The sequence below is a fragment of the Paenibacillus turicensis genome (genome assembly GCF_050461185.1).
Lineage (GTDB): Bacteria > Bacillota > Bacilli > Paenibacillales > Paenibacillaceae > Fontibacillus > Fontibacillus turicensis_A.
In genome coordinates this window covers 956121-1071463 of record NZ_JBCMOR010000005.1, presented here as the reverse complement: position 1 = coordinate 1071463, position 115343 = coordinate 956121, and the positions used below count along the sequence as shown (strand labels likewise).

Below are 115343 nucleotides of genomic sequence, written 5' to 3'. Positions count from 1 at the left end.
TAGCGGTAAAACGACGTTATTACAAAAAATGATCTCCTTTTTACAGGAACAACATGTCAAGCCCGCAGTAATCATGAATGAAATTGGTGAAGTTAATCTTGATGGGATGTTGGTTGATGCCAAGGTTCCGATGACAGAAATGCTAGGTGGTTGTATATGCTGTACAGTTCGTGGGGATTTAAGCACTGAATTGTCGCAGTTGATTGAAAATGAACATCCTGATGTCATTATTATTGAAGCGACAGGGGTAGCGAATCCAATTGATATTTTAGATGCCGTGACAGAGCTATCTTTATTTATGAAGTTGGACATAAAACCGCTAATTACAGTAGTAGATACTGCCTTTTTAAATGAACTGTATGAAGCCCAAAGTGGCAAAACATATTCCTTAATGATGGATCAGATTCGCGCAGCTACTTTACTAATTATGAACAAAATAGATCGAATTGATGACGTAAAGCAAGCTGAAATGAAGCAGTTTTTAAATCGCATCAATCCACATGCACATGTTATCGAGGCAATAAAATGTGACGTAGATTTAACAGCATTAGTAGAAGGAAGTTATTTTGTTAATAATGGACTGGCTACATCGAGGGTTGAACAATCTAACTGTGCTTGCCATAATCATTGTGACCATGACCATGACCATGACCATGACCATGACCATGCTTCGCATACGCATGTTACAGTGTACACGCATTATTTTCAAAAGCCAGTGGATAGTAACGAATTTGAACAGTTTATTAAGCAGCTCCCAAGAGAAATATATCGTGCAAAAGGTGTACTTAGCTTTACGGATACATCAAAACGCTTCCTGTTTCAATATGCGTATCGTGAATCTGATTTTATGGCTATTACACCACAAGGTGAAGTAGCTGATGTTGCTGTATTTATAGGAGAGCATTTCGACCAGCAATGGATCAGACATGAACTAAGAAAGCTTGAAGGTTTGCTATGAGTGATTCATTATTAAATGAGCATTTGCAATCTAGAGAGTTATTTGCTTACTTTGGGTTAGCCGTGTATTATTCGCAAGCACTGGAGCAGCAGATGGCAAATTTCATTATTTTGATTAAAGTTGCTTCAGGGGATATGACATCTGAGGCGGAGCTAAAATTGCATTTTGATAAAAAGCTAAGTAATTCCTTAGGGCAGCTTGTCCGAGAAATAAGTCATTATTTTACGTTTCCTCCTGAGGAAATGGAGTTGTTAAAACATATTTGGAAGCAGCGAAATTATATTGTACACGATTATTTTAAACAAAAAATTCATGCTACCTTCTCTGAAAAAGGGAGAACAGAGATGATTAAAGAGCTTAAACATTTCTGTGAGGACGCGTCTAAGCTACAGGCATTACTACAACAGCACACACATGATTTATACCGCAAGCTTGATCTGAATGAAGAATGATAAATATAGCTAAAAACTGAAACATTTTAAACAATGTCCACGTCAAAGGAATTAGAGGTGATAAAAAATGAGAAAATCAAAATTTAAAGTTGCAGCGGTTTTAGCACTCTCCACATCCCTTTTACTTAGCGCCTCTGCATCTGCCTTTACAGATGTTACAGGTGAAGATGCAAAAATAACAAAGGCGTTATTAGATAAAGGGATCATTCAAGGCATTAACAACGATATCTTTGCCCCAAATCAAAAATTAACTGGAGCACAAGGGATACAATTAATAGTTAAGGCACTGGATCTCAAGCCAAAAGCTGCTAGCAATAATAGTTTGAAAATGGAAAAGGCCCCATGGTATACAAAATCTTTAAATATACTTAAAGACAATGGGGTTGAGCTCCCAGCGCAATTTAATCCGACAGCAGAGTTATCACGAGAAGCTTTTGTTTCTATTTTAAGAAAAGCAATGGATACGACTGGAAATTACCCTCTTATTAAAATGTTTATCTTTATTACAGATGAATCTGATATTACTGTTGATTATAATGGGGATGTTCAGGTTATGCTGTTGCACAAAATTGCGACATTAGATAAGGAAGGGAAGTTTCATCCTAAGCAATCTATTACACGTATGGAAGCAGCAAAAATGGCTTATAAAGCAAATGAATTTGTACGGGCCTTTAAAGAGGCTAGTGAACAATTAAACGATCAGGTATCCTATAAGACGGAAAAAGTAAGTGATGCTATCAACAAAGTGATTGTAACTCGTGAAAATCAGCCTCACCCTGGATACGGAATTGCCGTTGAGAAGATTGAATTTACGGAGCCTGATCAAGCGACGGTTTATTACAAGCTACTTGATCCAGATCCAGACAAAATGTACATTCAGGTCATTACAGATTCACACACAGAAACTTATGTTTCTAGTCAATACAAAAATATTAAGTTAGTTCAGACTCCTTAATTCAAGCTAAAAAATCCGCCTTTTCTATTATAGAAAGGGCGGATTTTTAATTTGCATTTTTATTATGGCTCTATTTAGAAATTAGTACTTGCCAACGATAGGAGTCTGGAAGCTACGCTCCAGAGCGTTCTTGCGATTTTAAGAGACAATCTTCAGAATCGCTCTGTCTCTCTGCTATCTTGAGTTAGCGGTCAAGAACTAATTTCGAGATTGAGCCTTTATTGAACTACTTTATCCTAGAATGCTGATTAGCTTGGTGTCACGATAGGTTGAATAGGTTGTATAATTCCAACAGGTTGTGTAGAAGTATCTACTGAGCCACCTTGTAGCTGATACATTTGATAATATCGTCCACCTTTAGCAAGCAACTCATCATGTGTACCTTGCTCAACAATTTCTCCACGATGCAATACTAAAATTTGATCTGCACTACGAATCGTAGAGAGACGGTGAGCAATAATGAAGGTAGTACGACCCTTTTTCAGCACTTCTAGTGCTGATTGAATTAAGGCCTCTGTTTCAGTATCAATATTTGCCGTTGCTTCATCCAATATTAGGATGGCTGGATCAAACGCTAAAGCTCTAGCAAAAGAAATTAACTGACGTTCACCTGCGGAGAGGGTACTCCCTTTTTCAATTACAGGCTCATCAATTCCTTGCGGCAGATGAGATAAAATTTTAGTAGCACCAACATCTTCTAATGCTTTGACAATAGCTTCTCTAGATATACGCTTATCACTTAGGCTAACATTAGAAGCGATCGTTCCCGTAAATAGGTAAGGGTCCTGTAATACAATCCCCATATGCGCTCTGATCCATTGCTTAGGCAAATCTTTTATGGGTTGCCCATCAATTGTAATTGTCCCTTTTTGTGGATCATAAAAACGGAACAACAAATTAATAATTGAGCTTTTACCTGAGCCTGTATGCCCAACAAGTGCTACCGTCTGGCCTTGCTTCGCTTTAAAGTTAATGTCTTTTAATACATAATCTTTTTTATACGCAAATGATACATGGTTAAACTCTACATCTCCTCGATAACGTGGCATTGTACCATAATCAACCTCTTCACCTGTTTCCTCCATGAGCTTAAATACACGCCCTGCTGAAACGATAGAGGAGTCAAGCGCAGCAAGCTGATTGACCATTCCTGTAATCGGGTGGAAGAGACGGCCTAACACATCAATAAAGGCATACAACACACCAAGAGAAATAATACCTGCACCTGTTAGCTGCTGTGAACCAAAATACCAGAGAACGACTGCAAACGAGAAGTTTCTTAGTACACCAACGAGGTTATGTGATGTAAATGAATTGAGGTTAAGCATTTTGTTTTGATGCTTCATGTAATCGTTGTTAAGATGTTCAAATTCGGCTTGGGTTTGCTTTTGCCGCCTAAATATTCGAATAATGGACATCCCTTGAATGGATTCGTTAATGATCGCATTTATTTCACTTAATCTTGAGCGGATAATCGTATTGAAGCGCGTTGCAAATTTACGGTACAACACAATCCATAACCAAATCATCGGAACAACAAATAAACAAATCAATCCTAGCTTGAAGTCTAAAATGAATAAGGCGATATATACGCCAATCATATTGATAGCTCCAGAGAAAAAGTTGGATAGCACAGCGATAAATAAGTCTTTAACCGCTTCTGTATCATTCGTAACACGCGATACGACCTTCCCAGCAGGGAGGTTATCAAAAAAGTGAACGGGCAAACGTTGAATATGTGCATATACATCCATTCTAAGCTTGCGAATAACTTGATTTGCTGAAGATTGTAGCCAATACGTTTTACCAAATTCCATTAAAATGGAGATTCCAAGAAATACGAGGTACCACATAATAAGACTGTAGATCCCTGGTAATTCAGGTTTGTAAAACGAAAATAGTTGCGTAGAACTTAGCTGTTTAGCAGGGTAGGTTGTAATGGTACCGTTGTTCTCCAAAGAGAACTGACCATCCTGAAAGCTACGTTTTCCATCAATTTTGTCCATGGCACCTTCAATAAATACAAAGGATTTCCCAACTTGAAGGATATGAACTTCGTTTCCAGTTGCTTCGCCTGCCACAACCCGATCAGAACGTTTAAAATAACGATTTTCAAAGCTAACCGTGTCAGCATCCCAATTTTTCACTTCGTAATATGGTTTCTCAATCGCTAACATATGGTTATCTATCATTGCTCTAGCCAGAAAGGGGCCTGCTAGCTCTGCGCCTACCCCAATGGCTAACATAATCAATGCTAAAATGAATGTTTTTTTAGCTGTCAGCGCATATTGAAACAGTTTTTTTCCTGTACTGCTCTTTTGCATAATTGTTATTCCTCCTCTGAACTGAGGTTCGCTTCAACTTGCTGCCGTTCAAATTGCTCTTTATACCAGCCTTCCGCCTGTAGCAAGTCAAGATGTGATCCTTGTTCAACGATATGTCCTCGCTCAAGTACTACAATTAAGTCTGCATGCTCGATTGCGGAAAGACGGTGTGTAGCAATAAGTGTTGTTTTGCCAGCACGCTTCGTGCGAATATTGTTAATAATTTTTGCTTCGGTTCGTGCATCAACAGCAGATAGCGCATCATCTAGCAAAAGAATTTCAGGGTCAGAGATAAACGCTCTTGCGAGGGCAACACGTTGCTTTTGACCACCAGATAGGGCAACCCCTTTTTCTCCAACTAATGTATCTAGTCCATCAGATAATGTAACTAAATCTTGGTCAAAGGCAGCGGTACGAATCGCCTCCATAATGATCTCATCACTTGCATCCTGTAAGCCAAACTGAATATTTTCTCGAACTGTCTTAGAAAAAAGAACCTGCTCTTGTGGCACATAACCAATCCAACGGTATAAGTCATTTAATCCAATTTGCTCAATAGGTACATCTGCAATTAGTAATTGTCCTGTACCTATAGGATACTCTCTTAAAAGCTGCTTAATTAAAGTCGACTTTCCGCTGCCTGTACGCCCAACAATGCCAATGGTTTGACCTTGCTTAATTTGTATATTGATATTGCTTAGATTATCACCCACTGCGGTAGGATAACGGAAAGTGACATCTTTGAACTCAATGGAGTGTGGATTTTCCACATGAATAGGGTGTTCTACATCCTTTACATCCTGTGGTGTATTCAGTGTTTCATTTACACGATCAAGGGAAGCACCACCTCGTTGCATAACGTTAATTAACTCCCCAATGGCGAACATTGGCCAAATCATCATACCAAGGAACATATTAAAGGTAACAAGATCACCTAAAGTAATTTCATTATGAAACACCAGATACATGCCATAGGCTAAACCAATTGCATAACTTAATCCAACAAATAAGCGGATGGTAGGTTCAAAATAAGCATCTACCTTCGCGACAGCAAGGTTCTTCTGGTATACATCCTCAGTAATGTCAGCAAAACGTTCCGTGTCGTGGGTTTCTTGTACATAAGCACGGATAACACGAATTCCTGCCACAGATTCTAATACTTGATCATTCATATCCCCAAATGCATCTTGTGCTAAGGTATAACGCTGGTGAATGACCTTACCATAATAAGCCATAGATAAGGCAATGAAAGGGAGAGGGATAATCGCCGCTAAGGTTAACTTCCAGCTAATGGTCGTTGTCATAGCTACTAAAATGGTAAGCAAATAAACGGTCGAGTCTGTAAGGGTGAGCATCCCAAAACCTGCTGTTTGAGCAACAGAGCGCAAGTCATTGGTTGCTCTAGCCATAAGATCTCCTGTACGATTACGTTCAAAAAATGGGGGTGTCATACCTAACAAATGATTCATAAAGCGTGTACGGAGCAAACGCTCAACTAAGTTAGACCCACCAAACAATTGTCGCATCCATACGTACGTAATGCTGTAAATGAGAATTAGCAAGCCAATAATGAGCAATACATGCACAGTAAGTGAAGACATCGTCATCATATTACTTGCAATCCCATCAATCGCGTTTCCTAAAATTTTGGCAGGAAACAGTTCTAATACGCCACATAAAATTAGAAAAATAACTCCAATGGTGTAGCGCTTTCTTTCTCGTTTAAAAAACCATCCCAAATCTTTAAGTACGGAAAACATTAAGGGAAATCCTCCTTTTTGAAACCACAAAAAAGGCATACCGTTACAAAAAACTCATAACGATATGCCTGTATGTATGGCTTTAGTATCGCAACGTTTCTTGATAAAATCAATGAAACAACGCCGCGACGATGAATAACACAATCAATAATGGATACAAGATGGGTTAAAGTGTGCGATCCAAATCTATACGGGTTGTTTCAGTATTCAATTGTGGTAAATCTCCAGCAATTGCATTGCCACGGTTAAAAATCTGTACTGTAATTGTCAACACTGAAATCACCCTTTCTTTATAAGATATTGAATGCGATACGCACTCTTGTATGTTGAAAATTTTAACACTAGCTTTTATTAAATGTCAATTGTTTTTTTGGCTCTATTCATAAATCAGTACTTGACAACGATTGGAGGATAGAAGCTACGATCCAGAGAGTTCTTGCGATTGTTGAGGGGGAATGTGGCTTTTTGTATATGTTTCCGATACAATGAGATAAGATAGGAGGAGAGATACAATGATAAATGTCACTCATGAAGCAACAGATTGGTTCAAGCATGAGCTTGGAATTGAGGAAGGTCAAGCTGTTCGTTTCTTTGCTCGTTATAGTGCAGGAGGTGAATTGCATCCTGGATTTTCACTAGGACTTCAAGTAGAACCACCTATGTCAGCAGGATTATCCTCTGTCATTGATGGGATTACTTTTTATATGGAAGATAAGGATATGTGGTATTTGGATGGTTATGATCTTCAAGTAGCCTATGACCAAGCATTGGAAGGTATCGATTTTAAATATGTTCCACAGGTAAGTACTATTTGAAACTAATATATTAATTCAGAGCTTTTGTTGCATGCCGCAGCAAAGGCTCTTTTTGCTATAAAAACTAGATTGAAAATTTACCCTCTAGTGCGAATTGGAAATCTGCAATATCAAAAACCTGCACAGGGACTTGTCCCTCTACAATTTTACTAATAAATTCGATTTGATCTGTTAGCACAGGCACCTTTTCACGTTCAGCCACTAAAACCATCTCCGTCTCAATTGGATCAAAGTATTCACCATATTGCTCTTGCTCTAGCGCATTAATAACTGTCCATTTAATGTCTTTGCTAAAAAGAATAGATGTGCTTCGTGCCCAAGGGATATGAAGTGATTGTTCTAGTTTTTTGCGATGAAAAGGCATGTCTAAATAAGCAATCAATTGGCCTATTCTTTCTTTTACTAATTGATCCTGCTGAGTATTATTAATGATCGGGTCAGGACTATGATGAAGTTCATATAATTCCATGATGGTGCTGTAAGGTACGATATATTCTATCGCTGTTTTTGGTGTCAACAATTCACCATAAATAGCTACCATCACAGCTTCGATAACAAAGCGGCGAGACATCGGTAAAACCTCCTGTAAAAATTCGGGTATTCATCCCGTTCATACCAATTAGATATGCACATCATTAAGGAGTATACCATAATGAACTTGAATATTCAGCGTTAGGATCAAAAGCTTATAGCTTTCCGATCAATAATGATAATAGGCCCGCCGCAATGAGAGGCCCTACAGGTACACCACCAAACAGAGCTACACCAAGTACAGTTCCAATTAACAAGCCTGCTACGATTGTTGGATGATTGCCCATAAGTACTACCCCTCGTCCACCTAACCAAGCAACCAATATCCCCACTGCGATGGCAAGCAAGGATTTAAAATTAAAAAAAGACGACCATAAGGTTTGAAGTGGAATTTTCCCACTAGCTACAGGGGTCATTACACCAATCGTTAAAATAATAATGCCAATCGTAAGTCCATACTTTTCAAGCCAAGGGAATGCTTGATGCATATGTAACACTCGAAGCAGCAACAACACAATCATTGCTATTGTAATCGGCATATTGCTACTAAAAAGCCCTAGACCCGCCAACAACAATAGCAGTACAGAGGTCATATCAACCTGTGCCATGGCTTAACACTCCCTTCATTATTTTTTAATAATATGCTCTGCAATCAATGTGCCATGCCCTCTTCCAGTTTCAATAAAAACTTCATTTGCATTGCGACCAGAAGCAATAACACCCGCAACATACAGTCCCGGCACATTACTTTCCATCGTATCAGGATTAAACGTAGGTTTTTCTAATTCTCCAATCATATCTACGCCTGCGGAGAGGAGTAATTTACGATCAGGTCTAAAACCTGTTAAGGCTAACACAAAATCATTTTCTAAACGTGTTACCCCTCCAGTCAATTCTGATTCGATCTCAACATAGGTAGAATGAATTTGTGCGACATAAGCTGAGGTTAGAAGAGAAATTTTATTTTTTGCTACCATGCTATCAAATATTGGCTTAACCCAAGGTTTAACTGAGCTAGACAGATTTTCACCCCTACACACCACGGTCACCTGAGCCCCAACACGAATTAATTCCATCGCTGCATCAACAGCAGAGTTACTGCCCCCAATAATGACTACCTTTGTACCAGCATAGGGATGAGCTTCAGTAAAATAATGAGATACCTTCGGAGTATCCTCACCAGGAATCCCTAATAAATTGGGATGATCAAAATAACCTGTTGCAATAACTACATATTTAGCATGATATTGAACCTGCTCGCCAGTGTGTTTCAGAGAGGAGATGATAAAACTTGAATCAGCTTGGCGTTCGATCTTAGTTGCTTCTTCATAAGAGTGTAACTGAACTTGATAAAAATCACTAACTCCTCGATAGTAAGCTAATGCTTCATGCCTATACGGCTTATCATGATGTGAAGTGAAAGGGATATCCCCGATTTCTAGCGTCTCTGGTGTACTAAAAAATTGCATATGGGTGGGGTACGAATAAATAGAATGAACTAAACATTTTTTTTCAAGGATAAGCGACTTTAATCCGCGGCGTGTACATTCGATTGCAGCTGATAATCCACATGGACCTCCACCAATAATTAAAACGTCAAGCATATTAAAAACCTCCTAGCGGTTATGTGCAATGAGAGCTTAATAAATACAAAACATTATTATCCTACCGCAAACCATATAAAATTTCCAGTTTCAAGTGAAGAGGTTCGTGGTAATTTAAATTAAATAGAAAATTAGTACAAATTTAAGGCGATACTATGAAATTTCCCTTAAAATAGATCAAAGCGATTTTTTTTGGATATAATAAAAGTGTAAACGTTTTCTGTTTAAATATTGACAGTAAGGAGGTACGATCATGTTATCTTGGTTCAAAAGGAAACACAAGCACATCGATGTCAGACCTCAGGCCGTTGTAGAGACTACACTTGAACAAGTGAGAGAAGCAGTTTTACAGTTCGAATCTGACATGCCAGAAGGCATTAATCGAATAGCGCTTCTGAAATCAGATGGGCAATTAGATTCTTCACGCTTAACTAGATATTTGGGTGGAGTAAGTGATAGAGACTATTATGTTTCTAGAGAAACGTTTGAAATTTTCGAGGAAAAGGATCGGGAGATTCCATATTATTTAGATTTAGTCCAAGCGGCGGTTGATAATTACATGGACGAGACAGGTAAACTTCCTGTCATTGATGAATCAGCACAATATCAAGTTGATTTCTCCGTGTTGTTGCGTGGACACTATTTAAAAGAAAAGCCACCTTTTCCGTTATATGTGACAGATCAAGAAATGATGTTGACTCATCGACCGAAGTAAATCACCTAACTTTTAAAGTAATATCAACTTAATTACACAGAGGATATGACTTATAGAAAATGCATAAACCACGTTTTGAAGTGTCATTAATTACTTCAAGACGTGGTTTTATATTTTTATAGTGCTATACTTAATAGATAAGCTTTAATGTGAGGGAAGACAAGTGACAGCAAAGGGGGGACGGGGATATGGGATTCCCTTGGAAGAAAAATTTATATGTATTATGGTTAGGCGTCTTTTTTTGTAGTATGGCTAATTCCATGGCAATTCCGTTTTTATCTCTATTTTTAGCACATGATTTAGGGGTGGAGCATCACCTTACACTTTGGTCGGGGGTTGCTTTTGGAATTACGTTTTTAGCAGGCGCATTGATTTCACCTTATTGGGGTTCGTTGTCGGATAAGTATGGCCGTAAGCCGATGTTGCTAAGAGCTGGGTTTTCACTCAGTCTTATTTATTTTCTAACCTCGATTGTCCAAGATCCATACCAACTGATTGGTGTTCGGATTTTGTCAGGATTACTAGCAGGATACGTGCCTTCTGCCATTGCTTTGGTGGCTACGAATACGCCAGAGAAGCATGTAGGCTATTCTCTTGGTATTATGTCAACTGCGGGGGCGGCAGGTGGGATTGTAGGTCCAATGATCGGAGGTATTTTAAGTAAATACATTGGATATCGTTTTTCTTTTTCTGTAGCAGGCATCGTCGTATTGTTATCTGCATTGATTGCTTGGTTTCTAGTCAAAGAAGAAAATTATGATCGCACGAAGGAACGTTCTCATGTGATGGATGATATTAAAGAGGCAGCGCGAAATCCAGCTTTCCTCCGTGTTTTGACGATTGTTCTTATCGTGACTGCATCTGTGATGGTTCTTGAGCCTCTGTTATCACTTTATGTACTTGATTTAGGTGCTTCTAGGGAAGATGCTTCTTTTAGCTCAGGTATTATTTTCTCGGCAGTTGGTATTTCGACGGTCATTGCAGCTCCTTTTTGGGGGAAAATTGGTGGAAAAATTGGATATCGTAAAACATTAATGATTGGTCTTATTGGTGGAGGTATCGGAAATTTAGTACAGATCTTTTTCCACAACGTTGTTAGTTTTGGTATTTTGCGTTTTGTCTATGGATTGTTTTTTGCCGCAGTATTTCCTGCCTTAAATGCGCTGATTGTACAGCATACAAAACCGGAGTTTAGAGGTAGAGCCTTTGGTCTTAACCAATCGGCAAGTCAATTAGGTTATATGGCAGGACCAATTGCTGGTGGTGCTTTAGGAGGATGGGTTGCAATCCCAATCGTATTTGTACTAAATGGCTTGTTGCTGATCGCAACATCGTTGACCATTTTTATGAAATCAAAATTTAGTCGTAATAAACCATTAGAGCAAACCACAATAGATAATGCTAATTCTAGTCTGTAAGCAAAAGAAACAGTGGATGAAAAAATCATCCACTGTTTCTCTGTTCACATGACTACCCTGTAGCTTAATACAAGGACAACGCCAACGAATCAAATTCACTTTTACTATGCAATATGGCTTCAGAGCCTTCAATTTCGATGCTGATTAATGAGCTTAAGCATTTCTTCAAGGCCTGTTTGCCTGTCTGGATTTTGTGTTCAAGTGCATTTGTTAATAGTCTTAATGTTCGTTGGATCGGTTGTTTGTTATCCATGTTAAAATATACAGGAACTACTGTGTTTTGAAAGTTAATAAGTATTCTCATTGTCAAATCACCTCTATACAATGGGTTCATGCTACTTATTGTAAAATAGAAATCTTAAAAATAGATTAAGAAAACATTATAATTCGATAAATGTTTAGTAACAATTACAATATAGATTAGAATTTTCATCATTTTATTTAGCTGCATCTCAAAAAGATTGATACAGATTTACTATAAACTGGTTCGTTTAAGATTAATCTACGTTCATCTTTTGCAGTTTAATGTCTTGAAATGATATAATTTTTATACTTCATGAATTGACTTGGACATTTGTCAGGGGGTGAACTGTTGCATTTTAAGGAAAATTCCTCCATGATTGCTTCAGTATGTCAATTTGAATTACCAATAGAGAGAGAGTTTGAGGGTAAATTTTGTGAGGCTTGTTATGAAATTAAGGGAAAAGAGCGAAGAGAATATTTATATGCTTCAGATCAAAAAGAAATAGAGCTTAAAGAATGTGAAGCCTTTGTGGAAAAAATGTTGTGGAGTAACTGCTCGATCGGAGACATTCCTGCCCTTACCTTTTCTAAGCATAAATTTGATGAAATCCTTCGGTGTTTTGATGAACTTGATAGTGAAGACATTATTCATGATTTGCTTCAGTCGTGTCAAGATGAGGCAAGCGTAATTTCTTTAGTACGTTGTATGAAAAATGCGAACTCTAATGGCACAGTTTTTATGCGTGCTTGGCAAGAAAACAGATGGAATCAACAGCAATTTTCATTTATATGTAGTCAGTCCATGAATTGGATTATACGTTCAAGCTCGGTAGCTGAAGAGGATTGGCTCATTGCAAGTCCAATGTCACGTCAAACGTTTGTAGAAATGTTATTGTTGTGGTACCAAAATTAAATAAATATGGTTATAAGCACATTTAACAGTAGGTACACACTATTTCCTACAGGATCCAAACCTTTCTTAGTTATAAAGAAAGGTTTTTTTGTACTTGTTTTTTTAATTTTAAGTGTGTATATTGTATATATACACGTGTTACGAAATATACATTTATTGATTAGGAAGGTGAACATGAAAATCGTATTATCCTCATCTTCAGATGAGTCTATTTATTTGCAGATTGTGAGACAAATTCGGGAAAGCATTTTACAAGGTGAGTTGGTGCCAGGAGAAGCGTTACCATCTATACGACAGCTCGCTAAGGATTTACAGATCAGTGTGATTACAACGAAGCGAGCATACAATGAACTTGAGCAAGCGGGATTGATTGATTCAATTGTTGGTAAAGGTTCCTTTGTATCCGGTGGGAATAAACAATTTATTATTGAGCAACGTACAAGGATGCTTGAGGATAAGCTAAGAGAGGTGCTTGCAGAGTGCCGAAGTTTATCCATTAGTACAGAGCAACTGATTCAAATGATTGAAGTGTTGCAGGTGGAAGAAGGGGGAGAAAACTGATGAATGCCGTAGAGTTGCAAGGTATTTGTAAAAATTATGGAAGTTATAAGGCACTAGATCATGTATCCATTGCAATACCTAAGGGGTATATTACGGGCTTAATAGGTCCAAACGGAGCTGGTAAAAGTACACTAATCCGAATGATGATGGGCTTGGTTTTGCCCGATGAGGGTGAAATTTCTATTTTAAATAACAAAAATATGATGTTAAAAAACGGAAGCTATAAGAAGCAAATTGGTTATGTCGCAGATGAAAGTATATTTTATGATCATCTTAATGCAATCCAAATGAAAAGTATCATTGCACCATTTTATGATAACTGGGATAAAGCTATTTTTGATAAATATATGAATTTGTTTGAGATTCCTTCGAAAAAGAAGCTGCGTACCTTTTCTAAAGGGATGAAAATGAAGTTCTCCCTGGCGCTTGCCCTTGCACAGCAACCCTCTTTATTGATTATGGATGAACCTACAGCGGGTCTCGATCCGATTGTCCGTCGTGAATTGCTTGATATTTTAGCTGATTACATTTTGGACGAAGAAAAAACTGTATTGTTTTCTACTCACTTAACGACAGATCTAGATAAAATTGCAGATTATATTGCTTTCCTTCATCAAGGTAAAATGGTGATGCATGATACAAAGGATCAAATTTTAGAACAATTTGTGTTGGTTAAGGGACCAACAAATATATTAGATGGGGATACACGTAAGGAGCTTATTGGCATAAGAGAAACTGCAGTTGGTTTTGAGGCGATGAGCAAAAATCGACAAAGAGCAGTTGCTATGTTTGGTAACCAGGTTATTTATGAGCACCCTACTTTAGAGGAAATTATGTATTACACTGTGAAGGGGGAGAAGGTCAATGCTTGATATGTTTAACCTTATGCGTAAGGAAATCATTATGATCAAAAATTACTTTTGGTTTATAGTAGGTTATTCTATATTTTTTAGATTTGCTTTCCAAGGCCAACAAACCTTGTTGCTAGAAGCACTAATTCCTTCAATGATTATTGTTATTGTTGTCGGAAGTGATTTGAAGTTAGTTTATCAGCAATTTCTAGTTAGTTTACCCCTTAGTCGAAAAAAGCTAGTCGCATCCAAATATGTAACATCATTAGTTCTCATCCTAGTTTCCCAATTATTGGTTGTTGGTGCTGATGCATTGGTTTCCTTACTATTGAATGGAAGCTGGCATTGGAATTGGATGAATGCTCAATTGGGTGGTCTAATTATTTTATTATTTTCATTTGTTTATTTACCAGTTAGTTATTGGTTAGGTCATATTGGTGCCAAATATATAAACACAGTAATGATGGTTGGCGCTATGATTGTGAGTGGAGTTTTTGGTGATCTGTGGCAAAGAAATCCGAATGCAGCATGGATCATGTGGGCGAACACGCATCAGACAGCGCTTATTATTTTCATTGCTTGTACATTACTGTTATTTGGCGTTATTTCATATATTATTTCTGTTTCTTTTTACAATAAAAAGGACTTTTAAATATCGGGTGTAGACTAGATCCCTTGGTTTTTGGGTAATATGAACGTGAGTAAAACCAAGGGAGTGTTTTATTATGACTACAGCACAGTTTCACGATCAGGTTGCTATAATTACAGGGGCAGGCTCCGGAATTGGACAAGCGGCAGCGATGAGATTAGCGCAAAGTGGGGCTAAGGTTGCTTTATTTGATCTCATTGATAAACGTACAGAGTCAACAAAGCAAGCCATTAATAAACGATACCCTGGTCATGCCGAGGCTTATGATGTAGATATTACAAATAGTGTACGTGTGCAAAAAGCAGTAGAAGACGTCGTTAAACAATTTGGTGGGGTGCATATTGTATTTGCGAATGCAGGTATTAACGGGACACTTGCTCCTATTGAGGAATTAAGTGTAGAGGAGTGGCAAAAAACATTAGATGTGAACTTAAACGGGACATTTCTAACGGTAAAGCACACAGTTCCTTACTTAAAAAAGCAAGGCGGGAGTATCGTTATTACGAGCTCTATCAATGGAAATGATCGTTTTGCGGGATTTGGTATGTCTGCCTATAGCACAACCAAAGCAGGACAAGTTGCCTTCTCTAAAATGCTTGCACTGGAACTGGCGAAATATAACATACGGGTAAATGCCATTTGTCCGGGTGCGATCGATACCAATATTGATGCCTCTACTAAAATAAGTGATGAGCTACAAGAAATCGTCATTCCAGTTGAGTATCCAGAAGGTTCTCAACCACTTGCACATGCCGCAGGTAAAGCTCATCAGGTTGCTGATTTAGTTGCTTTCTTAGTTTCTAACGAAGCAAGTCACATTACTGGGGCGCGAATTGTAATTGATGGTGCAGAATCTCTACTTTAAATTGTAATTCATCTCTAGGAACACTTTAGAAATTAAAGCTACAGTGCAACCCGTGCTCTTGCGTTATTCTGCGTAAGAGCTTTTTATGTTGTCTATTTTTATTGAAAAATTATACAAATATTGTGATTTAACGTACAATCATCATTATAGGGTTTTTTACGTTAGCTAAAAATCTGAAGGGAGAACAAGAATGGCGTTTATGATCGCACAAAGGGCTTATTTAAAGCTGTTTTTAATTGGAATGGTGGAAAAGCGTAAAGGATATGGTTATGAAATGCTGGAGGAATTAAAAGAGCAGTTCCGTCCATTTGGTTATGTTCCTCCTCAAAGTGAAATTTATCGCGCATTACATGAACTTGTCCAAGATGGAATTTTATATCGAACGAAACGATTAAAGGGGAACGATCCAACGATCGATTTTCAAGAAATTGTATTGTATCATTTTACGGAAGATGGAGTGACGAAAGCAGATTTATATAAAAAACAAGTAAAAATAGATTTGGATCGATGTCTTGGTATGTTAAACAAGGCAGTACATGATCATTACTAAATTGCTGGTCAATTTATGTAAATCATTATTATTTACTGAAAACTTGAAATTTACATGAAATTTTGTATTGACAAATATCACACTATAAACGATACTGTTAAATAGAAAGTAACATTACTTTTAAACATTACTTTACAAAAATAAGTGTATTTAATCAGGAGGAATTATTTAGATGGCAAACGTATTATTCGTTAAAGCAAACAACCGCCCGGCGGATCAATCACCAACTGTACAATTGTACGATGCATTTCTTCAAAATTATAAGGAAGCTAATCCTAGTGATCAAATTACTGAATTAAACTTATTCGAAGTTGACCTTCCTTACTATGATAACAACATGATGAATGGCTTGTTCAAGCTTGCTAATGGTTACCCAGTTAGTGCTGAAGAACAACAAATGGCTGACGTTGCAAACAAATATTTGGATCAATTCATGGCTGCAGATAAAGTTGTATTTGCATTCCCTTTATGGAACTTCACCGTACCAGCACAACTAGTAACTTACATTGGCTACTTGAGCCAAGCAGGTAAAACGTTCAAATATACAGCAGAAGGTCCTGTAGGTCTAATTACTGACAAGAAGGTCGCTCTTCTTAACTCACGTGGTGGCGTATATTCCGAAGGTCCAGCAGCATCACTTGAAATGTCTATGAACTTTGTTAAAGCTATGCTTGGTTTGTGGGGAGTTAGCAATGCGGAAGAGGTTGTTATCGAAGGACACAACCAATTCCCAGATCGTAAAGATCAAATTATTGCAGATGGCTTGAAGGCTGCTGCTGAGCTTGCTTCTAAGTTCTAATTAAAAGGCTAAACAACACTTTAAAGTAATTAACATAATTAAATTTTATTTTAAAATTAAAGCATCCAGTACCTGGATGCTTTTTTTTATGGCATAATATATAACTAAGAACAGGAGGATGTATCATGGAATTTACTTTTAAACCTACTTTATCTAATGAAACCGTTACTTTAAGACCATTTTGTGAAGAAGACATTCCAGCTATGCTTGAGATGCTAACGATGCCAAATGTAAATAATTTAACGGGGGTATCTGATACCTTTTTGACCGAAAGAATTCAATTAACAGACGATGTAAAACAAAAAACGACAGAGTGGTATAAAACAAGAAACAGCCAACAGGATCGCCTTGATCTCGCGATTGAATATAATGGTGTTGTTGTAGGTGAGGTTGTCATTAATTCATATGATGAAATAAAAAACCAGGCTAATTTTCGTGTGTTAATTTCTGATGATTATGTCAATAAGGGTATAGGGAGCAACGCTTTAACATTACTGCTTCCTTATGTTTTTAATGAGGTTGGATTAAGTGCGTTAACATTAGATGTATTTGAATTTAATCCAAGGGCAAGTCATGTATATAAGAAAGTAGGCTTTGAAGAAATCGGACGCCTAAAAAATGAAATCGAAGTTGATGGTAAAAGCTACGATTCCATTGAAATGATTTTAACGAAAGAAAAGTATCATACGTTGTATTAGGCTAAGTATATAAATCAGCCTAAAGCAAGAGAAGAAAGCTAGGGTACTGATGGGCGATTTAACCTAGCCCCTCTGTACTTTAGTACTTTTTGCTTTAGTTAAGCTCAATTTTGCTTAGTGTACTTTGTGAAAAAATGCTTATATTGTTGTAAATGAGATGTTGAGGTGAATATCTTCATGCTGATAGACTGGATGGTTATCGTTAAGTTGTGTATCGCTTTATTGTTTGGGCTTTTTATTGGCATTGATCGTCAATTAAAACAAAAACCTCTTGGGATCAAGACATGTATGGTCATTTGTATTGCTAGTTGCTTGGTGACGATTGTATCTATACAGGCCTTTCATAAGTTTTCGGGACCGGACCATCCTAACATGGACCCAATGCGTTTAGCTGCACAAATTGTTAGCGGAATAGGTTTTTTGGGTGCGGGCGCAATTTTGCGGAGAAGTAATGAAGGGATTTCTGGGTTAACCTCAGCAGCGATGATTTGGGCAGCTTCTGGCATCGGAATTTCGATTGGGGCTGGCTTTATTATTGAAGCTGCAGTTAGCGTTATTTTGCTTATTATTGCGGTAAACTTTATCCCACATGTATTTCGACTTATAGGCCCGTATCGTATAAATCAACGTGATGTTGGTGTGAAAATTGTAATGAGCGAGCAAGGGGATATTGCTGAGCTTGTCCGTGTGATCGAAAGAAAAGGTCAAAAAGGAAAAGTAGCGAAGGAAAATGAACATCGTATTCATCGCCTAAAAATTAAAGATTTAGAGCAAGGACGCCAGCGTGTAGATATGGTTATTTCAGCTTCTGAGAAGGAATATGCTACAGATATTTATCAGTTTATCCGTCAAATTGATTATGTGATTAGTGTCGAAGTTGAGAACTTATAGTTGATGTGTACAGATCGTAATCAAATTTTAACCTTTTATTATCTAACTTCGCCATGTGTCATGATAAACTAGTAAAGACGTGCACTTTAGTCTAATAAAAGGATGATCCGAAATGAGTAAACAAATATTAATTGTAGATGATGATGAAAAAATAGCTAAGCTACTAGAAATATACCTCGTTAATGAAGGATTTGATATCTTTAAAGCTGATAATGGGATTACTGCATTAGAAATTGTTGATGAGCATCCAATCGATCTCATTATTTTAGATATTATGATTCCTAAAATGGATGGTATTGCAGTATGCATGAAAATTCGTGAGAGTAGAACAACCCCGATTTTAATGTTAAGTGCTAGAGATGGCGATATGGACAAAATTACGGGCTTAATGACAGGTGCGGATGATTATATGGTAAAGCCATTTAATCCACTAGAGTTGATTGCTAGAGTGAAATCCTTACTTCGACGTTCTTCCTACACCATCCAAAATAACCCTGTCCCCGCGGACAATATGATTAAATGTGGCTCCTTGTTAATTGACAAGGAAACGCATACAGCAATGGTGGATGGTAGACATGTGAAGCTAACTCCCATTGAGTTTAGTATTTTGTTTTTACTTGCCAGCTACCCAGGCCGCGTTTTTGGTTCAGAAGAAATATTTGAATTGATTTGGAGAGATAAATTTATTGACAGTAGCAATTCGGTGACCGTACATATCAGTCGATTGCGAGATAAGTTAGAAAAAGAAATGGCTGGTGAAAAGCTCATTCACACTGTTTGGGGAGTGGGATATAAAATTGAAGGCTAGTCTTAGATTTTTGGCGTGGCTGTTTTGGACAATCGTGACCTCCTTATGCTCCTTGCTTTTGTTAATTTTACTCACTAAATTATTTTATTTTATGTTCCCAGAGGTTAGTTTATATAATTTACTGGCATGGATAAATAGAAATATTGGCTTTCCTTTGGCATATTATATTTCTGGTGTCCCTATCCTTGTCCTTTTTTCCTTATATTTTTATCGGAGAAGTGTAAGAAGACACGAAAAAAAATATTTAAAGGAAATTATTGAACAAGTTCATAAAATTGAAGAAGGTGTTGTTCAGAAGATTACGGTGGAGCATGTCGGTGAATTAGGACAGCTTGCGAGTGATATTAATCGGATGCTAGAACGCCTAAGAACTTCGATGGAAGAGGAACGAAGAGCGGAGCAAACCAAAAGTGAATTAATTACGAATGTGTCCCATGACCTACGAACACCGCTTACCTCAATCACGGGTTATTTAGGGCTTATTGAGCAGGATCATTATCGTGACGAGGTGGAGCTACGTTATTACGTGACGATGGCTTATGAGGAATCCATTCGATTGCAGCAACTCTTACAGGATTTATTTGAGTATACAAGACTTCAAAATAAAGAAATGAAGCTAAATCGAACCACCTTAAATATAGTGGAGATGTTGTATCAGATCAGGGCGAATTTCTCCATTCAGCTTCAGGAAGCAGACATGGAATGTGACTTAAGGCTAACGACACAGCCTATTATTATATTTGCAGATGGAAATAAGCTTCGTCGTGTATACGAAAATTTGCTAAATAATGCGATTCGTTATGGAAATGATGGTAAACGTATTAATATTACGTGTTTCCTAGATGGAGAAGAAGTCGTGACAGAGGTAATAAATTATGGTGACCCTATTCCTGAAAATGATCTTCCCCATTTATTTGATCGGTTTTATCGTGTTGAAAAATCTCGTGCTAAGAATACGGGAGGTTCAGGAATTGGACTTGCGATTGCAAAGCATATCGTGGACCTGCATGGAGGTACGATTGAGGTAAGTAGTGATGAGAGCAGAACTGTGTTTACGGTTAGGCTTCCACAGGCTGATTTGTTTTAGGAAAAATAGTATATGCTGATGTAATTTGCCTAATTAAATCAACTGGTGTTGTTTTTGCTCATTATATGTTCCTTATTATTTCTTAATATATTTTTAATAAATATTTAGCAAGATATTAAACTCTTCCAGTCATAATGTATTTATGAGATAGAGGAGGAAGTTTGAATGAACGCTACTGGTATTGAATGTATGTATCGCAATTATAGTCATGATATTTATCGTTATATATTGTATTTAAGCCGTAATCATCATATTGCTGAGGATTTGACACAAGAAGTGTTTTTTCGAGCATATAAAAATAAAGATCAACTTGATGGAAAAAAAATGAAGGCATGGCTTTTACGTGTGGCTCATAATTCTTATATTGATTTGTTGCGGAAAGAAAATAGATGTATTACGTTAGAAAATGAATATTTTCACGATTGTCCTTGTTTTGAAACGCCTGAAAGTAACATGCTCGCGAAAGAGACCTATGGTGAATTTACTAGCAAGCTAGCGATTTTGCAGCCCAGACAGCAGCAAGCTGTATTGTTATATGACATTCATGGGTACTCTTATCAGGAATCTGCACAGATAATGGGAATTTCTTTATCCCAATTTAAAATTATTTTATATCGTGCTAGACAAAAACTAAAAAAAATGAGAGAAACAGCTTAAATTTTGAAGCGTTTCTTTTGCTTTTGGATGAGACATGCTTCATAATAAGAAAGGAATGTAACTGCAAAAGGAGGCTATGAAGCATGTCGAATGAGCTTAAACTTAACAGCAAGGTTACTTTGAATAATGGTGTACAAATGCCTTGGCTTGGACTAGGTGTTTTCTTGGCTAAAGAGGGAACTGAAGTGATACAAACTGTAAAGGCCGCACTTAAGTATGGTTATTTAAGCATTGATACGGCGGCTGCCTATAACAACGAGGAAGGTGTAGGACGTGCGATTGCCGAGTCTATTGCAGAAGGCACTGTTGCTCGTGAAGATATTTTTGTAACCTCTAAAGTATGGAATAGTAATCAAGGTTATGATTCAACGTTGGCAGCTTTTAATGAAAGCTTACATAAGCTGAACCTGGACTATTTAGACTTGTATTTAATACATTGGCCAGTAAAAGGTAAATATAAAGAAACTTGGCGTGCTTTAGAGAAAGTGTACGCTGAGGGGAAAGTAAAAGCGATTGGGGTTAGTAATTTTCAGGTACATCATTTGGATGATTTGTTGCAGGATGCGACGGTAGTTCCTGCGGTCAATCAGATTGAGCTTCATCCGTTGTTAGCACAACAACAATTAAGAGATTTTTGTAAAAGTAAAAATATTCAGGTAGAGGCATGGTCGCCACTGGGTCAAGGAAACTTGTTAGAACATGAATTATTGAAGAAAATTGCAGCTAAGCATGGCAAAACGACAGCGCAAATTATTTTGCGGTGGGATATTGAGTTAGGTGTGGTTACCATTCCTAAATCTGTTAAGGAACATCGCATTATCGAAAATGCAAATATTTTTGATTTCCAATTGGATGCCGAGGATATTGCTGCAATAGCTAAATTAAATGAAAATAAAAGATTTGGTTCAGACCCAGATAATTTTAACTTTTAAAAGTAAAGTTAATAAGATTTATGTTTTGCTCTAAATGCAGTATTGAAATGAAGATAAAGAAGTAAAAACTTGTCCCGGACTAGCTATGAAGAAATTCATCTGGACCGGGATTGTTATTGAACGGGGGGTTAGCGTGAAATCATCGCGGGGATACGGTTATTATATATTTTGGATCATTGGTGCAATCTTACTCGTGTATTATGGAAATCAATTTTTAGATTATGTACAACAAAATGGTGGAGCGCTGCACAAAATAAATTATATGATACTCGCCAAGATTGCTTATGGTCTAGTTTTAGGAGCATATTTATCTCTGTTTGAAGGATGGCCAAAACGAAGAAAATTCCACAAACCAATGTTTCTTATCGTGTTTATTCCTAGTATGCTGTTAGTTGTGTACCCCATCATTAATATTTATGTTGAACTGCCTTATCATAGCTTGTATCAGCAGGCAACAAAATGGGATGGACAATTTTGGTTTGGTTTAATAGCGGGGTCAACTTTAATGAAAAGCTTGTTTGGAAAATAGGAAAGGGAGTACTGGTACAATAAATGCGTCAATACTCCTATTATTTCTCTAATCTCTCCTAGTCTCTCAGCAGTACTTTTAGGCTTATCCTTTAACGTGTTGCTTAGTAGACTTCACCATAACGAGGTAACAGAGGATAGCGATGATTTCTGCACTTACAATGACAATCCCCATTGGTAGCGCATTATGGTCACCGGCTAAACCAACAAGTGGTGCGACAGAAGCGCCTAATATATACGGTGCAAGCCCTAGTAGTGCAGATGCACTACCTGCATGTTCATTTTGAGTTTGCATAGCTAATGAAAAGGTCGATGTACTTACCATCCCAACAGAGGCTACAACAAAAAATAGCGGAATAAGCAATAGGATCAGTGAACCTTGGGCTAGAATAACAAAAAGTAAGCTAATCGCTGCAACTACAGCAACGGATAAACCAATAAGAAGTAATCTTGCCTCCTTCACTTTACCAGCAAGTCTACCTGTAATTTGACTAGCGAATATTATACCTACACCGTTTATTGCAAAAATGAGACTATAGTTCTGCTCAGAAACATGATAAAGATTTTGTATTACAAAGGATGAGCCTGATATGTAAGCAAACATCGCTGCAGCAACAAAACCTTGGGATAAACAGTAGCCTATAAACCTTTTATCCTTTATTAGTTTACCAAAGGTAGTTAGTGTTCCTGACAATCCTCCAGATTGGCGTTTCGTTGTTGATAATGACTCAGGAAGTCCTAAAACAACTGAAATTGTCATGAGGACGCCGATGATGCTTAAGGTTACAAATACTCCACGCCAAGATACATAATTTAGTAGCTGTCCGCCAAAAATAGGAGCAAGGATAGGAGCAGCGCCATTGATTAGCATTAATGATGAATAAAATTTCGTTAGTTCAGTACCTGAGTATAAGTCTCGAACAACAGCGCGGGAAATCACGATTCCAGCAGCGCCAGCTAAACCTTGTATAAATCGAAACGTCACTAAAAGAAATACATCTGGTGCAAATACACATAGTAATGAACTGATGGCATAAATCATGAGTGAAACAATTAATGGCTTGCGTCTACCTAAGGCATCACTAAGTGGTCCCGCTACAATCTGTCCTAGAGCAAGTCCAAGGAGACAGGATGTAAGACTGAGTTGCACAGCCGAAGCGGTGGTATGTAGATCTTGAGCTAACTTAGGTAGAGCTGGAAGATACATATCTAAGGAAAGTGGGCCAAATGCAGATAAAGCGCCTAAAATAAAAATTTTTTGAGTACGGTCTTTTTTATGAATCATAATTGTGGCAACACTTCTTTCTAAAAATATTGACATTTTAACATTATACTTCAGTTCCTAAATAATTGTTAGTATCAATCAGTTGGACATGATGTACAGGATATTGCATTAGGCTTTGGATCAAATTGTTGTTGTAATCATGTTCGGAATGGTATATCATTGTGCCTGCTAGAGGTGAACGGAGGGAGTGTTACTTTAAATCTTTAATTATTGAAGATGCAGTAGCAGGAGATTTGGCACAAATTGTCGAAGTATACATTCAGACAATCACAGGACGGATGATTACAGCGTTGGAATGCTTATTGGGATTTGTTTTTGCTCACAACAAGCCTAGCCTTAAAATTGCTACATAAGTTTATTTTTGAAGAGTAGATTGAATACTAGAAAATGAGGTGTACTGGATTGTGAGTGTGGCTGAACTGCTTAAGAAGCCAAAGGAACGTAAGCTGCTAATGAGTGCTGGATTAAGTTGGATGTTTGATGCGATGGATGTCGGGATTTTGTCGTTTATTGCTGCTGATTTGACGATAAAGTGGGGGCTGTCTCCGCAGCAGACAGGATTATTCACAAGTGTAAATTCGATTGGCATGGCATTTGGAGCAGCAATTGCAGGTTTTATGGCGGATAAGCTTGGTCGTAAAAATGTATTGTTGTGGACTTTGCTTATTTTTTCGATTGCCAGTGGATTGTCCGCAGCAGCGACAAGTTTCGCAGTTTTGTGTGTGTTAAGATTTATTGCGGGGTTTGGTTTAGGGGGAGAGCTTCCTGTTGCCTCTACACTCGTATCTGAATCTGTTCCTGCACAAGATCGTGGCAGAGCTGTTGTATTATTGGAAAGCTTTTGGGCAGCAGGTTGGATTATGGCGGCATTAATTGCTTATTTCATAATTCCTGATTACGGCTGGCAAGCGGCATTCCTGATTGGAGCATTACCTGCGTTATATGCACTATACTTACGTAGAGCCATTAAAGATTCTCCGAAGTTTTTGAATCAGCAAAATGGGTATAATGTAGTTAAGAAGCTAAGCTTCAGACAATCCTTTGCTTCAGTGTGGCATGAAGAACATCGTCGTTCGACCGTGATGTTATGGATATTATGGTTTACGGTTGTTTTTTCGTATTATGGTATGTTTTTATGGTTGCCTTCTGTTATGGTGCTCAAAGGCTTTAGTTTAGTGAAAAGCTTTGAATATGTACTTATTATGACGTTGGCGCAACTCCCAGGCTATTTTACAGCGGCTTATTTTATTGAGAAATTTGGACGAAAATTTGTTTTATTTATTTATCTCGTTTTTACTGCGATTAGTGCAGTCTGGTTTGGAAATGCAACAACAGAATGGATGCTCATTGCTGCTGGAATAAGTTTATCCTTCTTTAACTTAGGTGCTTGGGGGGGGATGTATGCTTATACGCCGGAGTTGTATCCAACGAAAGTACGTTCTACAGGTGTAGGCCTTGCCGCTTCCTTTGGTCGCATAGGTGGTGTCATTGCTCCTTATTTAGTGGGGGTGCTTGTTGCTGGGAAAATAAGTGTGGGTTACATTTTTTGGATATTTTTTGTGACTATTATTATTGGTGCACTTGCTGTTTTATTTTTAGGAAAAGAAACAAAGGGTCAAGAGTTAATTGACTAAATAATTAATGATATTAACTAAAAGTGAACCGTTATGTTTAATCACATAGCAAAAGGGGAATGTATATGAAGATTATCATTACACAACTGGAAGCTGTGGAAAAAGGAATTTGGGCTGAAATTATGCTGATGTTTGGTATCACTGAGGATGATGAGGTTTGGGAAAAGGAGCAATTTATTTTAACTGAGGAGCAGGCAAAAAAGCTTGGCGTGATATCCTAGTATGATGAATAAGTCAATTCCTAAAAGTAAACATTATAAAAAAGAGCCAAAAAGTGAACAAAATCTACGTATATTGACTTTATTCCAATAAAAAAATCACTTGTATAAAACAAGTGATTGTGTTAAAATGACGGATAGTCGATATCAATTAAATTGCATTAAATAATATAGTGCCATAATAGCATAATTATAATTTTTTGTCAAATGTTTATACAGTTCTTATAGATGTAGCAGTAATGATTTTAGGGCGGGGGTTTTTTCCATGACAGAGGAATTGAAACGTGATGAAGTAACTTATACAGATGATCTATCTTTGCCACCAGGCATAAAAATTGATGATCCTGTTCGTATGTATTTAAAAGAAATCGGGAGAGTACCGCTCTTATCTGGTGAGGAAGAAATTGAACTTGCTCGTCGTATCGAACAAGGTGATGAAGAAGCGAAACGTAGATTAGCTGAAGCGAACCTTCGTCTAGTTGTAAGTATTGCTCGCCGTTATGTAGGACGCGGTATGGTCTTTTTGGACTTGATTCAAGAAGGTAATATGGGCTTAATTAAAGCAGTGGAAAAATTCGACTATTCTAAAGGGTTTAAGTTTAGTACGTATGCAACTTGGTGGATTCGTCAGGCCATTACGCGTGCAATTGCAGACCAAGCGAGAACCATTCGTATTCCTGTGCACATGGTTGAGACGATTAACAAGCTGATTCGAGTGTCCAGACAACTTTTGCAAGAAATCGGGCGTGAACCTACCCCTGAGGAAATTGCAAAAGAAATGGAATTGACACCAGATAAAGTGCGCGAGATTATGAAAATTGCTCAAGAGCCAGTTTCATTGGAGACTCCAATCGGGGAAGAAAATGATTCTAATTTAGGTGACTTTATTGAAGATCACGAGGCTCAAGCTCCCGCAGAAGCAGCGGCATATGAGTTGCTAAAAGAACAATTGGAAGAAGTATTAGATACACTAACTGAACGTGAAGAAAATGTGTTGCGTTTAAGATTTGGAATTGACGATGGTCGGACAAGAACGCTTGAGGAAGTTGGGAAAGAATTTGGTGTAACGAGAGAACGTATTCGTCAAATTGAAGCCAAAGCCTTAAGAAAGCTTAGACATCCAAGCCGTAGTAAACGATTAAAGGACTTTATGGAATAAAACTATATGATTTGAAGCCAAACCTAATTTGTGTAGGTTTGGCTTTTCTAATTGAATTCAATAGATATTACTTCGTTTTACAGCATTTTTTTGGAGTTAATACCTTGATTTTTCGTAATATATGCTTAGGTAATGGAGCGGTATGCAAGTAGCGGGACTTTACTTTGTGACGACGGTGGCATTTTTTATGTGAGCCATTTGCAACAGAGGTGTTAAAAACCTGCATAAACCATTCAACGGGATAGGAAATGGACATTTTTCCGTCTGCTGAGCCTGCAAAGTTCACCGCTGCTGCACGGTTTCCTTTATGAGTAAGCCATACGGAACCTGAATCACCAGCTAAGGAAACAGGTCTTCTACCTCGAACTACACTTTGATTTTTGAATAAAATAGTTCCTAAATTACCATAAGGGCCATAGTTTACTTGGATGTCTGTATGTGTAGAATCTACAATCCCATGAACAAGACCTGTTGTTCTCCCTACTTTCTTAAAGCAATCTCCAACTTTATATGAGCGAACATGACCATTTACTTTACCAAATACAGCATAAGCAGGTTTTACAAGTCTTGGACTAAATGGTTTAGAGGTTGCCCCATCAATATAGTTAACACCTCTTTTTTTTAATCTAACGAACCGATTCATACAGCCAATTGCATCTTTTTTGGGAATCCCTAAATCAGCGGCACCGGGTTGGAGTGTTAAAGACGGCTTTCTTGTATTTTCATTTACTAAAACATGATTATTACTTAAAATATATTTGGAGCCTTTCTTATTATTACAAGAAACAATAAGGCCAGCAGTACCAGATCCGTCTTTTGTTCCAACGCTATAGCCCGCAATAAGTGGGCGGATTTTTGACCTGTACTGGTCATCAAGTGGCGAATTATGCTTAACAAACTTACTACATTTTACAATTCGAATAGGGACACCACTTTTTCGAGCTAGCCTTTCTAATGATGGTGGATTTATTTTTTTGGATTTTTTCTTATTTGTTTTTGTTGCTGATACAGATGTGCTATAGATGATGACAGCTGCACCTTGCTCTGGTGAACCTGGTTTTTTTAAACCAACGCCTACACCTTGCACATCAGGTCGGTTTAATATATGTTTAGCAATTCTGCTTTTTAACTGGTACGCTTGACGGAAATTAGCCAATCCAATCACCTTTTTCTATAAATTTGATATTATTCTATGCAGGAGGCAGGCAGGTTGCGTGCCTATTTATGGAGATGATCTTAATGAATAACTATCGCTTATCTTTTACTTTTTTTGTTAAATTTCTATGGCTTAGCAGCATAGTTGGCTTGTTGGTTGGTAGTGCATGTGCCGGTTTCTTAGTCAGTTTAGCTCAAGTCACAACTTGGCAGATGACAATGCCTTGGTTATTATTTTTATTGCCAATTGGCGGTGTGCTTGTTGGTTATGTATACAATGTATATGGTGGTAATAGTGGCAAAGGAAACAATCTTATTATAGAGAGCATTGGGGATGGACAGGAAGTTGTCCCTTTACGTATGAGCTTTTTAATTTGGTTTGCTACTTTAGTTACTCATTTATTTGGAGGTTCTGCGGGAAGAGAAGGTACTGCAGTTCAGATTGGTGGGAGTATCGCAGAAGGAATAGGGAAAGCATTTAAAGTAAACAAACAGGATCGCCGTATTTTATTAATGTGTGGCATTAGTGCTGGTTTTGGTGCTGTATTTGGGACGCCACTAGCAGGCACTATATTTGCATTAGAGGTATCTATGATTGGTATGATGACTTATCAGGCTTTATTTCCTTGTCTTATTGCTAGTCTGACCGGTCATTTTACAGTGATTTACTTGTGGGGGGTTGGGCATATGCACTATAGTCTAGGTGTCATTCCTCCAATATCAGGATTAGTATTACTGAAGGTTGTAACAGCAGCAATTATATTTGGGTTTGTTGCGATGATGTTTAGTAGACTACTACATAAAATAAAGCAGTTATTTGCTTCATTTTTTCAGCACTATATGTGGAGAAGTGTCGTTGGTGGTATTATAATCATTGCTTTAGTTTTCATTATTGGGAGTCGAAATTATTTAGGGCTTAGCTTGCCACTATTAAGTGATGCCTTTGAAAGTGAAATCAATCCATTTTCATTTGTTTGGAAATTTTTATTTACTGTCATTACACTTGGAAGTGGATTTCAAGGTGGGGAGGTGACTCCTTTGTTTGTTATAGGGGCAACACTTGGCCATACATTATCTATTCTGCTACAAATTTCAGCGCCATTTTTAGCGGGACTTGGTTTTGTTGCGGTGTTTGGAGCAGCCGCAAATACTCCTTTAGCTTGTATATTTATGGGCGTTGAATTGTTTGGTGGAGATGCTGTTTTATATATTTTTATTGCTTGTGCAGTGAGTTATTTGTTTTCTGGTCATCAAGGTATTTATTCTGCTCAACAAGTAGGTATTTATAAGCATGGAATAAAAAAAGTATAAATGAGAAGTCTCCAAGAATGAAAAAATCTTGGAGACTTTCTTGGTTATAATGCTTCATTATTAAACTTGATTATATTTATTACATTTATGGAACCTTAGCTAATTGTAATTGTCGGCGTAGAAATTACTGGTGGTGTAGATAATGTTGAGCTTGAGCTTTGGAAGTTAGTAACCATGAGTAAAATAGGAACGCCTACACCAATTGTAGTATCGTCTAATACGAGGTTTGCTGTTGTCAATGTGGATAATGATGCTTGTTGTGGTATTCCGTTGACATATACGTCAAAGTAGTCTTCCGCAGTAATGGTTGGAAGTGTAGTAACAGCTACGCCTGCATCATCTACAAAGCTTGTAGCAGGAATAGTAGTGTCAGTTGCACCAATCATGTCAGCAGTAATAAAAGCTAGCAATCTCGAAACAACAGGGGTAACTGTAGTAGTCACAGCACCTCCGGTAGCAACAGGTTGTGTTGCAATTGCAGTGTAAACCGGTTTAACAACAGCCATAAATAACCCAACTCCTTTAATAGTTTGAACCCAACTAGATATAACTAAATTGGAATTCTATTACGAACATAGACTATGATTTATTAGCATGTTCACTATAGTTAATGCTCTTTCAAACTATTTGGAAACGGCATTTTCATTAATCTTTGTCTAACTATATTAAATATGGTTTATAACTCATTATGAGCATAGAAATTAAAGGAAGCTCCAATACCTCCTTTCGACAAAAAAATTTGTTAGAGCTTGAGCACATTAACTAAGAGATGTGCTTTGTCTAAAGTTGTGAAGGATGGAGTTGGATATGTGCCATACATATAATTTCTATGTGTAATTGAAATAATGATTAAAAATTTGTTTGAAAAATTTTTGTCTGTAGTATTTTTAGGCTCAAATTATTTAAATATGAATAAACTATATAAGCTAGCCATTTAATATCAGTATGTTAACACTCAAAAGATAAACTTTTAGTATATTCCTCTCAACATAAACGGCTTTGGTTTAGCGATTAGCATATATGGAAGCAAAGAGAGGTGATTTTGTGGTAACTCAATTATCAAACAGAATATTGAATCCTAATTTTGATTCAGGTTTCACATCATGGTACTCTGTGAATGCAACTCTAAATCCAGTGAAAAAGACGGGCATTCAAAGTGTAGAGCTTCTAGGTGGCTCACCAGCAGCATCTTTACAGCAAATAGTAGGAGTTACAGCAGGGGAAGGTTTATATTTATCTGTCTCCTTAACAAAAAATCAAGCAATAAGTGTAAATCCAGTCGTAGTCATTACAGTAAACTATTTTAATAATCAATTAACATACTTAGGTACTGGTTTAAGTTTAGTTATTCCACCAGGCATATTCGTTAATTCACAATGGCAGACCTTTGAAGCAGTAACCTCCGTTGTACCCGTTGGAGGTAGCCTGGCACAGATATCTTTTAGTTTGTCCCCACCAAGCTCATCAGTAGGCGGTATTTTAATTGATAATGTGATTTTAATGTCTGCAGATTCAACAGCAGGAGTTACTGGTGCAACCGGAGCAACGGGGCCGCAAGGTCCACAAGGTGTGCAAGGGATAACAGGGGCAACAGGATTGCGGGGAGCAACGGGGTCCACGGGATCGACGGGAGCAACGGGCGCACAGGGTGTGCAGGGAGTAACAGGTGCAACAGGAGCTCGGGGAGCGACAGGATCCACGGGTCTACAAGGAGCGACGGGAACCACGGGTTTGCAGGGAGCGACGGGATCCACGGGTTTGCAGGGAGCGACGGGATCCACGGGTTTGCAGGGAGCGACGGGATCGACGGGTCTACAGGGAGCGACGGGATCCACGGGTTTGCAGGGAGCGACGGGAACCACGGGTTTGCAGGGAGCAACGGGATCCACGGGCCTACAAGGAGCAACAGGATCCACGGGTCTACAGGGAGCGACGGGATCCACGGGTTTACGGGGAGCGACAGGGTCCACGGGCCTACAGGGAGCGACGGGAACCACGGGCCTACAGGGAGCGACGGGATCCACGGGTCTACAGGGAGCGACGGGATCCACGGGTCTACGGGGAGCGACGGGATCCACGGGTCTACAAGGAGCGACGGGATCCACGGGTCTACAGGGAGCGACGGGAGCAACAGGCGTACAAGGAGCGACAGGTGCAACGGGCCCAACAGGTTCGGTTGGAAATGTTACTCTTTTATCCACCGCACGAAGATATTTTTATTATCCTGATACTCTCCTGCAAGGTATTAGTAATTTGCCTAGTACGCAATTCAGTAATGATTCAGGGCAACCTACTGTCATCTTTGAAGGACTAGATCAAAGTCATTTTATTAATGTATATATTAATGGTTTGATGCAGGAAGGACGATTGTCTACAATTAATCCTACTAATTTAACTCTGTTTCTAGGAGATGATGATATTATTGCGATCGGAACCCCGATAACTGTTGAAATTGTCTCATTTCAAATTGAAATTTAGTCATGCGTTGAATCTATATGAAACAAATGATACACTTTTGTTGATATTCATCACATTATTAAAGGCTCTATTTATAAATCAGAACTTGACAACGACTGGAGGTAAGAAGCTACAATCCAGAGAGTTCTTACGATTGTTGTTAAAATCATATTCCTTTTTATTGGAGTAAGTATAGGAATGGAATTTGATTTTAAGAGACAATCTTCATAATCTCTCTGTCCCTCCGCTAGTATGTGGTGCTTGTCAAGTACTGATTTCAAGATGGAGCCTTATTAATAATTAATAATACTAAATATATTTCACACATAGGATAGGAGAATTATGAAAAAGAAATTCAAAAAATTTTATATCGAAACTACAAGTATTTGTAACTTGGCTTGTAGTTTTTGTCCTCCAACAGAACGAAAATCACAATTTATTCAGCTCGATGAATTTGTTCATATATTGGATCAAGTGAAGCCATTCACTGATTATATTAATTTTCACGTTAAAGGTGAGCCATTGCTACACCCAAAAATCGATCAGCTGCTAGATGTTAGCCATGACAAAGGCTTTAAGGTGAACATAACAACCAATGGAACTTTAATAGAAAAAAACCGAAATAAGCTTTTGGGAAAACCTGCATTAAGACAAATCAACTTTTCATTGCATAGTTTTGATGGACACGAAGGATCACAGGATCGTGAAGGTTATTTACGTCATATTTTATCCTTTGTGAAGGAGGCAGTTGCCACTAGTGATCTGATCGTGTCCTTCCGTCTATGGAATTTACAAAGAGATAATCAAAGTAATCTTGCACGGAGCCGAAATCGAGCAACATTATCTATAATTGAGCAGGAGTTTGGTCTTGATTATTATATCGAGGAACAGGTCATTCCAGGAAATGGCTTAAAAATCGCAGAACGTATTTATTTAAATCAAGATATTGAATTTGATTGGCCAAGTCTAAATGCACCTGAAGATGATGGAATTGGTTTTTGTCATGCCTTACGTAATCAAGCGGGGATTTTAGTAGATGGGACTGTCATTCCTTGCTGTCTGGATGGTGAAGGTGTGCTTGGATTAGGGAATGTACATAAGCAGCCCTTTGCTGAAATTATTGAAGGAGAACGTGCAACTCGTATTTATGATGGTTTTTCTCGTCGTGAAGCAGTGGAGGAGTTATGTCGTAAATGTGGTTATCGCAAACGGTTTGGTTAACCATCAATAGATGTTGAGTAGGTAGTAAACAATTTAAGCGCCTGACAGCTAGTTAATCGCGAATCAGGCGCTTATTTATGCTGGCTGAGTCTTAAGTCAAAGTCTCAAAGTCTACAAGCTTAACGGGCTAATTAAAGTTTACTAAGGTCTATGGCAGGAAGTAAGCCCTCTTGAGCAGCCCTACCTAATAGTGCTTTGATTGCTCCGTAGCCTTCCTCACCAAGGTCATAGCTAAATTGATTCACATAAAGCTCAATATGAGCCCTTGTAACTTCATGAGACATTTCCTGTGCATGGGACATAATGTAATCTTCTGATGCTTCAGGAAACTTCCACGCGTAATCGAGGGATTGTCTTATCCAATTATTAATCTCTACTGTGTTCATACCACGTTTAGCTACAATTGCTCCAAGTGGGATTGGTAATCCAGTATCTTCTTCCCACCAGCTACCAAGATCACTTAACATATTTAGATTGTACGAGGGATAAGTAAATCTTGCTTCATGAATGACAAGTCCCGCATCAACCTCACCACGCTGAACGGCAGGCATAATTTTTTCAAATGGCATGACGATAATTTTTCCAATCCCATGTGGAACATGTTTTGCAGCCCACAGCCGAAACAATAAGTAAGCAGTAGAGCGTTCGCTTGGTACAGCTACCGTTCGGCCCGATAAATATTGTGGCGTGCATTGCTCTGCTGTAAGCACAAGTGGACCACAACCTCTTCCCAATGCGCCTCCACAGGGCAGCAACGTATATTTATCAAGCACCCAAGGTAATGCCGCATATGAAATTTTCATAATATCAGGGCTTGATTCATTTGGATTGGTGGCAATATTGTTAGTAATATCCACATCCGCATACATCACATCGAGTTGTGGTGCATCTTGAATTAGACCATGTACCCAAGCATGAAAAATGAATGTATCGTTAGGACAGGGAGAAAATGCAATATTTATCATTGTAATAGTACCTCCGGTAAAGTTGAGCATATTTGCTTTAATGTACGTAGTGCAGTTGGGATGTCCCACTTATCACGTTGACGAGGACCTACCATATTAGAAATTGAACGTAATTCAATCACTGGAATGCCTGCCTGATTAGCAGCATAAGCAACACCAAAGCCTTCCATTGCCTCTGCATAAACGTTAGGATGGCGGCTTGCTAATTGTTGTGCAGTGGCTAATGTACCTGTTGCTGTAGAAAGTGTAATAATATCTCCGATATGTACACAAGTCTCAAGCGATGATGAAGCAGATAAGGCATTATATATACGTGTAGCTAAACCTTCAGGAGTAGAAATGTAGTTGGTACCAAAGCCTAGCTTGTCTAATGAAAGAAAGCCATCCTCACTTTGGGCACCTAAATCCCCGCTAATCATTGTATTTGCTATGACTAAGTCTCCTATGTGAGCTTTGGAGTTAAAACCTCCACCGATACCTGCACTAATAACAAGATCGTAACGCTGCTTCGTTAGTTGGATTGCAGTATTGGTTGCAGCCGCAATAGGTCCTACTCCTGCGAGTTGAACCTCAATTTGTACCCTTGGATTGGCGACTTCTAGTAACATTTCACGCTCAGCTTCAACAGCCACCATAATGAGTACGCGATGGAATGGCATAACAATGAGTCAACTCCTTTTGTGCTTTAAACATATAACCCTTATCTATTATAAAGTTCATAGGTGATAAAACCAAGTCTTACTCTTTTAGACAAAGGAACACTCATTTGATCCAAATTAAATCAAAAAAAGCCAACCCTTACATTACATAAAGGTCAGCTCAAAAAATTAAATTCATTGGTAATTAGAATATCATATACCCAAAGTGAAATTAATTAATGACATTAAATAAATTAAAGTTAAGCTCTTTTATTAGCCTGAGCAAATCGGTCCTTGATCTGTTTATTAGCCTGCTTCATTGCTATACGCTGATCGCGAACAATTTGGGAGGAATTTTTTTGGGTGGGCGCGAAAAGTAATGCATCTTTTGGTTGAGAACCTTTTGCTCTAGACACTATTCCATTTATAGATACGAAAACGCCAGCACTCATGATGTAACCCCTCCTAGAAAAAGTTTAATGAATTGTATTACTAGTGGATTTTTACTAAGTATAGCATGATTTGCATATTCTTTGTAGTGGATAAACATCACATAATCCCAAGCTGGATTACATGGAAAATGTAATGTTAATACATATTTACCCATTCTGATGCAATAATAAAACATTGCCTTTGATTCTTTATAAAAAATTTGTTCTTCTTGATCACCCATGTTATAGGTTAGGACAGCATATGAGCTTTGATTGTCTAACTCGTAGATGTCAGGACCTTTAGCATCTCCAGCAGCGGCGACGAGTACAAGCTTCGAAGGTTCAGCCTCAAAGCGATACAAGGTAGCACCGCTACAGTTTTCATAATAGCCTACTTTTTCAGACATATATGGGCCGTAGTTTTGCTCAATCACTCCACCCTGTAGGCGAGAGACCAATGAATCTAAAAAACGATTTGCATTTTTTAAGCTACTAATTTCGATTTCAGGTATAAGTCCGCTTAGAATATCAAAAGCCTCATCAAATTGCTCAAGTCGTGTCGTGTTATCCTCAATGAATGGTTCCAGTGGTAAGAGAAGTGAACCTCTTCTTAATAAATCACTAAAATATGCTCCCCAATCAATCGGAACACCTAAGCTAAGGTCATCGATGTATACCTTTCGCATCAGCATGTCATAAAGAAAATACCATACATAAGCATCAACATGAGAAGGTACATCGGCAGTGGCACTTAATTTGTTCATTATATGCAGAGGGCTTGGGAATCTTTCTTGCTTTGCAATCGATTGCTCTACAAATTGTTCAATAATGGGTTTAACTTGACCAAAAAATAGTGACTTTAATTCTACATCACCAAATACTAAAATGGTTTTGCCTTGCTCATGGGCTTTAATAAACTCCATATGGGTCACTGTTCTTTGGGCAATGGGATCATAGGTTCCTGCTTTATTTCCTAAAAATAATAAATAAATGTCGCATTGTTCAACTGCCTCAAGGCATTGTGTAATTGGGTCACTGTGAGCCGGCCATGGCCCCAGATTTTCCTCCCACATCAGTGGTTCATGTCCTAATGCTGTCAGCTGTCTAAATGCGTTTCTCCGGAGAGACTTTAAGCCATCCTGATTAACAGAGCTAATAAATATTTTTGTTCTTGGCACTGTATTTAAACACTCCCAAAACAATTTAATATTTCCATTATAACCCATTAGGCTTAGTATTTCATCTTTTAAGAAAAATTAAAAAATGTGTATGAAATGTGCTAGATGGTAACAATCAATTAGTAGTGCCAAAAAATATTTGAATAGGAGTTAACTAATATGAGTGAGTTTTTAAAAGCAGTGAAGGAAAGACGCAGTATTTATGGGTTAAGCAAGGATGCTGTTATTCCTGACGAACGTGTAGAAGAGCTTGTGGGTGAAGCGGTTTTACATTCTCCAACATCATTTAACTCCCAAAGCTCGCGTGTTGTTATTTTATTTGGTGCCCAGCATGATAAGTTCTGGAATGTAATTGTAAAGGAAGCGCTAAGAAAGGTGGTGCCTGAAGCAAACTTCACACCAACGGAAGAAAAACTAGCTTCCTTCCAAAGTGGACGTGGTACAGTATTGTTTTTTGAGGATCAGGATGTAATTAAAAGTCTTCAAGAGCAGTTTGCGTTATATGCAGATAATTTTCCGATTTGGTCTGATCAAGCATCGGGCATACTTCAATATGTAGTATGGACGGCATTGTCAGATGAAGGTGTAGGAGCGTCATTACAACATTACAATCCACTTATTGATGAAGCGGTGGCAAATGAATTTAATATTCCTGCTTCGTGGAAATTAAGAGCACAGATGCCTTTTGGCAAACCAACTGCTGCACCAGGGGAAAAAGAATACAAGCCGTTAGCTGAGCGGGTGAAGGTTTTTAAGTCATAATAGTAGTTGGAAAGGGATGCTTCTTTGACAGAGGTGTCCCTTTCATATTGTCGCATCAGAGTGCAAAAAGTTGAGATGTGTGTAAAATGCGTGTAACATGGAACAATAAAATTGTTAGAATGGATATACAACTAGATAGAGGATAGGATGAGGAGAAAGTAAGATGAAAAAAGAAAAGAAAATGTATATTTCAGCAATTTGGACCATGGTAGCGATTGGCTGTATTTTTATTTTTAGTGCAATTGCAATAAATATACATAGTTCATGGGTAAGTTCATTTGATAATATTGTGATCAGCACCATTCAAGGCATGGAATCACCACCGCTTACGCAGGTGATGTTATTTTTTACTTGGCTTGGAAGCACACGTCAGGTGCTCGTCATTTCAATAATAACGATGCTCTTTTTATTTTTTGGACTCAAACATCGTAAGGAGTTATGGTTATTTCTGATTTCAGGTTCAGGCTCAGTGCTCCTCAATGTTTTGTTAAAAGTAAAATTTTCGCGCCAGCGTCCAACGCTACACAGACTAATAGAAGAGACGGGTTATAGCTTTCCTAGTGGGCATTCTATGGCTGCCTTCACTTTGTATTTTACAATTGCCTTTTTGATATGGAAGCATATGCCTAACACGTTTTCAAGGGTACTCACCATTCTAGTTAGCGCCTTCTTAATTGTAATTATTGGCGTAAGCCGTATTTATTTAGGTGTCCATTTCCCAAGTGATGTCGTTGGTGGTTATTTTATTAGTGGGTGTTGGTCAGCGGTATGTATTATGACTTATCAATATTTACTGGAATATAAATGGAACCCTAAGCCTCAAAATGCAGTTTAGATTAAAACGCCGCTTAATGCATGAAGTTGATTTAACTCATTGCATTGGCGGCGTTTTAATCTTTTTTAACCGATTTTACGACAATATATTTAGGTGAAGCTTGACTTACTAATTTTTAGTCGTATGGTCTGGGTCAATATACCCGGTTGGTTTAGCAACCCATTCGTCTGCTTCGGGTTCGATATCGACCCCTTGCTTCATTTTCTTTTTTTCTGCTAACGAATCACCTGCGTCATCTCGTTTGTTCCGAAGCTTATCTTCTGAGCTGTATTTCATCTGTGTCATCTCCTTGACTGTATTAGTAGGTCTTAGGGAAACTCCCTTTTTGTAGGGTTGCCTAATTTATTGATTCTATAACTACATCATTTTTAGTTAAATTTATTTTGTATGGTATAGTAGGAATGTTAAAACTTGAACTTGGAGAGGATATTTTATATGTTAACTATTACTGAATACAGTGTTGAATTAGTAAAGGACCCTTTTGGCATACTGACAGGAGAAAGATATGAGTTTCTGGTCGATATTGCTGTTGATGAGGAGGACGAGCTTTACTCTGAGCAAGGGGTATATATCCGTGCAATCTATAGCATTACCCCGGAGCATGAAGGGATTATTAAGTATGAGCTATTCGAACGAAATAGTCGTAAATATCTTGATTTTGAGCTTGAGGATGATGAGCTTGCAGAACTTGAAGTATTTTGTAAAAATCATTTAGTCTAACTTAATTAAAGTTAAAAGTAGAAAGTTAGTAAGGAAGGAGCCTGAGGATGGCAAGGAAGCAAACGATGATTCCTTTTGGAGCAACACTAGCTACGCCTGACAGGAAGGGGACTGTCATCTATTACGATGACTTTCAGTATACAACTGATGAACTACTTAGTGTGGCACTTAACTATGTTAGGGAGCACAAGTTTAAAAAATTGATCCTTTACCCCTTACATGAGGAAACAGTAAGAAGAATGGATAGTAATAAAAGGGTGGATCGTTTTTATAAAAGAGAGCAAAGGTTACAGGATTGGATGCAGCAATTACCAGATACATATGATCTAGGCATTGAGCTGTGGGAAGAAAAGCGTAAAAAGTATACGCCTATGGAAGCGGCATTTAGACATTTAACGACAAAATATGCTGCACCCCATTTTATTTATATGTCACCTTACTATAGCCAGTTGTTTGTGTCCTATCCTTCCTTTGAGGAATGGATCACTAAGGTACGATTAATTGTGTCTGAGCCGATGTCCTCTATTCCTTCAAAATTACAAAAATACGAAAAAAGATGGGATACAATTTAAATTTAATATATTTTACGACACAACTCGTTTTGATATGCTATAATAAAATTCGCTTGCTTATTTTGAGTAAATGTGAGACCCACTTCTATAATTTTAAGCAGCCGGTTCCGGCTGTTTTTTCTCTGCCTTTCTTTCTTCGACTAAAAACATTTCTAAATAAAAATTTTAAAACTTTTAGAAGCTTTTAAAATCAATATGTCTCGGGATTTTCAGCACTATTTTTTCTCCTTTCTAGGCTTTTGATAGATTGACAAACACTACATCTTGGTTTAGATTATTAGATGCAATACAATATATAGCGTTATAGCTATTGTTACATACAAATAAATTAAAGCTTAAAACGTATATATATTTTGATAGAAAAGGAGCTAGAGCCATGCTGATTGCGTACGATTCCAAGACGGGAAATGTAAAGAGATTCATCAATAAATTGAGCCTTCCAGCGATTCAAATTGATGAGCAGATGAAGGTGGATGAGCCTTTTGTGCTTGTAACTTATACAACGGGATTTGGGGAGGTTCCTCAGCGCGTTCGGGCGTTTTTGGAGCGTAATTATCAGCACATGCTTGGAGTTGCTGCGAGCGGAAACCGAAATTGGGGCAATAAATTTGGTAGAAGTGCAGATTTAATTGCGGAACGTTATCATGTGCCGATTATTAGCAAATTTGAGATGGCAGGAACTAAAAACGATGCCCTATTATTTGAGAGAGAGGTGAGCCGGGTTGCAACATATTGAATTAAATAACCTGATTATGCAACGGAACTCGGCAGGCTTTTTCCAATTAGAGAAAGATGCCGAAGCAGTAGAAGCGTTTATGAACGAGGTTGAGCAAAAAAGCGTGAAGTTTGATAGTATTGCTTCACAAATTAAATATATGATTGACAATGATTACTACGAAAATCTGTATGAGAGTTACACATCAGAGCAAGTAACGGAAATTTACCAATTAACCCGTGATTATAACTTTAAATTCCAATCCTATATGGCAGCATCGAAGTTTTATACTGACTATGCGCTTAAAACAAACGATCGCGCCAAATACTTAGAGCATTATTCTGATCGTGTAGCAACCGTAGCCCTACATTTAGGTAGAGGTAACTATGAGACGGCAAAAATGCTTGCAGTATCCATGATGGAGCAACGCTTACAGCCTGCTACACCTACCTTCTTAAATGCAGGTAAGAGTAGACGTGGTGAAATGGTATCTTGCTTCCTGCTTGAAATGGACGACTCTTTAAATTCGATTAACTATGTTATTAGTACATGCCTCCAATTATCCAAAATTGGCGGTGGTGTGGCAGTGAACCTATCCAAGCTACGTGGACGTGGTGAAAGCATTAAAGGCGTAGAAGATGCAGCGAAAGGTATTATGCCAGTACTTAAGTTGCTTGAGGATTCCTTCTCCTATGCCGATCAAATGGGCCAACGTAAAGGTTCAGGTGCGGGCTACTACAACATTTTTGGTTGGGATGTACTGGAACTACTTGACAGTAAAAAAATTAATGCGGATGAAAAGACGCGTCTAAAGACTTTGTCTATTGGCTTAATTGTGCCAAACCGCTTTTATAAATTAGCTGAAGACAACGAACTGTTACATGTATTTGCGCCTTATAGTGTGTTTAAGGCTTATGGTACGCATTTGGATGATATGGATTTGGATGAAATGTATGACGTGCTGTTAGCTGATCCTCGTGTTCGTAAAAAACCGATTATGAGCGCTCGTGATATGTTAACTAAAATTGCAACGATCCAGCTAGAGTCTGGTTATCCATACATTATGAACAAAAGTAATGCGAATTCTGCTCATGCTTTAAAGGATATCGGTCCAATTAAAATGTCTAATTTATGTACCGAAATTTTCCAGCTGCAAGAAACGTCTGATATTACGAACTACGATCAAGAGGATATTATCCGTAGAGATATTTGCTGTAACCTAGCATCCCTTAATATCGTAAATGTAATGGAAATGAAAAAAATTCGGGAATCTGTGCATGAAGGTATCGTTGGTTTAACTTCTGTAAGTGATATGACCAATATTGCTAATGCGCCAGGAGTAGCTAAGGCAAACCGTGAGATGCATTCCGTAGGTCTTGGTGCGATGAACCTGCATGGATATCTTGCTAAAAATAAAATTGCATTTGAAAGTGATGAAGCGAAGGAATTTGCGCGTACTTTCTTTATGATGATGAATTTTTATTCCATTGAAAAAAGTATGGAAATTGCACGTGACCATAAGATTACGTTTGAAGGCTTTGAAAAGTCTGAATATAGCAAAGGCACTTATTTTGATCGTTATTTATCTGAAGATTTCTCACCTGTAAGTGCAAAGGTAAAATCCTTGTTTGAGGGTATGGACATTCCAGGGCCAGCAGAGTGGGCAGAGCTTAAGGCAAAAGTACAGGAGCATGGTCTTTATCATGCGTATCGTTTGGCGATTGCACCAACACAAAGTATTTCTTATGTACAAAATGCAACTTCTAGTGTAATGCCAATTGTGGAGCAGATTGAGACACGTACGTACGCGAACTCAACTACTTATTATCCGATGCCGTATATGAATCAAGAAAACTTTTTCTACTATAAATCTGCTTATCAAATGAATCAGTTCAAGGTGCTTGATCTTATCGCTGAGATTCAACAGCATATTGACCAAGGTGTCTCTACAGTTCTGCATGTCAATAGTGATGTCACAACAAGAGAGCTAGCGCGTTACTATGTGTATGCTGCACGTAAAGGCTTGAAATCACTTTATTATACACGTACCAATCGTCTGACGGTGGAAGAGTGCATTAGCTGTTCAGTGTAATGTGAAGGTAGTATGAGGAAGGGGCAAGTAATAATGACTAACAGCATCCAAGCCGTTAACTGGAATCGGCCCGATGATGATTTTACTAATATGTTTTGGTATCAAAATATTCAGCAATTTTGGACAGATGATGAAATTCCGTTGTCTGACGATAAAATGTCATGGATTACGTTAAGTGATGCAGAACGTGACACCTACATGAAGGTGTTAGGTGGGCTGACTTTACTTGATACCGTCCAAGGTGGCGTAGGGATGCCTAAAATACTGGAGCATGTGGATGGCTTACAGCGTAAAGCAGTGCTTGGCTTTATGGCAATGATGGAGCAAATTCATGCGAAATCTTATAGTAGTATTTTTACGACGCTTGCAACGACTGAAGAAATTGATGCTGTATTTGCATGGGTAGAAAGACATCCTAATTTGCAATATAAGGCACAAGAAATTTCTAAATATTATAATCAAATTAAGACAGATAAAGATTTGTTCCTAGCGATGGCATCTTCAGTGCTACTAGAAACCTATTTGTTCTATAGTGGTTTCTTTTATCCATTGTACTTAGCTGGACAAGGTAAAATGACATGTAGTGGGGAAATTATTGACTTGATCCTTCGTGATGAAAGTATTCATGGTGTCTACGTAGGTTTGCTTGCGCAAGAAATCTATAACCAATTTGATCCACAAGAGCAAGAAGAGCTGTATGCTACGTTTAAGCAATTGTTTGATACGTTGTATGCCAACGAAGAAGCCTACACAGAGGAATTGTATAATCCAATTGGACTTACAGATGAAGTAAAGGCATTCCTTCGTTACAACGCAAACAAAGCATTTATGAACCTTGGGTTTGAGCCACCATTCGATGAGCCAGAAGTAAACCCAATCGTGTTTAATGGCATCAATACGCGCACAAAACAACATGACTTTTTCTCTAAAAAAGGAAATGGTTATGTACGTGCGATGCATGTTGAGCAATTGACGGATGATGATTTTAAGTTTGATTTTTAAGTAAGTTTGTGCTACTGAAGCTTCGTTACGTTTTGAAGGATGCTTCCAGCGCTCTTAAATCCGGATTCCTAAACTGTAATTTTGAGGATGGAATCCGGAGTTTAAATGCGCACGCTTTGCTTGTCAACGTTCCTTCAAAACTCCACTCAGCTTGCAGTATTGCAAACTTTAGGGAATTTTTAGAAATTTTAATAGAGCCTACTATCTTAAATTTGGATAGTAGGCTTGTTTATTGTTGTTAAGTGCTCCTATTTACAATATTCCTGAAAACGAAAATTTTTCCCCAGTGATTGTTCAGTGGTTGAATATTCTCGGAATTTATAAATAAGCGGTTGCCATTTCTCGACATCAATGTGTGAGCGATCATATAGAAGATATTCCTGAACAAAAATACCTTCTATTTTACATTCTATAATAGCAAAATCTTCTCGCTTCATTATATTTTCTACAGTTGTTTCGATTTGAATGGGACATTCCTTAATCCTTGCAGTTACAACACTTTCTCCGCGTAATTTTGTAAACTGACCTAGCTTAAACTTATCTTCACAAAAAGAATAGTCAGCATCTAATTTGTATCTAGGGATGCTTTCATTTCCTGTTGTTTTAGCAATAGACTCTACATTTCTCCATAATGTTTTGTCTGGAATATTTAACGTCAAATGGCGTCCAGTCTCTAAATTTAAATACCCTTTATTGTGCAAGCCAAGTCCAATTACAATTGATTTGCTTAGGGTCCACGTTGAACTAATAGGTGTTATATTATCAGCTCTAGTTACAGGATCTTGTGTCGTCATTAATGCAACTGGAAATCCATAATAAAAACCTTCTTTTTCTATTTTTTTAAACATGTTATCACCTCGAATTTTAGTATAATAAATTTATACCTCGATACACATCGATATGTAAGGAGAAACAACAATGGACGGATTACCAAACATACTACACACAACAAAGATGTTAGCTGACAAATCTAGACTAGAAATCCTTACTATTTTAATGGATGGCCGATTTCATACGGTTCATGAGATTGCACAAATTATTAAAGTAAAAGACCACACAACCTCCTATCATTTGAAAAAACTAGAGGAAAATAAGTGGGTACAATTTTATAAGCAAGGTAGACATGTGTATTATCGCTTGTCCAATCCTCAAATTGCAGATTTACTTGAAAATTTAATGAATATTAGTCCAACTATAAAAATTAACTCATTTAATAAAAATAAAGAATATTATGAGCTCAAAAGTGGAAGGAGCTGTTATTGTCATTTAGCTGGAGAAATTGCAGTTGAATTTTTTGATTTTTTAGTCCAAATGAATTATTTAGTACTAGCAGATGATCAAGCCGTGCTTACAACGGATGGAGTACGCTTTTTTCATTCAATTGATATCGATGTGACACAAGCACAAAAATCGGCAGGACTTCTTGTAAAGCCTTGTCTTGACTGGACAGAGAGGAAGTTTCATTTAGGAGGTGGCTTGGGAAAAGCATTTTTTAAAATGTGCATTGAACACAATTATATAACTCAGAATCTGAATAATAGGGGAGTTACTATAACTAAGGTGGGTACAGATTTTTTTAATAATTTTAATTTGGCTTAACGTTCCTCTGAAAAGACATAATTTTTTGTGAATGTTCAGAATTTGTTCAGAAATTGTTCAGAATGATCTGATATAAAACTCCATGACTAGGGAGTGTCTGAAAAGTCAGCAAGGAGCAGATGTAGGCGGATTTTCGATCTATACAAGGCACTTTTACGCAGGCTTACTGGGGGTAAGTCAAGGAAAAGTAACGAAGTAGGGGGCGAAAAGGCGGTAACAGATGACCTTGAATGACTTTTCAGACACGACCTAATAAAATATAGCAGATGTTGTTATGGAGGAGAGGGAAATGGGACGCCAACGTATTTATCCTATGAGGAAGTGTATAGCAGAAGGTTGTGAAAATAAGCATTATGCTAAAGGTTTTTGTAGGAAACATTATGGAACAGAGTGGCGTAAAGCTAAATCTTTCGAAAAAATGGAGACTACGATCGCCTTGAAAATAGATAAGGTTTGAACAGGAATAAATTTTTAGGTAATTTGGGAAACTAGACCATCAGCAGTTTGAGATTACATTGTATAACATTGTGCTAGATGGGAGTGCTTAGGATCAAATGTGGTTTCAAGATTATTTGTGTGGACTTGGGGGGAAATTATCTCATACTGATTTAAACCAATATCAAGCATCCCCTCGTCTACAAAACGATGCTTTTGTAAATGCACAGCCGTATAAAAAAGAAATTACGGTAAGTGGAGCTATAAGCACTTGCTACGACATTGCTCGTCCTATACCTCAGCTGCGTCCACAGCAAGCCTTACCCGTTCATTTAAGTACAGCACCAGAGTATAATCAACAACAGGATTATGTTGTCTGGTATGGTCATTCTACTGTCCTGCTTCAAATTGATGGGAAACGGATATTAATCGATCCAATCTTTAGTGATGCACCTGCACCGTTACCATGGATTGGGACAAAGCGGTATAACCAAGGTTTTATAACGCAAATAACACAGTTACCTCCAATAGATGTTGTATTGTTGTCACATGATCATTATGATCATTTAGATTATCCAACGATTATGGGGCTACAGCACAAGGTGGGCCTATTTGTGATGCCACTTGGCGTAGGTTGCCATTTTAAAAAATGGGGTATTCCCGCAGAACAAATTAAAGAGCTGGATTGGTGGCAAAGTGAAATGCTGGATCATATTACTTTGATCGCTACACCAGCTAGGCATACCTCTGGAAGAAAAATTGGAATGAAAAATAAGACGTTATGGAGCTCGTGGGTTGTACAAGGGAAAAATCATAATATTTTCTTTAGTGGGGATAGTGGATATAGTGCGACCCAATTCCAGAAAATTGGTGAAAAGTATGGCCCCTTTGACTTAACACTTATTGAATGTGGACAATATGACGCTAGATGGAAGGACATGCACATGTTCCCTGAGCAAAGTCTCCAAGCACACCATGATCTACGAGGTAAAGTGATGTTGCCTATTCATTGGGGGGCTTACACCCTTGCCTTTCATCCTTGGAAGGAACCAATTGAAAGGCTGCTGAAGGTAGCTAGGGATCAGTCTGATACACATATTGTTACACCGATGCTTGGGCAAATCGCAAATATAGATGGAATTGACAATTACAGTGTAGCATGGTGGAGATAATAAAAAGAAGCATTGGCTTAGTAGCCATGCTTCTTTTTACATTTCTCATTTTTTCTCTTTGAATTCAACAATTGATTTAATGATGTTCATAATCAAATTAATCTTTTCAGGAGAGCAGTTCTCTAATAAAAGAATAATTTCATTTCGCAAGTAATCGGAGGAATGGCTATTTGCTCCACTGAGGATATATTCAGGTGTTTCATCCAAGATGACGCACAATTGAGATAAACGATCCAAGTTAATGGGTGTTTTCCCTCTCTCAATTTTACTGATATATGCATTTGAGACATCCAGCTTTTCAGCTAATACCTCTTGTGTAATTCCCTGTTCTTCTCTTGCTTGTTTAATTCGTTTGCCGATTAGAGAATAATCAAAACTCATTTGCATCACCTACATAATTGTAGCAACCATTGGAATCGCTTAACATACTCATAAATTCAAGTTGAACTTATGAGTTAATAGTGATAAAATAATGATTGAATTTACTTTATTGGTTTTAATTGTATTAAATGGTTGTTATATTCCTTGCTGGGGGTGAGTATATTGAGGCAAGAAAAGAAGATAGCAGACCTTATAAAATGTCACATGCAAAGGCATCAATTGACGATAGGGATGCTTGCTCAGCAAAGTAATCTTTCTTCTATTTCTTTACAGTCTATTTTATATGGTAGATTGCCCAATATGATTGAATTAGACCACTTAACTACAGCAATGGGAATGCAGACTGGTGATTTATATGTCCTATACGAAACACAACTACGTAAGCTCAAATTTGCTTGGCCCAAAACGTCCCGATACTTGATTCATTGCGCCAAAAATGCATTACATGAGCATTTAATAAGTGGAGTGAAACACTGTTACAGAATGAAAAACGCTAGTATTCGTTTATTCCATTTAGCAGAATATCTATACTCTATTGGTATATTTTCATCTGCAGAAATTGTATATGACTTATTACTTAAAGCAAATACAGATGAAGGATATGCCTCTTTGGTTATGAGTAGAGAAATGATTTCCATGTGTCAGTTTCGTATATTTCAACAAGCGTGTAGCAAACAGTTTGGACATGCTCCAAGTGCACTGCGTTTTATTCCATTCAGAAATAGCCTACCTACAGAATACGCATTAGAAGGACTACTCTTATTATCCCAAAATTTTATTGCACAAGAAAGATACGAATCCGCTGAACTATATGCTGATGAGCTGTCTAGTATAGCTTATCATGTCTATAAAAAAAAGCGTAATTATTGGCGAAGGTATACCGTAAAGACGTTACGACCTTTAGTTGTTTATTATGGTCAGGCTTTGCTAATAAAAGGAATATGTTATGAAATGCGGGGAATGTATAGTGAAGCCAAGCAGTGGATTATGAAGTATAGTGATCTTAGCTGGTTAGCACCAAAAGATCAAGAGGAGGAGGTTGCTGCACAACGATTTGCAGTTATGGCAGAAGGGAATATGATGTGTTTGAATATAAAAAGTGGGGATTGGACGGGAATTCCAAAGTATATAGCCTTTCTAAAAGACCACCCAGAGGAAATTATTGAAGGACTCATTACATTACTTACCTCTGCCAATGAGTATCACTATTGTATTGATGATGTGATAAAACAATTCACGAAGCAAATCCAAACTTTTAATAATGAAATTATTTATTATAGCGTTCAAAAAGAACTTCTTTTGTGTCAGCAATATGTGCAATTTCATTATCAATATGCCATTTACTGCTTTGAACGTGGGAAGGAAGACCAAGGAATCGAGCATACATTAACAAGTCTACAATACGCTAGGGGAATGAAAAATAATCGTATATTTATAAATTCCATGACTTTATTTGAAAAATATCGAGCTTACGCAACTGCTAAGCAGCAACATTGTTACGAGGAACTCTGTCAAAATATTTTAAATGAAACCAATGAGGAAAAATCCTTTTCATATAATTTCTTTTGGCAAATGATGATGTCGGTTTAAAAGAGCAGGCACCCTAGTTAATGGGGTGATCTGCTTTTTTATTTAACGTTTTTATACGAAACATAAATATTATTATGTAAACAAAATGGAATTAATGCTGGATATCTCGGTTTTTGGAAATGTTAAATGAAAATTACACTATATGAAAAATTCATAATAGAAAATTAAAAAAATGAACCTAGTTCATACTACATAAACCAATACAAAATGTTTTATATCATCTTTACAAAAAGGAAAAAGAGAAGTTTTTAATTACATAAATATTATTATGTTAACTTTATGAATTATAGTTAGCTTAAAACTTTACTTTTATCATTTTAAATATGGATGATGGGTTGACATTGATTTTTGAGTTAGCTATACTGACTGTAATTCAAATGTAAATAGATTTTTATACGTTGAAGGAGCTAGTAGCTTTCTATGTCTCTGTTACAGAAAGTCAGGGGTGATGGAACCTGATACATGCACAGATAGCGAATTACACTCTGGAGTATCTTGGGTAATGCCAAGCGGAAGTAAGCGAACGATATTTCGCTGTAAAGTGGCTTGAATGATGACGTTAATGTGCACGTTAATTTCTTATTCATGCAATTTGGGTGGTAACACGGTGAATACAATCGTCCCTATGGTCTTTTTGACATAGCGGGCGTTTTTTTGTTTTTAATTTACTTATCTTGAAAGGGTTGAATGAAGTGAATATTATTGATGAATTACAATGGCGTGGAGCGATTAATCAACAAACAGATGCAGAGGGACTCAAAGAATTAACAGAAACGAAGTCCATTTCATTATATTGTGGAGTAGATCCAACAGGTGACAGCATGCATATTGGACATTTAATTCCATTTTTGATCCTCAAACGTTTCCAGCTTGCAGGGCATCGTCCTGTAATCTTGATCGGCGGGGCAACAGGTACAATTGGTGATCCAAGTGGGCGTAATTCTGAGCGTTCCCTACAAACGCTAGAGCAAGTGCAGGATAATGTAGAGGCTCTAACGAGCCAAATGAAAAAATTATTTGTAACAGATGGAGATAACCAAGTCCGTATGGTGAACAACTATGATTGGACACACCAAATTAATATTATTGAGTTTTTGCGTGACTACGGTAAAAATTTCAGCATTAATACGATGCTTGCAAAAGATGTTGTAGCTAGTCGTCTGGATAGTGGTATTTCATTCACTGAATTCGCATATCAAATTTTACAATCTATCGACTACTTACATTTGTACAAAAATGAGGATGTGCAATTACAAATTGGTGGCTCTGATCAGTGGGGTAACATTACAAGTGGGCTAGACTTAATTCGTAAGAAAGAAGGAAATGAAGCTAAAGTGTTTGGTCTTACCATTCCACTTATGCTTAGAGCAGATGGAACCAAATTTGGCAAAACTGCCGATGGTAATTCCATTTGGCTTGATCCTAAAAAAACAACGCCATATGAATTCTACCAATTCTGGGCAAATACAGATGATCGTGATGTTATAAAATACTTGAAATACTTTACCTTCTTGAGCCAAGAAGAAATTAATGTATTAGCTGAAAAGGTAGAAAGTGAACCACATAAACGTGAAGCACAAATCACATTGGCAGAACAAGTAACACGTTTTGTACATGGTGAAGAGCTTCTTGCTCAAGCAAAACGCATTACAGCTGCATTGTTCAGTGGAGATATCTCTTCCTTAAATGCTGAAGAAATCGAGGAAGGCTTCAAGGAAATGCCTACCTTCACGGCTGATAAGGAAACAAAAAATATCGTGGAATGGTTAGTTGATCTAGGTATTGAGCCTTCCAAGCGTCAAGCACGTGAGGACATTACGAAGGGTGCAATCTCCTTAAATGGGGATAAGGTAAGTGACCTTGAGTTTAATGTCAGCGCAGACCTAGCAATCGGTGGTAAGTTTATTATTATCCGTAAAGGCAAGAAAAACTATAGTTTAGTGAAGTTAGGTTAAGCCTTAAAATTAATACAATTTATTGAAAGTTAAAGTTGCGTCCCTGATTCTTACTCTACAGTAGAAGCTAGGACGCAGTTTTTTATATCGTGGCACCTTCCACAACTTGAAGGAGGAGGAACTATGTTAGTGCAAGTAATAGAGCAACATGATGGAGAAGGTCAATTTGAGACCTTTGCCAAGGGAAGTGAGATTACAGAACTAGCGCCGTGCCAGTATTTTAAGCATTGGAGTAGCTGTAAAATAAACGGGGTATCTACTTATGTCCCTGACTATTATGTCGCTAATGATGAGCTTTTATATGATTATAATCCAACTGAACTTGTAGTAAAGGGTGGAGAGGTATTACAGGTGCTTCAGGTGTCATATGGTTGGCTATTTGTATGTTGTCAAGAAAGTAAAGAGATAGGATGGATACCAGCAGAAAAGGTGATTTCTAATAATATTCATATGATTAATAATTAATGTAATGAAATAAAAAAGCCATCAAAAAGATGGTTTTTTATTGTTTATATATCAATTTTAAGTATCAATAATGCTCATGAAAATATTGGTGAATAATCGCTTTAATTTTTTTTCTAGTTCGAAAAATTCGGGTTGTAACTGCGCTTTGAGATATTACGTATTTAGCTGCTAATTCGGAAATCGTTAAATGTTGATTGAAATAATCCTCATACAAATTGTATTCGGTGTCGCTTAAATGATTCAAAAGATCTTTTTGGACTTTTTCATAGTTAATATCAGCATCTAATATTTTTTCTAAATTCAAATCAGAACACATATAACTTCTCTGGGATTGATTCAGGTCTATGTAGGTTTCATATTTTCGTTGGGTATACAAGGTTCGAAAGGCGAGGTTAACTTGATTTCTGGCCGTTACATGGAGCCATCCTTCAATATTAGGATGGGATCTTAGCTGAGGCATCTTTTTCTTAGCTTCTAAAAACGTTTCCTGCGTACATTCCTCAACAAAATCTATCAATGTGTTTTGGTTTTTCACTAGCCTTCTACAATAAAATTGAATCGGTTCATAGTATTTGCTACATAGCTCTTCATAAAAAAAATCCTCACACACACTGTTTTCCATAACAAAGCCACCCCTCAAAATTATCAAAATGCTTCTTTGTAAGAAGTGAAATACATATTAAACAACATAAATGTTAAATCGTGTAAACACAAGAGGAATTATGAATGTTACAAAATAATTCACAATTAGAAGAAAAATGCAATTTATTTTTGAGATATGTGTGATTTTAGAGGTTTGATGTAATGTAATATAACGAAGGGCAACTTGGACATAGAGAGGAGGCACCTGTGTTAGATAATAATCATAAGTTAATTAAAAATATTTATTTATTATTAAAAAACTATAAATCTCAGATCATTATATCGTTGCTTTGTACAATTGTGGTTACAGTGATAAGTATTTTAATGCCAAACCTAAGTCAACATTTAATGGATAACGGTATTATTGAACGAAATATGCATAATACAGTGACGTATATTGTCATCATTATTAGTTTAACATTGATTGAACAAGCGACAAGTGCTTCACAATCACTTATACACACACATATCCAAAACAATCTCTATCGTGATTTATCTATATCTGCTTTTTCTCATACAATCAAAATGAAAATGCAGTATCTTAAAAATAATAACTTCTCTCAAATTATTAGCAGCATTAGTTATGATGTCCAAAATATTGCACAGGTTGCGGATCGTGATTTTTTAGTGTTAGTTATTCAAATATTTAAGGTTATTGGTGGCGTTATAGGTTTAACACTCATTCATTGGAAGTTAGCAATCATCATTTTAATGATGATTCCTTTAAAATTCATGATTGTGAATTATCTCACAAAGTTAAAAAAGAAGGTGTTTGAACATCTGTTAGAACAAAATCAAAAATTTTCTTTTTGGTACGGAGATACTCTGAATGGGATTAACGAAGTGAAGTTATGGGGGTTATATCGCAAAAAGGAGAAAGAATTTCTGAGTTACATAAATAAGCGAATCAAACTAGAATCAGAAAGAGCGATGCTTGATGAAGTAAATCAATTTTCAGGATTAACGTTAGAAAATATCGTTTTTAATTTTTTATACATTGTAGGTTTATATTTTATTATGGGTGACCAACTCACGATTGGTGGATTATTTGCCTTTATTATGTACTCTTCTTTAGTGATTGAACCTGTTACTTTGCTAATTAATATTAAATACCAGCTAGCTAATATTATTCCTTCGTTACAAAATTATATTGATTTTTTAAATATAGAAGAGGAACAGTGTGATATAAGTAATGAAATAATTACTAAGTTTTCTACTCCCAAGCACATCCATTTTGAAAATGTAAGCTTAGCGTATGAGGAAGAGCCTATTCTTCGGAACCTAACACTAGATTTTTATAAGGGTGAAAAAATTGCCTTTATTGGGTCGAATGGGAGTGGGAAAACATCATTAATCAATCTGTTATTGCGATTTTATGAACCTACAAGTGGAACTATTTATATGGATGGGGTTAATATACAACAGCTTGACCTACTGCAGTATCGTCAGCATTTCTCTGTGATGCTACAGCATGTCTTTCTATTTAATTCTAGCTTAAGAGATAATCTTATTATGGGATCTGATTCGGACCATTTCGATCATACAACCACCAATAATAAAGTTATCATTTCCGATTTACTGCAATTTGCAAACCGTTTTCCTGATCAATTGGATACAATCGTTGGTAATAATGGTACGAAGCTATCGGGTGGTGAACGGCAAAAGCTGGGTTTAGCTAGGGTCATGCTTAAACCGGGGAAAATACTAATATTGGATGAAGCAACTGCTAGTTATGACGCTGAATCTGAACAACTATTTAATCAATTTATTGCTAAATGTACCGATTATGATTACGTCTTTGTGATTACTCATCGACCAGAAATTTTAAAAGCAATGGATAAAATTGTTGTCATTGAGAAAGGTGACGTCATTCAGGTAGGAAAATATGAAGAAATAGTTGAGAATCAAGCACAACGGATTGGAGGGTAATAAGTAATGCAAAATGTGAAACCGCAGATTGTATACAAATCTTTTGCAACACCAAACGGGTTTTATGTTTATGACAGAAATAAAAATACGGTAATAGGAATAAGTGAAGTGGATTATGTAAGCCTAGAGAGCAGTGAATGGGATGAAAGTGTATCCGAGGATATTTTAAAGAAGTATCAGGCTAAAGACTTTCTGTGTCCGAATAGATTGAAAAAAATTGAGCATCCCGCTACCAAATATCTTCCTTACTATTTAGAAAATCGTGTGGAGCAAATGGTAATCCAGCTAACTCAAAACTGTAATTTAAGATGTAGTTACTGTGTGTATTCTGGCAACTATGTCAATCGGCAGCATACTGGAAAAAGAATGAGCTTTGATATTGCTCGTAAAGGTATTGATTATCTCTTATCTCATTCTAAAGATTTAGAGGAAGTGACCATTGGTTTTTATGGCGGCGAACCATTGCTAGAGCTTAATCTTATTAAGCAGTGTGTAGAATATGTTAAGGAAAACGCAGAGGGGAAAGACGTGCTGTATAGTATCACAACCAATGGAACATTAATTAACGGTGAAACGGTCAAGTTTCTGATGGAAAATAATTTTACACTTATCATTAGCTTAGATGGTGGCAAAGAAACCCATGATGTACATCGTCGATTCGCAACAACGGGCAAAGGCTCATTTGAACTCATTATGGATAACATTAAAGACATTAAAGCCAAATACCCAGAATACATTAAAAATATTTTTTTTAATTCTGTTATTACACCTCAAAGTGATTATGGTTGTATGAAAACTTTTTTCGACACAGATGAAATTATGAATGAAGCTCATGTGATGACCAATACAGTATCGGAATTTTATACGAAAGATCAAGAAAAATATAACGATAAATATTATGTTGTAAGTAGTTATGGGTATTTCAAACTTTTATTATGTCTTGTAGGGAAAAGTGAAAAAAAGCACGTATCGAAGCTGTTTTATCCTGATATTTCTAGATTACGAAAAAGCTATAAGGTACTTGAGAGTGTACATGATATTCCAGAGGTTTACCACCATGGAGGTCCCTGTATCCCTGGGGCAAAACGGATTTTTGTAAACTGTGATGGGGAGTTATTCCCTTGTGAACGTGTAAGTGAACAATCCAGCGTAATGAAGATGGGAGATGTGGATACAGGGGTAGACGTAGAGAAGGCGAAGCGAATCTTAAATGTAGGACAAGTTACTGAAAATGAGTGCTTAAGTTGTTGGGCATTGCTTCATTGCTCCATGTGTGCTGCAACAGCAGATAATTTGCAAACATTATCCTCCACTAAAAAGCTTCAAGGCTGTGATCACAGTAGAGCACAGGTACTAGAGACGATGCAAGATTTGTGTTTACTAAAAGAATTTGGGTTCCATTTTGAGGAGGAGGCTTAAATGAAAAAACTTGCAATCTATCCTTATCATAAGCAAAACTGTGCAATAGCTAGATATAAGCATCTGCTGGAAGGGTATGAATTAACGTCGATAATTGCAGCCAAGGGATGGGGTAGCAATGGAAAAGACGCTAGTCATTTTGATGGTGGAGTATCTGTAGGTATAGAAATGACTGACGCCTTTGAGGAAGGGATTAAAAACAGTGATGCAGTATTATTTTTAGAACCCCTGTCTGATAAACTGTTATCTACTTATCCTAATAAATTTGAACTTGTTAAGCGACATAATAAGGAAGTTATTATTACGGCAAAAGTGAAGGAAAAGCTTCTTGGGATAGGAATTAAGCGTGAAGAACTACAAAATTACACACTTCTTAATCCGGGTAATAAGGTGGATTTTGAAGTGTTGTTACATGAACAAGCTGATGGACAATTAGTAAAAATTGATGTGCCAATCCTGTTAGTGTTAGGCATGGGTGAAAATTGTAATAAATTTGAACTACAGCTAAGTGCACGAAACTATTTTATGAAGCAAGGATATAAGGTTAGTCAGCTAGGAACTAAAAATTTTAGTCCATTATTTGGATTTTCAGCATTACCAGAATTTCTATTTACAAAAGATATTTATGTTCAAGATAAAATCATTGCATTTAATCACTATATCCAGCAGATCGCAGTTACTGAGCAACCTGATGTGATCATTATAGGAGCACCTGGAGGGATTATTCCGATAAATAACAATAATACGAACCATTTTGGGCTGATCCCTTATATGATCTCTAATGCAGTAAAAACAGATATTACAATTTTAAGCACTTATTTTAATTATTATAATATTGAAGTTTTAAATGAATTTAGAAAATGCTGTAAATACCGTTTTAATTGTATAACAGACTATATTAATATTGCTAACACAAGATATATGCTTAACCCAGAAAATGAAGATCAATCTGTTGATTATATGTCACTCACAAGTGAATACGTATTAGATCAACTTCCAGCACTTACAACAAAGGACTTTCAATTGTTCAATATTTTAAATGATCCTGATGCTGAATTTATATTTGCACGTATTTGCAGTGAATTAGAAGGGAATATTGTTACGATCTAAGGAGTGATTAAGAGATGGATTTGAGTTTAGAGCAAATTGAGAACCTGATCATTACAACAATTACTGACGTCACGGGAACTAGGATAGAAGATAAGCATCTTAACTTATTTAGTGAAGCGGTAGATATTATTCCAAGGGAAATGGTGTATGTGGTTCAAGCGATTGAGGATCAATTGGAAATACCTATCACTTCTATATTTGATCATAACGATGAGCAGATTATGACGGTTCATGCGCTTAGTGTAAATATTCATCAGTTGCTCCAGACCCGTGTATGTGAAATATATAACTAATGTTAGCTTCGATTAGTAGACATGAAGGGAGGTGATAACAATGAGTAGATTATCTAAAAGAAATTATGATGTTACTAATACAATTGAAACTTATTTTGATTTAATGGCTTGTGGTTGTGCATGTAGTTGTGATTGTGCATGTGATTGCTCTAAATCTAATCCTTCAGCTTCGTTAAAAAGTACTGGTAAATCTTATGGCTCTTCAGCAGGAAAAAGTAGTGCAAGAAGTTCAGCAGCAAACTAGGCTTTAATACTAAGTCCTTTCCATATCACCCGGAGAGGACTTAGTGCCATAATAAGGAGCGAATCATATGACCATTCAAGTCGCAATTATTGATAATGGAGTAAACCCATATTTCATCTCCTCATATTTTAATAGTTACGAGGTAAAACAAGGAAAGGTTTATTCCATAAGCAATCATTCATCTCAAAACGAACTGACACATGGAACGATTTGTGCAGCGATTTTCTGCAATTATACCTCTAATCATGAAATACATAGTTTGCAAATTATGCAGTTTGATCAGCGTAAAACAAATGTAAATGACTTAGTCACTGCATTAACATGGTGCTTAACAAACCATATTCAACTCATACATCTCAGCTTAGGAAGTATTTATTTTGGTGACTTTGAGGCTATAAACCAAATCATTAGCAAATTACTTAGCCATAACGTCATTATTGTAGCAGCTTGTAATAATAAAAATGTTACAACGATACCAGCGTCCTTACCTGGTGTGATTGGTGTACGCTGCGATCCATTAGGACAGCTTGGCGAAGGGCAATTTTTTTATAATGATACATCCATTCATAATATAGAGATTATAAGTAGTTGTGATTATACTTTAATGAACGAGAAACTTGTTAATGCTATCGTTAAATGTAATAGCTTTGCTGCTCCCTTTATTTCTGCAACAGTTTGTAATATTATACAGCAAGGATTTTACGATATTGATTCCATTAAAGACAGTTTACAAAGAAAAAGTGTGGAAAGCCATCACATTTATACTTTTGATTACTATGAAAGATGTTTAGATTCTAGCAATATTATTGATGTTCCAATCGTTACAATGATAGATGATACAAACAACCTAGCAAGAGGTTTGCTCATTGAGCTAATAAAATATTTCCAAAGTGACGGCTATCATTGCATAGGAATTACCCCATATAAATCAGATATTACAATGCAAATATACCAAATGAAAAATTATTGGTCAGAATCGGCTTTTGATTTATGGGCCACTGTAAGAATGATTTATTACACAACATTATGTGATGTTATCATAATGCAAATAAAGGATGAGGACGAGCTTTGGGAGCTACAACAACAAGGAATTGTTGATTTGCTTGTGCAAACTACTGAGGGAGGAGAAGGGCAGAAACAGCCTCTTAGCCTACATTGTGATCTTCCAGTAGTTTCATTCCATACGTGTGATTACACAGCGAATAATTTACTTTCTATTTCTAGAGATTTATACACAAAAATTTTTAAGGAGTTAGATAAATCTTAGTACATATATTGACATTATAGTTCTACAATTGTAGTATAGGATTATAGATATTCTACGATTGTAGAACCAAATTAATTATTGTATTGATGAATAGTAAGAGTAATGAGAGTATGAGGTGAATACAATGACAATTGAATTAGCTGATTCAGAATTAAAGGTTATGAACTTAATATGGCCTGTGGCGAATGAATGTGGAATTACAGCAATAGAAGTAGCGAAGAAAGCAAGTGAACAATACGGCTGGAAAAAAAATACGACCTACACGATTATTAATAGGTTAATGAAAAAAGAGGCAATTAGAAAGGAAAATCCAGATTTTAAATGCATCCCTCTCATTACAAAGGATGAGGTACAACAGCGAGAATTAACTGGTTTAGTAGATAAAATTTTTGATGGTTCTCACAAACTACTTTTTTCTACATTACTTAAAAAGGATATTTTATCAGAGCAAGAGCTACAAGAGCTAGTAGAGATCATCCATGATCAGAAGAAATAAGGGAGGAGGGAGACATGAATATTATTTGTGAGTTTTTATGGCAAAATAGTAAAATGGCAAGTCTAATTATTTTATTTATTATAGGTCTGCGGTCGATCTTTTTACGTAAATGCCCTAGGACAATTACAGTTGTAATATGGGGAATATTAGGGTTTAAACTTATTATTCCTGCTCAAATTCCTATCAATTTGAATATTAGTCCACATTTTATCGAGACACAACATGAAATCTCCCTTACAAATAACTTTATAACTTTACTAAATCCGTTAAGTACCAATTCCCCCCACCTTGATAATGTAGCTAGCCTACAAAATGTTTTATTACCTACTTATTTAAACATAATGTGGTTTAGTGGTGTTGTTATTCTACTTATTGTGTATATTAGTTTACATCTTTATAACCATCATAAATTCGAAACAGCTTGTATTTTGAAAAATGATCCACAGCTCATAGTTTGGCAAAAGTATTTTAATATTCCCCTGCATGTACCTATTTATGAATCGAACAGGACACAAACCCCGATCGTGCATGGGATCGTGAAGCAAAAAATTATTTTACCCACTAATCTACTTCATAAAAGTCCATCCACAACTAGAAATGTATTACTCCACGAATATACTCATTTACGGTATCGAGATAATCTACTCCTATGTATCGCTACATTAATCACTATTTTATATTGGTTTAATCCTTTAGTATGGCTCAGCTTATATTTGTTTATGCAGGACATCGAATATAGATGTGACGAAAACGTTGTTAAGAAAATTGGCATACAGCAACGAAAAGAGTATGCACTGTCCTTGATAGAGATGGTAGCTCCTTTAAGATCAAATTACTTTACGTTAAATAGCTCGTTTAAAAGTAAGCATTTTAAAATAAGAGTAAAGCGTATTATGAATTGTGCGGAATTTAAATCTAAGTCCATCATACTTGGTATTATCACGATTATTGTTGTCATTCTATTAACAACATTTTCTCTTGTGGCAAAAGCTGAGCCTCCCAGTGCAGAACTAAATTATTTATCTAGAGATCACGTCGAATCATTTACATTGAATAATAATGCTTATAAACAATCGGAGATAGCAGATTCCTATTCTAATAGTGATTATAGTGTTACAACCTTTGTTGATCCACTTACAATTAGCGTAGAAATATTTCAAGAAAAAATAACAGCAAGCAACCCTGAAGTAAACCTAAGTCCAGACGACGAAAATCAATTAAATGAAATACAAAATATGATATTAAGCGTCATTAAGCAAACAGTATCACATAGTAAGCAAGGTAAAGATATCGATTCAGTTTCACAAGACATCTTAGTAGGGTTACAGCAGCAGTTTAAACTTGCCAATACAAATGGTTTTAGGGTTTATATTTCGAAGTAGGCTTAGGTTTGAATAAATGAATGTTAGAAGATCTATATTATGATTTGATTTTAATTGGAGGATATAATATGAAAAAATGGTTATCTAGTATCGTTTTGCTAAGCCTAGTTGCTGTTATCATGATGACAAGCTGTACGCTTCAAAAAGGAGATAATACTTCTACAAGTAAAATAAAAATTTTATATTACGATAAGGATGCATTTTTTGAACAATATGGGGATTTCTTTTCGCTTAAGTACCCCAATGTCGAGTTTGAAGTTATTTCAACAAAAGACATAAATTATGCTTCTGAGTCAGATTCTAATGTAGCGTTAGAAAAGTTTATCGATAAAGAACGTCCAGATATTGTTACCATTCAAGCCGATCAATACCAGCAACTTATTCATGATGGTTATCTCGCTTCATTAGATTCATATATCGAAAAGGATAAATATAATTTAGATACTGTATACCCTGCTATTACAAGTTTGTTAAGGGAGTTAGGAGACGGGAAGCTATACGGTCTTACTCCCAAATTTTATTATCAAGCTTTATTTTATAATGTTGATTTATTTAAGCAAAATGGAGTAGAACTACCAAGTAATAATATGTCATGGGAGCAAATATTGACATTAGCCAAGAGGTTCTCATCAGATAACAATTCTACTGATCGTGTATATGGTTTGAGTATTGATGATTTAGATACAAACAATATCGCTGTCAATCTAGCTGATAAAATCGCTTTTACGCAAAATTCAAACGATGTCAACCTCAAAGCCAAACAGGTGACGGCAAATACGGAAGGTTGGAAAAACATATGGAAGCTTGTGCTTCAAACTAAAGGATCTCATGTCTTATATGATAAAGCTAGTACAGTATCGATGGGTTCAGCAGAACAATTATTGGAGATGAAGCCCTTTTTAACAGGAAAAATTGCTATGACCCTCGATGATTCTTATTTATTTGAATATATAAAGCAAGCTAAACAAAATATTAAAGATTTTAAAGAGTTTAATTATGGAATTGTAACTGCACCTATAGACCCAGCTAATCCGGATATGACAAGAGAGATTCGCTTAGAAGAAATCTTTGTAATTCGTAATGGATCTGACCATAGTGACCTTGCTTGGGATATAATTAAACTGATCAATAGCGAAGACTATGCCAAAGCAAATTCTCATTCTATGAACGGAAGCCTATTATCTAGAACAGGTTATTATAATGATATTAAAAATATCGAAGCATTTTATACGTTAAGACCGATTGCTGCAGATTATTATAAGAATGAAAAATATACTGATTTCTATCAACAATTTGATCGTGTTAAGAAAGAGGAAATAGGTTTGGTTGAAGCGAATAAAGCGAGTATAGACGATGCTGTTACTGCCATACAAAATAAAGGGCAAGCATTACTAGATCAAGCATTAAAGAACAAAAAGGATTAAGTAAAGGTGAGATTATAATGGGTTTAATTATAATTTGTACATTTAATTGAGGCTTGAAATCAATTGAATCATTTATATAGAGATGGTTTTAAAGTTACTTTTTTTCAACGAGGGGACTTAAATAAGCTACCTATTTTTATTATTGGTAGCACCTTATATTATGCTAGACTTTTCGCAGATCCTATCTACGAGAAATTCAACTTCATTTTTTTAGATCATAGAGGATTTTTACAGCCTGAAGAAGTTAATCGTTATTCATTAGAGGATATCGTAGAGGATATTGAAACGATCAGAGCACATTTTGGCTTTGAAAAAATATATTTGTTAGGGCATTCTGGTCATGGGTTTATAGCTATGCGTTATGCTGATCTTTACCCAGATCATGTGAGTGGACTTATTTTATCTAATCTAGCTCCTACTAATAATCCTGAACGCCAGCAGGAGAGTATTGCTTATTTTGAAAAGGAAATTACAAAATTAGCAGGGGATTTGGAACAAGACCCAGATAATCGGTTTACCCACATGAATATACGTATGCAAGCACATAGCTTCTATGATTTCACCTATGATGGTGCTTATCTATGGAAGAATGTATATAACAATATGGAAGCTTTAGATTATTTATGGGGTACAGCATTTGCTGACTTTGATACAGGGAAATTTATAAACCAGTTCGAGCGACCAATATTGTTGTTACTGAGTGATTATGATTTTTTAGTTGCACCTACGGCGCTTTGGGAGCCAATTATTGCTAATAAGTTAGAGTCAATACGGCTTTATAAGTTTGAGAAAAGTGCTCATAATCCGATGCTAGAGCAACCGGAGGAATATGCGCAGCGGTTAGATGAATTCACTAGAATGGTATAAACAACGGCAATTGAGGCTTGAGGTTTGATTTGAAGCAAGCAGAGATAGGGAAGGAGCTTGTTATGGAGGAAATTGTAACAGACCGATTAGTGATCCGTACTTTTAATCCAAATGATTGGCAGGATATATATGAATACTTGTCAGATAAGGAAGTCGTTAAATTTGAGCCCTATGATGTCTTTTCAGAAAATCAGGCGATAGAGGAAGCGATGAGAAGGTCGCAGGATGACTCGTTTTATGCAGTTTGTTTAAAGGAAAAGGATAAGGCAAGGAGTGGGGACGAGGATCATCAAAAGCTAATCGGGAACTTGTATTTTGCTAAAGGTGAATTTGATACCTGGGAGCTAGGTTATGTATTCAATTCGAAGTATCAGGGTCAAGGGTATGCTACTGAAAGTGCAAAGGCATTACTTGAGTATGCTTTTACGAATTTAGGAGCAAGAAGGATTTTAGCTCATTGTAGTCCCAAAAATGATTCTTCATGGAAATTGCTTGAACGTCTCCAAATGAGGCGAGAAGGGTTGTTTTTGCAAAATGTTTATTTTAAAAAAGATCATAATAATGAACCGATATGGCTGGATTCTTATCAATATGCGATATTGAAAACGGAATGGCGTAGTTAACTTATAGATTTAATTAACGAAAAAGGGAGCTTAATTTAGCTCTCTTTTATACCTTTATGGGCGATTTTTTATTTTTTTACTCAATCCAACTTTAATTCATTAGCTGATTCAAAACACTATATGTGAAATATATAACTAGTACTGACTTCAATTATTCCCAGAAGGGAGGTGATAACAATGAGTAGATTATCTAAAAGAAATTATAATGTTACTAACACAATTGAAACATATTTTGATTTAATGGCTTCTGGTTGCATATGTATTTGTGATTGTTTCTGTGCTTGCAATAAGTCATATCCTAAAGCATCTACCAACAATAAACTTAGTAGTAGTATTAGCTCTGTGCCACATAGTTCATCAAGAAGTAGAACTTAATCATAATAATAAAAGTTGATTAATAAATAATACAAGTCCTTTCCATCTTATTTGGGAAGGACTTGTGTTTAAGGTAAGGAGTCTTGTGATGACTAATCGTGTGGTAATTATTGACCATAGAATCAATGAATTTTTATCCCTTCTGAATTAAATACCTATCAAGTAAAAGAGGAAGATGTCTGCTGGATAAGCAATAGTTTTAATAAAGATGAGCTTACACATGGAACAATTTGCGCTACAATTTTTTTATAATGAGAAAACCATTCATAATATAGAGGTTGTAAGTAGTTGTGGATATATTTTAAAGGACGAGAAACTAGTTAGTGCTCTCGTTAAATGTAATAACTTTGCTACTCCGTTTATTTCTGCAACAGTCTGTAATATTATGCGGCAAGGATTTTTACGATATTGATTCTATTAATGAAAGGTACAAAGTAAAAGTGTGAAAAGACCTAGCAAAACCACTATATTGACCTGGGACTACTTCCCATCAGAAATATTGAAAGAAATATTTGAGTTTCATATGCGATTAAACCAACGGAATTCTGTATAATTATGGTTAATTAATAGGCGTGATAGACGATAATATTTAATTATCTGATTTTATGACTTTATTAATCAGCTCTATATACTGCAAATCCCCATATCCTATATTTGGAAATAACCGGAACAACTGCGGAAGTAGCTCAGTAGTCGGTACATTTGTATGTTGTTGAATGTATTTAGTCACTGGATTCTCCTCTTCTAACATCTCTAAATACAAATTTATAGCTTGATACATAACTGGGATTGGCGTGAATGACTTAAAGGACGGCCGCTGATGGTTAACGACAACTTGTTGATAGATGTGATTATATTCCCCTAGTGTAAGCTCAGTTTGATTCACTTTAAACTCATCTTCTCGGAAGTTATTTAAAAATACAGTGCCCTTATAATCTATCTGCTCTAGATAAGCAAGCAAGGTTAGTAGGTTGATTTGACAAAACATGTCTTCACCAAACCATAATACAATATAGGAGTAATTTTTTTGACAAAGGTTACGAAGTGGTTCGATCACTTTTTTTGTATACCCTTCAACAGAGCTATGATGACCTTCCGCTCTCACCGTAATAAATTGCTCATTAAAAATGTCTGAAGTGGCTGCATGAACACACATCGCTTCATTAAAAGGGGCATAGTCTGAATTCCCCATCAACTTCTGCTCCCTAAACTCCTCATACATGATTTGCCCATTTAAAATATTAAGGACATCTGTATCAAATAACTCTCGCTGCTTGTCCTGCAATTTTAATACCTCAGCTTTTCTAGCTCTCAATATTAAATCCTCCTCATTCCTTTGAATGGAAAGCTTCATAAATGATTGAACAGGCAACTGTTGCTGCGTAAATTGCTTAGGACTTATCCCAAACACAGATTTAAAAGCACGACTGTATGCCTCTTGTGATGAATAATTGTAATCTAACGCAATATCTATTATTTTTTTACCATCTGCTAAATCTTGTGTGGACATAAATAATCTACGAAGCAAAATATAACGTCTAATACTAACGCCTGTCGTTTGATGAAACTTAAAAGAACAATAGTAGGGTGAATACCCCATATCATTTGCTAATTCATCTAATGAAAATATATCCTTCAAGCGTGTCTCAATCCAATCAATCATCAGTTGTACATGTTCATTCATATGAATCACCTTCCTATTTTCATTGTAAGAGAGAGACTCCTTTTTGTTTTGATATTTGTTGTGTAATTATGAAATAAGAAGTGAAATCATTATTTCATGACATTAAGTTTACACAATAAATTTTATGTTATCTAAATAGTTCGGATTAAAATCTTGCCTTCAAAATGGGTTAGCATTTATGATGGATTGGTTAAAGTATGTATACAAATACAATAACTATCAATTTTGCTAGAAAGGAGTTTTATATACGTAAATGAAAAATTTTAATGCGTTATTTTTAGATGGAACACATTGCATGATTTTTCAAGCCGTTTCGCACACACCGGAGAGCCAAGGCTGGATGGGTGGAAATGCACCACAGTATTTTGATGATAAGCTGGAAATGATAAATGGAAACGGAATAGATCATTATTTTTATTTATGTTTAATGCATCCCTTTGAAAATGAACATATGATTTCTATTTTTATTCCTAAAAAATATGACGAGTATTTAGACAATAATATTTACCCAAACTGTTCAATTCAGGTTTTTGAACATCCAGTTAGCGAGGAAAGTACACAGAATTATTTTACTAATTTTGGACTTAAGAGGCATTCTATAGTATTGGACAAAATTATAAAGGATAGCGAGTCTTTTGACCAACCTTTTTTGATTAAGCTTGGTGGTACTCCACGATTAATTCAGGATGAGGATTACTATTTTACAGAGCTTAAAAAACATAACTTTGATTTTTTGCTGCAAATCGATGAGGACGGGTATCCAGATTCTTTTCTGGATGATACAGACTATCCATTTAGTTTTGGTGCATTATATGTATTTGCCCATTTATCAGATCCTTCTTCTAAACTAAATCCAATTGCCGGGTTCTGGCAATACTCCTAGCTATATTATTAATGTAATTATTCCCAACATTGAGCAGGGAAGAGGAGTGGATAAAGTATAAACTTCATAATCACGCATATAAAGTATGTCTAGTTAGTAGTTCTTTCATATTACTTCTATATGTGTGATTGGTTTGGAACAAATAGCTTTAAAGCGAATTATAAACTTAGATATAGCACAAAAACTAAAATAGTTTACATAATATATAATATGTTAATTATAATCCTCTATCATAGTTTACTATGAATTACAGGTAATTTTAACACTATAAAAAGTGCGCAAAATCAGTATTTTGCGCACTTTTTGATTTAAACGATTTTTATATGATAGAATGGATAAGAGATTGTGATAAATTATGATCAAAATATATATAATTCTATCAAAATACATAAAAATGTAAATTTACAACTAAGGACTGAGATAAATACATGGCAAGGAATTTTGAATTGGAGCAAACCTACGAGGAACCACTTCGAGCTTTTGATATATGGATGAAACAGGCTGGATATACGTTAACAACGCAAAGGGAATATAAGCGTGAGGTGTTGGCGTTTTTAGCATCTCTGCAAGATAAATCAGTGCAAGCTACAACAAAGATGGATGTAATCGGCTTTTTGGTGATGAAGCAAGGTCAAGCAGGAGATAAGACACGTAATCGCACTTTATCTGCTTTGCGTACCTTTTACATTTCGCTCATCGATTTTGAGTTGGCTACACGTAATCCGGCTATGGAAGTCAAAAAGTCTAAAACTGAAAAAAATAGAAAACCTATTTATTTAGAGGAGCAGGAACTAACTGAGGTGATTGGTTATATAAAGGGAAGATACCGCTCTCGTAATATTGCCATTTTTTTATTAATGGGATATTGTGGATTACGTGTAGGAGAGGTGCATCGCCTTAACCTAGACAGCTTCAAAAAATCTAAGGGGACTATTGAAGTGTTGGCGAAGGGGCGTAAGTGGAATGAAATCCCTTTACCTGAATTACTTATCCCATACTTAACTGAGGTAGAGGCAAGTCGTATTACCCCATATCGTCAAAAGGACGAAGCTTTTTTTGTATCGCAAAAAGGCCAACGGTTGTCTATTCGGCAAATTCAGAAGATTGCGAATGAAACATTTGCTATTTTTAAAAAGCAGCGACCTGAATTAGGTGATTTGAAGCTCTCATGTCATAAATTAAGACATTCCTTTGCTACGATGTTACTAAATAAAGGGGTAGACATTCGGATTGTAAAAGAATTGATGGGGCATGCATCAATTGAAACGACAATGATTTATACACACGTAAATGATGAGCAGAAGAAACAAGCGATGTTAAGCATAGAAATACCGCAGGTAGGATGAGCATTTATTTTGGAAGTAGCATCCCTACTTTCATATATAACAAAAACAAAAACCTATCCTGAGATTGAATTTATTTCATCCGTTGGCAAATAACAAACTAGCCAAATAAAAAAAGGAATAACGAAATTCGTTATTCCTTTTTTGGTATAGTTAAGTTTAAAAAGTTACTTACCTTATCTGAGTGAATTCGGTCTAACACATATTTTTTAGAGAAACCCACCTCATCTGAAGCTTGCTCCCAAAGAGTAAGACCTCTAAACTGCATCAATTCTTTTGATGGACTAGCACCAGAGAAATATAACAAATCAACAGCGGATGATACTTTCGCCATGTCCTGCCGATCCTCCATAGAATAAGGCAATTTATCTAGCGTTTTGGCGATTCGTTTAGAAGAATTTTCATAAAAAAAGTCATGTGCGTAAGTGTCAAAATTGTTCAGGTCAGGATTGCTTATCCCTTTTTCTTTACTCCATTTTGCAACAGGCGTTTGCTCTGCAGTGTATGTAAGCTGCAAAGTATCTGCATTATAATGGATTTTTCCATAATGGTGCGGGTACACGCTGTTTGCACTTGTTGCGATATCGTAAATCTTGCCATTTGTCGCAATATCCTGAATATGAATATGACCCGATAAAACGAGTGGAACATTGTTGTTTTGCAAAATAGGAGTTAACTCATCCGCATTATTTAACGTAAATCCACCATCAAGCAAATCACTATGATCCAATAAATTGTGGTGCATAACAGTAATGATTTTAATATTTTTTTTCTTCGCTTGCTCGCCATATTGCTTAATCCACTTTAGTGTGCCTTTTCCTAACTGTCCATCCGTTTGGGGGATATTCATCATCACGTTATTGTCATATCTAGATGTATCTAACATCAATAACCATAGATCATCAGATACCTCGGCAACATAGCTTAATGAATCCTTATCTCTAGTTAGTGCGTTACGATAGCCAAAGTCTTCGTATATATTGGAAAAATCCTCAGGTGAAATATAGGGTGCTTTGTATTGTCCATCGCCTTTGAACTTTCTTGCCCAAGGGTTAGAAATATCATGGTTTCCAGGAATGACATACACAGGCGTACCTGCGTCTTGTACACGCTTTAGCTTTTTGGCTAAATCCTCATGACTGCTTTTTTCCCCGTTATTCGTTAAGTCTCCACTTAAAATAAGCGCTTCGGGTTTGTCTTGAATGACGGTATCTACTAGCGCATCAGTAAGTTGATCACTGTAATTTAAAAGTTTTGAATTTCCTGCCGCAATGTATTCATGGAAAGCTTGACCGTTATCATGTAGGGTAGGGGAAAAATAATGAAGGTCTGTTGCTACATACAAATTCATTTCCTTTAAATGTGGCTTCTTCCCCCCAGCTTGAGGTTGTGCCTGACATGCGGTGAGTGTAGATATAGTTAATAATAAAATACATAATCTTTTGAACGAACGACGTGTAGACATGGTTTCCTCCAATTATCGTAGCTAAAATTCTAAATATTAACTATATCGTAGCTCTATTTGTGCCAAAATGCTGTGTCAGTTACATGAATTTATCATTTGGGTACGCCTGACTATTTACGCCTGACGGTTAGATCTAAGACTTCTCCATATTTGATAAACGATAACCGCTAAAAAGGCTACAATACAAATGATCACGGTCGTCTTAATTGCAGGATATTGATTATTCCATCCTTCTGCCGATTGGTGTTTAACTAAAATACCATAGTATGCCCACACCATGACGAGTCCGTAAGGGATGTCATGATTTTTGAGAATGACTGTCGACCCCAACAATAAGCCAACGATTAGGATAATAATGGTCCAGAGCACTTGATGACTTTGGAAGAAATCTAACTGTAGGCTGACGATCCATGCTGTAATATTGGCAATCGTTGCAATCGTGATCCACCCAAAATAAACGCTAAACGGCAACCGCACAAATATATAATCTTTCGTGGATAAGGACTGTTTTGTTAATATAGTCACGATTCTAATTAATGTGATTAATAAAATGAGCATAATGATGACGGATAAACCAATTTGTTTATAATGCCATGCAAATAACCATCCCATATTGGCGGCTGCATTAATGATAAACCAAATCCGAACCTGTCTCCATACCTCCTCATTTATTTTGGAACCACGGTTAAATAGTCCCCATTGATATAGCACAAATCCTGCTAGTAATACATAAATGACACCCCATATCGAAAAGGTGAGGCCTGCGGGTGCAAACAAATTAGGATAGGAATCTGATACCTGCTGTGGTGTCAGGTTGTTAAGCGGTAAAAGAACAGAAAGTGCATTGACAGCAATCATTCCGATATAAAAAAGAGTGACTAGTATGCGTAATACGATAGGTTTTTGTGTATTCATTTGTTTTTCCTCCTTCTCAGATAAATAGCATATATTTACATCTTACACATGCATAACACTGATTATTCATTTCCCCTCCATATAGTTCTAGGTTATGACGGGCTATAGCAAATAGGAGTTATATGAAGCAAAACCATTTATGTTATCTTTTTATTAACAAATATTTAACCAAAAAACAGAAGTTCAAAAATTTTTCGAATAGCAAAATGAATATCAAAATGGCTAGTAAAATGGATGGCAATGTGTATAGAAAAAATTATCAACTTTGTTGAAGGAGAGAGAACCGATATGAAAAGTAGTAACTTAGGATACCCACGCATTGGTCAAAACAGAGAATGGAAAAAAGTACTTGAAGCCTTCTGGGCAGGAAAGCTATCGGAAGCTGATTTTCATGTACAACTGAAGCAAATCCGATTACAAAACCTCAAAAAGCAACAGGATCAGGGGATAGATATTATACCTGTTGGTGATTTCACTTATTACGATCATATTTTAGATACAGCAGTGATGTTTGGATTAATCCCAACACGTTTTGAATATAACGGAGGGAAGGTACGCCTAGCGACATATTATGATATTGCACGTGGGAATGCAAAGGCGACGGCTGGAGAAATGACCAAATGGTTTAACACCAACTACCATTATATCGTGCCAGAACTAAATGGAATTAAGCCGGTATTAACTGAAAACCGTTTACTTACTGCATATCGTGAAGCGAAGCAAGAGCTAAATATTGAGGGTCGTCCAGTATTAGTAGGCCCATATACGTTGCTAAAACTGTCTAAAGGCTATGAGCAAGAGGAGCTTGGCGCATGGATTGAGAAATTGCTTCCATTATACGCGCAGGTACTTACAGAACTACAAGCAGAAGGGGTAACATGGATTCAAATCGATGAGCCGATCGTCTCCACAACCTTGTCTGAGGATGATAAAAAGCATATCGCACATATTTATAATTACTTGACTAACGAAGTGTCTAGCCTGAATATTTTACTCCAAACTTACTTTGAAGCTGTAGATGATTATGAGTTTGTGACTGGGCTTCCAGTGGATGGAATTGGACTTGATTTTGTGCATGATCGTGGTGCTAATTTAGCAGCCATTTCAAAATTCGGTTTTCCAGCAGATAAAGTGCTGAGCGCAGGTGTAATTGATGGGCGAGGAATTTGGAAGGCAGATTTGCATCAAAAATTAAAGCTACTAGAAGAGTTAAACCAATATGCACACAATATTATTGTAGCGCCTTCTAACAGTCTACTCCACGTACCTGTAACCACGGCTGGAGAAACAAAGCTAGATCCAGTTGTGCGTGATGCACTCTCTTTCGCAGATGAGAAATTGACTGAAATTGTAACTTTAACAAAAGGGATTAATGAAGGGGAAGCAGCGATTGAGTCCCAACTGATCGATGCGGCTAAAAAACGTGATACCTTAGCGCAATCACCTTCAAGAGATGTGAAAGCTGTTCATGCTCTTGTAGCGAATTTAACGGATGAGCAAAGCAATCGGAAGAGCAAGGCAGAGGTTCGGAGAAGGCTTCAAGAACAAAAGTTCAAGCTACCTTTATTGCCTACAACTACGATTGGCAGCTTCCCACAAACGCCAGAGGTACGTGCAGCTAGACAAAAATGGCGTAAAAAGATATGGAGTGAGGAGCGCTATAATTCCTTTATCGAGAATGAAATTAAGTTTTGGATCGAGGAGCAAGAAAAGTTAAATTTAGATGTGCTTGTGCATGGTGAGTTTGAACGCACAGACATGGTAGAGTTTTTTGGAGAAAAGCTTGAGGGCTTTGCATTTACTTCCAACGGTTGGGTTCAATCCTATGGCTCACGTTGTGTAAAACCACCTGTTATATATGGGGATGTAGATTTGTCCCAGCCAATGACCGTAAAAGAAACAGTATTTGCACAATCGTTAACGAAGTTGCCTGTAAAAGGTATGCTAACAGGTCCAATTACAATTTTGAACTGGTCTTTTGTACGTGATGATATTCCGCGTAAAGAGGTTGCTTATCAGATTGCCTTTGCACTACAAAAAGAAGTAGAGGCACTTGAAAATGCAGGTATCGGTATGATTCAGGTCGATGAGCCAGCACTTCGTGAAGGGTTGCCATTAAAGCGTGAGCAATGGGAGGAATACTTGGATTGGTCCGTTCGCGCTTTCAAATTATCGACAGCAACGGTACAGGATGAGACTCAAATTCATACCCATATGTGCTATAGCGAATTCCATGATATTATTGATGACATTAGCGCTTTGGATGCCGATGTGATTTCAATAGAAACCTCTCGAAGTCATGGTGAATTAATTAGCAGCTTTGAAAGCTATCACTATGATAAAGGGATTGGGCTTGGCGTTTATGACATCCATAGTCCACGTGTGCCAAGTGTAGAGGAAATGACTGTGATGATTGATCGTGCATTACGCGTTCTTGACCCAGCTTTGTTCTGGATTAATCCAGACTGTGGGCTTAAAACTAGAAAATATGATGAAACTGTAGCGGCGTTAGCTAATATGGTTAAAGCCACAGAAGCGGCTCGATTAAAATATAACAGTGTAAAAGCGAACTAAGGCAATACTGAGCTATGTTGCTTGTATGGAGTAATAGTCCGTTACACATACTTTAAATTCTAAATAAATATTGAGTTAGCGATACTGACGTGGTACGCTAGTTAACGATCATGTTTAGAATTTTAGGGTATACCGTAAAGGAGGAAATTTTATGTCAATAAAATGGACAGAAATTACAACAGAACAAGAATGGAATGAAATTTTAAATAAGTCATCAGAGCGAGGACAAGTAATTTTAAAGCATAGCACAACTTGTCCTGTTAGCTCTAATGCACTTAAAGAATACGATGCCTATTTAAATGGCAATCCAAATGCGGATACAGATTACTTTCTAGTTAAAGTTATTGAATCTAGACCCGTATCTAATAAAATCGCAGAGGATTTGAACGTGAAGCATGAATCACCACAAATCCTATATGTAAAAGACAATGCAAAATATTGGACAGCATCCCATTGGGCGGTGACTACTGAGCATATTACTGCGGTGTTAGACTAAGAAACTAGATTAAGAAATAGAAAAAACGGTACATGGAGATTGTTAAATCGAAAGCGATCCTCTGCAAATGAGGACAGCTTTATCCAGTACCGTTTTTTTTTATGTTGATTTATATTATTTGAATTTATACTTATTTCGATCCTCTTCAGTAATTTCACGTAAAACTCGGCAAGGATTACCCACTGCTATGACACCTGATGGAATATCACGCGTAACGACACTTCCAGCACCAATGACACAATTATCCCCAATGGTCACCCCAGGCATCACAATCACATTTCCGCCAAACCAAACGTTGCTTCCAACATTAATCGGATAAGCATATTCTAAGCCAGCATTACGTTGCTCCACGTCAATAGGATGTCCTGCGGTATAAAAACCACAATTAGGTGCGATAAACACATTGTCCCCAAACGTTACTTTGGCACAATCTAAAATGACACAATTATGGTTTGCATAAAAGTTGTTACCAATTTCAATGTTATAACCATAATCACACCAAAACGAAGGTTCAATCCAGAAGGTTTCTTTCGTTTTCCCAAACAATTGAGTAATTATTTCTTTTCGAGCTTGTACATTTGAAGGTAGCAGTTGATTGTATGTATGACACAGATCCTTTGCCTTTATTCGTTCCTGTATTAGCAGTGGGTCGTTATTTGCATCATATAGCAACCCTTTAAGTGCCTTTTCTTTTTCGTTCATTTTAGAACCTCCACGTTTAGGCTTATGATATCCATAAGATAATAATGTTTCACTTATTTCTTGTCAAGGAGTATGATAAGCATCGAAGGGGAGAGAACGATGAATAAAATCATGAACAAGATACCAGGGGTTGCATTGACCGCAATGATTGCAATTCCTGCATGGCTCATCGGAAAAGCTTTTCCGATCGTTGGGGGTCCAGTTTTAGGGATATTGTTTGGCATGTTGCTTGCTTTTTGGAAGCGGCCACAACGTTTGCAAAGTGGTATTTCTTACACATCGAAAAAGCTATTGCAGTATTCCATCATTTTGCTTGGCTTTGATATGAATTTATATCATGTGATTGCCGCTGGGAAGCAGACCATTTTGTTAATGGTCTTCACATTACTAGCTACCTGTCTCACGGCTTGGTTGGTGGGAAAACAATTAAAGCTTGAATGGAAAACGACTACGCTAGTTGGTGTGGGTACTGCAATATGCGGGGGATCAGCGATCGCGGCTACAGCACCTGTTATTGGGGCAAACGAGGAGCAGATCGCACATTCTATTTCTACTATATTTTTGTTTAATGTCATTGCCGCTTTTTTATTTCCGTTTCTGGGACATTTACTTGGGATGAGTGATTACAGTTTCGGGTTATGGGCAGGAACCGCGATTAATGATACATCCTCCGTTGTTGCTGCCGGCTATACCTACAGCGATTCCGCAGGGGATCTAGCTGTCATCGTAAAACTAGCTAGAACGCTGATGATTGTCCCTATTACGATTGTGCTTGCTATCATCATGAGTAAAAAGTCACGCCTTGAGCAAAAAGAGAATGTGCCCAAAAACACTTATAGCCTTGCTCGCATTTTTCCATGGTTTATCGTTGGTTTTGTGCTTGCTTCAATTATAAATACTTTTGTGGCTTTACCTGTGGGATTTGGAAGCGCACTTGCCCAATGCGGTAAATTCGTCATTACGATGGCAATGGTGGCGATTGGACTAAATACTAATGTCGTTAAGCTAGTCAAAAGTGGTGGGAAGTCGATTACGCTTGGTTTTATCTGTTGGCTCATTCTTGCGGTCACTTCAATTATGGTACAGCATTTTATTTTACATGTATAACGAGCATACTAAGCAATACAAAACAGGCGATTAAGCCTGTTTTTATTTTAGCTATTTGAGTTCTTCATTTCCTCTAATTAAAATAAATTTTAAAATTTAATTAATTTTTAGTACCAGATACTAAGACTTAGTGCTATACTATAAAAAAACAAATAAATCCATTGAGGTGAAGGTAGAGATGATTATTTCTAAGGCGAAAATTACAGCGATTGGCACTTATGTACCAAATAAAATATTAAGTAATGCAGATTTAGAAAAGCTAGTGGATACAAATGATGAGTGGATTGTACAGCGTACAGGAATGAGAGAGCGGAGAATAGCTGAACAAGATCAATTCGTATCCGACCTCGCAGCTTTAGCTGTAAAAGATATGATTACTCGCTATCAAGTGGATATCTCTGATGTAGATATGATTTTAGTGGCAACAAGTACGCCTGAATATGCCTTTCCAAGTACAGCAGCTAGAGTACAAGCTAAGCTAGGAATTATGGGAACTGGAGCGATTGATTTAAATGCAGCTTGTGCAGGTTTTACGTACGGTCTTCAATTAGCCAATGGATTAATAACAAGTGGAATGTATCGCAAAGTGTTAGTGATTGGCGCTGAGACGTTATCCAAAATTACAGATTATACTGATCGAACCACCTGTATTTTGTTTGGGGATGGCGCTGGAGCTTTTCTAATTGAAAAAACTGAAGAACAAGGCGACTTTATTACTGCCGTCTCAGGTACACAAGGTGAAGGTGGAATTCATGTCTATAGTGCTGGTCTATCTTCTGTCATGAATGACGTTACCCTTCAAGGTGAAGGAAAGCTTGTTCAAAATGGAAGGGAAGTATACAAATGGGCAATTCGTACTGTCCCTGAGCAGTTAAATCGAATGTTAAATTTAGCAAACTTACAACCAGAGCAAATTGACTGGTTTGTGCCTCATAGTGCGAATCTTAGAATGATTGAAGCGATGTGTGAGCGTGGTGCAATTCCAATTGAACGAACATTATCAAGTGTTGAATATCGCGGAAATACGTCTGCAGCTTCAATTCCTCTAGCGATTCAGCTTGCAGTAGACGAAGGAAAATTAACAAATGGACAACGTTTAGCTTTAGTAGGCTTTGGTGGTGGGCTTACGTATGCAGGAGTTATTATAAATTGGAGTGTGCCTGATTCCCAAGTTGCAAATACTTAATGTGAACTGAATATAGAGTGACTAGGTATAATTTGTGCTGGTTTTAGGAAAGGTAACATTTGAAAGTTAAAAAAGTTACGTCCTAAAAAATGCTTTACATTTTCTTATTAATTGTATACAATTTAATTGTTGAAGGTTATATTGTATAAAATATTAAATTGAAGCTTGATTTAGTGATAAGGAGACGATAATAATGAAAACATTGTATGAAACAACAATTAGCAATACGGGTGGCCGTTCTGGTGTTGTTCAATCCCCAGATAGCGTGTTTATGTTAGAGGTAGCTACACCACCTGAGCTTGGCGGAAAACAAACAACGGCTACGAATCCTGAGCAATTATTTGCAGCAGGGTATAGTGCTTGCTTTAACTCCGCTTTAGAATATCAACTTAAAAAAAGCAATGTAGAAATTGAAAAAAGCACTGTAACTGCAACGGTTATGCTTAAAACAGATCCAGCTGATAATGGCGTAAAATTAGAGGTTGAATTAGAAGTAAAAATCGAAGGGTTAGATGAAGAAACAGCAAATAAATATGTGAAGCTTGCTCATGATTATTGCCCATACTCTAAAGCAATTAAGGGCAACGTGAATGTTACTGTTTCTGTAGCTTAATAAATAAGTAAATAAGAATGAATGAACAAACAAGTACGTATCAGCTAAGCTGGTGCGTGCTTTTTTCTGTTATTTTGTTATCTAATGAAAAAAAGGTAGAGACTCAAAAAATATTATTGTTTGCAAACCTATGCTAAAATAGAGTTCGTGATAAATTTTTATAGAACTTATTAATAGAACTTATTAAAGGAGGCTACTATGCAGCCAATTCAGCCCCAAGACATCCAGTCTCAAATCGATCAGCTTGCAAATCAAGAGTTGTACATACATCTTGAGGTAACGTCTGGTGCTTATGCAAATCATCGAGACTGTAGCAAGCATCCAGGATCAGCTTTTATATCGAATGCACGTATTCAATATAGTAATGGAGCAATATCAGGTCAAGGTCCCTATCGAGTTGGTTTAAAAACAGAGCAAGGTTGGGTTTACGCCGAAGGACTTACCCATGTGGATGAGCAGGAAAAGGAACGCTTAATACTTGCTGGTCATGATAACCAAGGCAAGCTTGTTGTGGCTTTGCAGCTTAGCAAAGAGATGTTCTAAATGAAAGCGGAGGATCACATACAGATGAATAAAGAACAATATAAGGATAAAACGATTTTAGTTGTATTTCCTCATCCAGATGATGAAGCATTTGCCGCAGCAGGCACATTAGCGATGTATATCGAGGGTGGAGCTAAGGTCACTTATGCTTGCCTAACACTCGGCGAAATGGGCCGAAATATGGGGATACCCCCTTTTGCAAACAGGGTTACTTTGCCACAAATTCGTAAAAAGGAATTAGAGGAATCAGTGAAAGCCATCGGTATTCAAGATTTAAGAATGCTTGGTTTTCATGATAAAATGGTTGAATTTGAAGATCCAAAAAGATTACAGGGCATCATTACTGATTTGCTTAACGAGGTGAAGCCTTCGCTTGTGATCACTTTTTACCCAGGTTATAGTGTGCATCCCGACCATGATGCTACTGGAGTAGCTGTTATTTCTGCCATAAGCCAGCTTCCAGCCTCTCACAAACCTACGGTACATTGTGTTGCGTTTTCCAACAATCATGAGCAGGAAATTGGCAAGCCAGATATCGTGATGAATGTAGAAGAAGTCATTGAAAAAAAAATGAAAGCGATACACGCGCATCGTTCTCAATTTCAAGCAGCAGAGCTCGTAGGCAATCAGACTATGAATGTACAACAAAGCGTTCAGCGCTTCGGCAGAGAGCCATTTTGGACTTATCGATTTGAATAAGTGAACAGATTATAAACAAGTAAATTGGTATCTTAAAGGGAAACTATGGAGCTGTAGCACACTAAAGCTATAGTTCCATACAGTTTCACAAGTTTAATTTGACGTATTTATTTTTTTATGTTATTTTCTTGAATGAAAATTCATTCGAATATGAGGTAACTAATATGTCTAAAGATAAGCAAGGAGATATCATTATAGCTGCATTAAAGCTATTTGCAGAACGCGGATATGATGGAACAACAATACCGATGATTGCTAAGCAGGCAGCGGTTGGGGCTGGAACCATTTATCATTATTATGAAAATAAAGAAGCGCTTGTGAATAGTCTTTTTGTTCACTGTGTTACAGAGCTTACGGAGGTGCTCATCTCCCAATTTCCTCACACCAAAACTTTAAAAGAACAGTTTATTTATATTTATCGGCATTTGTTTAATTACGCCAAGGAAAACATCAATGCCTTTCTATTTATTAATTCTCATGAAAGTGGACATTATTTAGACGAGCATAGCCGATTAAGCTTTCAAAGGTTCCTTTCATTTTTTAATGAGTCGCTTGAAAAGGGGAAACGTGATGGATATATTCGTGTATTAGATACCTCTGTGCTCATTTCAATTGTTTATAGTCCAATATTAATGTTGATTAAGTTCATAAATAAAGGTCTATTAACCTACTCAGATGAATTGCTGGAAAATCTGATTGAAAGTGCTTGGGATGCTATTCGAATCATTTGATTCGTTAGCCTTGTTATATTTCGAATGAATATTCATTCGATTATATATAAATATAGAGCAAATCAACAAATTCGATTTGTAATTGGAAGGAGAAACCACAATGAGAAAATTATCAGGTTGGAGAAGCTTGTCATTTGTTTTGTGGATTGTTGTTACGATTTTTGCTTTAACTACTATGCCGGACTTAGATCAGTTGGTTCGAGAGAAGGGCAAAATTAAGTTACCAGAGTCGGCACAAAGCAATGTGGCCATTTCACTAACTAAAGAGATGAGTACAGAAAAAAGTGATGTCTATGATATTATTGCAGTGTTCAATAGTGGGAAAGATCAGCCACTACAGGCTGAGCAGAATAACGTCATAAATACTACGATTCAAGCATTAAAAGATAACAAGGAAAAACTGGGAATTACAAAAATAACTTCGCATTTAGATAATGAAGAAGTGAAAAAGCAGTTATCCTCTAAAGACGGCACGACTATTCTAACGCAATTTTCAGTTTTAAAAAGTGATGACATGAATAAAGTCAAAACGGAAATACGACATTTTCTAGATGAGCAATTGAAGGGAAGTCATCACGTTCAGTCTTACCTAACAGGAAGTAGCTTAATTGAATTGGATTTTTCTAATTCCACACAAGAAGGTGTAAAAAAAACTGAGCTTATAGCTATTATATTTATACTTATTATCCTTTCCCTTGTGTTTAGATCACCTGTTGCACCGTTAATTTCACTTATTACTGTCGGTGTATCATATTTAGTATCATTAAGTGTTGTTGCGCATCTTGTGGACTCATTTAACTTTCCATTTTCTAGCTTCACACAGGTATTTTTAGTTGTTGTATTATTTGGTGTGGGTACAGACTATAACATTTTATTATATACCAGATTCAAGGAGGAGCTGAGCTCAGGGCAGACTAATAAGAGTGCAGTGGCCGCGACGCTCAGATCAGCAGGAAAGACAGTAATTTTTAGCGGTATTGCAGTACTGATTGGTTTTGTTTCTTTAGGACTTGCCAACTTTAAATTATATCAATCTACTTCTGCTGTAGCCATTGGTGTGGGTGTGCTGCTTATCGTTTTATTAACCTTAAACGCATTTTTTATGGAGTTATTAGGCAAGAAACTATTTTTCCCTATGAAAAAATTCAAAAGCCATGGTGAAAGTGAGCTATGGGCTTGGCTTGCCAAAAACTCAATCGCACGTCCCATTCGTTCGATTTTATTGGTTCTGATTCTTTTAGTACCTTTCATCATTAATTACACAGGCAATCTTAATTTTAATGATCTCTGGGAAGTCAGCGATAAATATGAATCAAAGCAAGGCGTTAATGTCATCGAGGATCATTTTTCGCCAGGCTTTTCAGCTCCCGCTACTCTTTTTATTCAGGCTAAAGGTGAACTTAATCAACCTAACGATTTGCAAAAAATTGATGAATTGACAGAAAAAATTTCAAAAATCAAAGGGGTTGCTGAGGTATATTCTGTGACAAGACCAACCTCGGAAAAAATACAGAAGTTATACATTAACGATCAAACAAAGCAATTAAATACAGGTTTAAATGATGCAAATGATGGGATTAACAAAATTAATGAAGGTATAACTAGTGCAGATGGACAATTGAAAAATAATCAAGTTAATGATATTTCAAAGATTCAAGATATGATTCAGGGTACAACAGATATGAAAAATGGAGTATCGAAGCTTAAAGGTGCATTGGATCAGCTTGCAACAGGAATGAGTAGTGGAGCTTCAGGTGCCGAACAAATAAAGGAAGGTTTAAGTTCACTAAATCAAAATGTCGACTTATTGTCTAAGTCCACCACTCAACTATATGAAGGCTACCATCAGCTAGAAAATGGACTAAGCACGTATGAGCAATACTTTCAAACTATAGCTCAGGCATTATCAGGGGCTACCCAAGGCTATCAACAAATTGATAATCTGATGAAAAATTTAATTGCTGAAAAGCCAGAGCTTGCAAATGATAATAATATAAATCAAACGATATTAATTTCGAAAACTGCAAAGGAGCAGCTAACACAATTATCCACGCAATTTAGTCAGCTAACAAAGCAACACCAGTCTGCGATGCAGTCATTTAAAACCGCCAATGATTCTCTATTACAAGTGAATACTGGAATGAAACAAATCTATGGTGGGATTGAAAAGCTTCAGGGTGGAAGTGCTAATTTAAGTAAAGGATTAAATCAAGGCGTAACGGGATTAAAGCAAATTTCTGAAAAATCTGCCCAGATGGAGTCAGGCTTAACTCAAATTAATGAAGGACAAAAGCAGTTGTACTCTGGCCTAAATAAGCTGCAAGGTAAGATGGGAGAGCTTCAATCTGGACTAACAAAAAGTACAGATGGGCTTTCTAAAGTAAGCTCAGGACTCACTGAGGCCCAAAACTATTTAGCTGAACTAAGCTCATCTCAAAGCTCTGAAAAGTTTTATATAACCAAAGAAGTACTTGAAGGTAAAGAATTTAAAACATCGCTAGATATGTATATGTCACCAGACATGAGAACAACAAAATTGATCATTATTTTAGATCAAAATCCTTATTCAAGACAAGCAATGCCTATTATTGATGAAATATATGCACAAGCTAACGGTACGTTAAGTGGTACAGAATTAAGTCATGCGAAGGTAGCTATAGGTGGAATTACAGCCCGCAACGTCGATTTGCAGCATTTATCTCAAAGCGATTTTACCCGTACCGCGATCATTATGATGTTAGGCATTATGATTGTTCTTATGATCATTACAAGATCATTTAAAAACTCAATCTTTATCATTATGTCCTTAATAGTAGTTTATTTCTCAAGCCTTGGCATTAGTGAGCTCATCAGTAAGCATATTTTTGGTATTGATCTGTTAAGCTGGAATGTACCATTTTTTAGCTTTATTATGATCGTAGCGCTTGGCGTAGACTATAGCATTTTCTTGATGATGAGTTATAACGAATTAGAGGGAGAGTCATCGCAGCGCATTGTAAAGGCTTCTCGACATATTGGAACTGTAGTCATCTCTGCTGCACTTATATTAGGAGGAACATTTGCTGCGTTAATTCCTTCAGGTGTGCTTACATTGATTCAAGTTGCTTTTGTCGTAGTTGTTGGATTAGCCTTATTAAGCTTTATTGCGATGCCAATCTTATTACCAGCACTAATTAAAGTATCTTCGATTCAGAATTGGAAGTTAGGAAAGTCAAAAACTACAGAACAAGAGGGGAATATAACAACTTCTAATGATTTATAAAATAAGAAAAATAAAAATTTAATATTATAATCACACAAAAAAGGCGTATTGACATTTTGACCAATAAAAAGGTTGGTTTTCATGTCAATAGCCTTTTTGAGTTACTTTACTATAGGGATGTTATTTTCCCCCCAGGCAACAATAGATTCAACTAAAGGGACGAGCTTTTTGCCCGCCTCGGTTAAAGAATATTCTACTCTAGGTGGAACTTCATTGTATTGCTCTCTATGAATAACCCCGTAGTCAATTAAATCCTTTAAACAATTCGTTAACATTGTGCCTGTAATTCCATTTAGACTTCGTTTTAGTTCATTATACCGAATCGTGTCATTTTCACTGAGTATGGCTAATATAGGCAGATTCCACTTGCCACCAATCACTTGAAATGCAAAAGTCGCAGGACATAATTGTTCTAAATTGACATTATATTTCACCGCTATCACTCCAATAGTACATTTTTTATACTTAGTCAGAAAAATAATCGTACTTGTTAATATTAATTCTAGTCATATAATTGTACTACATAAGCAATAAAAATAGGAGGGGCTATGATGAGTAATAATAACATGATGTGTGATCTAGCAACGGGTGTTTGTGGAATTGTAGATGAAGATACGATACAAGAAATTGATTTTAACGTTACTGAGAAAAAAATAACACTTTTTTATACGACGGATCCAATCTGCTCACATTGCTGGGCACTTGAGCCTGTATTAAACTCTTTTGTTGAACAATATGGTCAATACTTTAATATAGAAGTAATTATGGGTGGATTGTTAGCTAGCTGGGAAGGATTTTCAGATGGAGCAAATGGGATTAAACAGCCATCAGATGTAGCTCAGCATTGGCAAGAGGTAGGTCAACATTCACGTATGCCTATTGATGGCACCTTGTGGCTCACTAATCCCATTTTGTCATCCTATCCCCCCTCTAAAGTATTTAAAGTGATCGAAAGTAAAAAGGTTGGCAAGGAAGCTGAATTTTTAAGACGTGCACGAGAAGCTGTATTTGCGTTCAATCGTAATATTGGCGAAGATGAAGTACTTGTTGATATTGTTAATCAGCTTGGGATGAATGGAGCACAAACCGTGGAGGAAGCTTCTACAGAGTCTGCCCAGCAATTGCTGGAACAAGATTTTGAAAAGAGTGCTTCTCTTGGTGTCCGTGCTTTTCCAACGATTATTATGGTCAATGAAGAAAATAAAGGGGTCAAAATTGTAGGAGCTAGATCATTAGATACGTATATCGATGCATTACAAAAAATATGTAAGGAACAGATTCAAGCAAAACCAGTGCCAAGCCTAAGCAAGTTATTGCAGCACAGTAAGAGGTTATTTTCAAAAGAGATTGAAGTGATGTATAGGACTCCGAAGAGTGAAGTACAGACCTTTATTCAAACACATTTACCTGAAGGACACTATCGTACCCAATTTATAATGAATGAGTTATATATTGAGTTAGTGTAGGTTAAAATTATGCACCAATCAAGGCGATCGTCTATATAATGTTGAAAAAGGAGTTGGGCGGATGATGTATGCTTATTATCCAATGTATGCTTATCCTACTTTTCGACAAGACGGCCAAGCGAAATGGACCGCATCCAGTGTTGATTTAAATAGGCAGCTTAGATCGTTATGGGAACAACACATCTATTGGACGAGATTAACGGTAAACAGTATTGTGGATGGACTTGGTGATGTAAAGCCAACTACAGAGAGACTACTTCGGAATCCTAGTGATTTTGCGAACGTGTTAGCGCCCGTATATGGAAATGTCATTGCAACTCAATTTGAAAAATTACTGACAGAGCATTTAACCATTGCCGCTGAGCTTGTAACTGATTTAAAGTCAGGAGATATGAACGCAGCAGAAGATGCTCAAAAACGTTGGTATCGCAATGCAGATGACATCGCTGCATTTCTTGCCTCCATTAATCCTTATTGGTCCGAAGAGGAATGGAGAATGATGCTTTATGAACATTTGCGTCTTCTTAGTGAAGAGGTTACCGCTCGGATAGCGAAGGACTATGAGAAAAACGTGGCTACTAATAATGTCATCGAACCCCAAGCATTACAGATGGCTGATGTAATGACAAGTGGAATTGTTCAACAATTTCCGATGTTATTTTAATATTAGGTAAAATCTAAAAAAGTCATACTGACCTTACCCATAAGCAAGCTCATGCCAGTATAACAAGCTACTAAGCTGTTAATAGCTTATAATAATACAATAATACAAGCCGTCTTCTAGTAAACGAGAAGAACGGCTTGTATTTGTTTCGCAGTTGTTGGTTAAAGATTACTTATTGTATGAAATTCTTTATCCTTTTCGATGGGAGCCTGCATACCGAATACCCATAAACTGGGCTAAATCTTTATCTACAGTCACAAGGTCCTCACGATTTAATTCATGAATATCACTTTTTCCAATCACCTGCACAGCAGCTTTCAGTTCCTCATTACACGATTTAATGAAATTGTACAGATGAGTGGCCGCTTCATCAATATCTAATTCCTCTTTTAATTTCCCAGAATAAAGCGCTAGCTGTGGTGGTGGATAGGTGGGGAGTGCTTTGGCCATCTGATTTTGTAGCGCCGCAATAATAGCAATGGTACCAATATAAACGGCATCTGCCCCCAATGCAACGGCTTTAACAAAATGCCCCGGTGTACTTAAGCCACCAGCAATGATTACACTAAACCGATCTCTGACTTCATGCTCTTCTAGCCAATCTACTGCTCTTACTAATGAATGGAGCGTTGGTAAGCCAATATGGTCTTCTAATGTCGTTGGAGATCCAGCCGTTCCTCCTTCAGAGCCATCAATGGCAATGAAGTCTGCATTTGTTTTGGCAATAACCTCTAAATCATATTCTATAAAATCAGAGCCTGCAATTTTTACGCCAACAGGCACATCGACTTTTTCTTTAATACGATTCACTAGGCTGATAATATCCTCTTGAGAATTAGTATTTGGGAAACGAGGGTGAATGGTGGAGCTTTCTCCATTGTTTAATCCCCATGTTTCTTGAAGATGATCGTCATCGCCAATTTTCTCAGAGGTGTCTGTAATTTCTGCGCCACCGCCCCAAGCCCCTTGACCAAATTGAACCTCAATCGCATCAAAGTGTTGTAAATCCTCTTCTTTTAATCTCATTCCACGGTTAAACTGCCCAATTAAAAACTTGGATTGATCTCGTTCTTCCCTGGTTAGTCCTGATTCACCCGTATTGGTTGAAGTGCCAGCCATCGCTGAACCTTTGGCAATCGCCGTTTTCATTTCTAAACTTAAAGATCCACCATAAGACATTCCTGTAATCATAATGGGGGTTTCTAGCTTTAGTGGTTTTTTTGCACTATTCCCAATTACAGTTTTGATTTGGACTTCATTTAGACTACTTGTTGGCAACTCATGCAATTGTCTTGGATTTAAAAGAATGTCCTTCCATGGAGATAAAACGTTCGGGCTCCCTAGTGGGCGATCAATGCTTTTCCCAGTTTGTGCTCGCATCGCGGCTTCCATCATGGCAAAAGGGGTTAATTTCGTTGCGATTGTGGTCATTAAAAATGGATTTTCGGCATATTCACTGCTTAACATGTTAACTAAAGCGGCGTCCATCATTGGATCTAGCAGTTTTAACATCATTTTCTCAATCATTTTAGAAAGCTCCCTCTTAACTTCATAGTTTAAAGGTTAGTGTAACTCTTTAAAATGTTCCTTATACCTATTTTTTCTAAATCAAGTTAATGACCTATCTTCCTCAATTTCATGATGCATACAATATCAAAATACATGATGTTTCTCAGGTAAATGAAGGGAGAGCAAGGAATGACACAACCAAAACCGCGTAGATTTGTAGTTAGTAAATGGACTAAAACAAAAGTACTCCTTGGCTGCAATGAGGTTCGGCCATATATTCCAGATACGCAAAGGTTTTCTAAAGCTACACTAAAGATGATGCTTAAACTGTATGGAATGGTGTATGTCAAACCAGAAAAAGGGACGCATGGCAAAGGGGTTATTCGTGTAGAACAATTTGGGAATGAAGAATATACTTATCAGCTTGGTACAAAAGTGAGCAGATTTCAGGATTACGAGGCATTGTATTCATCACTTTTACGTCAGACTAATAACAGAAATTATTTGGTGCAAAAAGGGATTCATTTGATGAAATACAAAAATAAGCGTTTTGATGTCCGTGTTATGGTTCAATTAAGCCCTTCAGGGGTGTGGGAAACAACTGGCTTTTTAGGAAGAGTAGCGCACACAGGAAAGATAGTTACCAATTATAATAGTGGCGGGAAAATTATGGATGTGCCTAAGTTGCTAGGTGAATACCTCCCCAGTCAAGATATAATGAAGATTTTAAATCAGTTAGATAAAATTGGGGTGGCTACAGCAAAACATCTGTACAAAAGTTACCCTGGTTTGCAGCAAATCGGCTTAGATATTGGCTTCGATCGTCATTGGATACCTTGGATTATTGAAGTAAACACCAATCCAGATCCTTATGCTTTTAATAAGCTGTCAGATAAGTCGATGTACAAAAAAGTGATGAGGTATAAAAAATCTGCTTTAAAACGTTAACTTAAAGAGGTAAGTTGAAATAGATGACTAGTGTTCGGTATTTAGAATAGAAAATAAGGGAAGCCGCCAATGGCGGCTTTATAATTTTTAAACACTTTTAGTTAAAGGAACACATGCTTTTAGGAATAGTCGCTTGGACTCGTAAAAATATCGTATAAACTTAGAGAATCCACAATAGTTCCTCCTTTGTTTTTGGATAAGTTACTTATAAAAGGTGAAGCTTAAACTGTTCTAGACTTAAAAAACTCAATGAGCGAATGGGATAACTGGTGTTGTGCCTTGCTGATATAACGGTCTGAATAATATATTAGCTCTAAATGACGAATGGGGGTAGGCTCTGCGATTGGAATTGATACAATATTCGACCACTCTGGATGCTGCTTTAACAATGTTCTTGGTTGAATGGTGGCACCAATACCAGCGGAAACCAACTGAAGCAATGAGGATGCGGAGCCCACCTCCATCACGGTGGATAGTTCAAAACCATGTTTATTGCAAACATCATCAACCAAATCTCTCCCCAAATAACCTTGAGGATACATTACTAAAGCATGTCCAGTCAACTCTTCCAGTGTTACCTCATCTCTGGTTGCCAATTCATTAGCTGAGTCTACAAACAAGTTGTAAGGCTCACTTCCGAGGGGAATTTGAGCTAGTCTTTTATCCACAGGTCCACGAAGTCCAATTCCTAGATCAACCTTATGAGCAAGCACTTCTTCCCGAATAAAGATCGTTGAGAACGCTTGAAGTTTAGTTTCTGGATATAACGTCTTAAATTCAACGAAAAGTGGGACAAGCTGAAAGTCCAAGTCGGAGGGCAATACCCCAAGTCGAACCGTACCACGCTGTTCAGATAACAATTCCTTAATCGCTTTCTTGGCATCCATTTCGGCCTGAAGCATTTTTAGGCCATATTCATAAAGCAATCCTCCTGCTTCGGTCGCAATTACTTTCTTACCTATTCGATCAAAAAGTGGCATGCCCACTTCGGCTTCGAGTAGGCGAATTTGTTGACTTAGGGTAGGTTGTGAAATTCCTAAAAACTCAGCAGCTTTTGTAAAATGTAGATGTTCAAATACAGCCATAAAATAGGTTATGTTTCGCGTATCCATCTTTAATCCCTTTCTTTTAATTTATCATAGTTTTTTACTATCATTATTATATAAATTATTGGATTGATCAATTGATTTTTAACATTTATACTCATAATAACTTCAATAACCATTCAACAAGAATCAGGAGGGAAAGATAATGAAAAAAACCTTTTATATTATCGCTTTATTTTTAGCCGCTTTAAATTTACGTCCAATCATTACATCTGTTGCCTCCATGATGGGGATTATTCAATCAGAGTTAGACATTAGTGCGGTAACGGCAAGTCTTCTCACTACTTTACCTGTATTGTGTATGGGGATTTTTGCGCCAGTTGCTACAACATTAAGTCAACGATATGGATTAGAACGCACAATTTTTATTTCGTTGCTCCTCATTACACTGGCAACTGCATTGCGTGTTTCTGACCGTTCGGTTACTATACTTCTTGCTACTGCATTGGCAGGTGGATTAGGGATCAGCTTGGCAGGACCTTTATTGTCCAGCTTTATTAAAAAGTATTTTCCGTCTAAACCAGGTGTTGTTAGTATTTACTCTGTATCTATGACGATAGGAGCTGCACTTGCTTCTAGCCTTACCATTCCAATTTACACTAGAAATCAACAGAATTTACCATTATCTTTATCGTTCTGGGCTGTTTTGGGATTTTTGGCTCTGATTGTGTGGATGGCTTTTATTCCTAAAAAACATCATTCCAGTAATGAAACTCTACGCCCAAGATTACCATTTGGTAATATAAAAGCGATTAAATTTACTTTGTTTTTTGGCTTAATGGCTAGTATGTTTTACACTATGACGACCTGGCTTGCACCGATTGCCTTAAGTTTAGGTTATAGCCAGCAAGACTCGGCGGTCTTTCTTACTGTATTCACCCTGATTCAAATTCCAGTTGCATTACTCGTACCAAGTATCGTAAATCGTACTGTAAAGCTAAAATTGCTCCTTGTTTTGTGTAGTTTATCTGAGCTCATCGGTTTAGTTTTACTTCTATTCCCGTTTCCAATGCTTGTAGCTGTAGTTTTTCTAGGAATTGGAGCGGGAGGATTATTTCCTTTAGCACTGATGTTACCCATTACAGAGACTCGTAACGCTGAGGAAGCTGGAACTTGGTCAGCGATGACACAAATGGGCGGGTATATTATGGGTGCCTTTGGCCCGTTGTTTATTGGCTGGATCTACGATCTTAGTGGAAACTTTGTTGCTTCTATTATTACTATGTTAGTAATTGTTTTGCTCATGATTAGTGTTCAAATGTCTTTAGTTTTAGGGCAGAAAGCAGCGAAACAGAGCCACTGAAAATCATATAACTGAGTAAAAAATCTGTATTTATCTAACCTAGAGAAGAGTAAAGAATAAAATTCAATCAATAATTTTGAGTTCCTATTTTAATAGGGTGTAAGAGAACATATTTTGCTCTATAATATACCTATACAGGTATGCTATGAAGGAGTGGAATTTAAAAATGGACTATATCTATACCGATAGCCTGAAAACACGTTTACGGCGTATTGAAGGTCAGATTCGTGGTGTACTTCGATTGATGGATGAAGGTAAATCTTGTAAAGATGTTGTAGCCCAGTTATCTGCCGTGCGTAATGCTTCTGATAGAGCGCTTGCTCAGATTGTAGCTGAAAATCTTCAACAATGCATTATGGCTGAACAAGAAGCTGGAAATAAGGATACAAGTAAAATGGTGCAGGAAGCCATTGATCTTTTGGTAAAAAGTCGATAGGTTCGGTAATACAAAAATTAATACAAAAATTTTAATCTATAGATCACTTCACTGTGAGCTATAGATTTTTTTAATTACTTGGAGAAAGAACTTGAGAAAGAATAAATATCACGTTATAATACCCATAGGGGTATATGTAATAAAGGCTTAAATTTTAATGTAAAAAATAAATTTAATTATAAATAAGGAGTTGTTGTTTATGGCATTTAAGATCCCAAAAGAAATCACACCACAACAAGTAGCTGAACAGCTAAAGCAAGGAAGGGAACTTATCCTCCTAGATGTTCGTGAATCTGAGGAATGGGCAGAAGGTCATGTAAAAGGCGCTAAGCACATTCCATTGTCACAGATCGTGGAGCGATTTCAAGAACTAAATCCAACTGAAGAGACTATTGTCATGTGTAGAAGTGGGAGTCGAAGTGGTCTTGCTTGTGAACTTCTTCATGAGAGAGGTTATAATGTCATAAACATGACAGGTGGTCTTAGTCAATGGTCTGATATGAACCAGTTGGTCAGATCATAAAGCAAATTATGCTTGTGAGAGGGGGTTAAGGATGACCCTAATTTATATTGTTGTTAGTTTACTGGCAATTTGGTTATTCATTCAGTTGAGACCTGTTTCCTCACTTACCTATGTGGACAGTCAAGAGTGCGATTCCTTACTTGAGCGTTGGTCTAATGTGAAAATTTTAGATGTTAGAGATGCCAGTCAATATTTGCAAGGTCATATCCCTGGCTCTATTAATATATCGATTGGTCGCTTACCTGTTGTATGGAATAAGGAACTTTCACCAGATCAAAAGGTAATTATTTTTTCTGAAAATTGGCTAACGCAAAAAAAGGCAGCTAGAATATTGTCACGTCGTGGATTTCAGTATTTGTATGCAGTTAAAGGATGTTATTTATCTATGGATAGGAAGGAAGAATGTTGTGCAAATAAATACTGTTATTAATGTTGCCTAAAACTTAGGAAGTCGCCTTTGGCGGCTTTTTTAGTCTGTTTTATTTAGTAGTTCTTTTTATCTATGCTAAAATTTTAAAATAAATATATAGACCTATAAATGTCATATTGATATAATAGTAAAAATGTTTTAACCGCAAAAATCGACATTAAATTACATATCATAATTCGGCTGGAGTATACATATTGCAAAATTAATGCTCAAAACTAACATATAAGCTGAACAAAGTCGCTAACCAAGCGACTTATTCCATATACTCGGAAATTTTTTCTGAACTTCAGATTTTTAGGCTCATTTGAGAAGAGAATAGCTTTTGCTTTTATTCTGACATGAGTTTAGAACTCAAATACATAAGGAAGGTTGAAGTTTAAATTAGGTGTTTTAGAAAAAAAAGATGATGATGAGGAGAGTTTATGATATGAGAAGAAGTAGTCTTTCAAAAATTTTATCCCTAGCTTTGTCAGCAAGTTTATTGTTAGGTAATTGGGCCATTATGGGTGCAGGTAAGGCTAACGCTGAAGGAGTAACATCACCAGTAAGTAGCACTGTAACAGAAGCAAAGGAAGCTCCTTTTGCACCAACCGGTTTTTATGTTACAACAGATGAAACGACATTGACAGTAACTTGGAATGCAGTTAGTGAAGCAACAGGATATAAGGTGTTTATTGATAATAAGCTTGTTTATAGTGGTTCTGATCTTACATATAAAGCCACAGAATTAACACCTGATAAAACTTATGTCGTAGAGCTATCTGCTTTTAACTCAGCAGGTGAGAGTGGTAGATCGAGACATACCAGTAAAACAAAAGACCCTGAATTAATGCCAGCACCGACAAATATTAAAGCTGAGACAACTTCTAATTCTGCAACAATTAGTTGGGATGCGGTAGAAGGGGCTAATCATTACTGGGTAATTTTTAATAACGATTTAGTTTATTCCGGACCAAACTTGACAACGGTTGCTAAAAACTTAGGCTCTGACCGCCCGTATACTGTTTATGTACATGCTATAAAAATGTCGGGTACCGTAGTTATGGAAAAGGGTGAGCAAGGTTATATCAATATTGTTACAAAAGAAGAAGCAAAGGCAGAAGCTCCTGAAAAGCCAGTGACTGAGGAGAGTCCTAAATCTAATAGCCATGAATCTACTAGTGAAAACAACAATAACTTTTCAGATATTTCTGGAAACTTTGCTGAAGAAGCGATCAAGTCTTTGACAAAAGAGGGTTTCTTAAAGGGATATGAGGATGGTACATTTGGTCCTAATAAAAAAATCTCTCGCGCAGAGTTTACTATTTTAGCTAAACGTGCGTTAGGCATGGAGAATAAATCTGCTGAGGATGTACCTTCTTTGAAAGATTTAAGCAAAAGCGCTTGGTACACAGAAGAAATTCTAATCGCTTTAAATCATGGTCTAACAAATGGCTATGAGGATGGAACTTTCCGTCCCAATCAAATTATGCAAAGAGAACAAGCTGCAGTTATGCTTGCTAACGTCCTAGTGAAGAACAATTTCAAAGCCAAGACTGAGGAAAAAGACTTTGCGGACAATAATATTGCTCCTTGGGCAAAATCTTCTATTCAATTGCTACAATCCTATAAAATAGTTGAAGGACAAAACAACTTCTTCTATCCGAAACGTGAAGTTACGCGCGCAGAAGCAGCTGTGATGATCTACAGATTGCTTGATATTTTGAGTAAGTAGCTGTAACTTTTATATTTCAGACATTAAAGTCACCTTTTTTGGTGGCTTTTTTGCTTCTAAAGTTTCCTTCTACTAAATAAAAATGTGAATTTTATATAAACAACACTTACCAAATAAAGGTAAAAGGAGTAAGATATAATTATAAGATCATTAGTATTTTCCTGTTAAATTATTTTGACCAAAATAATATTAATTGGGGTGAAATCAAATGACGAATAGACTAACAAATGAAAATGACAAACCAACAATCTACTTAATGGAAATTGCCTCAGGCTTCTGGGCTTCCAAAACGTTGGCGACGGCGGTAGAACTGGAACTATTTAATCATATTCCTCAAGAAGGCATAAACATCAATGGCGTATCTGAGAAGCTTAACATACCGTTTCGACCTGCGGAAATGCTGCTTATCGGGTGTGCCTCGTTGGGCTTGTTGCTCAAAAAAGATTCACTTTACTATAATTCGTCGTTAACAGAAGAGTACTTAGTAAAAGGGAAGCCCTATTATTTTGGTGGCGTTGTGACGATGATGGATCAACGAGAATATATCCCTTGGAGTAGGCTAACTGAAGCAGTCAAAAAGAATGAACGACAATCTGGAAAGGGAGGGGCTGTTGGGCTATTTGAGGATGTAACGGTAGACTCCAACGAACAAAGAATCTTTACCGAAGCGATGCACAGCTGGAGTATTCAGAGTGGGAGAGAATTGGTTGATAAAGTGGACTTTTCAAAGTATAAGAAATTACTTGATGTGGGAGGAGGCTCAGGAGCCTACTGCATAGAGATTTCCAAGAAATACCCGACAATCCAAGCGGCTGTATTTGATCTACCTTCCGCATTAAAAATTACTGAAGAAAAAATAAGAGAAGCAAATCTATCTGCACAAATAAAGACCCACGAAGGTAACTTTTTTACTGGTGAATTTCCTAAAGAGTATGATGTATTTTTGCTTTCAATGATTCTTCACGATTGGTCACCTGCAGAAAACCTACTTATTCTTCAAAAATGCTACGATGCTCTGCCATCTGGTGGTGAGATTATTATAAGTGAATTGATGGTTAATGATGAAAAGACAGGTCCCGTTTTTGCTGCGCTGATGTCATTAAATATGTTGATTGAGACATCAGCGGGTCAAAATTATACGTGGTCCGAGTATTCAGCATGGTTAACTGAGGTTGGCTTTATAGACATAAGAAGAGTGGAGCTTTTTTCACCAGCAAGCAACGGGGTACTGATTGGGTGTAAGCCTTAAACAACTGTTTTTAAAGTAGACAAGTATTATGTCAGTGATTAGTCGCTTCTATAGCGACTTTTTTTGTGGGTATAAAATGCCTTCCTTTGAGTATTGTTCATTGCTTATTGTTCAATTACTTTGAAGTAATGACTTAATTGCTGGCTCTATTTCAAAGGGTTCTATCGTTGTCTCAAATCTTCCATGCACCTGACCGTTCTGGTTGATCAAAAACTTAGTGAAATTCCACTTAATCCCGTCGCCTTTATATATATCGGGATATTTCTCGTTTAGAAAATTGGTCATAAACTCCCCGCTAGCAGATTCAGTGTCGAACCCTTGAAATGGCGCTTGTGCTGTTAAATACTGAAATAATGGATGTGCGTTTTGCCCCCTGACTTTAATTTTCTCAAATAACGGAAAAGTTATATTAAAGAGATCTTCACAATAAGTTTTCACTTCTGAATTGTCCCCAGGCTCCTTGTTATTAAACTGGTTGCACGGAAATGCGAGAATTTCAAACCCATAACGATGATATTTTTCATGCAACTGCTGAAGAATTGTGAATTGACGAGAGTAACTACATTTACTTGCTGTATTAACAACTAGAAGTACTTTCCCCCGGTATATTGTTAGGTCAGCTGGTCTACCATCGATATAATTGATTTTCATATCATAAAAAGACATGTGAACCACCCTCTAAACTATTAAAATTGGATATAAACATCATAAGCTAACACACTCTATTGGAGAAATATATAATATCAATTGCATATATAGGTATAACCTATAATTAAAAATCACATAAATCTGTCCCCTTTCTCGACTAGGTATGTAACTAGGGTACGCCTAAAAAGGATTGTCTATTTTACCAACATTAGTTATACTCACCATGAAAGCCGATTCTTAAAATGATGAAGGGAATGATATATATGAAAACTAATGAACTTTTAGAAAATAATTATTGTCAATGTGAGGAGCGACTAAATGAAACTGGTACTTCAAAATTTAAGGAAGAGTTTTGGTGATCAACAAGTATTAAATGATGTAAGTTTTCAATTTGAAAAGGGTAAGATTTATGGACTTCTTGGACGTAATGGGGCTGGAAAAACAACATTATTCAATTGTTTAGGTGGCGAGATCGAGGCGGATGGCGGCACAATAAAACTCGTGGACGAATCCTCATCCTTTGACCTAGACATTGAAGATGTAGGATACGTTTATTCCATGCCAATGTTACCTGAATTTGTGACGGGATATGAGTTTGTACATTTTTTTATTGATGTTAATGAAGAAGTGATTGAAGGGCGAGGAGACGATATTGACGCCCTATTTGATATGATGCATATTACACAGGATGACCGGCATAAGCTCATTAAGCACTATTCACATGGGATGAAAAATAAAGTGCAGATGTTGTTATTTTTAATTACTAGACCTACCGTGATCTTACTGGATGAACCTCTGACCTCCTTTGATGTTATCGTTGCGAGCGAGATGAAACAATTGTTGCTTGAAATGAAAAAGGATCATGTACTCATTTTCTCAACTCATATACTCCAATTAGCAACGGATCTGTGTGATGAATTAATTGTTTTAAGTGGCGGCAGTTTGACGCAGGTTTCGCCAGAAATTCTTTCCCAACCTGATTCTGAAGAGAAGGTAATCGAGTTGTTGCGAAATGAAGGCGAGAGTGCCTCAACAGAAAATGAACGTAAACAGATTCAACACAGAGCTGAGAAGGAGAATGCCAATGGGGATGTTTAATACGATTTCTCGCATTCGGCAGCTGCAGATAATCACGCTCGTAAATCGCCTCATTTATTTCATGCAAAGACTACCGATTGTTGGTCGTTTAATCAGTGATCAAAACTATGCTGCTTTTCGGACAAAACGTAAAATAGGTGGAATAGTAGTGGTTTTGATATTTGTCGCTGGTTTGTTAGAAAGTTTGATTTATTTTGGAGGAATGCTTGCTTTACCTTTACTGTTATGGACAGATGGGGATAGCACCTCAGAGCGGTTTGCTCTTTTTCTGCATATGTATTTTTGGATTAGTGGAGTAATGGCAGGATTCACTAGTGCAAAAGTGTTAGAATCAAACAAGATGAAGTATACTTTTGTCCGGCTTATGCGAATAGCGCCTACTAGGTTTATGCGAGCAATGCTGGTTAACCGATACACTACATTCTTTTTGTATCAAGGGATTTCCTTTATTTTGATTTCATTATTTTTTAATTTTTCAATTTTTTATGCCCTTCAGATCGTTGGCATGATGACGATTTGGCGCGTGATGTGCGAATTTGTACATTTGGCCTTTTTTCAATGGAAAGGAACTATTGCTGTACAGAAGACAGGGGTTATGGTCCTGATCATGCTGTTGTCACTGACTGTTGCTTACCTTCCCTTGACACCACTGAACATTCCTCTTTTCGGAATGGTGGTCTTGGATCAAGGATGGCTTGTTATCTTGATAAGTTTATCTGGGATCGTTAGTGGGTATATGTTACTAAAACATACGGATTTCACAACAGCAGTACGCGCGGTAACGAACCATGCTGACCCATTGTTGAATGCAGAAATCATGATGGCTAATCTGGAGCAGCAAATGATACAGTCAAAAGAGAATGATTACAACAAAAATTCTAAGTATTCTCCATCTAACCTTCATGATCGTGAGCAAGCCTCATTTGAGAAAAAAGGATACGAACAAATGCATAATCTCCTGGTTACTAGGCATGATCAGCTTCTTCGGGGACCATTCCGCAGACGATTATTAGCGATTATGATTATAGGATTGTTATTATCGTTGTTGGCACTCATTTTCAGAGATTATGTCGCTTTAAGCTCAGTGCAACGATATACTCCGATACTAATTCTGGCTATGCTAAGTTTGACAATAGGCAGAGAAGTATGTAAAGGGCTATTTTACCACTGTGATATGCACCTTATGCGTTACTCCTTTTATCGCAAGCATGCGAAGCAACATTTTCGATTAAGGTTTAGAAGTTTATTATTTTTAAATCTACAATTAGGTGCGTGTTTAGCGACTGTGCTAAGTGTGTCTATACTTGTTTTATCTGAAGGAAAAGATACAAGCACATTGCTTCCCATCTGGCTGATGACGATGGCACTATCTGTGTTTTTCTCCGTACATCATCTGTTGACATACTATGTGTTTCAGCCCTATACAACCGAATTGGCAACCAATAATCCTCTTTTTACATTAGTAAATAGTGTTATTTTATTAGGTTTTGTTATTACAATGTTTTTAGGCCCTACATTATGGGGATTATCTGCTGTCCTAACTATGTTGACTGCTGGGTATGTATTGAGTGCTGTTCCGCTGATATCAAAATATGCTCTAAATAATTTTAGAGTTAAATAAGTGTAATTGAGAGTTGTTATAGTAACAAGAAAGCAACTGACGTATTTGATCAGTTGCTTTCTTTAAGATGTTTATTCGGCTGCATTTAATTTTGTTGGTTTTGTAATTTTCCAACATAAGCAGATTACAATAAACCCAATAACTATAAGTAGATACATTTTTGGAAGTAAACTTCCTGTTAATCATATAGTAAGCCAATCAAGGAATATCAAGGAAGGCTTAGGGAGTATAGTTACAACGAAGGGAGCTATTTCGTCTTTACCTAAACAAGTGGTTTTTCAAGAAATAAAGCCAAATATGTATAGAGAGATTCATATTGCAGTTCCAGATATTAAGGACATATCTAAAGCAATCGAAGCTTTTATACAAACAACAAGTTCTCTCTTTGGTGATGAGAGAAGTTCAATTCTTAGATCCTCACCATGGGATTAAAGCCAAACGATTACGAAAATTACAATTTTTATTCGTAATCGTTCGGGATTTTCATTTCTACATAATTTTATTGTTAATTAATTGGTAGTAATAGTTATCCATCTGTTCTGCTGTAACATCTTCATCAGAATGATATATCCACCACGTTATAAGTAAACTAATGACCCCCGAATGATATTCGGCTAGGAGCTTTATAGGCAGAGAAAATTGTTTCCCCCTTTTCTTTAATTCAAGAAAATCCCGTTTGGACATTTCCCCAATATAATTTGTAAAAAATTCACTGAAGGCTTTATCTTTCTTTTGATTTTGTACAATGGGTTCTAGGTGAGTCTCCAACATGACCTTGGATAGGCTCTGCAAAGGTTGGTGTAAACGATCCTCTACATTCATTTCTAAATATTTGTGGAGAACACAGGTTAGAGTAGAGGACAATAACGCAAATTTATCCTCAAAATGCTTATAAAATGTTGTACGATGAACCATAGCTTGGTCACATATTTCATTAATAGTAATATTGCTGAATAGTTTGCCAGGCTCACTTAACAAATCCTTAAGCGCTATTGTTAATAATTTATGTGTTCTGGCAACTCTTAAATCTACTTTTTTTATTATATTCATCTACATCACTTCCATTTTTGTAGTTTAACTATATAGCACAAATAAAATGATTCTTACTACCAAAAATAAATTTATATATATTGGTATTATAAGTAATATTTTAGTAGATCTACATGTGTAGATCAAATAACCTCATAGAAAGGATAAGATGGAGATGTCTACTATGAAAAAAGCTGTAGTAATTGGAGCAGGTATAGCAGGATTAATTACCGCAAAAATGTTAACTGATTATTATGATGAGGTTTGTATTATTGAAAGGGATGAACTACCTTCTGAGCCAATGAATCGACAGGGAGTGCCTCAATCTTTTCATCCACATCGCGTGCAGCCTCGTGGTGGGCTCATTCTGGAGCATTACTTTCCAGGGTACAATGATGAATTAATTGCTTTGGGTGCAGTTTCCTCACATAAAGAGAAGCTTGTAGTTACAAATCGGTATGGGACATTAGTTAATCAAGAGGACGCTTCTTCATTTAAAATTGCTTCTTGCAGCAGAGCCTTGCTGGAATGGGTGCTACTCAAACGAATCCAGAACAGCTCTAATATAAGCTTTTTAACGAATAGAGAAGTTACTGGGCTAATAGTATCTGAAGATCTACGTTCCGTTACAGGTGTTCATATAAAAGAAAGACGCGGTGAAAAGGGAGAAGAACAGCTTATAGCAGATATAGTTATTGATGCCTCAGGACGTTCCTCCAAAATAACTAAATGGTTTAATAAAATAGGATTATCTGTACCCGAACCAGAGGTACTGAAGGTATCTCTAGGGTACAGTACGCGCTATTATAAAATAAAGTCCTCTATACCAAATGAGTTCATTATGTCGGATTCAGACCCTGAGGAAGGGATTCGTGCAGGTATATTTACGCGTATTGAGGATGATATAACAGGACTCATTCTTTTCAACGCAGGAGGGGGTGAATATCCCTCAATTAAGGCAGAGGAATTTCAGGAACAAATTAAGTCATTGTTTGCTTCTCAAAAAATTATGGAATTGATGGACCTATTGGAGCCTTTGCAGGGGCCACGAGGGTATCGTATAGCTGAATCGGTGCGACAACATTTTGAGCTTATGGAGAATTGGCCTTCTGGATTACTTGTTATTGGAGATGCATTTTGTAGCTTCGATCCAATTCACGGACAAGGTATCACCGTGGCTGCTATTGAGGCCGAGGCGGTAGGAAGATGTTTAGAGGAACGACGAACACATCCCGATCTACAGTTTGAACGAAAGGCATTACTACGTATGCAACAGGCTATTGAACCTGCTTGGTGGCTCAGTTCTGTAGCTGACCTCCGGTGGAACGGCGTTAAGCATATTGGTCCATACAAGCTGAAAGGGGTAGCTTTTGCTCAGAAATATATTGATTTATTTACAAAGCAAGCAATGAAAAAGGCGAAACAAGAACAGGATAATTCACTCTTTTTTATGCAGTTTATGATGAATGCCTTGATTCTTCCTCCCAGTGAGTTTTTCAATGGCGATATCCTAAATATGATACTGAACGATAATGGGTCAGAAGAAGAAATGGAGTTAAGAGTAGAGCTTGATGGGATAAGTCCAAAGCTGTTTCAACAAAAAATTGAAGAGATTTTACCATCATTTCAACTGGAATATGATCAGGAAGTTAAAAAACTTTTGGATTTTGTTCAGCCTTCAATTATAATATCTTAATCATTAAGTAGTGATTAGGAGCATAAAACCATTCATATGATTTAAACCCAGGATGTTGTAATGATCCTGGGTTTTTTGCGTAACTTATTGTATCTCTTTTAATCTGCTCAATACGTTATTCCATTTTCCAACATCCATGATAAAATTGATATAGCAAATTAAGCCCTACTATACAGAATAATAAAGGATTGTTGACGTTGCCATCATTCTTTCATATAAAAAAAAACATATCAAAACATAGGCTGACATGGATTATTCTAGTATACTTAGTAGCTTTAATCAGTATGAGGCTGTTATGGTATATGGAATTCAACTCGCCTAGTCAGCCCCGTGCAACTCAGGGAGAACTTGATTTATCTAACTGGAAGTTTGATGACCAGCAGACAGTTACACTGAACGGACAATGGGAATTTTATCCTGATGATTTCATTACTCCGAACACATTCTTTAATGACACATTACATTCCGCGAATTCAACACAGGTTCCTGGTACTTTTAAAGATACGAGTCCAGAGTCCAATTTTGGAACCTATCGACTTCGCGTACTTTTGCCTACATCAAATGCGTCTTATGGCATTCATATTCCTGAAATAAAGACGGCTTATCACTTATATATTAATGGAAGACTTTTATATGAATCGGGATATCCTGATAAAACCTACATTGGAACGATCTCCAAGGTTGTACCGTATACAGGTAATTTTACAGTGGAGCAGTCCCAATTGGATATCGTTATTCATGTAAGTAATTTTCACTATCATAATCAAGGTGGAATTATTCAATCCATAAAGTTTGGAAATCCCTATGCTGTCTTGAATGAAACTCATTTCAGCGAGAATATGCAAATGCTAGTCTGTATTATTCTACTACTTCATATGTTATATATCGTTATCCTGCTTTTCGTCGGTCATCGACAGAAAGAACTCTTTTATTTTGCCGGAATTATATTATTTGCTTTGCTTGTTACGTTAATTGATGATGACAAAATGCTGCTTCAGTGGTTCCCAATTAATTTTGAATGGTCAGTACGCTTAAGAATTATTGGATACTCCGGACTTGCCTATTGTCTAGTCTTATGTACAAAACATCTGCTAAGTGTTCAAAGTTTTAAGAAATTGCTTTTAATTTTTTCTATTATTTTTTACACATATGTAGTGACTACTCTTTTCTTTCCTATAAGTTGGCTGGATTTCACGTCTAAGCTGATTGGTGTTTTTATGATCTTAGCCATCTTACTTGTACCTATTATTTCAAGACAGGCCGTCAAGACAGGTCAAGAAGCATCTATTTCCATCTTGCTTGCCGGAATAGCCGTTTCGTTAAATATGGTATTAGGCGGATTATTTAAGTCATGGTTTGATAAGGATCTGCCGTATTACCCAATTGATCTTATTGTCGCTTTTGTTGTGTTTGCCTCCTTTTGGTTTGTGCGCTTCACGAAAACTGGAATGCGTGCTGAAAAACAAGCGGAAGAGCTTAAAAAAGTTGACAAGAAAAAAGATGAGTTTCTCGCTAATACGTCACACGAGCTTCGGAATCCGCTCCATGCGATCATAAATATGGCTCAATCGATCATCATTCGGGGGAGTAATACACTTACAGCATCTGATCGTGAAGATTTGATGTTAATTAATAAAGTCGGAAAACGCATGTCACATCTGCTCGATGACTTAATTGATATTACGCTTCTTAAAGATAGTCGTATTTCGCTTGATACAACAAGTGTCTCTTTACCTGCAGTGGCAAAGGGAGTTGTCCATATGCTGAACTATATGACGTTGAATAAGAACGTGAAGCTACAGAATGAGATTCCTGATTCATTACCTAATGTAGTAGCTGATGAAAACCGACTTACTCAAATTATGTTCAATTTAGTTCATAATGCTTTGAAATTTACGAAGGAAGGGAGTGTTACTCTTCGTTCAGAAGTTCAGGATGGAGTGGCTTATGTTCATATTATGGATACGGGTATCGGGATAAATGAAGAACTGCAACAAAGGATATTCTCACCATATGCTCAAGCTGATTCCAGCATCACTTCCCAAGGGAGCGGTCTAGGTCTAGGACTCAGCATTTGTAAAGAATTAGTTGAGCTTCATGGAGGTACATTGGAGCTTAAATCTGTGCTAGGACAGGGATCTATCTTCACATTTTCTATACCTCTGGCAGAGGCGATACCCGCTATAAAAGGTTTAAAGAATGATGAATTGATAGAGGGACATTCGGTTCAGTTCGTACAAGATGCGATGAACATAAATATGGAAGCGGCTATTTCTTCAGAGAACAGCGATACAATGGATAATGTCAAGGGAGCGATCCTTTTAGTGGATGATGATGCCATCAATTTGAAGGTTATAAAGTCATTGCTAGAGCTGGATAACTATGAAGTTACCGCTGTAAATAGTGCTCAGAAGGCTCTTGAACAAATTGGCCATAAACAGTGGGATTTGGTTATAACGGATGTGATGATGCCCGAAATGTCTGGTTACGCGCTTACTGAAATGATACGTGAGAAATTTACTATTTTTGAGTTGCCTGTATTGCTCTTGACGGCAAGAATTAGACCAGCTGATATTCAAACTGGCTTTCTTGCAGGTGCTAATGATTACTTAACAAAGCCAGTTGAAATGTTAGAGCTACAGTCAAGAATTCGTGCATTAATCCATTTTAAACAATCCGTTGACGAGCAATTACGCATGGAAGCAGCATGGCTCCAAGCTCAGATTCAGCCTCACTTTTTGTTTAACACAATTAATTCTATTGCTTCGCTTAGTTTATTAGATCCAGATCGGATGATTAAATTACTTTTAGCATTTAGTGACTACTTACAGGGAAGTTTTAATTCGAAAAATTTAGAGACACTGGTCCCACTGTCCCATGAGTTGGATTTGCTACGAGCGTATTTATATATCGAAAAGGAACGGTTTGGAGACCGATTGGAGGTGGAGTGGAATCTGCCTGATCATTTGGATGCGAAACTCCCGCCGCTTACAATCCAGCCTATCGTAGAAAATGCAGTTCGCCACGGCATATTGAACCGTACAAGTGGAGGGAAGCTAAGCATATCGGCAACAAAAGAAGAGGATTATATCAAGTTCGTTATACATGATAATGGAGTTGGTATGGATGAGACAAAGCTGTCTTCTCTATTAGATGGTAAGAAGAAAGCTGGAACATCGGGTGTGGGATTAACTAATACCGATCGACGCCTTAAAAAGATTTATGGACAAGGCTTAATGATTGAAAGTATACCTGGTAAAGGAACTACCGTTTCATTTATCGTACCGAGACTATAAGAAACGAAAGTTCAATCGAAGTATTTTGATTCATTTATTGAAGGGTTATTCACAGCAAGATATTGTTAATTATAAGGGAGTGGATATTAAAATGATATCATCAGTTAATTGCTTTATATGTCGCAAACATAATGGTGAACTTAAAGTAAATGGTGGGTGCATATATGAAGATGAATTTATGTTCACCTTATCCCAAGGTATCCTGGCACACCTGAACAATTTTGGCATCCAACAAATATCATAAATTATAAAGATGTACATGGTACAGTTAATCAAGTAGAAGAGTTTTGTTCCCGATTAAGAGGTGTTCTTCAGCGTGAAATCGAATAGTTTAACAAAATTAAATTGGATTGGATCTGAACAAGCATATCTCAATTCACCATCGGTAGAGAACGTTCAACACACAACTATCGGTAGGTATGGTGGAAACACGGAGAGTGGAGCACATAAAAATGAGGATGGTTTATTAGTTTGGCAAAGTAATTCATGGGAATTTGCAGCATTAATTGATGCACATAGCTCTTGTGATAGTGCTGAACTGATTATTGCCACGCTAAAGGAAAATGAAAATTCGGTTAAAGAGATTCTGGATTCAAAAATAGATATTTTGTTTGATCGCATTGAACTATTTCTGCTTCAAATTTTTAAATCAGATAGCTTTAAAGATAAATGCCGCGTTCTAAAAGGGGAAGCATCTTGCTTAATTTGTATTCGAAAAGAGAACGTTCTATGGTGGTTTTCCGTTGGTGATTGTCAATTATTTTTAATTCATGATGATTTGGAAAAATGGGGGCAAGTCTCTTTAAACCAAAGAAATTTTTACGAATGGATAGGTAAAGTAAATACGTTCGAAAAAGTTGTACCAAGCTATACACTTGGACGTAGGGAACTTAGAACGGGAATCAATTACATTTTGATGATTACAGATGGATATCTAGATGTAAAAGAAGCTACAATATCAATTCCTGAGCTTTGTCGCTCTGAGAATTTGATTAAATCCTTTATGAATGGCTTGCATGATCAGCAAACTGTGGATAGTACTACATTAATCCATTGGGCTGTAGAGAATGAGCTAGATGCAGCGTTTCCTTCGGATTATGTTACTTATTATGGGAAGGTGTTATAGAAGTATAGTTACCCTTGAGCTAACATATAGCAAGTATTTAAAACACTGTGTTACTTCTATATTACAAATGTGAATCGGTGATACGTTGCACTAAATACGAAATAAATTTAGTTAAAGAATAATTTATTTAAAAAGTCCTTCCATTGGTATAAAAAGTTATTCAGAGCAACGGAAGCAGCTTGTTTCGTGAATAGAACTAGGCGCTAATGTGAAAAACGTTTTATTACAGATCTGCTGTTAAGGCCTACAGAATAAAAAAATAAGATAGGGCCGCCAGTTAGCAGCTCTTTCTTATTCTAATTTCAATTCTTGGCAGAAAGCAGTTGAGGGATGGGCAGTAATTGCCTTTATGAGTTGTCTTTATCGATTTATTTAGTCTGTACCAGGTCCGTGATTAAATTTAGTACCTTTTCCAATCGCATAGAATTGACCGCCAGCAACATAGTGTATTGTACGCAATTCATCAGGAGCATCATCAAAAATCCAATGTCCGTTGTTGAATACTCGATCATCACTCCAAGCACCGACAATTTCACCCATGAAAAGATCATGTTCTTGTTCATTTTGAGCATTTGGGAGAACCTTGCATACTAGCCAGCCAGCGCAACCTTCTACTAGTGGTAAATCAAACTCTTCTTGGTAAAAGAGTGGGATATGTTCAAGTTTATTGTCCATTTCTTTAGCACTATGCTCACCAACATACAAGACCGTTTCCATTTGTTTAACAGTTGGGATATGTACTACATAGTAACCACTCTTTTCAACGAGTTCTCGTGTGAAAGCTTGTTTGCCAATAAATGCCATCACTTTATTATTTCCCACCAGACCGACCCAAGCGGCTGCCATTACATTTTCTATCCCATCGTGTTTAGCAGATATCATAGTTGTTGGACCTACTTGCAATAAACGGTATGCTTTCTTTAAATCTACAGGCTTAATTGCCATTATTCATTCTCCTCTTCATTGTTAGTTTATTTTCTTGTTGGACACTTCATTGATTAATAAGATTTAACGATTACGGTTCATAAATACTCTTCCTTCATTCCAAGCATTCCCAACCTTATCTCCTAAAGTGAAGTAGCTATTACTGAATGAATCAAAAAATAACATCCCTGTTTTCTTGGCATCAATTTTGCCTCTTTCATTTAAGACAGATTCATCTACTGCTACATTGACCATCTTGCCCACAATCGCATGGATATGACTACCTCTTACAATCTCTGCGAGTTCGCATTCGATTACCAAAGTACTCTCTTCAATAATCGGTGCATTAACGAATTTGCTCTTAGTCGCCTTCAAACCTGCTTTTGCAAATTTATCTGAAGCTATATACCCCGACACTGAGCCAAAAAAGTCTGCTTCCTTCATGAGCTTTTGAGTGGCCAGTGCAACCGTAAAGGCTCCCATCTTTTCGATATTCTCATGCGTCTTTTTATTCGTACCCACACCCAAATTGATATATCCGCCGTGATTCATCGTGCACCAGTGCAAATTCATCACATTGACAGTTCCATTCTCATCGTAAGTAGATATCATCAAAAGTGGCATGGGATAGCCATAACCAAAAGCACGTGGACTGAAATCTTTCATCGTTTAAATTACCTCCGTTCAGTTATGATGTATAGTATAATGAAAACACGAAAAAAGAATAGTATGCACTTTTTAGTGAGATACTATCAAAAAGGAGAGCGCTAAATGATTCCAATTAAAACAAAAAATGAAAAAGAAAATAGTCATCAATCATTTGTATATACCTTATCGCTAATTAGTGGAAAATGGAAATTACATATCTTATTTTTGCTATTGAAGGAAGACATTATGCGTTACGGTGAGTTGAAGAGAGCGCTTCAAGGAATTACTCACAAAATGCTTAGCAATCAATTAAAAGAGCTAGAGGCTGATTCGCTCATTACACGTCATGAATACTCACAAGTACCACCTAAAGTTGAGTACTACCTTTCAGAGCGTGGCAAGTCTCTCATCCCTGCTCTGCAAGAGCTATGCAAATGGGGAGTAGATCATATGGATGATGAACAATAAGTCACGAGTCATTCACTTCAGGTGCTATCGATTATATTGATGAAGCAGCCAAAATTACAAAGTAAAAATCTTTTTTAAGAGAGTGAGTAACCGAACTAAATAGTGAGAAACCCGAGTGAATTATAAGCTTGGGTTTCTTTTGTTTTCAAATGAAAACGTATATAAAAAGAAGACCAGAAGGCACGTTAATGCTATTTATTATGAGAGAGTGTCATAGAAGTATGGTTACTCTTGAGATAGCATATAGCAATTATTTGAAACGCTGTGTAACAATTATGTTACAAATGTGAATCGGTGATACCTTGTACTAAATACGAAATAACATGTATTTTATGAATAAATCTATGTAACATTAGTTGTGAAAGTAAAAATATGATAAAAAAACTGATAAAGCTAGATTTGTTTTTTGTCCAGATCAGCTGAAGTTTTAAAAGAAAGGCGGGCTTACCAAATGAGTCAAACATTTCAATTCCCTGATGGTTTTTTGTGGGGAGGTTCCGTCGCTGCGAACCAAATTGAGGGTGCATATAACGAGGATGGGAAGGGACTATCCATTCAGGATATTATGCCAAATGGTATTCAGACACCTCCAACTGCTGAACCTACCGAAGACAATATGAAGTTGGTTGGCATCGACTTTTACCATCGATACAAAGAAGATATTAAGCTCCTTGCCGAAATGGGCTTCAAAGTTTTTCGTACGTCTATAGCTTGGTCCAGAATTTTCCCAAAAGGGGATGAACTTGAGCCAAACGAAAAAGGTCTCCAATTTTACGACAACGTTTTTGATGAGTGCCTGAAATACGGGATTGAACCTCTAGTTACGATCTCTCACTATGAGACCCCTTTACATCTCGTTAGGGAATATGATGGCTGGGTAAATCGAAAAATGGTTGATTTCTTTGAACGATATGTGCGAACCATTTTTGAGAGATACAAAGACAAAGTAAAGTATTGGCTCACATTTAATGAGATTAATTCTATTCTTGAACATCCGTTTGCAAGTGGTGGGATTAATACGCCTAAGGATCAACTTAGCCAACAGGATCTGTACCAAGCAGTTCATCACGAGTTTGTTGCAAGCGCACTGGCGGTTAAAATAGGGCATGAAATTAACCCAGAGATAAAAGTGGGTTGTATGGTCATTGCTATGCCGATTTACCCATTGACTCCTGATCCTAATGATATGATCAGAGTGATGGAGGCGGATCATAAGAACACAGGTTTTACGGATGTTCACGTACGTGGTTATTACCCAGGTTACATGAAACGTTATATGAAAGACAACGGAATTAATATTCACTTTGAACCTGGTGACGAGGAAATTTTGAAAAATACCGTTGATTTTATTTCCTTTAGCTACTATCAAAGTAGTTGTGAAACGGCTGATCCTGCCAAGCAAATTAAAGGAGAAGGAAACCTGATTGGTGGTGTCCCTAATCCACTCTTGACCGCGAGTGATTGGGGTTGGCAGATCGACCCTCAAGGCTTAAGGTACATTATGAATGCTATGTATGATCGTTATCAGAAGCCATTATTCATCGTTGAAAATGGATTAGGAGCCGTAGATGAACTGATTACGGACGAAAATGGTAACAAAACCGTTATTGATGATTATCGCATTAAATATTTGAAGGAGCACTTGCTTCAAGTTGCCGAAGCCATTCAAGATGGTGTCGAATTGATAGGATATGCATCATGGGGTTGTATTGACTTGGTTAGCGCAACAACTGCACAATTAAAAAAACGATACGGATACATTTATGTGGATCGTCATGATGATGGTTCAGGAACATTGGAACGCTATCGTAAAAAGTCCTTCTACTGGTATAAAGATGTTATTCAGAGCAACGGAAGCAGCTTATTTCGTGAATAGCACTAGGCGTTAATTGTTGGAAAACCGCTAAAATAACAAAGGGCCGCAAGTTAGCGGCTCTTTGTTATTCTAAAGATTGATATCTGAATGATTAGGGAGTAGAAAATGAGAAAAAAAGTGTTTTTAGTTATTGCATTATTTGTTGCTACATTGAATTTGCGCCCAGCAATTAATTCCATATCTCCGCTGTTAGATACGATTCGGGAAGATTTGGGGATGAGCGCTGCACTAGCCAGTTTGCTAACGTCAATACCTGTACTATGTATGGGTGTGTTTTCACCTTTTGCCGTAAAAGCAAGTGGGAGATGGGGAATAGAACGAATCATTGGATATTCCCTGATTGTGGTGGGACTCGGAATAGCCACTCGGCTATTCACACAGTCTACTTCCGTTTTACTTTTATCTGCATTAATCGTAGGTATCGGGATCGCTTCGATTGGCCCGTTAACTTCAGGCTTTATTAAAAAGTATTTTCCCGATCATGTTCCATCTATGATTGCACTCTATAGCATTGCAATCACTATAGGGGCTGCGGGCAGTTCAATGGTATCCATTCCATTAGAGGCATATTTCAATTCTTGGCAGATAGCAGTAGGGGGATGGGCAGTAATTGCCTTTGTGTCAGCGATCATTTGGTGGATCATAGTGAAGCCTAGATCTGAATCTGCTCATGGGAGCGAAATAAAAAAACGTCCACAAATTAAACTTCCCTGGGGTAATAGAAACGCATGGATTCTTACACTCTCATTTGGATTAATGGCGATGTTGTTTTATGCCTTTACAGCGTGGCTCCCATTAATGATTCAGGAAATGGGGTATAGCAAGTCCTATGCAACGCTATGTCTGACCATATTTGTTGTCATCCAAATTCCGATTAGCTTTGTACTTCCTGTACTATTGAAGCATTTTCCTTCAAGAAGAGTATGGTTGGTTGGTGAGTCTCTGATCATGATTGTTGGGTTGATTTTATTGATGATAAATTTCATACCTATGGCTTCTGTTGTATTCTTTGGAGTTGGAGCAGGGGGCTTGTTCACTTTAAACCTGATGTTACCGATTGATTCTACAAACAATGTGAACGATGCGACTTCATGGTCAGCGATGCAGCAATCTGCCGGGTATGTTATTGGCGCAGTAGGTCCAATACTGTTAGGGTGGATTCATGATGCATTCAATAGTTTCACACCAGCTATAATTGGAATGATCGTGATCATCATCCTAATGATTATGATGCAAATTGCAGCAACACGAGGAAAGCAAGTAATCGTAAAAGCCTAAAGTAAGCATCCATTTGAGGGCTAAAGCAAACACAAAGAGAGTCGAGATGACTCTCTTTGTGTTTGCGTAAATTTAGAAAGAATGGGTGCTCTCTTATAACTCTTATTCTAGTTTTGTAATAAGATTGTAAACCTCTTTACCTAGCCATTCTAATAAGAAAATCACAGGTGTGTGTGTAGTGAGGTCAATACTTCCGAGATACTCTTCTTTTACATAATAAGGAATACATACATCTGAAATTTTAGCCATGGTAGATTGGCGATTATTCGTAATTGCAATAATTTTATGCTTATCCTGCTTGATCCGTTGGAGATAAGGTTGAACATATGGGTTTTCACCTCGTGTAGACAAAGCAATCGTAATACTGTCTTTTTGAATTCTCGTATGAATAGGATAATGAGGATCTTTTATGTACATAGAGAATATCCCTAAATTTGAAAATAACCTAGCTCCATACTCACCCATTACTCCAGAGCTTCCGATACCAATAAAAATGACATTACTAGCTGTAGCAATTAATTTCGCTGCTGCTGAAATTTTTTCCACCAATTCAGGAGATTGAGAATGTTCAAAAAACGCATACACTGCATGATGAGGACTTTTCAACTCTTGCTTCGTTAATTTATCTTTTTGGGAAACGAGCATCTTAAGTTTTACTTTAAATTCTGAAAATCCCTCACATTGATTTTTTCTGCAAAATCGCAAAATTGTGGCTGTAGATACATGAGTTTCATCGGCAAGCTCTCTAATACGCATGTACGCCACTTTCTCCATGTTCTGAGAAATATAGTTGTATAAAGATAGTTCCAATTCATTATAGGACGAGATCTGCTCACTGGTGAACATGGATATACACTTCCTTAGACGATAATAATTAAGAATAGGTAATCTGTCTAGGCAGTATACATTACCTTTTTCTAAAAAACAAGGTGTTACATTTTTGTTACAAAGTTCATTATTTGTTATAGCAAACAAAATACTTAAAAAATATATATTTCCTTCTCTACACTGAGTAGAATGACTTTATAACATATGTTTCTTACTCCCATTAGAACTGGCTAGACGCGTCCATGGTCAGAGAACGAAGGGGACAAATAATAAAACCTTAATATACGTCGAAGGAGCCTACACTATGGATAAACAACAACTGTCCAAAGAGATTCTCAAACTGGTTGGTGGCGAAGAAAATATCGATCAAGTTACTCATTGTATGACTCGACTGAGATTCAATCTAAACAATAACGACCAAGCGGATAAAGCAACGTTAAAAAATATACCTGGCGTTATGGGTGTAACTGAAAACGGTGGACAGTTTCAGGTGATTATTGGAAATGAAGTTTCCGATGTGTATAAAGCACTAGTGAGCAACATGAGCAAGATCCCTAATGGAGAGGGTGCTCCAAAAGTCGAAAAAAAACATAGGAATCCGATCAGTGCATTATTTGATTTCATCTCGGGCATGTTCACGCCAATCCTTCCAGCAATAGCTGGCGCAGGGATGATCAAAGGGATCATATCCATTCTGGTGGCTGTTGGTTGGATGAGCAATACAAGTTCAACCTATACCATTTTGTCCGCCGTTGGCGATGGTGCATTCTACTTCCTGCCTATACTTCTGGCCGTTAGTGCTTCGAAGAAAATGGGTAGCAATGTTTATGTGGGAGCTGCATTAGCGGCTGGTCTTATGCATCCTACCATTACAACCTTGTTTCAAGGGGGTAATACATCGTTTGCAGGCATTACAGTTATTGCTACATCCTATGCCTCATCGGTTATTCCCATCATCATCGCAATCTGGATCACTGCTTACGTGGAGAGAGCGATAGACCGTATAACGCATCCTTCACTCAAAATGATTATTGTACCAACTATGACATTACTTATTATGGTACCACTAACCTTGATCGCAATTGGGCCACTTGGTGGTATTATTGGAAACGGTTTATCTGGAGGTATTAGCTGGTTATTTGATAACGCATCCATTTTGGCAAGTATTTTAATTGGTGGCACGATGTCTGTACTGATTATTACAGGCATGCATTATGCACTGTTGCCGATTGCAGTTGGTTCGATTGCAGCGCTTGGTTACGATTTTATCGTTCCGATAATGTTCGCAGCTAATATGGCACAGGGTGGTGCTGCATTTGGTGTTGGCTTCAAGTCCAAAAACACCGAAACCAAATCACTCTCATATTCTACAGGACTGACTGCTCTTATGGGAATTACGGAGCCAGCCATGTACGGAATTAACATGAAATTCAAAAAACCATTTATTGCAGCACTTATTGGAGGCGCAGCCGCTGGTGCGTTTCTGGGAGCCTTTTCTGTTAAAGCCTATTTCATTAGCACTGTAGGTCTTCCGGGAGTTGCCTCATATATGGGTCCAGACGTTGGTAACCTGCTCTATGCATTAATCGCTGCTGCAATTGGCTTTGTTGTAGCTAGCGTAGTTACTTATGTGCTAGGCTTTCAGGAAGAGGCAGCTGCACCATCAGCAACGTCTGCAACTGTACCAGTAGTAACAGAAGACACTAAATTACAAGACGTACAAATATTCAGCCCTATGAATGGGGAAGTTAAGCCACTTAGCCTAGTACCTGATCCTGCCTTTTCTGAAGAAATGATGGGTAAAGGATTTGCAATTCAACCTACTGAAGGACGTGCAGTTTCTCCAGTTAATGGCACAGTAATGACTGTCTCCAAGAGTGGACATGCTATTGGTCTCGTAAGTGATCTTGGCGCAGAAATGCTGATTCACATTGGAATTGATACTGTCAAGTTGAAAGGCCAATTTTTCTCGCCAAAGGTAGAGGCAGGAACTAAAGTATCCGTAGGTGATCTATTGATGGAATTTGACCGTGAAGAGATCGAAAAAGCGGGTTATAACATGATTACACCTGTCATTATTACAAACATAAAACAATATACTGAGATTCAATCGGCTGGTCATACCACAATTCATGAAAAAGAATTGATGTACACAGTCAAAGTCTAATATGGTGATATCAAAAACGGCAGTGATTCCAGATAATTTCTGGAACGCTGCCATTTTTGTCATAAAAAAACTGTGTTACATCGTATCTTATTTTTGAAATAGAGATTACTCTCTATTATTATTTAGACGTCAAATCTGGAATGGTCTCTGCTGGGAGTTCATGAGTATTTCGGAGTGGAGACAAGATAACCCATAAAGGGGCGAGTAGCATTCCTATCGTTGCTAGGAATAACGTCTCACGAATGCCGAGTACCTCTCCCATAATTCCGCCTAATAACGCACCGAGCGGAATTCCCCCCCATGTAAGAAGACGGCTTGCGGACATTGCCGTAGCCCTCATGTTCTCTGGAATGATAGTTTGACGAAGGGTAATACAGTTTACATTTGACAGTCCAAGCCCAATTCCATTGATTAGAAATCCAGTTAAGATTATAACGATTCTCGTGTTGGTGGTCCCACTCGCAAGGGGAACTAATAGAAGAGAACTGCATCCAACAATCATTGACCATACCGTGGCAGGACCTATACCGATCTTAGTGATAGCCTTTTTGGCTAGGATTGATCCGATCAATGCTCCGACTCCTCCAAATGAGAAAAAGATGCCGAGCGTGATCTCGCTAAGCTTCAACTGCTGTTGGACATATACGAAGAGGAGAGTTGTAAACGCTTGGGAAAAAAAGTTGTATGTAGCCGCCTCTCCTATAATAGCTCGAAGAGTAGGATTACGTAGAGTGAACATCAAACCGTTTTTAATAGCTTTGGGGATGGAAAGGCTTTTTCTATTCTCAGTAGGTTGTTCTACGGTTTTAATAGCTACTAGCATAATTGCAGAGAACAAGTAAGAAAATGAGTTGACCACCAAGGCAAGCATTGGGCCTAATAGCTTAATCAGAAAACCGCCGATTCCTGGACCTGCTGTGGTTGCCACCGAAGAACTTGCGATCAACTTAGCGTTAGCTTCAACCAATCGATTTTGATGAATTAGTTTGGGGATATACGGGTGGAAAGCCGCATCGAAAAGAACAGTACAAGTTCCTATTAGGAACGCACATATGCACATGATTCCGATCGATAGTCCGTTTAACCAGTACATTACAGGAATGCCAAGCAAAAAGAAGGCTCTCCCAAGGTTCGCAAAGATGAGCACTCTTCTCTTTGAAGTACGATCAACTATTACTCCTGCGAACAATGATAGGAGGAAAGGTAAGAAGCTAAAAGCATTCAAGAGACCAAGCTCGAATGATGAAACTTGCAGTAGCGAAATCGCAGCCAAAGGCAAGCCAATTATGCTTATCTGCGCCCCCATGTAGGATATTGTTTCGCCAACCCACAACTTCCCAAAGTCTGTGAAGCGGAGTGAACGCCTTTTTCTTGCATTATATCTCAAAGTATAACCCCCTATAATCATATTTGGTGGTTATATTTTATATGGGTTAAATATAACTGTCAATTATTAATGTTGATGGTTATAATGATGAAGGGGGGATGAAGATGTCCGAGCCGAGTCATATCTATAAATTATCTATTTTGAACGAGATATTGTGTCTAGATTTTGTAAATACAGTGGGTTGGCATGAGAGCGAGTCTCCTTCCGAGTGGCTACGAGATTTGAAGGATTTAGCGACTTGGGGTGTTCGTATCAGTTGTTTAACGAAAGAAGAGGCAGAAGAGTTGGGGCGTTTTGAGGAACAAGAACCCTCGTTAGCCAATCTTAAATATAAGCAATTCATAACACTTCGAGAAGCGATGTTTCGAATCTTTCGTGCGATAGTGCGGGGGGATTTGGCTCCTGCTGAGGATCTCGCAGAGTTAAATTCGCACCTTGAACTATATAGACATTTAACTCTTGTGGAGCCAACACCAGGACAATTCACTCTTAGTCTCTCTAGTGCTTCCATTTCACCATTGGAACGAATGAAAGGCGAACTGGTTCGTTCTGCGGTGGATTTGTTACTTTCGAAGGACTTGAAGTATCTGAAGCAATGCCACGGAGGAGAGTGTGGCTGGTTGTTCATTGATACAAGTCGTAACCACAGTAGGCGTTGGTGTTCCATGACTGATTGTGGCAACAGGTCTAAGGCTAAGCGTCATTATCATAAGAAGAGTTCTGAATAGATTGTAAGCCGCTAACTTAGCGGCTTTTTTTAGGCTTTAGCCAGTTGAGTGCTTGAAAAGTGCGAAACATATAACCACCCGCATTGAATGCACCTCCAAAGTTAGATAAAGTGTCTAACTTTGGAGGTTCAGTTCACTATGCTGGTGGTTTTGATTTTATCGTCACATGTTTATGAAAGACTTAAAAATTGGTCTGCAAATAAATGCATACAGTGGTACTTAAAACATTCAAAATGTTCATGTTAGCATAAATCTAACAGCATGCTGTATTAAATGCACATTAATCATAGCTATGATTATCCAACATCAGCAAGGGCTTTGAGTTGGAATGAAAGGAGAGCATATGAATACAGCAGATCTCGCAACGAACAAAATAGGCAAGCTGCCTTACGTTATTGCGATATCATTTATTTTATTCATGGTTAGTTTATCTGTACAGTTACAACATTCAGAAATCATTTTACCAGAAGTTGCAGCGATGGCTATAGCTATGTGGGTATACAGAGAACCAGGGTGGATCAGACGTCCATCCATCATTGGAGTGGCCTACAGGAACGTACAACATCGTAGATGATGAACCTGCTAAAGGTACAGAGTGGCTACCCGTGTATGCAGACGTATTAAACGTACCTAGACCAGAAATCCAAGCCGGTTCGAGTCCGTGGGAGAGAGGCGCTTCGAACAGCAAAGCCAAAAACGAGTGTGGTTGGGAACTTGAGTATCCGACCTGGAGAACAGCGTTTTTCAAATCTTTACGTTAACCTCAATTATTAATATAATTTATAGAAGTTAGGAGGATTGATCTGATGCTAATCAGAGAAGCAAGTATAAAAGACTATCCAGAATTGAGACAAATTTATCTAGATTCCCGTCTTGGGAGTTTTCATTGGGTCAACACAGATGAAATGACGCTTGATGATTTTGACCGGGATACATTGGAAGAACAAATCCTTCTGGCAGAGGAGAACGCCAAAGTTCTTGGATTTGCCTCATTGTATGTCCCTAACCGATTTATTCATAATTTGTTTGTACACCCTACTGCTGCCGGCAAAGGTGTTGGCGATTTGCTACTCAAAGGGGCTATAGCCGAACTGGGAACGCCAGTCACATTAAAATGTGTCTCCGAAAATACAAAAGCATTGAATTTCTATAAGAAGAGGGGTTTTAAAGCCGTTGTCGAGGAAGGAGAGCCCGGAGCGAAATATTGGGTCATGGTTTATGAATAAATCTTGATGCAACACTTGGTCTAGGGAACCTTCTTAATAGAGTTGTCAGAAAACCTGTCATGGGAGTATTATGAAATACAGAAGGTTAAGGGGTATAATTCATACTTTATATTAATAGGAGGGGTTGCGGTGAAGATTCTTGTAGATGATTTGAGTGGGGCACAAGTGATTGGATTAATTGCAGAACATCTGCAAGGAATGGCAGAGGACTCTCCACCTGAGAGCATTCATGCCCTTAATCTGGACGGGTTGAGGAAGCCGGAAATTACATTCTGGTGTGCATGGGAGGATGAAGAGCTTCTTGGCTGTGGGGCTATCAAGGAATTGGACAAAGAGCATGCAGAACTCAAATCGATGCGGACAGCTAAGAAGCATTTGCGCAAAGGTGTAGCTAGAAATATTCTTGCTCATATTATTGAAGTGGCTATAAGTCGAGGGTACAAACGGATCAGTCTCGAGACTGGCTCCTTGGATTCATTCATCCCAGCTCACAAGCTGTATGAAGATTTTGGCTTCACGTATTGTGAGCCATTTGCAGATTATATCCTCGATCCGAATAGTTTTTTTATGACGAAGGAACTGTAGTACCGTTTTAAAAATATTTAAAACGTCCAGGGAATTTATAGAACGTTTAAAACCTTCAAAAACTTTATTATATAAACTTGAAGAACAGCATTCTGTAGTACTGAGGATGCTGTTCTTTTGCGTATTATACGCTATCCCTTCAAGAGCGAAAAGATGCAAAAGTGCTGTAATTCCATTCATGGTTATTGTATCAAAAGACATATAGCGAATCTAACATAAGCACCTTGAATTGGCCGTCTTTATGCAATTTCTCTAAAAAAGTATTATACTTCAATTAAATTTCTAGTAAATTTCCCCGGAGAAGTCCCAACCAGCTTAGTGAAACTTCGAATGAAATTCGCATAATCTCTAAAACCCGATTGATAACAGGCCTCTGTAATACTCATGCCCTCGGATAGATAATATTTAGACAACTCTATACGGCGACTGAGTACATATGCTCGAATAGTTAATCCTGTATGTTTTTTAAATTGCCGACTGATATAAGCACTGTTCATACATAAAGCTTCTGATAAATGCTTAAGTGTCAATTCTCCCGCAAGGTTAGCTTCAATATAATCCATCGTGTTTCGAACTAGTTT

General features: G+C 37.2%; 117 protein-coding genes, 1 pseudogene and 1 other annotated feature (2 of these 119 cut by a window edge). Of the genes and pseudogenes, 87 read left to right on the top strand and 31 right to left on the bottom strand.

The features are described from left to right. The 3 genes from ABE099_RS07115 to ABE099_RS07105 all read left to right on the top strand — a co-directional run. Positions 1 to 958, top strand: the 3' portion of a protein-coding gene (locus ABE099_RS07115; RefSeq protein WP_430028781.1) for a CobW family GTP-binding protein. 53 nt of this gene lie to the left of the window's left edge; the window shows 958 of its 1011 coding nt (coding positions 54-1011); its start codon lies beyond the left edge, outside the window; its stop codon occupies positions 956 to 958. Continuing rightward, entirely contained in the window at positions 955 to 1410 is a 456-nt protein-coding gene (locus tag ABE099_RS07110; RefSeq protein WP_430028779.1) for a hypothetical protein, read from the top strand. The genes ABE099_RS07115 and ABE099_RS07110 overlap by 4 nt, the downstream gene beginning before the upstream one ends. Positions 1411 to 1477: 67 nt before the next feature. Beyond that, the gene (locus ABE099_RS07105) at positions 1478 to 2365 is read left to right on the top strand and encodes an S-layer homology domain-containing protein (RefSeq protein WP_430028777.1); all 888 of its coding nucleotides are present in this window, start codon (positions 1478 to 1480) and stop codon (positions 2363 to 2365) included. 248 nt (positions 2366 to 2613) lie between these two features. Here ABE099_RS07105 and ABE099_RS07100 read toward each other — a convergent pair whose 3' ends face one another. Together ABE099_RS07100 and ABE099_RS07095 are read right to left on the bottom strand one after the other, a co-directional pair. After that, a complete protein-coding gene (locus tag ABE099_RS07100; protein ID WP_430028775.1) occupies positions 2614 to 4689 on the bottom strand; it encodes an ABC transporter ATP-binding protein in 2076 nt (691 codons plus the stop codon). Between the two features lie 5 nt (positions 4690 to 4694). Continuing rightward, positions 4695 to 6449: an ABC transporter ATP-binding protein gene (locus tag ABE099_RS07095; protein WP_430028773.1), complete on the bottom strand. Its 1755-nt coding sequence runs from the start codon at positions 6447 to 6449 to the stop codon at positions 4695 to 4697. Between the two features lie 512 nt (positions 6450 to 6961). Here ABE099_RS07095 and ABE099_RS07090 point away from each other — a divergent pair. Continuing rightward, positions 6962 to 7264, top strand: coding sequence for a HesB/YadR/YfhF family protein (locus tag ABE099_RS07090; RefSeq protein ID WP_430028772.1), 303 nt, complete (start codon positions 6962 to 6964; stop codon positions 7262 to 7264). A 64-nt stretch (positions 7265 to 7328) separates the two neighbouring features. On the opposite strand, the gene ABE099_RS07085 is transcribed toward ABE099_RS07090, so the two are convergent. The 3 genes from ABE099_RS07085 to ABE099_RS07075 all read right to left on the bottom strand — a co-directional run bounded on the left by ABE099_RS07085 (position 7329) and on the right by ABE099_RS07075 (position 9399). Beyond that, a complete protein-coding gene (locus ABE099_RS07085) occupies positions 7329 to 7835 on the bottom strand; it encodes an ADP-heptose synthase (protein ID WP_430028770.1) in 507 nt (168 codons plus the stop codon). Between the two features lie 115 nt (positions 7836 to 7950). Beyond that, positions 7951 to 8403: a DUF441 domain-containing protein gene (locus ABE099_RS07080; protein ID WP_430028768.1), complete on the bottom strand. Its 453-nt coding sequence runs from the start codon at positions 8401 to 8403 to the stop codon at positions 7951 to 7953. 18 nt (positions 8404 to 8421) lie between these two features. Then, positions 8422 to 9399 (bottom strand): YpdA family putative bacillithiol disulfide reductase, encoded by a 978-nt coding sequence (locus ABE099_RS07075; RefSeq protein ID WP_430028766.1) that lies wholly within the window; start codon positions 9397 to 9399, stop codon positions 8422 to 8424. Between the two features lie 253 nt (positions 9400 to 9652). Between ABE099_RS07075 and ABE099_RS07070 the strand changes: the two genes are divergently transcribed. Both ABE099_RS07070 and ABE099_RS07065 read left to right on the top strand, forming a co-directional pair. Further along, positions 9653 to 10114 carry a DUF3939 domain-containing protein gene (locus ABE099_RS07070; RefSeq protein ID WP_210087744.1) on the top strand — a complete coding sequence of 154 codons (462 nt, stop codon included), beginning with the start codon at positions 9653 to 9655 and terminating at the stop codon, positions 10112 to 10114. A 188-nt stretch (positions 10115 to 10302) separates the two neighbouring features. Then, positions 10303 to 11532, top strand: a complete 1230-nt coding sequence (locus tag ABE099_RS07065) for an MFS transporter (protein WP_430028763.1) — start codon at positions 10303 to 10305, stop codon at positions 11530 to 11532. Between the two features lie 64 nt (positions 11533 to 11596). Here the strand turns inward: ABE099_RS07065 and ABE099_RS07060 are convergent, their stop codons facing one another. After that, positions 11597 to 11836 carry a hypothetical protein gene (locus ABE099_RS07060; RefSeq protein ID WP_210087742.1) on the bottom strand — a complete coding sequence of 80 codons (240 nt, stop codon included), beginning with the start codon at positions 11834 to 11836 and terminating at the stop codon, positions 11597 to 11599. 288 nt (positions 11837 to 12124) lie between these two features. Between ABE099_RS07060 and ABE099_RS07055 the strand changes: the two genes are divergently transcribed. The 14 genes from ABE099_RS07055 to ABE099_RS06990 all read left to right on the top strand — a co-directional run bounded on the left by ABE099_RS07055 (position 12125) and on the right by ABE099_RS06990 (position 22565). Next, positions 12125 to 12688, top strand: coding sequence for a hypothetical protein (locus ABE099_RS07055; RefSeq protein ID WP_430028761.1), 564 nt, complete (start codon positions 12125 to 12127; stop codon positions 12686 to 12688). A 174-nt stretch (positions 12689 to 12862) separates the two neighbouring features. After that, entirely contained in the window at positions 12863 to 13249 is a 387-nt protein-coding gene (locus ABE099_RS07050) for a GntR family transcriptional regulator (protein WP_430028759.1), read from the top strand. Next, a complete protein-coding gene (locus ABE099_RS07045) occupies positions 13249 to 14121 on the top strand; it encodes an ABC transporter ATP-binding protein (RefSeq protein WP_430028757.1) in 873 nt (290 codons plus the stop codon). The genes ABE099_RS07050 and ABE099_RS07045 overlap by 1 nt, the downstream gene beginning before the upstream one ends. After that, positions 14114 to 14752, top strand: a complete 639-nt coding sequence (locus ABE099_RS07040) for an ABC-2 transporter permease (protein ID WP_430028755.1) — start codon at positions 14114 to 14116, stop codon at positions 14750 to 14752. Before ABE099_RS07045 ends, ABE099_RS07040 begins: the two co-directional genes overlap by 8 nt. Before the next feature lie 73 nt (positions 14753 to 14825). Continuing rightward, complete coding sequence (locus ABE099_RS07035; protein WP_430028753.1) at positions 14826 to 15614, top strand: SDR family oxidoreductase; 789 nt, start codon at positions 14826 to 14828, stop codon at positions 15612 to 15614. Positions 15615 to 15804: 190 nt separating this feature from the next. Then, the gene (locus ABE099_RS07030; protein WP_430028751.1) at positions 15805 to 16164 is read left to right on the top strand and encodes a helix-turn-helix transcriptional regulator; all 360 of its coding nucleotides are present in this window, start codon (positions 15805 to 15807) and stop codon (positions 16162 to 16164) included. A gap of 172 nt (positions 16165 to 16336) precedes the next feature. Continuing rightward, complete coding sequence (locus ABE099_RS07025) at positions 16337 to 16963, top strand: FMN-dependent NADH-azoreductase (RefSeq protein WP_430028749.1); 627 nt, start codon at positions 16337 to 16339, stop codon at positions 16961 to 16963. A gap of 125 nt (positions 16964 to 17088) precedes the next feature. Continuing rightward, on the top strand, positions 17089 to 17661 hold the full coding sequence (locus ABE099_RS07020; RefSeq protein ID WP_430028747.1) for a GNAT family N-acetyltransferase: 573 nt from the start codon (positions 17089 to 17091) through the stop codon (positions 17659 to 17661). 177 nt (positions 17662 to 17838) lie between these two features. Beyond that, positions 17839 to 18552, top strand: coding sequence for an MgtC/SapB family protein (locus tag ABE099_RS07015; protein ID WP_430028745.1), 714 nt, complete (start codon positions 17839 to 17841; stop codon positions 18550 to 18552). Between the two features lie 112 nt (positions 18553 to 18664). Next, positions 18665 to 19360: a response regulator transcription factor gene (locus ABE099_RS07010; RefSeq protein WP_430028743.1), complete on the top strand. Its 696-nt coding sequence runs from the start codon at positions 18665 to 18667 to the stop codon at positions 19358 to 19360. Continuing rightward, complete coding sequence (locus ABE099_RS07005) at positions 19350 to 20447, top strand: sensor histidine kinase (protein ID WP_430028741.1); 1098 nt, start codon at positions 19350 to 19352, stop codon at positions 20445 to 20447. The genes ABE099_RS07010 and ABE099_RS07005 overlap by 11 nt, the downstream gene beginning before the upstream one ends. A 165-nt stretch (positions 20448 to 20612) precedes the next feature. Then, a complete protein-coding gene (locus ABE099_RS07000; RefSeq protein ID WP_430028739.1) occupies positions 20613 to 21104 on the top strand; it encodes an RNA polymerase sigma factor in 492 nt (163 codons plus the stop codon). Positions 21105 to 21187: 83 nt separating this feature from the next. Beyond that, positions 21188 to 22036, top strand: a complete 849-nt coding sequence (locus ABE099_RS06995) for an aldo/keto reductase (protein ID WP_430028737.1) — start codon at positions 21188 to 21190, stop codon at positions 22034 to 22036. Positions 22037 to 22169: 133 nt separating this feature from the next. Continuing rightward, positions 22170 to 22565, top strand: coding sequence for a hypothetical protein (locus ABE099_RS06990; protein ID WP_430028735.1), 396 nt, complete (start codon positions 22170 to 22172; stop codon positions 22563 to 22565). Positions 22566 to 22649: 84 nt separating this feature from the next. Here the strand turns inward: ABE099_RS06990 and ABE099_RS06985 are convergent, their stop codons facing one another. Further along, the gene (locus ABE099_RS06985) at positions 22650 to 23849 is read right to left on the bottom strand and encodes a multidrug effflux MFS transporter (protein ID WP_430028733.1); all 1200 of its coding nucleotides are present in this window, start codon (positions 23847 to 23849) and stop codon (positions 22650 to 22652) included. A gap of 161 nt (positions 23850 to 24010) precedes the next feature. Between ABE099_RS06985 and ABE099_RS06980 the strand changes: the two genes are divergently transcribed. The 4 genes from ABE099_RS06980 (at position 24011) to rpoD (ending at position 26860) form a co-directional block, all read left to right on the top strand. Beyond that, a complete protein-coding gene (locus ABE099_RS06980; protein ID WP_430028731.1) occupies positions 24011 to 24202 on the top strand; it encodes a hypothetical protein in 192 nt (63 codons plus the stop codon). A gap of 99 nt (positions 24203 to 24301) precedes the next feature. Continuing rightward, positions 24302 to 25483, top strand: a complete 1182-nt coding sequence (locus tag ABE099_RS06975) for an MFS transporter (RefSeq protein WP_210087896.1) — start codon at positions 24302 to 24304, stop codon at positions 25481 to 25483. A 65-nt stretch (positions 25484 to 25548) separates the two neighbouring features. Next, positions 25549 to 25704: a hypothetical protein gene (locus ABE099_RS06970; RefSeq protein ID WP_430028728.1), complete on the top strand. Its 156-nt coding sequence runs from the start codon at positions 25549 to 25551 to the stop codon at positions 25702 to 25704. 262 nt (positions 25705 to 25966) lie between these two features. Further along, the gene (gene rpoD / locus ABE099_RS06965) at positions 25967 to 26860 is read left to right on the top strand and encodes an RNA polymerase sigma factor RpoD (protein ID WP_210087722.1); all 894 of its coding nucleotides are present in this window, start codon (positions 25967 to 25969) and stop codon (positions 26858 to 26860) included. Between the two features lie 67 nt (positions 26861 to 26927). On the opposite strand, the gene ABE099_RS06960 is transcribed toward rpoD, so the two are convergent. Next, on the bottom strand, positions 26928 to 28016 hold the full coding sequence (locus ABE099_RS06960) for a hypothetical protein (protein WP_430028726.1): 1089 nt from the start codon (positions 28014 to 28016) through the stop codon (positions 26928 to 26930). Positions 28017 to 28099: 83 nt separating this feature from the next. On the opposite strand from ABE099_RS06960, the gene ABE099_RS06955 reads away from it, so the two are divergent. Further along, entirely contained in the window at positions 28100 to 29326 is a 1227-nt protein-coding gene (locus ABE099_RS06955; protein ID WP_430028724.1) for a voltage-gated chloride channel family protein, read from the top strand. Positions 29327 to 29421: 95 nt separating this feature from the next. Here ABE099_RS06955 and ABE099_RS06950 read toward each other — a convergent pair whose 3' ends face one another. Then, the gene (locus ABE099_RS06950) at positions 29422 to 29832 is read right to left on the bottom strand and encodes a DUF4183 domain-containing protein (protein WP_430028722.1); all 411 of its coding nucleotides are present in this window, start codon (positions 29830 to 29832) and stop codon (positions 29422 to 29424) included. Positions 29833 to 30346: 514 nt separating this feature from the next. Between ABE099_RS06950 and ABE099_RS06945 the strand changes: the two genes are divergently transcribed. Further along, on the top strand, positions 30347 to 31804 hold the full coding sequence (locus ABE099_RS06945) for an NTTRR-F1 domain (protein WP_430028720.1): 1458 nt from the start codon (positions 30347 to 30349) through the stop codon (positions 31802 to 31804). A 321-nt stretch (positions 31805 to 32125) separates the two neighbouring features. Beyond that, a complete protein-coding gene (locus tag ABE099_RS06940) occupies positions 32126 to 33004 on the top strand; it encodes a radical SAM/SPASM domain-containing protein (RefSeq protein WP_430028718.1) in 879 nt (292 codons plus the stop codon). Positions 33005 to 33135: 131 nt separating this feature from the next. Here the strand turns inward: ABE099_RS06940 and ABE099_RS06935 are convergent, their stop codons facing one another. The 4 genes from ABE099_RS06935 to ABE099_RS06920 form a co-directional block, all read right to left on the bottom strand. Next, on the bottom strand, positions 33136 to 33966 hold the full coding sequence (locus ABE099_RS06935; protein WP_430030516.1) for a 1,4-dihydroxy-6-naphthoate synthase: 831 nt from the start codon (positions 33964 to 33966) through the stop codon (positions 33136 to 33138). Then, positions 33966 to 34628, bottom strand: coding sequence for a futalosine hydrolase (locus ABE099_RS06930; protein ID WP_430028716.1), 663 nt, complete (start codon positions 34626 to 34628; stop codon positions 33966 to 33968). Before ABE099_RS06930 ends, ABE099_RS06935 begins: the two co-directional genes overlap by 1 nt. A gap of 239 nt (positions 34629 to 34867) precedes the next feature. After that, complete coding sequence (locus tag ABE099_RS06925; RefSeq protein ID WP_210087715.1) at positions 34868 to 35059, bottom strand: hypothetical protein; 192 nt, start codon at positions 35057 to 35059, stop codon at positions 34868 to 34870. Further along, complete coding sequence (locus tag ABE099_RS06920) at positions 35056 to 36216, bottom strand: DUF4062 domain-containing protein (RefSeq protein ID WP_430028714.1); 1161 nt, start codon at positions 36214 to 36216, stop codon at positions 35056 to 35058. Before ABE099_RS06920 ends, ABE099_RS06925 begins: the two co-directional genes overlap by 4 nt. A 159-nt stretch (positions 36217 to 36375) precedes the next feature. Between ABE099_RS06920 and ABE099_RS06915 the strand changes: the two genes are divergently transcribed. Both ABE099_RS06915 and ABE099_RS06910 read left to right on the top strand, forming a co-directional pair. Further along, entirely contained in the window at positions 36376 to 36978 is a 603-nt protein-coding gene (locus ABE099_RS06915) for a nitroreductase family protein (RefSeq protein ID WP_430028713.1), read from the top strand. 163 nt (positions 36979 to 37141) lie between these two features. Next, positions 37142 to 37813 (top strand): phosphatase PAP2 family protein, encoded by a 672-nt coding sequence (locus tag ABE099_RS06910; RefSeq protein WP_430028711.1) that lies wholly within the window; start codon positions 37142 to 37144, stop codon positions 37811 to 37813. Between the two features lie 108 nt (positions 37814 to 37921). On the opposite strand, the gene ABE099_RS06905 is transcribed toward ABE099_RS06910, so the two are convergent. Beyond that, positions 37922 to 38089 (bottom strand): hypothetical protein, encoded by a 168-nt coding sequence (locus ABE099_RS06905; RefSeq protein ID WP_430028709.1) that lies wholly within the window; start codon positions 38087 to 38089, stop codon positions 37922 to 37924. A gap of 159 nt (positions 38090 to 38248) precedes the next feature. Here ABE099_RS06905 and ABE099_RS06900 point away from each other — a divergent pair, with 159 nt between their 5' ends. The 5 genes from ABE099_RS06900 to nrdF all read left to right on the top strand — a co-directional run bounded on the left by ABE099_RS06900 (position 38249) and on the right by nrdF (position 42914). Further along, positions 38249 to 38533 carry a DUF6509 family protein gene (locus ABE099_RS06900; protein WP_430028707.1) on the top strand — a complete coding sequence of 95 codons (285 nt, stop codon included), beginning with the start codon at positions 38249 to 38251 and terminating at the stop codon, positions 38531 to 38533. Between the two features lie 47 nt (positions 38534 to 38580). Then, positions 38581 to 39105: a hypothetical protein gene (locus ABE099_RS06895; RefSeq protein ID WP_430028705.1), complete on the top strand. Its 525-nt coding sequence runs from the start codon at positions 38581 to 38583 to the stop codon at positions 39103 to 39105. Between the two features lie 376 nt (positions 39106 to 39481). Further along, positions 39482 to 39841 carry a class Ib ribonucleoside-diphosphate reductase assembly flavoprotein NrdI gene (nrdI, locus tag ABE099_RS06890; RefSeq protein ID WP_430028703.1) on the top strand — a complete coding sequence of 120 codons (360 nt, stop codon included), beginning with the start codon at positions 39482 to 39484 and terminating at the stop codon, positions 39839 to 39841. Continuing rightward, positions 39828 to 41912 carry a class 1b ribonucleoside-diphosphate reductase subunit alpha gene (nrdE, locus tag ABE099_RS06885; protein WP_430028701.1) on the top strand — a complete coding sequence of 695 codons (2085 nt, stop codon included), beginning with the start codon at positions 39828 to 39830 and terminating at the stop codon, positions 41910 to 41912. Before nrdI ends, nrdE begins: the two co-directional genes overlap by 14 nt. 33 nt (positions 41913 to 41945) lie before the next feature. Further along, a complete protein-coding gene (gene nrdF / locus ABE099_RS06880; RefSeq protein ID WP_430028699.1) occupies positions 41946 to 42914 on the top strand; it encodes a class 1b ribonucleoside-diphosphate reductase subunit beta in 969 nt (322 codons plus the stop codon). Positions 42915 to 43162: 248 nt separating this feature from the next. On the opposite strand, the gene ABE099_RS06875 is transcribed toward nrdF, so the two are convergent. After that, entirely contained in the window at positions 43163 to 43762 is a 600-nt protein-coding gene (locus tag ABE099_RS06875; RefSeq protein ID WP_430028697.1) for a flavin reductase, read from the bottom strand. A gap of 70 nt (positions 43763 to 43832) precedes the next feature. Here ABE099_RS06875 and ABE099_RS06870 point away from each other — a divergent pair, with 70 nt between their 5' ends. The 3 genes from ABE099_RS06870 (at position 43833) to ABE099_RS06860 (ending at position 46120) form a co-directional block, all read left to right on the top strand. After that, entirely contained in the window at positions 43833 to 44513 is a 681-nt protein-coding gene (locus ABE099_RS06870) for an ArsR/SmtB family transcription factor (RefSeq protein WP_430028695.1), read from the top strand. A 313-nt stretch (positions 44514 to 44826) separates the two neighbouring features. Continuing rightward, positions 44827 to 44970: a hypothetical protein gene (locus ABE099_RS06865; RefSeq protein ID WP_430028693.1), complete on the top strand. Its 144-nt coding sequence runs from the start codon at positions 44827 to 44829 to the stop codon at positions 44968 to 44970. Positions 44971 to 45067: 97 nt separating this feature from the next. Beyond that, complete coding sequence (locus ABE099_RS06860) at positions 45068 to 46120, top strand: MBL fold metallo-hydrolase (protein ID WP_430028690.1); 1053 nt, start codon at positions 45068 to 45070, stop codon at positions 46118 to 46120. Positions 46121 to 46165: 45 nt separating this feature from the next. On the opposite strand, the gene ABE099_RS06855 is transcribed toward ABE099_RS06860, so the two are convergent. After that, the gene (locus ABE099_RS06855; RefSeq protein WP_210087704.1) at positions 46166 to 46501 is read right to left on the bottom strand and encodes a helix-turn-helix domain-containing protein; all 336 of its coding nucleotides are present in this window, start codon (positions 46499 to 46501) and stop codon (positions 46166 to 46168) included. A 204-nt stretch (positions 46502 to 46705) separates the two neighbouring features. Here ABE099_RS06855 and ABE099_RS06850 point away from each other — a divergent pair, with 204 nt between their 5' ends. From ABE099_RS06850 to ABE099_RS06840, 3 genes are all read left to right on the top strand, one after another. Continuing rightward, positions 46706 to 48091: a hypothetical protein gene (locus ABE099_RS06850; protein WP_430028688.1), complete on the top strand. Its 1386-nt coding sequence runs from the start codon at positions 46706 to 46708 to the stop codon at positions 48089 to 48091. Between the two features lie 389 nt (positions 48092 to 48480). Then, positions 48481 to 48719 (top strand) — a binding site (T-box leader). Positions 48720 to 48783: 64 nt separating this feature from the next. Continuing rightward, on the top strand, positions 48784 to 50046 hold the full coding sequence (gene tyrS, locus ABE099_RS06845; RefSeq protein ID WP_430030512.1) for a tyrosine--tRNA ligase: 1263 nt from the start codon (positions 48784 to 48786) through the stop codon (positions 50044 to 50046). A gap of 123 nt (positions 50047 to 50169) precedes the next feature. Beyond that, positions 50170 to 50511 (top strand): SH3 domain-containing protein, encoded by a 342-nt coding sequence (locus ABE099_RS06840; RefSeq protein WP_430028686.1) that lies wholly within the window; start codon positions 50170 to 50172, stop codon positions 50509 to 50511. Between the two features lie 64 nt (positions 50512 to 50575). On the opposite strand, the gene ABE099_RS06835 is transcribed toward ABE099_RS06840, so the two are convergent. Next, positions 50576 to 51133: an RNA polymerase sigma factor gene (locus ABE099_RS06835; RefSeq protein ID WP_430028684.1), complete on the bottom strand. Its 558-nt coding sequence runs from the start codon at positions 51131 to 51133 to the stop codon at positions 50576 to 50578. A gap of 227 nt (positions 51134 to 51360) precedes the next feature. Here ABE099_RS06835 and ABE099_RS06830 point away from each other — a divergent pair, with 227 nt between their 5' ends. The 12 genes from ABE099_RS06830 (at position 51361) to ABE099_RS06775 (ending at position 62994) form a co-directional block, all read left to right on the top strand. Beyond that, positions 51361 to 53082, top strand: coding sequence for an ABC transporter ATP-binding protein (locus tag ABE099_RS06830; protein ID WP_430028682.1), 1722 nt, complete (start codon positions 51361 to 51363; stop codon positions 53080 to 53082). Positions 53083 to 53088: 6 nt separating this feature from the next. Beyond that, positions 53089 to 54501 (top strand): Cys-rich peptide radical SAM maturase CcpM, encoded by a 1413-nt coding sequence (ccpM, locus tag ABE099_RS06825; protein WP_430028679.1) that lies wholly within the window; start codon positions 53089 to 53091, stop codon positions 54499 to 54501. Then, positions 54502 to 55611 (top strand): TIGR04066 family peptide maturation system protein, encoded by a 1110-nt coding sequence (locus ABE099_RS06820; RefSeq protein ID WP_430028677.1) that lies wholly within the window; start codon positions 54502 to 54504, stop codon positions 55609 to 55611. A gap of 14 nt (positions 55612 to 55625) precedes the next feature. Further along, on the top strand, positions 55626 to 55904 hold the full coding sequence (locus tag ABE099_RS06815) for a hypothetical protein (protein WP_430028674.1): 279 nt from the start codon (positions 55626 to 55628) through the stop codon (positions 55902 to 55904). 40 nt (positions 55905 to 55944) lie between these two features. Continuing rightward, on the top strand, positions 55945 to 56148 hold the full coding sequence (locus ABE099_RS06810; RefSeq protein ID WP_430028672.1) for a hypothetical protein: 204 nt from the start codon (positions 55945 to 55947) through the stop codon (positions 56146 to 56148). 67 nt (positions 56149 to 56215) lie between these two features. Continuing rightward, positions 56216 to 57415: a S8 family serine peptidase gene (locus ABE099_RS06805; RefSeq protein WP_430028670.1), complete on the top strand. Its 1200-nt coding sequence runs from the start codon at positions 56216 to 56218 to the stop codon at positions 57413 to 57415. 124 nt (positions 57416 to 57539) lie between these two features. Beyond that, positions 57540 to 57911, top strand: coding sequence for a BlaI/MecI/CopY family transcriptional regulator (locus ABE099_RS06800; RefSeq protein WP_430028668.1), 372 nt, complete (start codon positions 57540 to 57542; stop codon positions 57909 to 57911). Between the two features lie 14 nt (positions 57912 to 57925). Next, positions 57926 to 59293 carry a M56 family metallopeptidase gene (locus ABE099_RS06795; RefSeq protein WP_430028666.1) on the top strand — a complete coding sequence of 456 codons (1368 nt, stop codon included), beginning with the start codon at positions 57926 to 57928 and terminating at the stop codon, positions 59291 to 59293. A 68-nt stretch (positions 59294 to 59361) separates the two neighbouring features. Further along, positions 59362 to 60717, top strand: coding sequence for an ABC transporter substrate-binding protein (locus ABE099_RS06790; RefSeq protein ID WP_430028664.1), 1356 nt, complete (start codon positions 59362 to 59364; stop codon positions 60715 to 60717). A 63-nt stretch (positions 60718 to 60780) separates the two neighbouring features. Further along, a complete protein-coding gene (locus ABE099_RS06785; protein ID WP_430028662.1) occupies positions 60781 to 61584 on the top strand; it encodes an alpha/beta hydrolase in 804 nt (267 codons plus the stop codon). 29 nt (positions 61585 to 61613) lie between these two features. Then, positions 61614 to 62207: a GNAT family N-acetyltransferase gene (locus tag ABE099_RS06780; RefSeq protein WP_430028660.1), complete on the top strand. Its 594-nt coding sequence runs from the start codon at positions 61614 to 61616 to the stop codon at positions 62205 to 62207. Between the two features lie 583 nt (positions 62208 to 62790). Beyond that, entirely contained in the window at positions 62791 to 62994 is a 204-nt protein-coding gene (locus ABE099_RS06775) for a hypothetical protein (RefSeq protein ID WP_430028658.1), read from the top strand. 177 nt (positions 62995 to 63171) lie between these two features. On the opposite strand, the gene ABE099_RS06770 is transcribed toward ABE099_RS06775, so the two are convergent. Continuing rightward, positions 63172 to 64266 carry a helix-turn-helix transcriptional regulator gene (locus ABE099_RS06770; protein ID WP_430028656.1) on the bottom strand — a complete coding sequence of 365 codons (1095 nt, stop codon included), beginning with the start codon at positions 64264 to 64266 and terminating at the stop codon, positions 63172 to 63174. 253 nt (positions 64267 to 64519) lie between these two features. On the opposite strand from ABE099_RS06770, the gene ABE099_RS06765 reads away from it, so the two are divergent. Together ABE099_RS06765 and ABE099_RS06760 are read left to right on the top strand one after the other, a co-directional pair. Next, entirely contained in the window at positions 64520 to 65149 is a 630-nt protein-coding gene (locus tag ABE099_RS06765; protein WP_430028654.1) for a hypothetical protein, read from the top strand. Between the two features lie 428 nt (positions 65150 to 65577). After that, positions 65578 to 66495 carry a tyrosine-type recombinase/integrase gene (locus tag ABE099_RS06760; protein ID WP_430028652.1) on the top strand — a complete coding sequence of 306 codons (918 nt, stop codon included), beginning with the start codon at positions 65578 to 65580 and terminating at the stop codon, positions 66493 to 66495. Positions 66496 to 66625: 130 nt separating this feature from the next. Here ABE099_RS06760 and ABE099_RS06755 read toward each other — a convergent pair whose 3' ends face one another. Together ABE099_RS06755 and ABE099_RS06750 are read right to left on the bottom strand one after the other, a co-directional pair. Beyond that, positions 66626 to 67957 (bottom strand): metallophosphoesterase, encoded by a 1332-nt coding sequence (locus tag ABE099_RS06755; protein ID WP_430028650.1) that lies wholly within the window; start codon positions 67955 to 67957, stop codon positions 66626 to 66628. A 114-nt stretch (positions 67958 to 68071) separates the two neighbouring features. Then, on the bottom strand, positions 68072 to 68872 hold the full coding sequence (locus ABE099_RS06750; protein ID WP_430028648.1) for a tryptophan-rich sensory protein: 801 nt from the start codon (positions 68870 to 68872) through the stop codon (positions 68072 to 68074). Between the two features lie 288 nt (positions 68873 to 69160). Between ABE099_RS06750 and metE the strand changes: the two genes are divergently transcribed. Continuing rightward, complete coding sequence (metE, locus tag ABE099_RS06745) at positions 69161 to 71446, top strand: 5-methyltetrahydropteroyltriglutamate--homocysteine S-methyltransferase (protein WP_430028646.1); 2286 nt, start codon at positions 69161 to 69163, stop codon at positions 71444 to 71446. A gap of 157 nt (positions 71447 to 71603) precedes the next feature. Beyond that, entirely contained in the window at positions 71604 to 71942 is a 339-nt protein-coding gene (gene ytxJ / locus ABE099_RS06740; protein ID WP_430030509.1) for a bacillithiol system redox-active protein YtxJ, read from the top strand. A gap of 114 nt (positions 71943 to 72056) precedes the next feature. Here ytxJ and ABE099_RS06735 read toward each other — a convergent pair whose 3' ends face one another. After that, complete coding sequence (locus ABE099_RS06735; protein ID WP_430028644.1) at positions 72057 to 72644, bottom strand: sugar O-acetyltransferase; 588 nt, start codon at positions 72642 to 72644, stop codon at positions 72057 to 72059. Positions 72645 to 72743: 99 nt separating this feature from the next. Here ABE099_RS06735 and ABE099_RS06730 point away from each other — a divergent pair, with 99 nt between their 5' ends. The 7 genes from ABE099_RS06730 (at position 72744) to ABE099_RS06700 (ending at position 80785) form a co-directional block, all read left to right on the top strand. Further along, the gene (locus ABE099_RS06730) at positions 72744 to 73751 is read left to right on the top strand and encodes a YeiH family protein (protein WP_430028642.1); all 1008 of its coding nucleotides are present in this window, start codon (positions 72744 to 72746) and stop codon (positions 73749 to 73751) included. 178 nt (positions 73752 to 73929) lie between these two features. Then, positions 73930 to 74937: a ketoacyl-ACP synthase III gene (locus tag ABE099_RS06725; protein WP_430028639.1), complete on the top strand. Its 1008-nt coding sequence runs from the start codon at positions 73930 to 73932 to the stop codon at positions 74935 to 74937. 193 nt (positions 74938 to 75130) lie between these two features. After that, on the top strand, positions 75131 to 75550 hold the full coding sequence (locus tag ABE099_RS06720; RefSeq protein ID WP_430028637.1) for an organic hydroperoxide resistance protein: 420 nt from the start codon (positions 75131 to 75133) through the stop codon (positions 75548 to 75550). Between the two features lie 198 nt (positions 75551 to 75748). Beyond that, positions 75749 to 76093, top strand: a complete 345-nt coding sequence (locus ABE099_RS06715; protein ID WP_430028635.1) for a YojF family protein — start codon at positions 75749 to 75751, stop codon at positions 76091 to 76093. Positions 76094 to 76117: 24 nt separating this feature from the next. After that, a complete protein-coding gene (gene bshB2, locus ABE099_RS06710; protein ID WP_430028633.1) occupies positions 76118 to 76792 on the top strand; it encodes a bacillithiol biosynthesis deacetylase BshB2 in 675 nt (224 codons plus the stop codon). 164 nt (positions 76793 to 76956) lie between these two features. After that, positions 76957 to 77523 carry a TetR/AcrR family transcriptional regulator gene (locus tag ABE099_RS06705; RefSeq protein WP_430028631.1) on the top strand — a complete coding sequence of 189 codons (567 nt, stop codon included), beginning with the start codon at positions 76957 to 76959 and terminating at the stop codon, positions 77521 to 77523. A 100-nt stretch (positions 77524 to 77623) separates the two neighbouring features. Continuing rightward, entirely contained in the window at positions 77624 to 80785 is a 3162-nt protein-coding gene (locus tag ABE099_RS06700) for an MMPL family transporter (RefSeq protein ID WP_430028629.1), read from the top strand. A 101-nt stretch (positions 80786 to 80886) separates the two neighbouring features. On the opposite strand, the gene ABE099_RS06695 is transcribed toward ABE099_RS06700, so the two are convergent. After that, positions 80887 to 81219 (bottom strand): winged helix-turn-helix transcriptional regulator, encoded by a 333-nt coding sequence (locus ABE099_RS06695; protein ID WP_430028627.1) that lies wholly within the window; start codon positions 81217 to 81219, stop codon positions 80887 to 80889. A gap of 117 nt (positions 81220 to 81336) precedes the next feature. Between ABE099_RS06695 and ABE099_RS06690 the strand changes: the two genes are divergently transcribed. Continuing rightward, positions 81337 to 82251, top strand: coding sequence for a DsbA family oxidoreductase (locus tag ABE099_RS06690; protein ID WP_430028625.1), 915 nt, complete (start codon positions 81337 to 81339; stop codon positions 82249 to 82251). A 61-nt stretch (positions 82252 to 82312) separates the two neighbouring features. Next, positions 82313 to 82915, top strand: coding sequence for an acetylglutamate kinase (locus ABE099_RS06685; RefSeq protein WP_430028623.1), 603 nt, complete (start codon positions 82313 to 82315; stop codon positions 82913 to 82915). Between the two features lie 189 nt (positions 82916 to 83104). On the opposite strand, the gene ABE099_RS06680 is transcribed toward ABE099_RS06685, so the two are convergent. Continuing rightward, positions 83105 to 84442, bottom strand: coding sequence for an FMN-binding glutamate synthase family protein (locus tag ABE099_RS06680; RefSeq protein ID WP_430028621.1), 1338 nt, complete (start codon positions 84440 to 84442; stop codon positions 83105 to 83107). Between the two features lie 171 nt (positions 84443 to 84613). Between ABE099_RS06680 and ABE099_RS06675 the strand changes: the two genes are divergently transcribed. After that, complete coding sequence (locus tag ABE099_RS06675) at positions 84614 to 85372, top strand: YheC/YheD family protein (protein WP_430028619.1); 759 nt, start codon at positions 84614 to 84616, stop codon at positions 85370 to 85372. 221 nt (positions 85373 to 85593) lie between these two features. Here ABE099_RS06675 and ABE099_RS06670 read toward each other — a convergent pair whose 3' ends face one another. Then, complete coding sequence (locus ABE099_RS06670; protein ID WP_430028617.1) at positions 85594 to 86484, bottom strand: LysR family transcriptional regulator; 891 nt, start codon at positions 86482 to 86484, stop codon at positions 85594 to 85596. Between the two features lie 139 nt (positions 86485 to 86623). On the opposite strand from ABE099_RS06670, the gene ABE099_RS06665 reads away from it, so the two are divergent. From ABE099_RS06665 to ABE099_RS06640, 6 genes are all read left to right on the top strand, one after another. After that, on the top strand, positions 86624 to 87781 hold the full coding sequence (locus tag ABE099_RS06665; RefSeq protein ID WP_430028615.1) for a CynX/NimT family MFS transporter: 1158 nt from the start codon (positions 86624 to 86626) through the stop codon (positions 87779 to 87781). Between the two features lie 166 nt (positions 87782 to 87947). Next, entirely contained in the window at positions 87948 to 88217 is a 270-nt protein-coding gene (locus ABE099_RS06660) for a metal-sensitive transcriptional regulator (protein ID WP_430028613.1), read from the top strand. A 199-nt stretch (positions 88218 to 88416) separates the two neighbouring features. Beyond that, a complete protein-coding gene (locus ABE099_RS06655; RefSeq protein WP_430028611.1) occupies positions 88417 to 88740 on the top strand; it encodes a rhodanese-like domain-containing protein in 324 nt (107 codons plus the stop codon). Positions 88741 to 88771: 31 nt separating this feature from the next. Then, positions 88772 to 89170 carry a rhodanese-like domain-containing protein gene (locus ABE099_RS06650; protein ID WP_430028609.1) on the top strand — a complete coding sequence of 133 codons (399 nt, stop codon included), beginning with the start codon at positions 88772 to 88774 and terminating at the stop codon, positions 89168 to 89170. A 427-nt stretch (positions 89171 to 89597) separates the two neighbouring features. Then, positions 89598 to 90884, top strand: a complete 1287-nt coding sequence (locus tag ABE099_RS06645) for an S-layer homology domain-containing protein (RefSeq protein WP_430028607.1) — start codon at positions 89598 to 89600, stop codon at positions 90882 to 90884. A gap of 208 nt (positions 90885 to 91092) precedes the next feature. Next, a complete protein-coding gene (locus tag ABE099_RS06640) occupies positions 91093 to 92133 on the top strand; it encodes a methyltransferase (RefSeq protein ID WP_430028605.1) in 1041 nt (346 codons plus the stop codon). A gap of 111 nt (positions 92134 to 92244) precedes the next feature. On the opposite strand, the gene ABE099_RS06635 is transcribed toward ABE099_RS06640, so the two are convergent. Continuing rightward, positions 92245 to 92799: a glutathione peroxidase gene (locus tag ABE099_RS06635; RefSeq protein WP_430028602.1), complete on the bottom strand. Its 555-nt coding sequence runs from the start codon at positions 92797 to 92799 to the stop codon at positions 92245 to 92247. Positions 92800 to 93099: 300 nt separating this feature from the next. Between ABE099_RS06635 and ABE099_RS06630 the strand changes: the two genes are divergently transcribed. The 3 genes from ABE099_RS06630 to ABE099_RS06620 all read left to right on the top strand — a co-directional run bounded on the left by ABE099_RS06630 (position 93100) and on the right by ABE099_RS06620 (position 95932). Further along, positions 93100 to 93879, top strand: coding sequence for an ATP-binding cassette domain-containing protein (locus ABE099_RS06630; RefSeq protein ID WP_430028600.1), 780 nt, complete (start codon positions 93100 to 93102; stop codon positions 93877 to 93879). After that, on the top strand, positions 93866 to 95500 hold the full coding sequence (locus ABE099_RS06625; protein ID WP_430028598.1) for a hypothetical protein: 1635 nt from the start codon (positions 93866 to 93868) through the stop codon (positions 95498 to 95500). Before ABE099_RS06630 ends, ABE099_RS06625 begins: the two co-directional genes overlap by 14 nt. 270 nt (positions 95501 to 95770) lie before the next feature. Further along, positions 95771 to 95932: a hypothetical protein gene (locus ABE099_RS06620; protein WP_430028596.1), complete on the top strand. Its 162-nt coding sequence runs from the start codon at positions 95771 to 95773 to the stop codon at positions 95930 to 95932. 57 nt (positions 95933 to 95989) lie between these two features. On the opposite strand, the gene ABE099_RS06615 is transcribed toward ABE099_RS06620, so the two are convergent. Further along, complete coding sequence (locus tag ABE099_RS06615; protein WP_430028594.1) at positions 95990 to 96550, bottom strand: TetR/AcrR family transcriptional regulator; 561 nt, start codon at positions 96548 to 96550, stop codon at positions 95990 to 95992. A 163-nt stretch (positions 96551 to 96713) separates the two neighbouring features. On the opposite strand from ABE099_RS06615, the gene ABE099_RS06610 reads away from it, so the two are divergent. From ABE099_RS06610 to ABE099_RS06600, 3 genes are all read left to right on the top strand, one after another. Then, positions 96714 to 98225 (top strand): FAD-dependent oxidoreductase, encoded by a 1512-nt coding sequence (locus ABE099_RS06610; RefSeq protein ID WP_430028592.1) that lies wholly within the window; start codon positions 96714 to 96716, stop codon positions 98223 to 98225. Between the two features lie 284 nt (positions 98226 to 98509). Continuing rightward, the gene (locus ABE099_RS06605; RefSeq protein WP_430028590.1) at positions 98510 to 101521 is read left to right on the top strand and encodes a hybrid sensor histidine kinase/response regulator; all 3012 of its coding nucleotides are present in this window, start codon (positions 98510 to 98512) and stop codon (positions 101519 to 101521) included. Positions 101522 to 101837: 316 nt separating this feature from the next. Next, complete coding sequence (locus ABE099_RS06600) at positions 101838 to 102647, top strand: protein phosphatase 2C domain-containing protein (protein ID WP_430028588.1); 810 nt, start codon at positions 101838 to 101840, stop codon at positions 102645 to 102647. A gap of 372 nt (positions 102648 to 103019) precedes the next feature. Here the strand turns inward: ABE099_RS06600 and ABE099_RS06595 are convergent, their stop codons facing one another. Then, positions 103020 to 103592 carry a flavin reductase family protein gene (locus tag ABE099_RS06595; RefSeq protein ID WP_430028586.1) on the bottom strand — a complete coding sequence of 191 codons (573 nt, stop codon included), beginning with the start codon at positions 103590 to 103592 and terminating at the stop codon, positions 103020 to 103022. A gap of 63 nt (positions 103593 to 103655) precedes the next feature. Then, positions 103656 to 104237 (bottom strand): flavin reductase family protein, encoded by a 582-nt coding sequence (locus ABE099_RS06590; RefSeq protein WP_430028584.1) that lies wholly within the window; start codon positions 104235 to 104237, stop codon positions 103656 to 103658. A 105-nt stretch (positions 104238 to 104342) separates the two neighbouring features. Between ABE099_RS06590 and ABE099_RS06585 the strand changes: the two genes are divergently transcribed. The 3 genes from ABE099_RS06585 to ABE099_RS06575 all read left to right on the top strand — a co-directional run bounded on the left by ABE099_RS06585 (position 104343) and on the right by ABE099_RS06575 (position 107841). Further along, positions 104343 to 104687, top strand: coding sequence for a winged helix-turn-helix transcriptional regulator (locus ABE099_RS06585; protein WP_430028582.1), 345 nt, complete (start codon positions 104343 to 104345; stop codon positions 104685 to 104687). A 451-nt stretch (positions 104688 to 105138) separates the two neighbouring features. After that, a complete protein-coding gene (locus tag ABE099_RS06580; RefSeq protein ID WP_430028580.1) occupies positions 105139 to 106563 on the top strand; it encodes a glycoside hydrolase family 1 protein in 1425 nt (474 codons plus the stop codon). Positions 106564 to 106668: 105 nt separating this feature from the next. Continuing rightward, positions 106669 to 107841 carry a CynX/NimT family MFS transporter gene (locus ABE099_RS06575; protein WP_430028578.1) on the top strand — a complete coding sequence of 391 codons (1173 nt, stop codon included), beginning with the start codon at positions 106669 to 106671 and terminating at the stop codon, positions 107839 to 107841. A 102-nt stretch (positions 107842 to 107943) separates the two neighbouring features. On the opposite strand, the gene ABE099_RS06570 is transcribed toward ABE099_RS06575, so the two are convergent. Continuing rightward, the gene (locus ABE099_RS06570; protein WP_430028576.1) at positions 107944 to 108687 is read right to left on the bottom strand and encodes a MurR/RpiR family transcriptional regulator; all 744 of its coding nucleotides are present in this window, start codon (positions 108685 to 108687) and stop codon (positions 107944 to 107946) included. A 286-nt stretch (positions 108688 to 108973) separates the two neighbouring features. Between ABE099_RS06570 and ABE099_RS06565 the strand changes: the two genes are divergently transcribed. After that, positions 108974 to 110836 carry a beta-glucoside-specific PTS transporter subunit IIABC gene (locus tag ABE099_RS06565; RefSeq protein ID WP_430028574.1) on the top strand — a complete coding sequence of 621 codons (1863 nt, stop codon included), beginning with the start codon at positions 108974 to 108976 and terminating at the stop codon, positions 110834 to 110836. Between the two features lie 118 nt (positions 110837 to 110954). On the opposite strand, the gene ABE099_RS06560 is transcribed toward ABE099_RS06565, so the two are convergent. Beyond that, positions 110955 to 112223, bottom strand: coding sequence for an MFS transporter (locus ABE099_RS06560; protein WP_430028572.1), 1269 nt, complete (start codon positions 112221 to 112223; stop codon positions 110955 to 110957). Between the two features lie 104 nt (positions 112224 to 112327). Here ABE099_RS06560 and ABE099_RS06555 point away from each other — a divergent pair, with 104 nt between their 5' ends. The 5 genes and pseudogenes from ABE099_RS06555 to ABE099_RS06535 all read left to right on the top strand — a co-directional run bounded on the left by ABE099_RS06555 (position 112328) and on the right by ABE099_RS06535 (position 114762). Then, a complete protein-coding gene (locus tag ABE099_RS06555) occupies positions 112328 to 112951 on the top strand; it encodes a CGNR zinc finger domain-containing protein (RefSeq protein WP_430028570.1) in 624 nt (207 codons plus the stop codon). Between the two features lie 343 nt (positions 112952 to 113294). Beyond that, positions 113295 to 113498, top strand: a pseudogene (locus tag ABE099_RS06550) (hypothetical protein); the annotation flags it as partial. After that, complete coding sequence (locus tag ABE099_RS06545) at positions 113488 to 113712, top strand: hypothetical protein (RefSeq protein ID WP_430028567.1); 225 nt, start codon at positions 113488 to 113490, stop codon at positions 113710 to 113712. The pseudogene ABE099_RS06550 and the gene ABE099_RS06545, both read left to right, overlap by 11 nt. Positions 113713 to 113757: 45 nt before the next feature. Then, complete coding sequence (locus tag ABE099_RS06540) at positions 113758 to 114177, top strand: N-acetyltransferase family protein (RefSeq protein WP_430028565.1); 420 nt, start codon at positions 113758 to 113760, stop codon at positions 114175 to 114177. A 129-nt stretch (positions 114178 to 114306) separates the two neighbouring features. Next, positions 114307 to 114762, top strand: a complete 456-nt coding sequence (locus ABE099_RS06535) for a GNAT family N-acetyltransferase (RefSeq protein WP_430028563.1) — start codon at positions 114307 to 114309, stop codon at positions 114760 to 114762. A 263-nt stretch (positions 114763 to 115025) separates the two neighbouring features. On the opposite strand, the gene ABE099_RS06530 is transcribed toward ABE099_RS06535, so the two are convergent. Next, a protein-coding gene (locus tag ABE099_RS06530) for a helix-turn-helix domain-containing protein (protein ID WP_430028561.1) crosses the window boundary here: on the bottom strand, positions 115026 to 115343 show its 3' portion. 534 nt of this gene lie beyond the right edge of the window; 318 of the gene's 852 nt are visible here — the last part of the coding sequence; its start codon lies off the right edge, out of view; the stop codon is at positions 115026 to 115028.

What these genes read in the sequence shown, in the direction of transcription:
- ABE099_RS07110 (WP_430028779.1), top strand. Translation starts at nt 955, where the DNA reads ATGAGTGATTCATTATTAAATGAGCATTTGCAATCTAGAGAGTTATTT.
- ABE099_RS07105 (WP_430028777.1), top strand. Translation starts at nt 1,478, where the DNA reads ATGAGAAAATCAAAATTTAAAGTTGCAGCGGTTTTAGCACTCTCCACA.
- ABE099_RS07100 (WP_430028775.1), bottom strand. Translation starts at nt 4,689, where the DNA reads ATGCAAAAGAGCAGTACAGGAAAAAAACTGTTTCAATATGCGCTGACA.
- ABE099_RS07095 (WP_430028773.1), bottom strand. Translation starts at nt 6,449, where the DNA reads ATGTTTTCCGTACTTAAAGATTTGGGATGGTTTTTTAAACGAGAAAGA.
- ABE099_RS07090 (WP_430028772.1), top strand. Translation starts at nt 6,962, where the DNA reads ATGATAAATGTCACTCATGAAGCAACAGATTGGTTCAAGCATGAGCTT.
- ABE099_RS07085 (WP_430028770.1), bottom strand. Translation starts at nt 7,835, where the DNA reads ATGTCTCGCCGCTTTGTTATCGAAGCTGTGATGGTAGCTATTTATGGT.
- ABE099_RS07080 (WP_430028768.1), bottom strand. Translation starts at nt 8,403, where the DNA reads ATGGCACAGGTTGATATGACCTCTGTACTGCTATTGTTGTTGGCGGGT.
- ABE099_RS07075 (WP_430028766.1), bottom strand. Translation starts at nt 9,399, where the DNA reads ATGCTTGACGTTTTAATTATTGGTGGAGGTCCATGTGGATTATCAGCT.
- ABE099_RS07070 (WP_210087744.1), top strand. Translation starts at nt 9,653, where the DNA reads ATGTTATCTTGGTTCAAAAGGAAACACAAGCACATCGATGTCAGACCT.
- ABE099_RS07065 (WP_430028763.1), top strand. Translation starts at nt 10,303, where the DNA reads ATGGGATTCCCTTGGAAGAAAAATTTATATGTATTATGGTTAGGCGTC.
- ABE099_RS07060 (WP_210087742.1), bottom strand. Translation starts at nt 11,836, where the DNA reads ATGAGAATACTTATTAACTTTCAAAACACAGTAGTTCCTGTATATTTT.
- ABE099_RS07050 (WP_430028759.1), top strand. Translation starts at nt 12,863, where the DNA reads ATGAAAATCGTATTATCCTCATCTTCAGATGAGTCTATTTATTTGCAG.
- ABE099_RS07045 (WP_430028757.1), top strand. Translation starts at nt 13,249, where the DNA reads ATGAATGCCGTAGAGTTGCAAGGTATTTGTAAAAATTATGGAAGTTAT.
- ABE099_RS07040 (WP_430028755.1), top strand. Translation starts at nt 14,114, where the DNA reads ATGCTTGATATGTTTAACCTTATGCGTAAGGAAATCATTATGATCAAA.
- ABE099_RS07035 (WP_430028753.1), top strand. Translation starts at nt 14,826, where the DNA reads ATGACTACAGCACAGTTTCACGATCAGGTTGCTATAATTACAGGGGCA.
- ABE099_RS07030 (WP_430028751.1), top strand. Translation starts at nt 15,805, where the DNA reads ATGGCGTTTATGATCGCACAAAGGGCTTATTTAAAGCTGTTTTTAATT.
- ABE099_RS07025 (WP_430028749.1), top strand. Translation starts at nt 16,337, where the DNA reads ATGGCAAACGTATTATTCGTTAAAGCAAACAACCGCCCGGCGGATCAA.
- ABE099_RS07020 (WP_430028747.1), top strand. Translation starts at nt 17,089, where the DNA reads ATGGAATTTACTTTTAAACCTACTTTATCTAATGAAACCGTTACTTTA.
- ABE099_RS07015 (WP_430028745.1), top strand. Translation starts at nt 17,839, where the DNA reads ATGCTGATAGACTGGATGGTTATCGTTAAGTTGTGTATCGCTTTATTG.
- ABE099_RS07010 (WP_430028743.1), top strand. Translation starts at nt 18,665, where the DNA reads ATGAGTAAACAAATATTAATTGTAGATGATGATGAAAAAATAGCTAAG.
- ABE099_RS07000 (WP_430028739.1), top strand. Translation starts at nt 20,613, where the DNA reads ATGAACGCTACTGGTATTGAATGTATGTATCGCAATTATAGTCATGAT.
- ABE099_RS06995 (WP_430028737.1), top strand. Translation starts at nt 21,188, where the DNA reads ATGTCGAATGAGCTTAAACTTAACAGCAAGGTTACTTTGAATAATGGT.
- ABE099_RS06985 (WP_430028733.1), bottom strand. Translation starts at nt 23,849, where the DNA reads ATGATTCATAAAAAAGACCGTACTCAAAAAATTTTTATTTTAGGCGCT.
- ABE099_RS06975 (WP_210087896.1), top strand. Translation starts at nt 24,302, where the DNA reads ATGAGTGCTGGATTAAGTTGGATGTTTGATGCGATGGATGTCGGGATT.
- ABE099_RS06970 (WP_430028728.1), top strand. Translation starts at nt 25,549, where the DNA reads ATGAAGATTATCATTACACAACTGGAAGCTGTGGAAAAAGGAATTTGG.
- rpoD (WP_210087722.1), top strand. Translation starts at nt 25,967, where the DNA reads ATGACAGAGGAATTGAAACGTGATGAAGTAACTTATACAGATGATCTA.
- ABE099_RS06955 (WP_430028724.1), top strand. Translation starts at nt 28,100, where the DNA reads ATGAATAACTATCGCTTATCTTTTACTTTTTTTGTTAAATTTCTATGG.
- ABE099_RS06950 (WP_430028722.1), bottom strand. Translation starts at nt 29,832, where the DNA reads ATGGCTGTTGTTAAACCGGTTTACACTGCAATTGCAACACAACCTGTT.
- ABE099_RS06945 (WP_430028720.1), top strand. Translation starts at nt 30,347, where the DNA reads ATGGAAGCAAAGAGAGGTGATTTTGTGGTAACTCAATTATCAAACAGA.
- ABE099_RS06940 (WP_430028718.1), top strand. Translation starts at nt 32,126, where the DNA reads ATGAAAAAGAAATTCAAAAAATTTTATATCGAAACTACAAGTATTTGT.
- ABE099_RS06930 (WP_430028716.1), bottom strand. Translation starts at nt 34,628, where the DNA reads ATGCCATTCCATCGCGTACTCATTATGGTGGCTGTTGAAGCTGAGCGT.
- ABE099_RS06925 (WP_210087715.1), bottom strand. Translation starts at nt 35,059, where the DNA reads ATGAGTGCTGGCGTTTTCGTATCTATAAATGGAATAGTGTCTAGAGCA.
- ABE099_RS06915 (WP_430028713.1), top strand. Translation starts at nt 36,376, where the DNA reads ATGAGTGAGTTTTTAAAAGCAGTGAAGGAAAGACGCAGTATTTATGGG.
- ABE099_RS06910 (WP_430028711.1), top strand. Translation starts at nt 37,142, where the DNA reads ATGAAAAAAGAAAAGAAAATGTATATTTCAGCAATTTGGACCATGGTA.
- ABE099_RS06905 (WP_430028709.1), bottom strand. Translation starts at nt 38,089, where the DNA reads ATGAAATACAGCTCAGAAGATAAGCTTCGGAACAAACGAGATGACGCA.
- ABE099_RS06900 (WP_430028707.1), top strand. Translation starts at nt 38,249, where the DNA reads ATGTTAACTATTACTGAATACAGTGTTGAATTAGTAAAGGACCCTTTT.
- ABE099_RS06895 (WP_430028705.1), top strand. Translation starts at nt 38,581, where the DNA reads ATGGCAAGGAAGCAAACGATGATTCCTTTTGGAGCAACACTAGCTACG.
- nrdI (WP_430028703.1), top strand. Translation starts at nt 39,482, where the DNA reads ATGCTGATTGCGTACGATTCCAAGACGGGAAATGTAAAGAGATTCATC.
- nrdF (WP_430028699.1), top strand. Translation starts at nt 41,946, where the DNA reads ATGACTAACAGCATCCAAGCCGTTAACTGGAATCGGCCCGATGATGAT.
- ABE099_RS06875 (WP_430028697.1), bottom strand. Translation starts at nt 43,762, where the DNA reads ATGTTTAAAAAAATAGAAAAAGAAGGTTTTTATTATGGATTTCCAGTT.
- ABE099_RS06870 (WP_430028695.1), top strand. Translation starts at nt 43,833, where the DNA reads ATGGACGGATTACCAAACATACTACACACAACAAAGATGTTAGCTGAC.
- ABE099_RS06865 (WP_430028693.1), top strand. Translation starts at nt 44,827, where the DNA reads ATGAGGAAGTGTATAGCAGAAGGTTGTGAAAATAAGCATTATGCTAAA.
- ABE099_RS06860 (WP_430028690.1), top strand. Translation starts at nt 45,068, where the DNA reads ATGTGGTTTCAAGATTATTTGTGTGGACTTGGGGGGAAATTATCTCAT.
- ABE099_RS06855 (WP_210087704.1), bottom strand. Translation starts at nt 46,501, where the DNA reads ATGAGTTTTGATTATTCTCTAATCGGCAAACGAATTAAACAAGCAAGA.
- ABE099_RS06850 (WP_430028688.1), top strand. Translation starts at nt 46,706, where the DNA reads ATGCAAAGGCATCAATTGACGATAGGGATGCTTGCTCAGCAAAGTAAT.
- ABE099_RS06840 (WP_430028686.1), top strand. Translation starts at nt 50,170, where the DNA reads ATGTTAGTGCAAGTAATAGAGCAACATGATGGAGAAGGTCAATTTGAG.
- ABE099_RS06835 (WP_430028684.1), bottom strand. Translation starts at nt 51,133, where the DNA reads ATGGAAAACAGTGTGTGTGAGGATTTTTTTTATGAAGAGCTATGTAGC.
- ccpM (WP_430028679.1), top strand. Translation starts at nt 53,089, where the DNA reads ATGCAAAATGTGAAACCGCAGATTGTATACAAATCTTTTGCAACACCA.
- ABE099_RS06820 (WP_430028677.1), top strand. Translation starts at nt 54,502, where the DNA reads ATGAAAAAACTTGCAATCTATCCTTATCATAAGCAAAACTGTGCAATA.
- ABE099_RS06815 (WP_430028674.1), top strand. Translation starts at nt 55,626, where the DNA reads ATGGATTTGAGTTTAGAGCAAATTGAGAACCTGATCATTACAACAATT.
- ABE099_RS06810 (WP_430028672.1), top strand. Translation starts at nt 55,945, where the DNA reads ATGAGTAGATTATCTAAAAGAAATTATGATGTTACTAATACAATTGAA.
- ABE099_RS06805 (WP_430028670.1), top strand. Translation starts at nt 56,216, where the DNA reads ATGACCATTCAAGTCGCAATTATTGATAATGGAGTAAACCCATATTTC.
- ABE099_RS06800 (WP_430028668.1), top strand. Translation starts at nt 57,540, where the DNA reads ATGACAATTGAATTAGCTGATTCAGAATTAAAGGTTATGAACTTAATA.
- ABE099_RS06795 (WP_430028666.1), top strand. Translation starts at nt 57,926, where the DNA reads ATGAATATTATTTGTGAGTTTTTATGGCAAAATAGTAAAATGGCAAGT.
- ABE099_RS06790 (WP_430028664.1), top strand. Translation starts at nt 59,362, where the DNA reads ATGAAAAAATGGTTATCTAGTATCGTTTTGCTAAGCCTAGTTGCTGTT.
- ABE099_RS06775 (WP_430028658.1), top strand. Translation starts at nt 62,791, where the DNA reads ATGAGCTTACACATGGAACAATTTGCGCTACAATTTTTTTATAATGAG.
- ABE099_RS06770 (WP_430028656.1), bottom strand. Translation starts at nt 64,266, where the DNA reads ATGAATGAACATGTACAACTGATGATTGATTGGATTGAGACACGCTTG.
- ABE099_RS06765 (WP_430028654.1), top strand. Translation starts at nt 64,520, where the DNA reads ATGAAAAATTTTAATGCGTTATTTTTAGATGGAACACATTGCATGATT.
- ABE099_RS06760 (WP_430028652.1), top strand. Translation starts at nt 65,578, where the DNA reads ATGGCAAGGAATTTTGAATTGGAGCAAACCTACGAGGAACCACTTCGA.
- ABE099_RS06755 (WP_430028650.1), bottom strand. Translation starts at nt 67,957, where the DNA reads ATGTCTACACGTCGTTCGTTCAAAAGATTATGTATTTTATTATTAACT.
- ABE099_RS06750 (WP_430028648.1), bottom strand. Translation starts at nt 68,872, where the DNA reads ATGAATACACAAAAACCTATCGTATTACGCATACTAGTCACTCTTTTT.
- metE (WP_430028646.1), top strand. Translation starts at nt 69,161, where the DNA reads ATGAAAAGTAGTAACTTAGGATACCCACGCATTGGTCAAAACAGAGAA.
- ABE099_RS06735 (WP_430028644.1), bottom strand. Translation starts at nt 72,644, where the DNA reads ATGAACGAAAAAGAAAAGGCACTTAAAGGGTTGCTATATGATGCAAAT.
- ABE099_RS06730 (WP_430028642.1), top strand. Translation starts at nt 72,744, where the DNA reads ATGAATAAAATCATGAACAAGATACCAGGGGTTGCATTGACCGCAATG.
- ABE099_RS06725 (WP_430028639.1), top strand. Translation starts at nt 73,930, where the DNA reads ATGATTATTTCTAAGGCGAAAATTACAGCGATTGGCACTTATGTACCA.
- ABE099_RS06720 (WP_430028637.1), top strand. Translation starts at nt 75,131, where the DNA reads ATGAAAACATTGTATGAAACAACAATTAGCAATACGGGTGGCCGTTCT.
- ABE099_RS06715 (WP_430028635.1), top strand. Translation starts at nt 75,749, where the DNA reads ATGCAGCCAATTCAGCCCCAAGACATCCAGTCTCAAATCGATCAGCTT.
- bshB2 (WP_430028633.1), top strand. Translation starts at nt 76,118, where the DNA reads ATGAATAAAGAACAATATAAGGATAAAACGATTTTAGTTGTATTTCCT.
- ABE099_RS06705 (WP_430028631.1), top strand. Translation starts at nt 76,957, where the DNA reads ATGTCTAAAGATAAGCAAGGAGATATCATTATAGCTGCATTAAAGCTA.
- ABE099_RS06700 (WP_430028629.1), top strand. Translation starts at nt 77,624, where the DNA reads ATGAGAAAATTATCAGGTTGGAGAAGCTTGTCATTTGTTTTGTGGATT.
- ABE099_RS06690 (WP_430028625.1), top strand. Translation starts at nt 81,337, where the DNA reads ATGAGTAATAATAACATGATGTGTGATCTAGCAACGGGTGTTTGTGGA.
- ABE099_RS06685 (WP_430028623.1), top strand. Translation starts at nt 82,313, where the DNA reads ATGATGTATGCTTATTATCCAATGTATGCTTATCCTACTTTTCGACAA.
- ABE099_RS06680 (WP_430028621.1), bottom strand. Translation starts at nt 84,442, where the DNA reads ATGATTGAGAAAATGATGTTAAAACTGCTAGATCCAATGATGGACGCC.
- ABE099_RS06675 (WP_430028619.1), top strand. Translation starts at nt 84,614, where the DNA reads ATGACACAACCAAAACCGCGTAGATTTGTAGTTAGTAAATGGACTAAA.
- ABE099_RS06670 (WP_430028617.1), bottom strand. Translation starts at nt 86,484, where the DNA reads ATGGATACGCGAAACATAACCTATTTTATGGCTGTATTTGAACATCTA.
- ABE099_RS06665 (WP_430028615.1), top strand. Translation starts at nt 86,624, where the DNA reads ATGAAAAAAACCTTTTATATTATCGCTTTATTTTTAGCCGCTTTAAAT.
- ABE099_RS06660 (WP_430028613.1), top strand. Translation starts at nt 87,948, where the DNA reads ATGGACTATATCTATACCGATAGCCTGAAAACACGTTTACGGCGTATT.
- ABE099_RS06655 (WP_430028611.1), top strand. Translation starts at nt 88,417, where the DNA reads ATGGCATTTAAGATCCCAAAAGAAATCACACCACAACAAGTAGCTGAA.
- ABE099_RS06650 (WP_430028609.1), top strand. Translation starts at nt 88,772, where the DNA reads ATGACCCTAATTTATATTGTTGTTAGTTTACTGGCAATTTGGTTATTC.
- ABE099_RS06645 (WP_430028607.1), top strand. Translation starts at nt 89,598, where the DNA reads ATGAGAAGAAGTAGTCTTTCAAAAATTTTATCCCTAGCTTTGTCAGCA.
- ABE099_RS06640 (WP_430028605.1), top strand. Translation starts at nt 91,093, where the DNA reads ATGACGAATAGACTAACAAATGAAAATGACAAACCAACAATCTACTTA.
- ABE099_RS06635 (WP_430028602.1), bottom strand. Translation starts at nt 92,799, where the DNA reads ATGTCTTTTTATGATATGAAAATCAATTATATCGATGGTAGACCAGCT.
- ABE099_RS06630 (WP_430028600.1), top strand. Translation starts at nt 93,100, where the DNA reads ATGAAACTGGTACTTCAAAATTTAAGGAAGAGTTTTGGTGATCAACAA.
- ABE099_RS06625 (WP_430028598.1), top strand. Translation starts at nt 93,866, where the DNA reads ATGGGGATGTTTAATACGATTTCTCGCATTCGGCAGCTGCAGATAATC.
- ABE099_RS06615 (WP_430028594.1), bottom strand. Translation starts at nt 96,550, where the DNA reads ATGAATATAATAAAAAAAGTAGATTTAAGAGTTGCCAGAACACATAAA.
- ABE099_RS06610 (WP_430028592.1), top strand. Translation starts at nt 96,714, where the DNA reads ATGAAAAAAGCTGTAGTAATTGGAGCAGGTATAGCAGGATTAATTACC.
- ABE099_RS06605 (WP_430028590.1), top strand. Translation starts at nt 98,510, where the DNA reads ATGAGGCTGTTATGGTATATGGAATTCAACTCGCCTAGTCAGCCCCGT.
- ABE099_RS06595 (WP_430028586.1), bottom strand. Translation starts at nt 103,592, where the DNA reads ATGGCAATTAAGCCTGTAGATTTAAAGAAAGCATACCGTTTATTGCAA.
- ABE099_RS06590 (WP_430028584.1), bottom strand. Translation starts at nt 104,237, where the DNA reads ATGAAAGATTTCAGTCCACGTGCTTTTGGTTATGGCTATCCCATGCCA.
- ABE099_RS06585 (WP_430028582.1), top strand. Translation starts at nt 104,343, where the DNA reads ATGATTCCAATTAAAACAAAAAATGAAAAAGAAAATAGTCATCAATCA.
- ABE099_RS06580 (WP_430028580.1), top strand. Translation starts at nt 105,139, where the DNA reads ATGAGTCAAACATTTCAATTCCCTGATGGTTTTTTGTGGGGAGGTTCC.
- ABE099_RS06575 (WP_430028578.1), top strand. Translation starts at nt 106,669, where the DNA reads ATGAGAAAAAAAGTGTTTTTAGTTATTGCATTATTTGTTGCTACATTG.
- ABE099_RS06570 (WP_430028576.1), bottom strand. Translation starts at nt 108,687, where the DNA reads ATGTTCACCAGTGAGCAGATCTCGTCCTATAATGAATTGGAACTATCT.
- ABE099_RS06565 (WP_430028574.1), top strand. Translation starts at nt 108,974, where the DNA reads ATGGATAAACAACAACTGTCCAAAGAGATTCTCAAACTGGTTGGTGGC.
- ABE099_RS06555 (WP_430028570.1), top strand. Translation starts at nt 112,328, where the DNA reads ATGTCCGAGCCGAGTCATATCTATAAATTATCTATTTTGAACGAGATA.
- ABE099_RS06540 (WP_430028565.1), top strand. Translation starts at nt 113,758, where the DNA reads ATGCTAATCAGAGAAGCAAGTATAAAAGACTATCCAGAATTGAGACAA.